Origin of the sequence: Bacteroides sp. A1C1 (assembly GCF_004328515.1) — a bacterium.
GTDB lineage: Bacteria > Bacteroidota > Bacteroidia > Bacteroidales > Bacteroidaceae > Bacteroides > Bacteroides uniformis.
The window spans coordinates 3,287,273-3,402,615 of sequence record NZ_CP036491.1 but is presented as its reverse complement, the minus strand read 5'-3'; the positions used below and the strand labels follow the sequence as shown (position 1 = coordinate 3,402,615).

General features: G+C 47.2%; 94 protein-coding genes, 3 tRNA genes, 3 rRNA genes and 1 pseudogene (2 of these 101 running past the window's edge). 43 read left to right on the top strand and 58 right to left on the bottom strand.

Features of this window, described 5'->3' with window-relative positions; all coding sequences use genetic code 11:
* The 4 genes from purL to EYA81_RS13900 form a co-directional block, all read left to right on the top strand.
* Window positions 1-2,929 carry the 3' portion of a phosphoribosylformylglycinamidine synthase gene (gene purL / locus EYA81_RS13915; protein ID WP_131225924.1) on the top strand. Its footprint begins 776 nt before the window's first position, so 2,929 of the gene's 3,705 nt are visible here — the last part of the coding sequence; the start codon falls outside the window, past its left edge; it ends in the stop codon at window positions 2,927-2,929.
* A gap of 172 nt (window positions 2,930-3,101) precedes the next feature.
* On the top strand, window positions 3,102-7,145 hold the full coding sequence (locus EYA81_RS13910) for a two-component regulator propeller domain-containing protein (RefSeq protein ID WP_119961624.1): 4,044 nt from the start codon (window positions 3,102-3,104) through the stop codon (window positions 7,143-7,145).
* Between the two features lie 17 nt (window positions 7,146-7,162).
* Window positions 7,163-7,726: a chromate transporter gene (locus EYA81_RS13905; protein ID WP_117601453.1), complete on the top strand. Its 564-nt coding sequence runs from the start codon at window positions 7,163-7,165 to the stop codon at window positions 7,724-7,726.
* 48 nt (window positions 7,727-7,774) lie between these two features.
* Window positions 7,775-8,323, top strand: coding sequence for a chromate transporter (locus tag EYA81_RS13900; protein WP_117601452.1), 549 nt, complete (start codon window positions 7,775-7,777; stop codon window positions 8,321-8,323).
* A 77-nt stretch (window positions 8,324-8,400) separates the two neighbouring features.
* Here the strand turns inward: EYA81_RS13900 and EYA81_RS13895 are convergent, their stop codons facing one another.
* Window positions 8,401-9,915: a glycoside hydrolase family 10 protein gene (locus tag EYA81_RS13895; RefSeq protein WP_117601451.1), complete on the bottom strand. Its 1,515-nt coding sequence runs from the start codon at window positions 9,913-9,915 to the stop codon at window positions 8,401-8,403.
* A gap of 202 nt (window positions 9,916-10,117) precedes the next feature.
* Here EYA81_RS13895 and uvrA point away from each other — a divergent pair, with 202 nt between their 5' ends.
* Window positions 10,118-12,901: an excinuclease ABC subunit UvrA gene (gene uvrA, locus EYA81_RS13890; RefSeq protein WP_129643766.1), complete on the top strand. Its 2,784-nt coding sequence runs from the start codon at window positions 10,118-10,120 to the stop codon at window positions 12,899-12,901.
* 100 nt (window positions 12,902-13,001) lie between these two features.
* Here uvrA and EYA81_RS13885 read toward each other — a convergent pair whose 3' ends face one another.
* From EYA81_RS13885 to EYA81_RS13870, 4 genes are all read right to left on the bottom strand, one after another.
* On the bottom strand, window positions 13,002-14,180 hold the full coding sequence (locus EYA81_RS13885) for an energy transducer TonB (protein WP_117601449.1): 1,179 nt from the start codon (window positions 14,178-14,180) through the stop codon (window positions 13,002-13,004).
* 534 nt (window positions 14,181-14,714) lie between these two features.
* Window positions 14,715-15,203, bottom strand: coding sequence for an outer membrane beta-barrel protein (locus EYA81_RS13880; RefSeq protein WP_117601448.1), 489 nt, complete (start codon window positions 15,201-15,203; stop codon window positions 14,715-14,717).
* A 25-nt stretch (window positions 15,204-15,228) separates the two neighbouring features.
* The gene (locus EYA81_RS13875) at window positions 15,229-15,450 is read right to left on the bottom strand and encodes a hypothetical protein (protein ID WP_005826297.1); all 222 of its coding nucleotides are present in this window, start codon (window positions 15,448-15,450) and stop codon (window positions 15,229-15,231) included.
* Window positions 15,450-16,880, bottom strand: a complete 1,431-nt coding sequence (locus EYA81_RS13870; RefSeq protein WP_117601447.1) for a carbon starvation protein A — start codon at window positions 16,878-16,880, stop codon at window positions 15,450-15,452. Before EYA81_RS13870 ends, EYA81_RS13875 begins: the two co-directional genes overlap by 1 nt.
* Before the next feature lie 122 nt (window positions 16,881-17,002).
* On the opposite strand from EYA81_RS13870, the gene EYA81_RS13865 reads away from it, so the two are divergent.
* Window positions 17,003-18,460, top strand: coding sequence for a glycoside hydrolase family 10 protein (locus tag EYA81_RS13865; protein WP_227186475.1), 1,458 nt, complete (start codon window positions 17,003-17,005; stop codon window positions 18,458-18,460).
* On the opposite strand, the gene EYA81_RS13860 is transcribed toward EYA81_RS13865, so the two are convergent.
* Complete coding sequence (locus EYA81_RS13860) at window positions 18,444-19,652, bottom strand: hypothetical protein (protein ID WP_117601445.1); 1,209 nt, start codon at window positions 19,650-19,652, stop codon at window positions 18,444-18,446. The two genes, EYA81_RS13865 and EYA81_RS13860, sit on opposite strands and share 17 nt — an antisense overlap.
* A gap of 128 nt (window positions 19,653-19,780) precedes the next feature.
* On the opposite strand from EYA81_RS13860, the gene EYA81_RS13855 reads away from it, so the two are divergent.
* The 3 genes from EYA81_RS13855 (at window position 19,781) to EYA81_RS13845 (ending at window position 24,839) form a co-directional block, all read left to right on the top strand.
* Complete coding sequence (locus EYA81_RS13855; protein ID WP_117965112.1) at window positions 19,781-20,959, top strand: ATP-binding protein; 1,179 nt, start codon at window positions 19,781-19,783, stop codon at window positions 20,957-20,959.
* 41 nt (window positions 20,960-21,000) lie between these two features.
* Window positions 21,001-24,558: a pyruvate:ferredoxin (flavodoxin) oxidoreductase gene (nifJ, locus tag EYA81_RS13850; RefSeq protein WP_117601443.1), complete on the top strand. Its 3,558-nt coding sequence runs from the start codon at window positions 21,001-21,003 to the stop codon at window positions 24,556-24,558.
* A gap of 92 nt (window positions 24,559-24,650) precedes the next feature.
* Window positions 24,651-24,839, top strand: a complete 189-nt coding sequence (locus EYA81_RS13845; RefSeq protein WP_117601458.1) for a hypothetical protein — start codon at window positions 24,651-24,653, stop codon at window positions 24,837-24,839.
* Window positions 24,840-24,901: 62 nt separating this feature from the next.
* On the opposite strand, the gene EYA81_RS13840 is transcribed toward EYA81_RS13845, so the two are convergent.
* The 9 genes from EYA81_RS13840 to EYA81_RS13795 form a co-directional block, all read right to left on the bottom strand.
* Window positions 24,902-27,661, bottom strand: coding sequence for a substrate-binding domain-containing protein (locus EYA81_RS13840; protein ID WP_117601442.1), 2,760 nt, complete (start codon window positions 27,659-27,661; stop codon window positions 24,902-24,904).
* Window positions 27,662-27,732: 71 nt separating this feature from the next.
* Window positions 27,733-28,620 (bottom strand): carbohydrate kinase, encoded by an 888-nt coding sequence (locus EYA81_RS13835; protein ID WP_005835617.1) that lies wholly within the window; start codon window positions 28,618-28,620, stop codon window positions 27,733-27,735.
* Between the two features lie 234 nt (window positions 28,621-28,854).
* Window positions 28,855-30,021, bottom strand: coding sequence for an MFS transporter (locus tag EYA81_RS13825; RefSeq protein WP_131225922.1), 1,167 nt, complete (start codon window positions 30,019-30,021; stop codon window positions 28,855-28,857).
* A gap of 18 nt (window positions 30,022-30,039) precedes the next feature.
* Entirely contained in the window at window positions 30,040-31,854 is a 1,815-nt protein-coding gene (locus EYA81_RS13820) for a GH32 C-terminal domain-containing protein (protein WP_061411199.1), read from the bottom strand.
* A 136-nt stretch (window positions 31,855-31,990) separates the two neighbouring features.
* The gene (locus EYA81_RS13815; RefSeq protein WP_131225920.1) at window positions 31,991-33,475 is read right to left on the bottom strand and encodes a glycoside hydrolase family 32 protein; all 1,485 of its coding nucleotides are present in this window, start codon (window positions 33,473-33,475) and stop codon (window positions 31,991-31,993) included.
* Complete coding sequence (locus EYA81_RS13810) at window positions 33,475-35,610, bottom strand: glycoside hydrolase family 32 protein (protein ID WP_061411203.1); 2,136 nt, start codon at window positions 35,608-35,610, stop codon at window positions 33,475-33,477. Before EYA81_RS13810 ends, EYA81_RS13815 begins: the two co-directional genes overlap by 1 nt.
* Window positions 35,611-35,683: 73 nt before the next feature.
* On the bottom strand, window positions 35,684-37,468 hold the full coding sequence (locus EYA81_RS13805; RefSeq protein ID WP_061411204.1) for a RagB/SusD family nutrient uptake outer membrane protein: 1,785 nt from the start codon (window positions 37,466-37,468) through the stop codon (window positions 35,684-35,686).
* Between the two features lie 19 nt (window positions 37,469-37,487).
* Window positions 37,488-40,559: a TonB-dependent receptor gene (locus tag EYA81_RS13800; protein ID WP_061411206.1), complete on the bottom strand. Its 3,072-nt coding sequence runs from the start codon at window positions 40,557-40,559 to the stop codon at window positions 37,488-37,490.
* 258 nt (window positions 40,560-40,817) lie between these two features.
* The gene (locus EYA81_RS13795; protein WP_061411208.1) at window positions 40,818-41,669 is read right to left on the bottom strand and encodes a patatin family protein; all 852 of its coding nucleotides are present in this window, start codon (window positions 41,667-41,669) and stop codon (window positions 40,818-40,820) included.
* 95 nt (window positions 41,670-41,764) lie between these two features.
* Between EYA81_RS13795 and EYA81_RS13790 the strand changes: the two genes are divergently transcribed.
* Entirely contained in the window at window positions 41,765-42,964 is a 1,200-nt protein-coding gene (locus EYA81_RS13790; protein ID WP_061411214.1) for an aminopeptidase C, read from the top strand.
* A 44-nt stretch (window positions 42,965-43,008) separates the two neighbouring features.
* On the opposite strand, the gene EYA81_RS13785 is transcribed toward EYA81_RS13790, so the two are convergent.
* Window positions 43,009-44,769, bottom strand: coding sequence for a 1-deoxy-D-xylulose-5-phosphate synthase (locus tag EYA81_RS13785; protein WP_117965120.1), 1,761 nt, complete (start codon window positions 44,767-44,769; stop codon window positions 43,009-43,011).
* Window positions 44,770-45,105: 336 nt separating this feature from the next.
* Here EYA81_RS13785 and EYA81_RS13780 point away from each other — a divergent pair, with 336 nt between their 5' ends.
* From EYA81_RS13780 to EYA81_RS13765, 4 genes are read left to right on the top strand one after another with little or no spacing between them, the layout of a single operon-like run.
* Complete coding sequence (locus tag EYA81_RS13780) at window positions 45,106-45,999, top strand: electron transfer flavoprotein subunit beta/FixA family protein (RefSeq protein WP_117601570.1); 894 nt, start codon at window positions 45,106-45,108, stop codon at window positions 45,997-45,999.
* A gap of 4 nt (window positions 46,000-46,003) precedes the next feature.
* Entirely contained in the window at window positions 46,004-47,023 is a 1,020-nt protein-coding gene (locus EYA81_RS13775) for an electron transfer flavoprotein subunit alpha/FixB family protein (RefSeq protein ID WP_117601571.1), read from the top strand.
* Between the two features lie 14 nt (window positions 47,024-47,037).
* The gene (locus EYA81_RS13770; RefSeq protein WP_117601572.1) at window positions 47,038-47,859 is read left to right on the top strand and encodes an energy transducer TonB; all 822 of its coding nucleotides are present in this window, start codon (window positions 47,038-47,040) and stop codon (window positions 47,857-47,859) included.
* A 10-nt stretch (window positions 47,860-47,869) separates the two neighbouring features.
* The gene (locus tag EYA81_RS13765) at window positions 47,870-49,576 is read left to right on the top strand and encodes an acyl-CoA dehydrogenase family protein (protein ID WP_117601573.1); all 1,707 of its coding nucleotides are present in this window, start codon (window positions 47,870-47,872) and stop codon (window positions 49,574-49,576) included.
* Window positions 49,577-49,711: 135 nt separating this feature from the next.
* Here the strand turns inward: EYA81_RS13765 and EYA81_RS13760 are convergent, their stop codons facing one another.
* Window positions 49,712-50,005, bottom strand: coding sequence for a chaperone modulator CbpM (locus tag EYA81_RS13760; protein ID WP_009036538.1), 294 nt, complete (start codon window positions 50,003-50,005; stop codon window positions 49,712-49,714).
* Window positions 50,006-50,022: 17 nt separating this feature from the next.
* Window positions 50,023-50,991: a DnaJ C-terminal domain-containing protein gene (locus tag EYA81_RS13755; protein ID WP_117601574.1), complete on the bottom strand. Its 969-nt coding sequence runs from the start codon at window positions 50,989-50,991 to the stop codon at window positions 50,023-50,025.
* Window positions 50,992-51,299: 308 nt separating this feature from the next.
* Between EYA81_RS13755 and EYA81_RS13750 the strand changes: the two genes are divergently transcribed.
* Complete coding sequence (locus EYA81_RS13750; RefSeq protein ID WP_117601575.1) at window positions 51,300-53,810, top strand: glycoside hydrolase family 9 protein; 2,511 nt, start codon at window positions 51,300-51,302, stop codon at window positions 53,808-53,810.
* Window positions 53,811-53,980: 170 nt separating this feature from the next.
* Here EYA81_RS13750 and EYA81_RS13745 read toward each other — a convergent pair whose 3' ends face one another.
* The 4 genes from EYA81_RS13745 to EYA81_RS13730 all read right to left on the bottom strand — a co-directional run bounded on the left by EYA81_RS13745 (window position 53,981) and on the right by EYA81_RS13730 (window position 57,576).
* Complete coding sequence (locus EYA81_RS13745; protein ID WP_117601576.1) at window positions 53,981-55,000, bottom strand: low specificity L-threonine aldolase; 1,020 nt, start codon at window positions 54,998-55,000, stop codon at window positions 53,981-53,983.
* A gap of 156 nt (window positions 55,001-55,156) precedes the next feature.
* Window positions 55,157-55,375 carry a winged helix-turn-helix domain-containing protein gene (locus tag EYA81_RS13740; protein WP_117601577.1) on the bottom strand — a complete coding sequence of 73 codons (219 nt, stop codon included), beginning with the start codon at window positions 55,373-55,375 and terminating at the stop codon, window positions 55,157-55,159.
* A 253-nt stretch (window positions 55,376-55,628) separates the two neighbouring features.
* Window positions 55,629-57,266, bottom strand: coding sequence for a chaperonin GroEL (gene groL, locus EYA81_RS13735; RefSeq protein ID WP_016273163.1), 1,638 nt, complete (start codon window positions 57,264-57,266; stop codon window positions 55,629-55,631).
* A gap of 37 nt (window positions 57,267-57,303) precedes the next feature.
* Window positions 57,304-57,576 carry a co-chaperone GroES gene (locus EYA81_RS13730; protein WP_004290132.1) on the bottom strand — a complete coding sequence of 91 codons (273 nt, stop codon included), beginning with the start codon at window positions 57,574-57,576 and terminating at the stop codon, window positions 57,304-57,306.
* A gap of 182 nt (window positions 57,577-57,758) precedes the next feature.
* On the opposite strand from EYA81_RS13730, the gene EYA81_RS13725 reads away from it, so the two are divergent.
* Window positions 57,759-58,613, top strand: a complete 855-nt coding sequence (locus EYA81_RS13725) for a bile acid:sodium symporter family protein (RefSeq protein ID WP_131225918.1) — start codon at window positions 57,759-57,761, stop codon at window positions 58,611-58,613.
* On the opposite strand, the gene EYA81_RS13720 is transcribed toward EYA81_RS13725, so the two are convergent.
* The 10 genes from EYA81_RS13720 to EYA81_RS13680 form a co-directional block, all read right to left on the bottom strand.
* Complete coding sequence (locus EYA81_RS13720) at window positions 58,583-59,344, bottom strand: EFR1 family ferrodoxin (protein WP_117601579.1); 762 nt, start codon at window positions 59,342-59,344, stop codon at window positions 58,583-58,585. The two genes, EYA81_RS13725 and EYA81_RS13720, sit on opposite strands and share 31 nt — an antisense overlap.
* A gap of 48 nt (window positions 59,345-59,392) precedes the next feature.
* On the bottom strand, window positions 59,393-59,551 hold the full coding sequence (locus tag EYA81_RS19255) for a hypothetical protein (RefSeq protein WP_165491391.1): 159 nt from the start codon (window positions 59,549-59,551) through the stop codon (window positions 59,393-59,395).
* A gap of 146 nt (window positions 59,552-59,697) precedes the next feature.
* Window positions 59,698-61,059, bottom strand: coding sequence for a histidine--tRNA ligase (gene hisS, locus EYA81_RS13715; protein WP_131225917.1), 1,362 nt, complete (start codon window positions 61,057-61,059; stop codon window positions 59,698-59,700).
* Between the two features lie 256 nt (window positions 61,060-61,315).
* Complete coding sequence (locus EYA81_RS13710; protein WP_117965136.1) at window positions 61,316-62,011, bottom strand: zinc metallopeptidase; 696 nt, start codon at window positions 62,009-62,011, stop codon at window positions 61,316-61,318.
* A 141-nt stretch (window positions 62,012-62,152) separates the two neighbouring features.
* Entirely contained in the window at window positions 62,153-63,457 is a 1,305-nt protein-coding gene (locus tag EYA81_RS13705) for an alpha-L-fucosidase (protein ID WP_117974543.1), read from the bottom strand.
* A gap of 102 nt (window positions 63,458-63,559) precedes the next feature.
* Window positions 63,560-64,831: an adenylosuccinate synthase gene (locus EYA81_RS13700; protein ID WP_117601582.1), complete on the bottom strand. Its 1,272-nt coding sequence runs from the start codon at window positions 64,829-64,831 to the stop codon at window positions 63,560-63,562.
* Entirely contained in the window at window positions 64,828-65,316 is a 489-nt protein-coding gene (locus EYA81_RS13695) for a Fur family transcriptional regulator (protein ID WP_005835580.1), read from the bottom strand. Before EYA81_RS13695 ends, EYA81_RS13700 begins: the two co-directional genes overlap by 4 nt.
* A 127-nt stretch (window positions 65,317-65,443) precedes the next feature.
* Window positions 65,444-66,118 carry a DNA alkylation repair protein gene (locus EYA81_RS13690; RefSeq protein WP_117601583.1) on the bottom strand — a complete coding sequence of 225 codons (675 nt, stop codon included), beginning with the start codon at window positions 66,116-66,118 and terminating at the stop codon, window positions 65,444-65,446.
* Window positions 66,119-66,124: 6 nt separating this feature from the next.
* Window positions 66,125-68,173, bottom strand: coding sequence for a dihydrofolate reductase (locus tag EYA81_RS13685; protein WP_117601584.1), 2,049 nt, complete (start codon window positions 68,171-68,173; stop codon window positions 66,125-66,127).
* A gap of 101 nt (window positions 68,174-68,274) precedes the next feature.
* Window positions 68,275-68,748 (bottom strand): AraC family transcriptional regulator, encoded by a 474-nt coding sequence (locus tag EYA81_RS13680; RefSeq protein WP_117601585.1) that lies wholly within the window; start codon window positions 68,746-68,748, stop codon window positions 68,275-68,277.
* Window positions 68,749-69,029: 281 nt separating this feature from the next.
* On the opposite strand from EYA81_RS13680, the gene recQ reads away from it, so the two are divergent.
* The gene (recQ, locus tag EYA81_RS13675; RefSeq protein WP_131225915.1) at window positions 69,030-70,841 is read left to right on the top strand and encodes a DNA helicase RecQ; all 1,812 of its coding nucleotides are present in this window, start codon (window positions 69,030-69,032) and stop codon (window positions 70,839-70,841) included.
* Between the two features lie 3 nt (window positions 70,842-70,844).
* On the opposite strand, the gene EYA81_RS13670 is transcribed toward recQ, so the two are convergent.
* The 14 genes from EYA81_RS13670 to EYA81_RS13605 all read right to left on the bottom strand — a co-directional run bounded on the left by EYA81_RS13670 (window position 70,845) and on the right by EYA81_RS13605 (window position 85,259).
* Window positions 70,845-71,696 (bottom strand): lipopolysaccharide assembly protein LapB, encoded by an 852-nt coding sequence (locus tag EYA81_RS13670; protein WP_131225913.1) that lies wholly within the window; start codon window positions 71,694-71,696, stop codon window positions 70,845-70,847.
* A 15-nt stretch (window positions 71,697-71,711) separates the two neighbouring features.
* Window positions 71,712-72,662, bottom strand: coding sequence for a cysteine synthase A (gene cysK, locus EYA81_RS13665; protein WP_131225911.1), 951 nt, complete (start codon window positions 72,660-72,662; stop codon window positions 71,712-71,714).
* Window positions 72,663-72,960: 298 nt separating this feature from the next.
* Window positions 72,961-74,022 (bottom strand): 3-isopropylmalate dehydrogenase, encoded by a 1,062-nt coding sequence (gene leuB, locus EYA81_RS13660; RefSeq protein ID WP_117966782.1) that lies wholly within the window; start codon window positions 74,020-74,022, stop codon window positions 72,961-72,963.
* A 4-nt stretch (window positions 74,023-74,026) separates the two neighbouring features.
* Window positions 74,027-74,269 carry a hypothetical protein gene (locus EYA81_RS13655; protein WP_025834589.1) on the bottom strand — a complete coding sequence of 81 codons (243 nt, stop codon included), beginning with the start codon at window positions 74,267-74,269 and terminating at the stop codon, window positions 74,027-74,029.
* Between the two features lie 12 nt (window positions 74,270-74,281).
* Window positions 74,282-75,823: an alpha-isopropylmalate synthase regulatory domain-containing protein gene (locus EYA81_RS13650; RefSeq protein ID WP_131225910.1), complete on the bottom strand. Its 1,542-nt coding sequence runs from the start codon at window positions 75,821-75,823 to the stop codon at window positions 74,282-74,284.
* Window positions 75,813-76,412 carry a 3-isopropylmalate dehydratase small subunit gene (gene leuD / locus EYA81_RS13645; RefSeq protein WP_117601589.1) on the bottom strand — a complete coding sequence of 200 codons (600 nt, stop codon included), beginning with the start codon at window positions 76,410-76,412 and terminating at the stop codon, window positions 75,813-75,815. Before leuD ends, EYA81_RS13650 begins: the two co-directional genes overlap by 11 nt.
* Before the next feature lie 109 nt (window positions 76,413-76,521).
* Window positions 76,522-77,916, bottom strand: coding sequence for a 3-isopropylmalate dehydratase large subunit (gene leuC, locus EYA81_RS13640; RefSeq protein ID WP_131225908.1), 1,395 nt, complete (start codon window positions 77,914-77,916; stop codon window positions 76,522-76,524).
* A 42-nt stretch (window positions 77,917-77,958) separates the two neighbouring features.
* Complete coding sequence (locus EYA81_RS13635) at window positions 77,959-79,455, bottom strand: 2-isopropylmalate synthase (RefSeq protein ID WP_005835565.1); 1,497 nt, start codon at window positions 79,453-79,455, stop codon at window positions 77,959-77,961.
* Window positions 79,456-79,820: 365 nt separating this feature from the next.
* Entirely contained in the window at window positions 79,821-80,087 is a 267-nt protein-coding gene (locus EYA81_RS13630; protein WP_117966787.1) for a hypothetical protein, read from the bottom strand.
* A gap of 122 nt (window positions 80,088-80,209) precedes the next feature.
* Window positions 80,210-80,320: ribosomal RNA gene (rrf, locus tag EYA81_RS13625) — 5S ribosomal RNA — on the bottom strand.
* A 73-nt stretch (window positions 80,321-80,393) separates the two neighbouring features.
* Window positions 80,394-83,271 (bottom strand): 23S ribosomal RNA (locus EYA81_RS13620).
* Window positions 83,272-83,393: 122 nt separating this feature from the next.
* Window positions 83,394-83,467 (bottom strand) — tRNA-Ala (locus EYA81_RS13615).
* A 56-nt stretch (window positions 83,468-83,523) separates the two neighbouring features.
* Window positions 83,524-83,597 (bottom strand) — tRNA-Ile (locus EYA81_RS13610).
* Window positions 83,598-83,732: 135 nt separating this feature from the next.
* Window positions 83,733-85,259: ribosomal RNA gene (locus tag EYA81_RS13605) — 16S ribosomal RNA — on the bottom strand.
* The 16S, 23S and 5S rRNA genes sit together here with 2 tRNA genes alongside, the layout of an rRNA operon.
* Before the next feature lie 36 nt (window positions 85,260-85,295).
* Between EYA81_RS13605 and EYA81_RS19680 the strand changes: the two genes are divergently transcribed.
* From EYA81_RS19680 to EYA81_RS13565, 7 genes are all read left to right on the top strand, one after another.
* A complete protein-coding gene (locus EYA81_RS19680) occupies window positions 85,296-85,916 on the top strand; it encodes a hypothetical protein (protein WP_242672379.1) in 621 nt (206 codons plus the stop codon).
* 589 nt (window positions 85,917-86,505) lie between these two features.
* Window positions 86,506-88,275 carry a signal peptide peptidase SppA gene (gene sppA, locus EYA81_RS13595; protein ID WP_005835560.1) on the top strand — a complete coding sequence of 590 codons (1,770 nt, stop codon included), beginning with the start codon at window positions 86,506-86,508 and terminating at the stop codon, window positions 88,273-88,275.
* Window positions 88,276-89,406, top strand: a complete 1,131-nt coding sequence (gene lpxK / locus EYA81_RS13590; protein ID WP_131225906.1) for a tetraacyldisaccharide 4'-kinase — start codon at window positions 88,276-88,278, stop codon at window positions 89,404-89,406.
* Window positions 89,345-90,154 (top strand): purine-nucleoside phosphorylase, encoded by an 810-nt coding sequence (locus tag EYA81_RS13585; protein WP_005835556.1) that lies wholly within the window; start codon window positions 89,345-89,347, stop codon window positions 90,152-90,154. The genes lpxK and EYA81_RS13585 overlap by 62 nt, the downstream gene beginning before the upstream one ends.
* A gap of 6 nt (window positions 90,155-90,160) precedes the next feature.
* A complete protein-coding gene (gene thiL, locus EYA81_RS13580; RefSeq protein ID WP_005828671.1) occupies window positions 90,161-91,210 on the top strand; it encodes a thiamine-phosphate kinase in 1,050 nt (349 codons plus the stop codon).
* 143 nt (window positions 91,211-91,353) lie between these two features.
* Window positions 91,354-91,429 (top strand) — tRNA-Phe (locus tag EYA81_RS13575).
* A 472-nt stretch (window positions 91,430-91,901) separates the two neighbouring features.
* Window positions 91,902-93,137 (top strand): site-specific integrase, encoded by a 1,236-nt coding sequence (locus EYA81_RS13565; protein WP_033572552.1) that lies wholly within the window; start codon window positions 91,902-91,904, stop codon window positions 93,135-93,137.
* A gap of 81 nt (window positions 93,138-93,218) precedes the next feature.
* On the opposite strand, the gene EYA81_RS13560 is transcribed toward EYA81_RS13565, so the two are convergent.
* The gene (locus EYA81_RS13560; RefSeq protein WP_229038421.1) at window positions 93,219-93,401 is read right to left on the bottom strand and encodes a hypothetical protein; all 183 of its coding nucleotides are present in this window, start codon (window positions 93,399-93,401) and stop codon (window positions 93,219-93,221) included.
* A gap of 35 nt (window positions 93,402-93,436) precedes the next feature.
* Here EYA81_RS13560 and EYA81_RS13555 point away from each other — a divergent pair, with 35 nt between their 5' ends.
* The 11 genes and pseudogenes from EYA81_RS13555 to EYA81_RS13505 all read left to right on the top strand — a co-directional run bounded on the left by EYA81_RS13555 (window position 93,437) and on the right by EYA81_RS13505 (window position 100,213).
* A complete protein-coding gene (locus EYA81_RS13555; protein WP_007838828.1) occupies window positions 93,437-93,712 on the top strand; it encodes a hypothetical protein in 276 nt (91 codons plus the stop codon).
* A 14-nt stretch (window positions 93,713-93,726) separates the two neighbouring features.
* Window positions 93,727-94,860, top strand: coding sequence for a hypothetical protein (locus tag EYA81_RS13550; RefSeq protein ID WP_033572536.1), 1,134 nt, complete (start codon window positions 93,727-93,729; stop codon window positions 94,858-94,860).
* A 3-nt stretch (window positions 94,861-94,863) separates the two neighbouring features.
* The gene (locus EYA81_RS13545) at window positions 94,864-95,751 is read left to right on the top strand and encodes a hypothetical protein (RefSeq protein ID WP_044269158.1); all 888 of its coding nucleotides are present in this window, start codon (window positions 94,864-94,866) and stop codon (window positions 95,749-95,751) included.
* 69 nt (window positions 95,752-95,820) lie between these two features.
* Window positions 95,821-96,072 carry a hypothetical protein gene (locus tag EYA81_RS13540; protein ID WP_005634966.1) on the top strand — a complete coding sequence of 84 codons (252 nt, stop codon included), beginning with the start codon at window positions 95,821-95,823 and terminating at the stop codon, window positions 96,070-96,072.
* 50 nt (window positions 96,073-96,122) lie between these two features.
* Entirely contained in the window at window positions 96,123-96,620 is a 498-nt protein-coding gene (locus EYA81_RS13535) for a DUF4313 domain-containing protein (RefSeq protein WP_033572538.1), read from the top strand.
* Window positions 96,621-96,667: 47 nt separating this feature from the next.
* Entirely contained in the window at window positions 96,668-97,267 is a 600-nt protein-coding gene (locus tag EYA81_RS13530; RefSeq protein ID WP_033572539.1) for a hypothetical protein, read from the top strand.
* Window positions 97,264-97,563, top strand: a complete 300-nt coding sequence (locus EYA81_RS13525; RefSeq protein ID WP_033572540.1) for a hypothetical protein — start codon at window positions 97,264-97,266, stop codon at window positions 97,561-97,563. The genes EYA81_RS13530 and EYA81_RS13525 overlap by 4 nt, the downstream gene beginning before the upstream one ends.
* Entirely contained in the window at window positions 97,539-97,748 is a 210-nt protein-coding gene (locus EYA81_RS13520) for a hypothetical protein (RefSeq protein ID WP_033572541.1), read from the top strand. Before EYA81_RS13525 ends, EYA81_RS13520 begins: the two co-directional genes overlap by 25 nt.
* A gap of 13 nt (window positions 97,749-97,761) precedes the next feature.
* A pseudogene (locus EYA81_RS13515) lies at window positions 97,762-98,781 on the top strand (LPD29 domain-containing protein); the annotation flags it as partial.
* An 18-nt stretch (window positions 98,782-98,799) separates the two neighbouring features.
* Window positions 98,800-99,501 carry a hypothetical protein gene (locus EYA81_RS13510; protein ID WP_080707123.1) on the top strand — a complete coding sequence of 234 codons (702 nt, stop codon included), beginning with the start codon at window positions 98,800-98,802 and terminating at the stop codon, window positions 99,499-99,501.
* Between the two features lies 1 nt (window position 99,502).
* Window positions 99,503-100,213 (top strand): hypothetical protein, encoded by a 711-nt coding sequence (locus tag EYA81_RS13505; protein WP_036630517.1) that lies wholly within the window; start codon window positions 99,503-99,505, stop codon window positions 100,211-100,213.
* Between the two features lie 60 nt (window positions 100,214-100,273).
* Here EYA81_RS13505 and EYA81_RS13500 read toward each other — a convergent pair whose 3' ends face one another.
* Window positions 100,274-100,618 carry a hypothetical protein gene (locus EYA81_RS13500; RefSeq protein ID WP_036630488.1) on the bottom strand — a complete coding sequence of 115 codons (345 nt, stop codon included), beginning with the start codon at window positions 100,616-100,618 and terminating at the stop codon, window positions 100,274-100,276.
* Window positions 100,619-100,947: 329 nt separating this feature from the next.
* Between EYA81_RS13500 and EYA81_RS13490 the strand changes: the two genes are divergently transcribed.
* The 8 genes from EYA81_RS13490 (at window position 100,948) to EYA81_RS13450 (ending at window position 107,648) form a co-directional block, all read left to right on the top strand.
* Window positions 100,948-101,238 (top strand): DUF4120 family protein, encoded by a 291-nt coding sequence (locus tag EYA81_RS13490; protein ID WP_036630489.1) that lies wholly within the window; start codon window positions 100,948-100,950, stop codon window positions 101,236-101,238.
* Between the two features lie 281 nt (window positions 101,239-101,519).
* Window positions 101,520-101,798, top strand: a complete 279-nt coding sequence (locus EYA81_RS13480; RefSeq protein ID WP_032936852.1) for a hypothetical protein — start codon at window positions 101,520-101,522, stop codon at window positions 101,796-101,798.
* The gene (locus EYA81_RS13475) at window positions 101,785-102,591 is read left to right on the top strand and encodes a DUF4121 family protein (protein WP_008777971.1); all 807 of its coding nucleotides are present in this window, start codon (window positions 101,785-101,787) and stop codon (window positions 102,589-102,591) included. The genes EYA81_RS13480 and EYA81_RS13475 overlap by 14 nt, the downstream gene beginning before the upstream one ends.
* Window position 102,592: 1 nt before the next feature.
* A complete protein-coding gene (locus EYA81_RS13470) occupies window positions 102,593-103,351 on the top strand; it encodes an N-6 DNA methylase (protein WP_011964852.1) in 759 nt (252 codons plus the stop codon).
* A 12-nt stretch (window positions 103,352-103,363) separates the two neighbouring features.
* Window positions 103,364-104,599, top strand: a complete 1,236-nt coding sequence (locus tag EYA81_RS13465) for a hypothetical protein (RefSeq protein ID WP_036630502.1) — start codon at window positions 103,364-103,366, stop codon at window positions 104,597-104,599.
* Window positions 104,600-104,611: 12 nt separating this feature from the next.
* Window positions 104,612-105,493, top strand: coding sequence for a hypothetical protein (locus EYA81_RS13460; protein ID WP_036630505.1), 882 nt, complete (start codon window positions 104,612-104,614; stop codon window positions 105,491-105,493).
* Between the two features lie 26 nt (window positions 105,494-105,519).
* Window positions 105,520-106,674: a hypothetical protein gene (locus tag EYA81_RS13455; RefSeq protein ID WP_036630507.1), complete on the top strand. Its 1,155-nt coding sequence runs from the start codon at window positions 105,520-105,522 to the stop codon at window positions 106,672-106,674.
* A gap of 119 nt (window positions 106,675-106,793) precedes the next feature.
* On the top strand, window positions 106,794-107,648 hold the full coding sequence (locus EYA81_RS13450; RefSeq protein ID WP_051636104.1) for a hypothetical protein: 855 nt from the start codon (window positions 106,794-106,796) through the stop codon (window positions 107,646-107,648).
* A 153-nt stretch (window positions 107,649-107,801) separates the two neighbouring features.
* Here EYA81_RS13450 and EYA81_RS13445 read toward each other — a convergent pair whose 3' ends face one another.
* From EYA81_RS13445 to traM, 10 genes are all read right to left on the bottom strand, one after another.
* The gene (locus EYA81_RS13445) at window positions 107,802-107,993 is read right to left on the bottom strand and encodes a hypothetical protein (RefSeq protein ID WP_036630520.1); all 192 of its coding nucleotides are present in this window, start codon (window positions 107,991-107,993) and stop codon (window positions 107,802-107,804) included.
* A 277-nt stretch (window positions 107,994-108,270) separates the two neighbouring features.
* Window positions 108,271-109,254: a LysM domain-containing protein gene (locus EYA81_RS13435; protein WP_036630511.1), complete on the bottom strand. Its 984-nt coding sequence runs from the start codon at window positions 109,252-109,254 to the stop codon at window positions 108,271-108,273.
* Window positions 109,255-109,360: 106 nt separating this feature from the next.
* A complete protein-coding gene (locus tag EYA81_RS13430; protein WP_036644692.1) occupies window positions 109,361-110,107 on the bottom strand; it encodes a hypothetical protein in 747 nt (248 codons plus the stop codon).
* Window positions 110,085-111,239 (bottom strand): hypothetical protein, encoded by a 1,155-nt coding sequence (locus EYA81_RS13425; RefSeq protein WP_036644689.1) that lies wholly within the window; start codon window positions 111,237-111,239, stop codon window positions 110,085-110,087. The genes EYA81_RS13430 and EYA81_RS13425 overlap by 23 nt, the downstream gene beginning before the upstream one ends.
* Before the next feature lie 2 nt (window positions 111,240-111,241).
* Complete coding sequence (tssD, locus tag EYA81_RS13420) at window positions 111,242-111,970, bottom strand: type VI secretion system tube protein TssD (RefSeq protein WP_232429121.1); 729 nt, start codon at window positions 111,968-111,970, stop codon at window positions 111,242-111,244.
* A gap of 218 nt (window positions 111,971-112,188) precedes the next feature.
* Window positions 112,189-112,668 (bottom strand): glycoside hydrolase, encoded by a 480-nt coding sequence (locus tag EYA81_RS13415; RefSeq protein WP_005858664.1) that lies wholly within the window; start codon window positions 112,666-112,668, stop codon window positions 112,189-112,191.
* Window positions 112,665-113,123 carry a DUF3872 domain-containing protein gene (locus tag EYA81_RS13410; protein WP_036632159.1) on the bottom strand — a complete coding sequence of 153 codons (459 nt, stop codon included), beginning with the start codon at window positions 113,121-113,123 and terminating at the stop codon, window positions 112,665-112,667. The genes EYA81_RS13415 and EYA81_RS13410 overlap by 4 nt, the downstream gene beginning before the upstream one ends.
* Window positions 113,124-113,143: 20 nt before the next feature.
* Window positions 113,144-113,731, bottom strand: a complete 588-nt coding sequence (locus EYA81_RS13405; RefSeq protein WP_036632162.1) for a conjugal transfer protein TraO — start codon at window positions 113,729-113,731, stop codon at window positions 113,144-113,146.
* Window positions 113,728-114,642: a conjugative transposon protein TraN gene (traN, locus tag EYA81_RS13400; protein ID WP_008777983.1), complete on the bottom strand. Its 915-nt coding sequence runs from the start codon at window positions 114,640-114,642 to the stop codon at window positions 113,728-113,730. Before traN ends, EYA81_RS13405 begins: the two co-directional genes overlap by 4 nt.
* A gap of 50 nt (window positions 114,643-114,692) precedes the next feature.
* Window positions 114,693-115,343: the 3' portion of a conjugative transposon protein TraM gene (gene traM, locus EYA81_RS13395; protein WP_036644683.1), read on the bottom strand. The gene runs 657 nt beyond the window's last position; the window shows 651 of its 1,308 coding nt (coding positions 658-1,308); the start codon falls outside the window, past its right edge; it ends in the stop codon at window positions 114,693-114,695.

Here is a 115,343-nt window from a genome sequence, read left to right as displayed (position 1 = left end):
CGGTGCATCTACCGGTACGGGCGGTGAAATCCGCGACCGTATGGGCGGCGGTAAGGGCTCTTGGCCGATTGCCGGAACAGCCGTCTATATGACCTCCTACCCCCGTACGGAAGAAGGACGTCCTTGGGAAGAGATTCTGCCGGTACGCAAATGGCTGTATCAGACTCCCGAACAAATACTGATCAAGGCCTCCAATGGTGCCAGTGATTTCGGAAACAAATTCGGTCAACCGCTAATCTGCGGTTCCGTGCTCACTTTCGAACATAAGGAAAATGATGAAGTCTATGGTTACGACAAAGTGATTATGCTTGCTGGAGGCGTAGGCTACGGTACCCAACGCGACTGTTTGAAAGGTACACCGGAAGCCGGAAACAAAGTGGTTGTTATCGGTGGAGACAATTACCGCATCGGTCTGGGCGGCGGCTCCGTATCTTCCGTAGATACCGGACGCTACAGCAGTGGCATCGAGCTGAATGCCGTGCAACGCGCCAACGCCGAAATGCAAAAACGTGCCTACAACGTGGTACGCGCACTTTGTGAGGAAGAGACCAATCCGGTTGTCTCCATCCACGACCACGGCTCTGCCGGACATGTTAACTGTCTGTCTGAATTGGTAGAGGAATGCGGCGGCCTGATTGACATGAGCAAGTTACCCATCGGTGACACCACGCTGTCTGCCAAGGAAATCATAGCCAACGAAAGCCAGGAACGCATGGGCTTGCTGATTCAGGAAGAGGCCATCGAACATGTACGCAAGGTAGCCGAACGCGAACGCGCTCCGATGTACGTAGTAGGTGAAACCACCGGTGACCATCGCTTTGCCTTCCAGCAAGCTGACGGTGTACGTCCGTTCGACCTCGCCGTAGAACAGATGTTCGGCTCTTCCCCCAAGACTTATATGGTGGACAAGACCGTGGAACGTCATTACAAAATGCCCCAATACGAACTTTCCCAACTACATGAATACCTCACCAATGTGCTCCAACTGGAAGCTGTGGCTTGTAAAGACTGGTTGACAAACAAGGTAGACCGTTCTGTAACAGGCAAGATTGCTCGCCAGCAGTGCCAGGGTGAATTGCAGTTGCCTCTGAGCGATTGTGGTGTGGTAGCTTTGGACTATCGCGGCGAAAAGGGTATCGCAACCTCTCTGGGCCATGCTCCACAGGCGGCACTTGCCGACCCGGCAGCCGGCTCCGTTCTTTCCGTCAGCGAAGCCTTGACCAACTTGGTTTGGGCACCGCTTGCCGAAGGTCTGGACAGCGTTTCCCTTTCTGCCAACTGGATGTGGCCTTGCCGTTCGCAAGAAGGTGAAGATGCCCGTCTGTACACGGCAGTAAAGGCATTGAGCGACTTCTGCTGTTCCCTGCAAATCAATGTACCGACTGGTAAAGACTCTCTTTCCATGACACAGAAATACCCCGACGGCAGCAAAGTCATTTCTCCGGGCACGGTAATTGTTTCTGTCGGTGGAGAAGTTTCCGATGTCAAGAAGGTCGTTTCTCCAGTGCTGGTCAACAATGAAAAAACTACCATTTATCATATAGACTTCAGTTTCGACAACCTGAAACTCGGTGGTTCCGCCTTCGCCCAAACCCTGGGCAAAGTGGGTGACGAAGTTCCCTGCGTGCAGGATGCCGAATACTTCCGCGATGCTTTCCTTGCCGTGCAGGAGCTGGTCAACAAGGGACTGATTCTTGCCGGACATGATATTTCTGCCGGTGGCCTTATCACTACACTGCTTGAAATGTGCTTTGCCAATGTGGAGGGCGGTATGGAAATCAACCTGGATAAAATCAAGGAGCAAGACCTTATCAAGATTCTGTTTGCAGAGAATCCGGGTATCGTTATTCAGGTGAGTGACAAGCATAAGGAAACAGTAAAGCAAATCCTGGAAGATGCAGGCGTAGGTTATGTGAAACTCGGTAAACCGACAGACGAACGCCATATTCTTGTATCAAAAGGCGATGCTACTTATCAGTTCGGCATCGACTATATGCGTGATGTATGGTACTCCACTTCTTATCTCCTTGATCGTAAACAGTCCATGAACGGCTGTGCCAAGAAGCGTTTCGAGAACTACAAGATGCAACCGGTGGAATTCGCCTTCATGCCGGACTTCAAAGGCAAGTTCTCACAATACGGCATTACCCCGGACCGCCGCACACCTTCCGGTATACGCGCTGCCATCATCCGTGAAAAAGGGACTAACGGCGAACGCGAAATGGCCTACTCGCTCTATTTGGCAGGCTTCGATGTGAAAGATGTTACAATGACCGACCTTATCAGCGGCCGCGAGACGCTGGAAGATGTAAACATGATTGTTTACTGCGGTGGTTTCTCCAATTCCGACGTGCTTGGTTCTGCTAAGGGTTGGGCCGGTGCCTTCCTTTTCAATCCGAAAGCCAAAGAAGCGCTCGATAAGTACTATGCACGCAAGGATACGCTTTCGCTAGGCGTCTGCAACGGTTGCCAGCTTATGATGGAACTCAACCTTATCAATCCCGAGCTTGAAAAGAAAGGCAAGATGTTGCACAACGATTCCCACAAATTCGAATCCAGATACCTCGGTGTTACCGTTCCCACTAACCGCAGTGTAATGCTCGGGTCTTTGAGCGGCAGTAAACTGGGTATCTGGGTGGCCCACGGCGAAGGCAAATTCTCTTTGCCGTACGATGAGGACAAATACAACGTTGTGCTGAAATACTCATACGACGAATACCCTGCCAACCCCAACGGTTCGGATTATTCCATAGCCGGATTGGCAAGTGCCGACGGACGCCATCTGGCCATGATGCCCCACTTGGAACGTGCTATCTTCCCCTGGCAAAATGGTTGCTACCCCGCAGACCGCGTAAACAGCGACCAAATCACTCCTTGGATAGAAGCGTTTGTCAATGCACGCAAGTGGGTGGAAGCCAATAAAAAATAAACAGAACTTCCTTCTTAATAGAAATGTGACAAGCGCGGGTTGACAAATAAATCCGCGCTTGTTCATTTTTTCCATTCTTTGCCTTCCTTTTGCTTTTCTCGAACAAAAGCACTACTTTTGTGTTTATTTTCAACTCTCCCTCAGTACAACATTCAAAAACCGTTCGACAATTATGAAAAAGTACTTCTTTTTCTACATACTACTATTATTGCCAATTATAGGCATTGCGCAAACATACAAGTACATCGATGTGGAAGACGGTTTGAGCAACAGACGGGTATATGCCATTCAAAAGGGCCCCAAAGGTTACATGTGGTTTCTCACCCACGACGGCATCGACCGATATAGCGGAAAAGATTTCAAGTCTTACAAACTGATGGACGGAGATGAAGAAGTAAATTCCATGATGAATCTGAACTGGCTCTATGTGGATCCTAAAGGAACCATATGGGAAATAGGCAAAAAAGGACGTGTGTTCCGCTACGACACAAGACACGACCGTTTTGTCTTAGTATACAAGCTACCCGAAAATGAAGTAAAAGGACGTCCTACTCCCATCAGCTATGGTTTTGTGGATGCCAACAGCGTAATATGGCTTTGCAATGAAGATGCCCTATATCTGTACGACAGTAATACTCAAAAAGTGACCTTCATTCAAAATGAAATAAAAGAACGAATCACGGACATCGTACAGATTGACTCAACTCATTTCTTTATCGGAACCGACATCGGCATACATTATGCCGAATTGGAAAACAATGTACTCACCTTGAGTCCCTGCGACCAATTGGATACCTTAAAGGTACAAATCAACGAATTATACTATCACAAACCGTCCCGTAAGGTTTTTATCGGTACTTTTCAACGAGGAATATTTGTCTATGACTTGAACAAACATAAAGTCATGCATATACCGTCCGGCCTGATGGATGTCAGCATCAACTGCATCCGTTCCTACACTGACAATGAAATTCTCATTGCAACAGACGGAGCCGGCATCTACAAAATGAACGCTGCTACTTATGAGTCCGTACCATACATTGTTGCCGACTACAACCGGCACAACTCTATGAACGGGAATACCATCAACGACATCTACATTGACAGCGAACAACGCATCTGGATAGCCAATTATCCCATCGGTATCACCGTACGCGACAACCGATATGCCGATTACCAATGGATAAAACACTCTATCGGTAATAAACAGTCACTCATCAATGACCAAGTAAATGCCATCATCGAAGATCATGACGGAGATTTATGGTTTGCCACCAACAACGGCATCAGCCTTTATAATAGTAAAACAAACCAATGGCATTCTTTTCTCAGTACCTTCGATCCTGCAAGCCACAGTAAAAACCACACCTTTATCTCACTATGCGAGGTTGAGCCTGGTATCATCTGGGCCGGAGGTTACAGTTCAGGCATCTATCAGATAAACAAGAAGCAACAGTCCGTAGATTTCTTCACTCCATCCTTATTCAGCAACCTCAATATCCGGCCGGACAAGTATATCCGTTCTATCATGAAAGACTCTTCAGGAAACATCTGGTCCGGAGGGTATTATAACTTGAAGGAAATAGACTATTCCAGCAAAAGCATACGGCATTTCCCCGGTCTGAACGGCATTACCGCCATTATAGAAAAAGACTCCACACATATGTGGATAGGCACTGCAACCGGCCTATACTTATTAGAAAAAGCAACCGGCAAGTACACCTATATCCGAATGCCAGTAGAATCATACTATATCTACTCTCTATGCCAGACCTCTGACGGAATGTTGTACATCGGTACCAACAATGCCGGTTTACTGGTATATGATACGGCCAAAAATACATTCAGACACTATCATAGAGACAACTGTGCCTTGATTTCCAATAATATCTATACACTATTGTCTGATGGAAAAGGAAATATCTTTCTGAGTACAGAACACGGTCTGTCCACCTTCTATCCTGCCGAAGAGACATTCCATAACTGGACCAAAGAACAAGGACTGAAGTCAGATCATTTCAATGCAGCTTCAGGCACCTTAAGAGGAAACGGCAATTTCATTTTCGGCAGTACGGACGGAGCCATAGAGTTCGATAAGGACATGGTCCTGCCACGTGACTATAAATTCAAAATGGTATTCAGCGACCTGCGGGTTTTCTATCAGACCGTTTATCCCAAAGATGAAGGTTCCCCACTTATTCAGGATATAGACGAGACAGAAACCTTGCGTTTGAAGTACAACCAGAACATCTTCTCATTGCAAGTTTCCGATATAAACTATGACTACCCTTCCCTGATTCTGTACTCTTGGAAGCTGGAAGGATTCTATGAGGGCTGGAGCCGCCCGGGACAGGAAAATGTCATTCGTTTTACCAATCTGAGTCCGGGTAACTATACCCTCCGCGTACGTGCCATCTCCAACGAAGACCGCCGTATTGTCCTGGAGGAACGTAGTATGAACATCATTATCGAACAACCCATCTGGCTCAGTTTTTGGGCATTAATACTCTATGCAGTGATTATCATATCCATTGCAAGCATCGCCCTGCGAATCATAGCCTTGAGAAAACAGCGGAAAGAATCCGACGAGAAAATACGCTTTTTCGTCAACACGGCACATGATATACGTACTCCACTGACGCTCATCAAAGCACCCTTGGAAGAAATCACCGAACGCGAACAACTGACTTCCAGCGGACAGAGCAACATCAACACAGCTCTGCGAAACGTAAATGCCTTGTTGCGCCTGACCACCAATCTTATTAATTTCGAACGAGCAGACACCTATTCCGGAAGTCTATACGTATCCGAATACGAACTGAGCACATATATGGAGGAGACAATCGATGCATTCCGTCCATACGCAAACATAAAACACATCAACCTGACCTACGAAAGCAGTTTCCGTTATCTGAACGTATGGTTGGACAAGGACAAGATGGATTCCATTTTGAAGAATATCATATCCAACGCATTGAAATATACACCGGACGGCGGCAATGTACATGTCTTTACTTCCGAGACGGAAGATACCTGGAGTATTGAGGTGAAAGATACCGGTATCGGAATTCCGGCCTCGGAACAAAAAAAGCTGTTCAAGATGCATTTCCGCGGCAGCAATGCTATCAATTCCAAAGTTACCGGCAGCGGCATCGGACTACTCTTGGTTGGGAAACTTGTACGCTTACATAAAGGAAAGCTCAACTTCAGCAGTATGGAAGGAAAAGGCTCTTGCATCAAAATCACGTTCCCCAAAGGGAACAAGCATTTCCGCAAGGCAATCCAACGCCCTCAACCCCAAAACGAACGGATTGTTTATTCGGCTTCCGGAGTGCCCATCAATGCCTCCGCCACACCGTCCCCTGCTTCCAGCGGCATCTACGACAAGACGCAGCAACAGTCGCAAAACAACAGTAGCCACCAGAAAATTCTTATTGTAGAGGACAATGACGAATTAAGGGAATATCTGCGCAGAACATTGTCTGAACAGTACAACATACAAGTATGCTCCAATGGAAAAGAGGCACTGATCATTGTCAAGGAGTATATGCCTAACCTAGTCATTTCAGACATCATGATGCCGGAAATGAGAGGAGACGAGTTGTGCCATATCCTGAAGAACGACATCGAGACATCACATATCCCCATCATCCTGCTCACAGCACTGAATACCGACAAGAATATCATCGAGGGACTGCAAAGCGGAGCAGATGAATATATTGTGAAACCCTTCAATATCGGTATATTGCGGGCAAACATTGCCAACTTACTGACTAACCGGACACTGTTGCGCCACAAATATGCCAGCCTGGACCTGAACGACGAGAAAAACAATACGGATTGCATCAACTGCTCCAACGACTTGGACTGGAAATTCATTGCAACCGTCAAAAAGAGTGTCGAAGACAATATGGACAACCCAAGCTTCAACGTCGACGTGCTCTGCAACCTGCTGAATATGAGTAGAACCAGCTTCTACAACAAGATAAAGGCACTGACCGACCAAGCTCCGGCTGACTACATCCGGCTGATTCGACTGAAACATGCCGCCCAACTTCTGAAAGAACAAAAGCATACCATCACCGAGATTTCAGAGCTGACCGGTTTCAGTGATGCGAAATATTTCCGTGAAGTATTCAAGAAACATTTCGATATGAGCCCAAGCCAATATGCCAAGAGAGGGAAAGAAGGGAAAGATGATAAAGAAATAAAGTAAATTACAACATTTTGAATATGAATATATATCTTGAAGCATTCTCCATATTCTTTAAGATAGGAGCCTTTACCATCGGCGGCGGTTATGCCATGGTACCACTGATAGAAAACGAAATCGTAACCAAACGAAACTGGATAGCCAAAGAAGATTTCATTGACCTGCTTGCTATATCACAGTCCGCTCCGGGCATTCTTGCCGTCAATATATCCATTTTTATAGGGTACCGGCTACGGGGAATACGAGGGAGCATAATCACTGCATTGGGAACCATACTTCCTTCGTTTCTCATCATCCTCGCCATAGCGTTGTTCTTTCACAACTTCAAGAACAACACCATTGTGGAACGTATATTCAAAGGCATCCGCCCGGCAGTGGTTGCATTGATTGCCGCCCCTACATTCAGCATGGCCAAATCGGCCCGGATAAACCGATACAATATATGGATACCGGTGGTTTCAGCACTGCTCATCTGGCTGCTGGACTTCTCCCCCATCTGGATTATCATTGCAGCAGGTGCAGGGGGATATGCCTTCGGACGTCGGAAACATCGAAGAATTAAAAATGAAAGAATTAAAAAATGAAAGGTGCAATAACACTAATCATTAATCACTAACCATTAATCACTAACCATGATTTTCTTACAGCTATTCTATACATTCTTTAAAATCGGCCTTTTCGGCTTTGGCGGCGGATATGCCATGCTGTCTATGATACAAGGCGAAGTAGTCACCCGTTATGGCTGGCTTTCCCCTCAAGAGTTTACTGATATCGTGGCAATCAGCCAAATGACACCCGGTCCGATAGGTATCAATTCGGCAACCTATGTAGGTTTTACTGTCACCGGTAGTGTATGGGGATCTATTACCGCCACTTTTGCCGTAGTGCTCCCCTCTTTCCTACTGATGCTGACCATCAGCAAATTCTTTCTGAAATACCAGAAACATCCTTCCGTAGAAGCGGTATTCAGCGGGCTCCGCCCGGCAGTGGTCGGTCTGCTGGCCTCAGCCGCGCTGGTATTGATGAATTCGGAAAACTTCAGTTCTCCCAAAGAAGACACATATTCCTTCGTCATCAGCTGCCTCATTTTCCTCGTGGCATTTGTAGGCACCAAAAAATATAAACTGAACCCGATAGGAATGATTGTAGCCTGTGGAATAGCAGGGTTGATACTTTATTAAGGAGGGAAATTAAGGATTAGGGATTAGGGATTAGGGATTAAGGATTAGACGTTAATCCCTAATCCTTAATTTTCTTTTTAAAGTTTAATCTTCTTTCCAACGGATTTCGATTCATTATGCAGACGATCCAAGGCTGTCACCACATAGCGGTACTTTGTCTTTCCGTCTTCATAAGGAAGTTTATAGAAATTATCACGCGTGATGGCTACAATATGGGAAGGATCGTCTATGTTCACTTTCTCTTTGGCATCAAAACGATAAACTACATACTGGACAGCACGATTCATCTCCTCTTTATACTTGGGTGCTGTCCAAAAAAGAATATATCCGTCTTCCGTCCATATCGGTTTCATCTTACGCACCTTTCCTGGAGCTTCGTTATCCATAAAATCGAAAACAGGAGGCAATGCCGGATATTTATGATATTCGGCAATCAAGGCATCACGATACTTGCCCGCATTCTCAATCACCGCACTGGCGGGCCACTGGCAACTGCCGCCGATGGTTTGATAAGCCCGCTGCAAAGCCATCTTACGGGGAAGCTGATTGATTGACGGATTCTTTGGGTCGGCATTCTGCACAGTGTTCATTACGGACTGACCGATAAACAAAGGACGGTTTTCCGTATTCTTGGCCCACCATTTCACCAGTGTCTCATAGTCGGCAACCGGATGTCCTATATGCCAATAAATCTGCGGAATATTATAGTCTATCCAACCTTCACGGGCCCACAGCAGTACATCCGCATAAAGGTCATCGTAGTTTTGCAGGCCTTTGGTCTTACTGCCAAGCGGGTCACTGCTTTCGTTCCGGTAAATGCCAAACGGAGAAATCCCGAACTTCACCCACGGCTTGATTTCACGGATAGTTTCATGCAGTTTCTTAATCAGCACATTCACGTTGCTCCGGCGCCAGTCTCCTTTATTGCTGAATCCTCCACCAAAACGTGCAAAACTTGCATCGTCGGGGAAATCCTTTCCCTTAATGGGATAAGGATAAAAGTAATCGTCCATATGGATAGCATCCACATCATAACGGGAAACAATGTCGCTCACCACCATACAGATGTGTCGGCGGCTCTCAGGCAGTGCCGGGTCAAAATACAACTGGTCGCCATAAGTGACAAACCATTCCGGATGGATATTGTACACATGATTGGGAGCCAACTCACTCTTCAAGGTCGTCTTCGTGCGATACGGATTAATCCATGCATGAAACTCCATGCCACGTTTATGGCATTCATCAATCATAAACTGCATAAGGTCCCAATAAGGTTCGGGCGCTTTACCCTGCACTCCGGTAAGGAAACGACTCCACGGTTCCAGTCTGGAAGCATACAGAGCATCCGCTTCGGGACGTACCTGGAAAATTATGGCGTTGATTCCTGCCTTCTGCAAGGAATTCAACTGCCCGATCAGATTCTGCTTTAGCTTTTCGGTCGGCATTCCACGAAACTGTCCGTTTACTGACTGTATCCATGCTGCACGAAATTCACGTTTAGGATAGGCAGACCCGGTCTGCACTTGCGCAAATGCCCCTCCTGCCACCATCAGTGACAAAAGACATAGGCATAAAATGGATTTTATTCTCATATTCCGGTCAATAGCTTTTATTAAAAAAGCGAAATTAATTCTTTTGTCCTAAGTATACCGGTAAAAACCGGAAAGTATAACAAATCTTAACCAAGGGTATCTTTCCTCCCCAATAAATCCACTTTTGCCTTGCCTGATTGTTACAATTCGGATAGCAAACATTATCTTTGCATTCTGTAAACCACCGAACCAACCTACAGATATGGCAGAAAATACATCGATTATCATAAAAGGGGCCCGTGTCAATAATCTCAAGAACATTGACGTAGAGATTCCCCGTAACAAACTCGTAGTCATCACCGGACTGTCCGGTTCCGGAAAATCCTCACTTGCTTTCGATACATTATATGCCGAAGGGCAACGCCGCTACGTGGAGAGCTTGAGCAGTTATGCCCGCCAGTTTCTGGGACGTATGAGCAAGCCTGAATGCGATTTCATCAAAGGGATTCCACCTGCCATTGCCATTGAGCAGAAAGTAAGCAGCCGCAATCCGCGGTCCACCGTTGGCACCTCCACCGAAATATACGAATATCTGCGGTTGCTCTACGCACGCGTAGGGAAAACCTTCAGCCCGGTCAGCGGACTGGAAGTGAAGAAGCACTCGGCGGAAGACATCGTGAAGTGCATGCTGGAATATCCGGAAGGAACCAGATATACCGTACTCGCCCCGATATTGCTGCGCGAAGACCGCACGCTGCAACAACAACTGGAGATAGACATGAAGCAAGGTTTCACCCGTCTGGAAGTGAATGGTGAAATGATGCGCATCGACGAATACAAGCCGAAAGCCGGAGACACAGTTTTTCTGTTGATTGACCGTATGACAGCCTCTTCAGAAAAGGATTCCGTCAGCCGCCTCACCGACTCGGCCGAAACAGCCATGTACGAAGGAGACGGTGCCTGCCTACTGCGTTTCTACCAGCCTGACGGGAGTACCTGCCTCTATCGTTTCAGCACCAAGTTCGAAGCAGACGGCATCACCTTCGAAGAACCGAACGACCAGATGTTCTCCTTCAACTCTCCCATCGGCGCATGCCCCGTATGCGAGGGATTCGGGAAAGTCATCGGCATCGACGAGCATCTCGTGATACCCGACCGCTCCTTGTCCGTCTATGACGGCGCTGTAGTATGCTGGCGGGGCGAAAAGATGGGCGAATGGAGGGATATGGTGATACACGGAGCCGAGAAAGCCGACTTCCCCATCTTCACTCCCTATTATGAACTGACCGACGAGCAACGCCGGATGCTGTGGGAAGGGACCCCCTACTTTGAGGGCATCAACGCCTTCTTCAAGATGGTGCAGGAAAACCAGTACAAGATACAATACCGTGTGATGCTGGCACGCTACCGCGGAAAGACGCTCTGCCCCAAATGTCACGGCACCCGCCTGAAACCCGAAGCAAACTACGTACGCGTGGGAGGACGCAACATCTCCGAACTGGTAGATTTGCCCATCACTGAGTTGAAGCTCTTCTTCGACAACCTGCAGCTAGACCCACATGACGCCGACATAGCCCGCCGCATCCTGACAGAAATCAACAGCCGCATCCAGTTCCTATTGGATGTCGGTTTGGGATACCTCACGCTGAACCGCCTCAGCAACTCGCTCTCCGGCGGTGAAAGCCAGCGAATCAACCTAGCCACCTCGCTGGGAAGTAGTCTGGTGGGCAGCCTGTATATTCTTGACGAACCGAGTATCGGCCTGCATAGCCGCGATACGGACAAACTGATACATGTGCTCCGCCAGCTGCAACAGTTGGGCAATACGGTAGTGGTAGTGGAACACGATGAAGAGATTATCCGTGCTGCCGACTATATCATCGACATCGGTCCCCGGGCAGGCCGCTTGGGAGGAGAGGTGGTCTATCAGGGAGACATGAAAGACCTTCAGAAAAACAGTGACAGTTATACCGTGCGCTATCTGCTGGGGGAAGAGACAATCCCACTGCCGGAACACCGTCGCCCGTGGAACAACTATATAGAAATAAAGGGCGCCCGCGAAAACAACCTGAAAGGTGTGGAGGCACGCTTCCCGCTGAATGTAATGACCGTGGTGACCGGTGTCAGCGGTTCGGGCAAGAGTACGCTGGTGCGCGACATCTTCTACCGCGCCCTGAAACGCGAGCTGGACGAATGCAGCGAACGCCCGGGCGAGTTCACCTCCATCGGAGGAGACTTGCAGAACCTGCGCAATGTAGAGTTTGTTGACCAGAATCCTATCGGAAAGTCATCGCGAAGCAATCCCGTGACCTACATCAAGGCCTACGACGAAATCCGTAAACTATGGGCAGACCAGCCACTTGCCAAGCAGATGGGATACAGTGCCGGATACTTCAGCTTCAACAGCGAAGGTGGCCGTTGCGAGGAGTGCAAGGGTGAAGGCACCATCACTGTGGAGATGCAATTCATGGCAGACCTTGTACTGGAATGCGAATCCTGCCACGGCAAACGCTTCAAGGCGGACACGCTGGAAGTGAAGTTCCACAACATGAATATCTACGACGTACTGGAGATGACCGTAAACCAAGCCATCGAATTCTTTACGCAACACGGACAGAAAAAGATTGTGAAGAAGCTGCAACCCTTGCAGGATGTAGGTTTGGGATATATCAAACTGGGGCAAGCCTCCTCCACCCTCTCCGGTGGAGAGAACCAGCGCGTGAAACTTGCCTTCTACCTCAGCCAGGAGAAAGCGGACCCGACCATGTTCATCTTCGATGAACCGACTACCGGACTACACTTCCATGACATCAAGAAACTGCTCGAAGCCTTCGATGCCCTGATACGCCGCGGGCACAGCATTGTCATCATCGAACATAATCTGGATGTGGTGAAATGTGCGGACCATGTGATAGACCTGGGACCCGAAGGAGGGGACAAAGGAGGAAACATCGTAGCTACCGGTACACCGGAGGAAGTGGCGAAGTGTGCGGCAAGTTATACAGGGCAGTTCTTGCAAGAGAAATTACACCCCTCTCTTCCTTAAATAGAACACAGAGGCACGGAGACACAGAGATATTAAATTCAAGGAAAAAGAATAAAATTCCATGCCTCCGTGTCTTTGTGCTTAATCTTACCGGGTGCCACTACTCCAATTTAAAAGTAACCGGAAAAGTAAATTCCACCTTCACGGCTTTACCTTGCTGCATCCCCGGCTTCCATTGTGGCATCAATCCTACAATCCGTAATGCTTCCTCATCCAAGGCAGGATACCTGCTGCGCATAATAACGGGGTCCACCACACGACCATTCCCGTCAATCACCACGCTGACAATAACTCTCCCCTGAATGCCATTCTTACGGGCTTCTTCTGGATAACGGACATTCTTTTGAATAAAATCCATCAAGGCTTTCATGCCTCCCGGAAACTCGGGCATCACTTCCACTACTTTATAGACCGGTTCTTCCATTGGCTCTTCCGTTATCAATTGTGGGCTCCCGCCCTTCCCTGCATCCGAAACATAAGGGGGAAGAGATGTCTTTTCCGCCGTTCTCCATTCTTCCTCATTGTCCGTCAGTCTGAACTCAGCCATCATCAAGACAGGTTTCCTCCTGATGGTTATCTCATAAAAGTAACGGTAGCGTCCCGGCTTGTTGGGATGCACATCCGGATAAAGGGAGGCTTTCATAACCCTTTCCTCCCCATCCCGCAGCACATAGGCGATGTCCCAAAAGGCAGCGTTTATCGGCAATTCCCGCCAGGTACCTTTTTCGTCTTCGAACGTCAGGTAATAATGCTCGCCGCAGGTCAAATCTCCGCCGCTGTGATTGCTGAGGATGAATGTCGCCTGAGTCGCTTTCGTTGAAAAGACCGGATATTCGGGACGGATATGGATGCCACGAATATGATTCCTGCCTACTCTCTCGTTGATGACGGGGACTTCTACACCATGAAAACAGAAAACGGGGGAGTCCATTATTTTCTCCCGGAACTCTTTCCGCCGCTCGGGAGTATTCACCATCAAATCTATATCGATGCAATGCAACCCCACCCCATATCCGGTCACATTCCTCTGAATGTGTATATATGGTGTATTATTCAATCTTTTTCCTAGTTCTTCGTGAATGGCAAGCAATTGCCTTTGCAAGCAGTCACCATCATCCGCAATCCCTATCTTGAGGCTATCGCTCACTATTTTTTCTCCCATCCATTGGCCTATCCTTACTGTACCTACGGAATCTTCAAGCGTTTCCATACGTTCCGTTTTATTCATTCGGCAAGATGACAAGCAGCAAAGCAATAGGAGAAAACAAACTCTGTTCATGGCATTTTGTATTTCAAGTTCATAGCATCAGATACAAATATACTCATTCCTGCAATCACAATCAAAAAGAAAACTCCTAATTTCGTAAGACTATAGAAGGAATACATGCAATAGCGGCATGAGAAAAGGAAAGATAACGGCTAAATCGGCACTGTATCGCCACTGCAAAGTTACTGCATTCCTTTTGCAGTGATACTGCAACACCTTTGCAGTGATGCTGCAACACCTTTGCAGTGATGCTGCAACACCTTTGCAGTGACGCTGCAACACCTTTGCAGTGGCATTGCAAAAAGTTGGCAGGACTTTGCAGTAAGAAAGAGCTGATAACTAAGATAATAGCATCAATGAAAGACGTATGCAGTACAATCGGAATGGGAACGAAAATGGGCGTGATAGATACTTGTAAGAATATTTATCTATCACACCCATCTATCACGCGACAAGCCATTTGTAGTCAGGCGAATACCCCCCTCGCGTGATAGCATGACAGATGTTTTGCAAAAACAAACTCTGTGGAGGAGTAGCAAAATGAGATTAGAAATAGAATCCGAAACCTACCTTCAGGCCGAATTTAGAACGGTCGTCGTTAATATTCCAGTAAGCGGCAGGTTCGATGGTCACCGTACGCGTCAGGAAAAAAGCATAACCGGCTTCCAGACCGAAAGAGAACTTGGTATCATCCAAATCATGTCCCCAGTCCCAACGGTCTACATTGACATCGGCACCCAGATACACGCCAATCTTGTCGAAATAATAACGTCCGCCTACACCCAACGTATAGACATCGAGGTCAGACCCTCCGGAATTCCAAGCAGCTCCGGCATGCACCAGCAAAGCCACATTGTCGAGCAGGAAAGCACCTCCTTTGGCTTCAAGCCCGAAACTTGTCTTGTCGGTTCCCGTGTCATGAGAGAATTCCAAACCGGTGATGGACGGATTCAAAATCCACTTACCTTTTTCAAACTGTGCCTGAGCTGCCACTGTGACAACAAGCAAGCAAACGAATAATGCCAGTTTTTTCATCTTGTTCTGTTTTTTGAGTGAATAATCAATGTTGTTTATTGTCTTCTTCGAATCGTTTGCGTTGTAGCGCCTCCTTCTTACGAAGTACCAGCCACAACACAAATACAATGAGATACGAGGCAGCTACAGTGACATACTTCTCAGTATCGCTGATTTCCGTATTGCGGGGAAGGAAATAAGCGGCAGTAGCAGAAACGTAAATAAGCAGGGCCAACGTAAGCCCGGTAGATTTCTTTATTTTTTTCATTACCAAAGTTTTTTAGTCGTCTTGAAATACCAGATATTAAACCAGAAGCCGGCCAATACAGCAGCCAAAAGAGCTATCGGCAGCGCATACTGCGGCTGAAGTCCGAGTCCTTCGGGAGCAATGCAAATATAAGTGGTGCATACAGCCGTCATGAACAATGCGGGAAAATAGGTGATATAAAAATAATGCCCTTTTTTCTCACGCACCAGATAAACGGTAATTGCCCACAAGGTGAAAACAGACAAAGTCTGGTTGGCCCAAGCAAAATAGCGCCAAATCATATCAAAGCCATCCTTGTCGCGCAGGCTGTAAAGCAACAACCCGATGGCCACCAGGAACATCGGTATGCAGATATATAAACGACTACGCATGGATTTTTGTTCCATTCCCAAGAAATCAGCCACGATAAGACGTGCCGAACGGAAAGCCGTATCACCACTGGTAATAGGGGCGGCAATGACACCCAGAATAGCCAATACTCCACCTACGGCGCCCAGCCAGTCTTTTGTAATGGCATCTACAATAATGGAGGCATTCGTCTCTTCCATGCCATTCTGATGGAAAAAGTAAGTGGCGGCGGCAGCCCAAATCAAAGCTACAATGCCTTCGGTTATCATGGCTCCGTAGAAGACGGGACGTCCGTGGCGTTCACTTGTCATGCAGCGTGCCATGAGAGGGCTTTGAGTAGCATGAAAGCCACTGATTGCACCACAAGCTATACTGACAAACATAATAGGGAAGATAGGCAACAAAGCCGCATTGGGATGTGTATTCTGCAAGCCGTTCCATATTTCAGGCAACTCGGGATGGTTGACATAGAGCATCACCAAAATACCGACAGCCATAAACAGCAAGGCTATGGCAAACAACGGATATATCTTGCCGATAATCTTATCTACTGGCAACAAGGTAGCCAGAATATAATAAGCAAATACTACAATAATCCAGAAAGTGGTATCCAAGCTGTCGGGGGTCAGCTTGGCAAGCAGTCCGGCAGGGCCTGCCACAAAGACAGCTCCCACCAATATCATCAGGACAACGGTGAAGCCACGCATCACCTGCTTAGTGGTCAACCCCAAATAACGTCCGATGATTTCCGGCAGGCTTTCCCCGTCATGCCGCAAGGAGAGCATACCGGCAAGATAGTCGTGCACTGCACCGGCAAAGATACTGCCAAGTACAATCCACAGATAGGATGCCGTGCCGAACTTGGCTCCCATGATGGCGCCGAAGATAGGTCCCAGTCCGGCTATATTAAGAAACTGTATCATGAAAATCTTCCAAGTAGGCAGTGGAATGTAATCCACACCATCGGCTCTTGTAAGGGCAGGTGTTTTGCGGTCATCGGGACCGAAGACGCGTTCTATAAAGCGTCCATAGATAAAATAGCCGGCTATCAACGCCAGCAGGCAAAGCGTAAATGTAATCATGGCGTGTTAATATCTTTAATCTATGCAAATGTAACAGTTTCCAAGTAAACAGCACAAAATAATCGGGTGTTTTGCTTATCTTCGCCGAGAAAAATGATAGAAATAAAGAAGAAAAGAGAAAAATGAAACGAATTATTTCCATTTTACTATATATAGCCATCTTGCTGCCGCTTGCCGCACAACCGCCCAAACATGAAGTACGTGCCGCCTGGATAACCGCCGTCTATGGGCTGGACTGGCCGCAGACACGCGCCACTTCGCCCGAAAGCATCCGCAAGCAGCAGGCCGAACTGATTGAAATATTGGACAGACTGAAAGCCGCCAACTTCAACACCGTACTGTTCCAGACCCGTACACGGGGAGATGTCCTCTACAAATCGGCCATCGAGCCCTACAACTCCATACTGACCGGAAAGGTAGGCGGCGACCCCGGCTACGACCCGCTGGCTTTTGCCATAGCCGAATGCCACAAGCGCGGCATGGAGTGCCATGCCTGGATGGTGACCATTCCTCTGGGCAACCGCAAGCATGTGGCCGCCCTCGGTAAAGAGTCCGTCACCAAAAAGAAACGCGCCATCTGCGTACCCTACAAACGCGAATACTTCTTGAATCCCGGACATCCGCAAACCAAAGAGTACCTGATGAGCCTTGTCCGCGAAGTGGTGGAACGCTACGATGTAGACGGGGTACACTTCGACTACCTGCGCTATCCGGAAAACGCCCCCCGTTTTCCCGACAGCTACGACTACCGCAAATACAGCAAAGGACGCAGCCTTGCCCAATGGCGCAGAGACAACCTGACGGAAATAGTGCGCTATATATATAAAGGTGTAAAAGCCATGAAACCCTGGGTAAAAGTCAGCACCTGTCCGGTAGGAAAATACAAAGACACTTCCCGCTACCCTTCCCGTGGCTGGAATGCCTTCCACACCGTCTATCAGGACGTGCAGGGTTGGCTGGGCGAGGGCATCCAGGACCAGATTTATCCGATGCTCTATTTCCGTGGCAATCATTTCTATCCCTTTGCCCTTGACTGGCAGGAACAAAGTAACGGACGCCAAATCATTCCCGGTCTGGGCATCTACTTCCTCGACCCCAGCGAAGGGAACTGGACGCTGGACGAGATTGAACGGCAGATGCACTTTATCCGCGCCCACGGTCTAGCGGGCGAGGCACACTACCGCGTGAAGTATCTGATGGACAATACGCAAGGGCTTTATGATGCGCTGGAAGAAGACTTCTATACCGCCCCGGCCCTGCAACCCGCCATGCCGTGGATAGACAATGTAGCTCCTACACCTCCCGCCGGACTCACGGTGGAAACACCGGAAAACGGCTATTGGAAACTAAGCTGGCAACCCGCCACGGATAATGACAAGCGGAATGCTCCGATGTATGTAATCTACGGTTCGGACACCTATCCCGTAGATACCTCCAATCCGGAGAATATCCTGGCACAACGAGTACAAGGCACGGAATATACCTATGCCCCCATCCGCCCGTGGACTGCCCGAAAATATTTTGCCGTGACAGCCATAGACCGTTGCGGAAACGAAAGCGAAGCTATTCAGCAGCAGTGACACAGACAAAAGCCCGGTAACGGCTCTTCGGAGTGACCGGAACCAGAGGCAGATAGCCGGAAACAACCCTGCCGTCCTTCACCACCAGCGGATAACTTTGCGCATCCTGCTCATGCCGCTCCATCAAAGCTTCATGGGTCGGAAAGCAATCGATGGAGAAACGTCCCTCCCCACCGGGGACAATGAAATGATCACTAAGCACATGGGAAACGATTCCCATATTCATCCGTAGATTTATTTCGACATGGGGGTTGATGGCATACGGATGCCCTTCCTTCTGACGGCAGACCATCATGTCCACACCCAAAAAACCCGTATAAGATGTAGCATAACCCGTTTCCAATGCCTTCTGCATCATATTGCGTATGCGCACAAATGCTTCAAAGGGCACATATTGCTGAATCCATTCCTCCACTTGCCCATCTGAAGTAAGGATATTACCACGATAAGCCCCCTTGTCATCCGTAACAAAACGGGAATAGCCGACAAAAAGAAGCTTTCCCCGGCCATCCGAATAAAATTCCATGGCAAAATCTTCCACCTTATCAAATATAGGCTCCATCACAAAACCTCCATTTTCTTTCAGCGCCCTACTACACCAATCGGAAACATTTTTCGTAAAGCCATGACGGCACCAACACAATCCCTTCCCACTTCCCGACCAAAGTGATTTAAACACACATCCCTCTTTGTAACGACCAATAATATCCAGAGAGATAGCCGTAGTTCCACCATCAGCCTCCACCAAGCAACAACCGTCACCACAAGTATAATCTATTTTATTGGAATAGAAAAGTGCACGAAAAGCCAAAGCGTTACTACGGGCAGCCTTCATACGATATTTATCCAAAGCATCCGGCGTAGGAAGATTCCTTTCCAGAACACCGCCTTTCAACATCCGTTTACGGATAGCGGGATTCCATCCCCAAGGCATTACCCGCACATCAGCATAATCGGGCAGCTCCGGCTCTGTCACCAAATGTACATCCAGCCGGAACAACTGTTGCATCTGTTTCAGATAATCTGCATTATAGGCGGAAGGGGCCAGTACCCCACTACCCGGCCGGGCATACCAAATCGGTAACAAAGCCAGGTCTTCAGCCATACGGCGGATGGTAGCGGGCGCCATATAATTTTCTTCATTATTTCCCAATGCCATATCTGCATCAGGATTGAACACATAAAGTTTCATCTTTCAAATGTTAACCAATTACTCACGTTTTGTATGAGAGTGCAAAGTTATATAATATTTTGCCATCTCTACTTTGCAAATCTATAAAAAAGCCGTATATTTGTCGCCCGATAAACCGAATTTAAAGCATGGAAGCATTTTACCGTACACACGCTTATCTCGTAGAGCATACCAATGCCCCCGTACGCCGCGACCTAATGGACGAAATAGACTGGAATGACCGTCTTATCGGTATCAAAGGCACAAGAGGCGTAGGTAAGACTACTTTCTTGCTGCAATATGCCAAAGAGAAATTCGGCACAGACCGCTCCTGCCTCTTCATCAACATGAACAACTTCTACTTCTCCGGACATGGCATCGTGGAGTTCGCCGCCGAATTCCAGCGCCGCGGAGGAAAAGTGCTGTTGATAGACCAAGTATTCAAATACCCGGAGTGGAGCAAGGAGCTGCGCATATGCTACGACCGTTTCCCCAACTTGAAAATCGTATTCACCGGTTCCTCCGTAATGCGCCTGAAAGAAGAGAATCTGGAGTTGCGCGACATTGTGAAAAGCTACAACCTGCGCGGCTTCTCCTTTCGCGAATACCTGAACTTGCAGACGGGCATGAAGTTCCATGCCTATCCGCTGGAAGAAATTCTGAGCAACCACGAACAGATAGCCAAAGGCATCCTCTCCAAAGTACGTCCATTGGACTACATGCAAGACTATATGCACCACGGCTTCTACCCATTCTTCCTTGAAAAGCGTAACTTTTCGGAGAATCTGCTCAAGACGATGAACATGATGGTGGAAGTAGACATCCTGCTTATCAAACAAATTGAGCTGAAATACCTTTCGAAGATAAAGAAATTACTATATTTGTTGGCCGTGGACGGGCCGAAAGCGCCGAATGTCAGCCAACTGGCAAACGACATACAGACCTCCCGCGCCACAGTAATGAATTACATCAAGTATCTGGCAGACGCACGGCTCATCAATATGGTCTATCCTAAGGGAGAAGAATTCCCCAAGAAGCCGTCGAAGATAATGATGCACAATTCAAATCTGATGTATTCCATCTATCCCGTCAAGGTGGAAGAACAAGACGTATTGGACACTTTCTTTGCCAACACAATGTGGAAGGACCACAAAGTGAACAAGGGCGACAAGAACATCTCATTCATGGTAGATGAGGTGATGCCTTTCAAGATTTGTCCGGAAGGAACAAAGATAAAGAATAATCCGGGAGTTACTTATGTACTGCATAAGGCGGAAATAGGCCGAGGCAACCAAATACCTCTCTGGTTATTCGGTTTCTTGTATTAAGAGAGAGATTTTTTCACTTAAATAAATAATTCAATTTAGTTATGACTAAACAGAAGAAATTCATTACTTGTGATGGTAACCAGGCTGCTGCACATATCTCGTATATGTTCTCCGAAGTAGCTGCCATCTACCCCATCACCCCCTCTTCTACGATGGCTGAATACGTAGACGAATGGGCTGCCGCAGGTCGCAAGAACATCTTCGGCGAAACAGTATTGGTACAGGAAATGCAGTCAGAAGGCGGTGCTGCAGGTGCCGTTCACGGCTCTCTGCAAGCTGGTGCGCTGACTACCACTTACACAGCTTCACAAGGTCTGTTGCTGATGATCCCTAACATGTACAAGATTGCCGGTGAATTCCTGCCTTGTGTATTCCACGTATCAGCACGTACATTGGCAAGCCATGCACTGTGTATCTTCGGTGACCACCAGGACGTAATGTCTACCCGTCAGACCGGTTTTGCCATGTTGGCCGAAGGCTCTGTACAGGAAGTTATGGACTTGGCCGGTGTAGCTCACTTGGCTACTATCAAGAGCCGTGTTCCGTTTGTCAACTTCTTCGACGGTTTCCGTACTTCTCACGAAATCCAGAAGATTGAAATGCTGGAGAACGAAGACCTCGCTCCGCTTATCGACCAGGAAGCTTTGGCTGAATTCCGCGCACGTGCATTGAACCCGATGAACCCGGTTGCCCGTGGTATGGCCGAAAATCCTGACCACTTCTTCCAACACCGTGAATCTTGCAACAACTACTATGAAGCAGTTCCGGCTATCGTTGAGGAATACATGAACGAGATTTCCAAAATCACAGGCCGCAAGTACGGTTTGTTCGATTACTATGGTGCAGAAGATGCAGAACGCGTTATCATCGCCATGGGTTCTGTAACAGAAGCTGCCCGCGAAGCTATCGACCACCTCGTTGCCAATGGCGAAAAGGTAGGTTTGGTTGCCGTCCACTTGTATCGTCCGTTCTCTGCCAAGCACTTCCTTGCCGCCGTTCCCAAGACAGCCAAGAAGATTGCCGTACTGGACCGTACGAAAGAACCGGGTGCTAACGGCGAACCGTTGTACCTCGACGTAAAAGACTGCTTCTACGGTGCAGAGAATGCTCCGGTTATCGTAGGCGGCCGTTACGGTTTGGGATCCAAGGACACTACTCCCGCGCAAATCCTCGCCGTTTACAAGAACCTGGCTATGCCGATGCCGAAGAACCACTTCACTATCGGTATCGTAGATGACGTTACCTTCACTTCTCTGCCCCAGGAAGAAGAAATCGCATTGGGCGGCGAAGGCATGTTCGAAGCCAAATTCTACGGTTTGGGCGCTGACGGTACAGTAGGTGCCAACAAGAACTCTGTGAAGATTATCGGTGACAATACCGACAAGCACTGCCAGGCTTATTTCTCTTACGACTCCAAGAAATCAGGCGGTTTCACCTGCTCACACCTGCGTTTCGGTGATACTCCTATCCGCTCTACATACCTGGTAAACACGCCTAACTTCGTGGCTTGCCACGTTCAGGCTTACCTGCACATGTACGACGTAACCCGCGGCTTGCGTAAGAACGGCTCTTTCTTGCTGAACACCATCTGGGAAGGCGAAGAGCTGGCCAAGAACCTGCCTAACAAGGTGAAGAAGTACTTTGCACAGAACAATATCACTGTTTACTATATCAATGCTACTCAGATTGCACAAGAAATCGGTTTGGGCAACCGTACCAACACCATCCTGCAATCCGCATTCTTCCGTATCACCGGCGTTATTCCGGTTGACCTGGCTGTAGAACAGATGAAGAAGTTCATCGTTAAGTCTTACGGCAAGAAGGGTGAAGACGTTGTCAACAAGAACTACGCAGCAGTTGACCGTGGCGGCGAATACAAGCAACTGACCGTTGACCCGGCTTGGGCCAATTTGGCAGACGACGCCAAGGCTGAAAACAACGATCCTGCATTCATCAACGAAGTGGTTCGTCCTATCAACGCACAAGACGGTGACTTATTGCCGGTATCTGCATTCAAGGGTATTGAAGACGGTACTTGGGAACAAGGTACTGCCAAATATGAGAAACGTGGTGTAGCTGCATTCGTTCCCGAATGGAACGCTGAAAACTGTATCCAGTGTAACAAGTGTGCATACGTTTGTCCTCACGCTTCCATCCGTCCGTTCGTACTCGATGCTGAAGAGCAGAAGGGTGCCAACTTCACTCAACTGAAGGCTGTAGGTAAAGCATTCGACGGTATGACATTCCGTATTCAAGTAGACGTTCTCGACTGTCTGGGTTGCGGCAACTGTGCCGATGTTTGTCCGGGCAACCCGAAGAAGGGTGGCAAGGCTCTGACTATGAAACACCTCGAAAGCCAATTGCCGGAAGCTGCTAACTGGACCTACTGTGCTGAAAACGTAAAAAGCAAACAACACTTGGTTGACATCAAGGCCAACGTGAAGAACTCCCAGTTCGCTACTCCGTTGTTCGAGTTCTCAGGCGCTTGCTCCGGTTGTGGTGAAACTCCGTACGTTAAACTGATTTCCCAGTTGTTCGGTGACCGCGAAATGGTAGCCAACGCAACAGGATGTTCTTCCATCTACTCCGGTTCAGTACCTTCTACTCCTTATACTAAGAACGAAAAGGGTCACGGTCCTGCTTGGGCAAACTCATTGTTCGAGGACTTCTGCGAATTCGGTTTGGGTATGGAGCTTGCCAACGAAAAGATGCGCGCACGTATCGTGAAGGCTATGGAAGATGCCATCGCAGCAGAAGGAACTCCGGCTGAATACAAAGAAGTATTCCAGGCTTGGATTGAAAACATGTACGATGCAGACAAGACCAAGGAACTGGCCGAAAAGATCATCCCGATGGTAGAAGCAGCCAAAGACAAATGCGACAGCTGCAAGACTATCGCCGGTCTGTCTCAATACCTGGTTAAACGCAGCCAGTGGATTATCGGTGGTGACGGTGCCTCTTACGACATCGGTTACGGTGGTCTCGACCATGTAATTGCAAGCGGTAAGGACGTCAACATCCTCGTACTGGATACTGAGGTTTACTCCAATACAGGTGGTCAGTCTTCCAAGGCTACTCCGGTAGGCGCCATCGCCAAGTTTGCCGCTGCCGGTAAACGCGTACGTAAGAAAGACCTCGGTCTGATGGCTACTACTTACGGTTATGTATATGTTGCTCAAATCGCTATGGGTGCCGACCAGGCTCAAACCTTGAAGGCTATCCGCGAGGCAGAAGCATATCCCGGCCCGTCACTCATCATCGCTTACGCTCCGTGTATCAATCACGGTCTGAAGGCAGGCATGGGCAAGAGCCAGGCAGAAGAGGAAAAGGCCGTTAAGTGCGGTTACTGGCACTTGTGGCGTTACAACCCGGCTTTGGAAGCCGAAGGCAAGAATCCGTTCACGCTGGATAGCAAGGAACCGGATTGGAGCGGATTCCAAGACTTCCTGAAGGGTGAAGTTCGTTACGCATCCGTAATGAAGCAATATCCGCAGGAAGCCGAAGAGCTGTTCAAGGCCGCCGAAGAAAACGCTAAATGGCGCTACAACAGCTACAAGCGTCTTTCCAAAGAAAACTGGGGCGCTGAAGTTACAGAGTAATTCCTTAATTACTAAATAGAAAATAGAGGCTGTTCCCGAACTGGATGCAGCCTCTATTTGTTTTAAATAAAAACATTAAATATCAAAAAGTTATGATCGGATTTATTATTTGGGTTATTGGGGTGGTCCTTGCAGTCAAGGCTGTACTCGAAATCATGAGATGGCCGGTAGACGGAGTAAAGAAGCTCTTGGTCGCAATCATCATCCTGCTCACAAGCTGGATTGGAATCTGTGTTTACTACTTCTGGGGAAGAGAAAACCTGCCCCAAATACTGAAATAAGTTCCGGTATCATCAAACAGAAGTAAACAAACGTGTATTAAGAACAAGGGGATAGGCAATAGTTATCCCCTTCTTTTCAGAAACTCGGTAGGACTCTCCCCAAACTGTTCCTTATAGCATTTTGTGAAATAGGAAGGTGACGAAAAGCCCACTTCATAAGCAATCTCCGCTACTGTCATATCAGAGGAGGCAAGCAGTGAGGCAGCCTTTTTCAACCTCATCTGGCGCAGCAGCTCATTCGGCGAATAGTTGGTCAGCGATTTCAGCTTACGGTAAAGCTGCACACGGCTCATACCCATATTCCGTCCCAAATCCTCCACATTGAGTTCCGCATCTTTCATCCTCTCCTCGACAAGCGATTTGAAGCGGGAGACGAAACCCTTATCCAAATCACTGATGGTTTCCTTCTCAATAGTCTGGTTATCTCCGAAGAACTGCCTCAACTGACGGCGGTTTGCAATGAGATTGCGGACACGAGACAAGAGCAACTGCGAATTGAATGGTTTGGAAATATAAGAATCGGCACCGCCATCATAGCCCTGGATACGCTGTTCGTCCAGCGAGCAGGCCGTCAGCAGAATCACCGGGATATGGCATGTCTGCAACTCGCTCTTCAAACGGCGGCAACATTCCACACCATCCATACCGGGCATCATTACATCCGAGATAATCACATCCGGCACATACCTCATGGCCAGCCTGATACCCTCTGCCCCGTCCGCCGCATCCAATACACGGAATTCGTTCGACAACAGTGACTTCACATAGCTGCGGATATCCGCATTATCGTCAATTACCAGCACAGTAGGACAATCAGCCTCAACCACCTCTTCGCCTGCCTTCACTTCCGTATCTATCAGGGTAGACGACACGTCCTTCTCTTCAGCAGGCAACGTCACTATAGTGGGATGGTACTGCGAAACATCCTGCTGCGGGAAAGTGACAGTGAAAGTAGTGCCTTTCTCGTCACTGCGTGCCGCAATGTTACCACCATGCATCTCTACAAAGGCACGTACCAGCGCCAGTCCGATACCGGTACCGGCCTGATGCCCGTCCACTTGATAGAAGCGCTCGAAGATAGCTTCCACATCGGTCGAAGAAATGTAACTGCCGGAATTGAAGACGGACAGACTGTAGTTCTGTTCCGACTTTAACAACCGTACGGTGATTTTCCCGTTCTCCGGCGTATACTTCACGGCATTGGAGAAGAGATTGAAGTAAATGCGCTCCATCTTCTCTGCATCCGCCATCATCCGGAAGTCCGTATCGGAAGATGCCTCAAAGCTGAAAGCAATATGTTTCTTCAGCAACGCCATGCGGAAAGAGTCGTTCCAGCCCCGGAAACTGTCGAGCAAATCAAAAGGTTCGAGATGGAGCTCCATGCGCCCGTTCTCCACCTTTCGGAAATCAAGTATCTGGTTGACCAGGCGAAGCAGGATATGCACATTCTTTTTCATCAGCTCGAGGAGCTGGCGCGGCTGTCCGTCGAGGGTGCGGTTGGCAAGAAGCTGCTCTATGGGATCGGCTATCAATGTCAGCGGAGTACGGAAATCATGCGAAATATTCGTGAAGAACACCAGCTTGGCATGCGTAGCCTCCTCCAGTTCATGGGAAAGCTGTTCCAACTGCGACTTCTGTACTTCCAACAGTTCCTTCTGCTGTATCAACTGGGTTTTCTGTTCCTCCAATTTCTTTTTCTGCATGGACAGCTCACGGTTCAACCGATTCTTGACACGCAAGGAGAGGTAGACAGCCACCAACAAGCCGACCAGCAACAATAGGGCGGACAGACTGCCGTACAAGACAACCTGCTGCGTGGCATAACTGGCTAAATACTGGTTTATCTTTCCGTTCAGGGTTTCTATCTTTCCATCCAGGGTGCCGATGTGGGCGGTCTGCATCTTCATGATGAGAGCATTGTCGCGGTCGACGACGGAAGTGCCCAGGATAGTTTCACGGGGAAAATCACGCTTGTTCAGGATATCCATGGCAATCTGCATCACGCGGTCGCCACCGGTAGGATATATAAACGTGGCATCCAGTTCGCCGGCAAGCACTTTCTCCACTCCGTAGTCTTTGCCGGGCAGGGCGTCTATGCCGATGAACCGCATTTCCTTCTCCCGCCCCTTGCGGGCAGCGGCAGCATAGGCTCCGGCCGCCATACGGTCATTCTGCGCATACACCAGGTCGATATGCGGAAAGCGGCTCAGCAGGGTATCCATTTTCTCTCCGGCCTTGAGTTGCAACCAGGCACCGTCTACAGCGGCCAGCAACCGGATACCGGGATAAGCGGATATAGCCTTCACAAATCCCTGATGACGGTCTACGGCAGGTGTGGAGCCCACCAAACCGGAGATTTCCACCACATCTCCCTGCCCGTGCAGCACATTGGCCACATACTCTCCCACAGCTTTCCCTATCTCGTAGTTGTCTGCACCGACGTAAGCTGTATATTTGTCCGAAAGGATTTTACGGTCCACTACAATCACCGGAATGCCCCGGTTGTATGCCTCCTCCACAACCGGAGTTATCGGAGTGGCTTCATTCGGGGCCACAATCAGCAGGTCCACCCCTTCGGCTATCAGTTCACGAATGTCTTTTGCCTGACGGTCATTATCGTCGACGGCAGTACGGATGTCCACCTCCACATCTTCGTAGAAATGGGCTTCACGGAGTATCTCACTGTTCATCTGGTGCCGCCATTCATCCTCGCTACATTGGGAAACGCCGATACGGAAACGTGCCTCGCGCCGGGAGCAGGCAACCGCCACTCCCCAAAGCACGAGCAAAAAGAATAAAATCCGAAGGTTATGTTGTCTCATCTTCACTTTCCTCTGATTTAAGATTGCAGATGAGCAAAGATAGCGAAAAATGTGAAAAGAATAAGAAAAATCTATGCCAGCCTTTCTTTCAAGGCGTCCGGCAATTCCGGCATGGCACCGCTCTGGGTACATACATAGGCAGAGACTTCCACTGCCAGTTTATGGGCATCGGGCACCTGCTTCCCGCTGAGAATGGCAGCGGTGAAGGCTGCCGTGAACGAGTCACCGGCTCCAACGGTATCCGCCACCGGTACCTTGGGCGTCTCCTGGAAAGAAACCACTCCCGGAGTGAACACATAGCTGCCATTCGTTCCACAAGTCAAGATAAGCATCTTCAGATTATACTTGGCCAGCAGAATCCAGCATTTGTCCTGCAAGTCGATGCCCGGGTAGCCGAAAATACGGCTGATGGTCACCAGTTCCTCATCGTTTATCTTGAGGATGTTGCAGCGGCGCATGGATTCGCAGAGTATCTCTTTGGTATAGAAACCCTGGCGGAGATTGATGTCGAATATCTTCAGTTGTCCCTCCGCATCGGGCATCGTGTCGAGAAAGCGGTTGATGGTGATGCGGCTTGTTTCGCTGCGTTGCGCCAAAGAGCCGAAACATACGGCACGCGTGTTCAGTGCCAGACGCTTCAGTTCGTCGGTAAAGGGGATGTTGTCCCAGGCCACGCCTTCCTTTATCTCATAGCACGGCACGCCCACGGCATCGAGCGTCACCTGCACCGTTCCCGTGGGGTAAGGCACGCGCTCTATCTGGGTGCGCAGCCCCTTCCGGGCGAACACATCCAGAATCTCGTCCCCATCCGCATCGGCACCTACGGCACTGACCACACGGCTGTCGAAACCAAACTGCGATGCATGGTAAGCAAAGTTTGCCGGAGCACCGCCTATCTTCTTTCCTTCGGGGAGGCAGTCCCACAAAGCCTCGCCCATACCTACTATTATCTTATTCATAATATTATATTGTTTAATGAATGATATATTTTATTCACGGCAAACTCAATGTCCTACCCGCTGCAAACCTAATAAAAAAGTTCCTAACTATAGAATGAAAAGTTGCCAATTATCTATTAAAAAGTTTCTAAGAACTAAGGATTATCTCTATCCCAAGGCTTGGGATAGACATCCGCAACCTTGGGACAGATATCCGCAGCCTTGGGATATGTATCCGCAGCCTGCGAACAAAGATTACCGCTTCATACGCAGCATATAGAAGAACAAGTACACTACCCCTACCGTCATCACAGCCACGGCACCGCTTTGTCCTACAGCATCACTTGCCAAGCCCATTGCTATCGGAAATACCGTACCGCCGAAGAGCCCCATAATCATCAAGCCGGAAACCTCGTTCTTCTTTTGTGGCATAGCAAGCAACGCTTGGGAGAAGATAACCGGAAAGATGTTCGAATTGCCGAAACCGATAAGGGCAATGCAAATGTATATCATTGTCTTTTCATGGAAAACGAACAACCCTACCATCGCCGCCAACATACATAACACGCTGATGCCGAAGAAGGTTCGGGGAGTCATCTTCTGAAGAATGAAGGCTCCGAGAAAGCAACCCGCCGTGCGGAAGATGAAGTAAAGGCTGGTGGCAAAGCCGGCATCGGCCAGCGTCATGCCCAGACGCTCCATCAGGATTTTGGGCGCTGTGGTATTCGTACCTACATCAATGCCCACATGGCACATGATGCCCAGGAAGCAGAGAAAGATAAACGGCTTGCCCAGCAGGGCGAGGCACTCCCCGAAGGTGGAAGGGCGTCCCTCTTCCTTTTCCTCGCGGATGGAAGTACCGCTCAGCCAAAGAATGGCAATCACCGCAATGACCATATAGACCGGGAACAGTACCCTCCAGCCCATGCCCAGAGACGGAATGGCCTGCGTAGCTCCCCACATGGCAATGTATGGAGCCAGAAACGAAGCAATGGCTTTTACAAACTGTCCGAAGGTGAGCGAACTTGCCAGCCGCTCGCCGCTTACGATGTTGGAAAGCAGCGGGTTGAGCGACGTTTGCATCAGCGCATTACCGATGCCCAGCAATGAGAACGAAAGCAGCATTAGCACGTAGCCGTCTCCGAAAACCGGGAGAAGTAAAGAGGCAAACGTGATGACCAGACTGAGAAGCACCGTCTTCTTGCGTCCGATGCGGTTCATCAGCATACCCGTAGGTACGGAGAAGATGAGGAACCAGAAGAACACCAGAGACGGGAATATGTTAGCTTGCGAGTCGGTCAGGTTCAAGTCGGCCTTCACGTAGTTGGAGGCGATGCCCACCAAATCCACAAAGCCCATGGCGAAGAAGCAAAGCATGACCGGAAAGAGCTTTGCCAAAGAAGAATTCTTAGTATTTTTCATGCTGAAGATTATTATCTGTTATTTTAATCCGAGTTTGTACACAGTAAACGAGGTGACATTGCAGCTTCCACCTTTAGCATAGAAACTGATACGGTTGTAAGGTTCCGACGGGAATACAAGATTTGTCATGGCAAAACGTCCGTCGTTGCCAAACGCTTCAATGCTCGACTTGTCTACGAACAAGCGGAGTTTCATTTCATTGCCACCCTCGACAGGAGCCACGGTCACTGCAGGGAAGTCCTTGCTGAACGACACCTCACCACTCTTGGTACGGTCTATGGTGAACGTCTTTTCCGCCAGGTTATAGTACATCTCCACCTCCTCGCCTTTCGAGTTAAAGAGCTGGAATCCTATCACATCCGCATCCTTATTCTTGATGGTCATTTCGATTTCATACGTTCCGGAATTGTCATTCAGCAGTTTGTCCAGATTATACGTGCGGTCTACCTTGAAAGCACGCTTCTTGCTGCCTTTATCCCTCAGTTTCAGCAATTCGGGAGACGGGGTTACCTTTACATAGGTTTCACCCTCCGAGGTATAGAGCGAAAGGTCACGCGGCACGGAGTTGGCACTACGATATTGACGGGTGGGCACATCATTGGCATATTGCCAGTTGCTCATCCATGCCAATGCAATGGCACGTCCTGCAGGGGCATTGCTCCAAGTGACAGTTGCATAATGGTCTTTTCCCCAGTCCATCCATTTCGTCACTGCGGGAGACTCGTTCACGAATTTCTTACCGTCAAATGTCCCTACGAAATATTGTGTGGCAGAGCCACCGAACGGTCCGCCCGGATTGAGGTTACAGACGAGTACCCACTTCTTCAGTTCCGTACCTTCAACCGGCAGTTCAAGCAGGTCGGGACACTCCCAGACTCCGCCGTGAGCACCTTGTCCTTCACCGAATTTGCTCTCCAGCGTCCAGTTCTTCAGGTCGGCAGAAGAGTATATCTCCATTTCCTGCCCTACGGCAAGAACCATAATCCATTTCTTGGTATCTTCGTGCCAGATGACTTTAGGGTCACGGAAGTCGCGCTGCGTGGAAGTCAGGATGGGATTTCGCGCATACTTCTTGAAGTTTTTTCCGTTGTCAAGGCTATAGGCCATGCTCTGTACTTGGCGGTCGCTTGCCGATGTGTAGAAAGCAATGACGGCACCGGCACCAAACCCGGCCGTATTATCCTTGTCGACAACACAAGAACCACTGAATATTGTTCCCAGCGCATCGGGCGAAATGGCATCTCCGTGATGCTCCCAAGTGACGAGGTCCGTACTGGTGGCATGTCCCCAATGCATGTTCCCCCACATGGAGCCGTAGGGATTATGCTGGTAGAACAAATGGTAAACCCCGTCTTTGTAGAACATTCCGTTAGGATCATTCATCCAACCGTAAGCCGGGCTGAAATGATACACCGGACGGAACTTCTCCCGGTTCGAAACATCGAATTCATCCGACAGTTTCATTTCTTCCCAGCATAAGGCCGAATCCGAAATAAGCTGGAAGTTGAAAGAGAGATGTTTATTATCGAAGCCAGTCAAATCGACCGGAACAAAATAGTCAACCTTATTGACTGCCAATCGCACGTTCATACTGCGTACAACATCATTGTCTGCTATCATATACAATTTTGCCTCCGGAGAAGCCTCTTCCACCGGCAGCAGCAAAAACTTCTTCTGCTCGTCAATTTGGACGATACTCTGTCCGTCACCCAGATGTTTAATCACGAAAGGAGGATTTATGGCCTGGCATGTGAAGACAGCCACGGTAGTTCCTAATATAAATACGGTAAGCGTCCTTCTGATTGTCCGCCAAAAGTCTTTTAAATGAATCATGTTTCTGTTGGTATTAAATTAATTATGTTTTTCTACCATGCAAAGATACGCCACCAAGCAGCAGGAGACTATCTTTTTTGTTTCAAAGCATACTACAAATGTTACATTCAGTCTAAAATAACACAAATTAAATTCCTCATCTCCATATTGATTTAAGCATCCAGGCATCCAACTCCATTTTCGTCCCCTTCTTCTGCGCAAAAAGTTCGATACCGGTTTGAGCCTCGCCCGGATAGGTTAATAATGTGAATACATCCTTCCCGTCATTGGCAAAGATTTCAATACTCGATTTGTCTACAAATATATGCAAATGTATCTTATTATCTACCGGTTCCACCCTGGCATATGCCATACGGCTGAATTTAGGAATCTGCACATCGGAGCAATGGGTACGGTCAATCACCAGATTATGTGAATCCGTATCATAGCTGACCACCACTTTGCGCCCTTCACCCACACACAAATTCAAGCCAAAGGTGTTGGATACGTCAGTAGAAAACGAAGCATCGAGTTCGTAGACATTCTTATCGGGAACAAAGCCGGGTAACCTCTGTGTCCCCACCGATAAAGCACGTTTCACCGATGCAGGCTTATGGCGAAGTGTTTGCAACTGTTCCACCGGCTTCTGCACCAGCCTCACGCCTTCCTTGTATGTCTTCAGTTCCAGGTTGCGGGGAATGGACCAAAAGCCCTTCCCATACTTCGATGGAGCTACCGGTGCATAGTCCCAGGTTGCAACCCAGCCCATCGAAATTTTGGAATCCAACGTTCCGTCAAAATCCTGAAATGTACGGGATGCATAAAAGTCCAGCCCTTTGTCCACATATAGAGGCTCTGCAGGATGGTTATCCATCAGCTTAAAAGAAGTGCCGTCGAAGTCTCCTATAAAGTATTGTTCTTGCGCCCAGTTTACAGATACGACCATCACCCACTTTTTCTTGTCAGAATCCCCGTCAACCGACAACTGGAATAAATCCGGGCACTCCCAAGACTTTTCACTGTCACCGGCAGGGCCGAAATCACTGGTCCAAGTCCAGTTTTTCAAATCAGGAGAGGTATAAAACTTGATTTTCTTCTCCAGGGCCTTGGCTACAACCATCACCCATTTTTGAGTCGGCTCGTGCCAGAAGACGGTAGGGTCCCTAAATTCCGTACTCCAAAGGTCCAGAACCGGGTTACCTTCGTAATAATGAAATGTCTTTCCGTCATGACTGAAAGAGATGCCCTGCGCTTGTTTCTTGGAGTCCTTCTCAAAAACGGTGTAAGCCGCCACATAAGCACCTTTGCCGAAACCGGCAGTGTTGTTCTTGTCTACGACTGCAGAACCGGTGAAGTAACTGATATTGTCATCTGCTCCGGTCATGGCATAAGGGGTTATCTGTTGGTAATGTACCAAATCTGTAGATTCGACTTTGCCCCACCAGTACATATGATATTTACCCTGATAGTACATGAATCCCGAGGGGTCACCAATCCATCCCTTCTCCGGACTGAAATGATACTGAGGACGATAAGGCTCTTTGTATAAACTGTCTGAATTCATTTGTGCACCGGCAGACAATGTTCCTGCCACTAAAAGTGCACCCAATATAGTCGGTATCTTCATTTTCTGTATTTTCATTAAAAGTTCATCTTTACCCTTGCATCTTTCAGTCTCCAAACTTCGGCAGCAACTTCCGTTGTATTTCCGTCAGAGAATAGTTCCAATAGCGTACTGTTTTCTTTCAGAGGAAAGATTCTTGTGGTGAATGCATCCTCATCATTAATAAATCCTTCCACCACAGAACCGTCTATAAACAGACGAATCTCCACCGGCTTGGTTGTATCCAACCGATACCGATCCCTGCGGAGCTTCAAAGGAATGTGTGCACGCAAGGAAGAATGCGTCTGGTCCACAATAAGTTCCTCCTTTTCCACATCATAATACATCAGGCTATATTCGCTATTATCCGGATTCTTACACAATGTAAATCCAAACCGTTTTGCGTCACCGGGATAAAAAGTCGCCTTGACTTCAAGCTGATGTTCCCTTCTGCTCACAATGCGCGGTTTCGCAGCAGTCAATGCCTGCCTGGAATAAACCGTGGATTGTTCACGCAATTGTTTCATTACGGGATGGGGTGTTTGGCATAGTTTTCCATCTTTCAGCTGCCATCTTCTGGGCATACTATAGAGATGCGCCCATCCTTGTTCATAAGTGGCCTCCCCTCCTATTTCATCGGGTATAATGGCAATGGCAGCAACATCCCCTTCCGAAGTCTCCACAACAGAAGGGGACAGCAAGCGGTTGATGACCTCCAGATTTTGAGGAACCGGATTGTCCGGTATAAACTTTTCATTCTTGAAATCTCCTATCCAATACTGGCAACGCGCAGGTATGCCTTTATGAGGAACCCTATTCACCAAAAGAACATACTTGCCGCCCATCTTCTTAAAGACCGGCATTTCCCAGAAAATACCGGAGTCATCCACTTCCGGATTGCCCTCAAACAGCAAATGTACAAAATCCCATCTCTTCAAGTCCGCCGATTTATAAAGCAGCAAAGCCCCGTGGGGTGTATCGGTCTGCTCAATGCCGAAACCGATAATCATATACCAGACATCACCCTCTTTCCAGACATACTGGTCACGCATGTCCGTACGGGTATATCCGGCAGGCTTCTCGGCAATAACCGGATTACCCGCATATTTCTCCCATTCTATCAACGCAGTATCTTTTGGAAAAGCAATACCCACTCCCATCTTGTCTCCACCGGCTGTGTATATCAGCTGGGGGATACCGTCATCATTGATAACAGCATGCCCGGACCATATTCCATTCTTGTCATAAGCAGCATCAGGAGTCAAAGCCGGCTTTTCCTCCGTCCAATGAAGCATATCGGGACTGCTGAAATGTCCCCAATTTATCTGTCCCAGGAAGATTGCAGAAGCATTCTTCTGATTGAATATATGATATTTACCTTTATAAAGAAGTAAACCATGCGTCTCATTCGTCCAGTTGGCAGCCGGTAACAGATGATAGCGGGGACGGTTGAAGTCCTTCGCAAAACGGGTTTCCGGAATAGCCAAAACCGGAGTCTTCTTCAATCCTAAGGCAATCTCGTCTCTCCATGCAGACGAATCATCGGAAAAGGGAGTGAGGCTTATCCCGTCAATCAACCCGTTTATAGCCGTAACATCGTACATCCAAACCTTCTTTTCCCTGAAATCCTTACCTACCCGAAGCATCATTTCACCATCTTGCAAGTTCCGGGGCCATACCTCTACACTCATCCTCTGCCCATTCAGGCAAACCGATTCATTATTCAAATCAAGGACTACATGCAGCCACTTGAAACGGTCGACTTTTGTCTTTAATGAACAGTAAGAGTATGAGCCATTCTGCCCCATTCCCAACAGCAGCTCACCATAACGGTCTACACATACCGCTACAGATGTTCCTGCCATGTCTCTGATTCCCATAAAGGCAGCAGTATCCGTCGGATAAGATTCCAGAGCAAACCATCCGGACAACGACGAAACATCTCCTTCCGTGGTTGTATCCATCCAAGTGGAATACCCGTCTGTACGAAGGGCTTTACCTTCGACTCCGGTAACAAATTCCGGTATTTCCTTTATAGTGTACAAATTCAACAATGACTTGCCGTCACTGGAGAGTAAGGGGTCCTGCCCATCAAACGACCATGTTTTTTGAGCAAAAGCTGCATTCAAAGAAAGCAATAGACAGCCCAATATAGAATAGGCAAAGTGTTTCATAATAAAAGATTGTTTAAAGGAAGAGGGGGAAACGTTTGTTTCCCCTCCCTTCCGTTTTTATTTCAAAATATAATTAGTTGAACGGAGCATAACCGGGATTCTGTACATACTTGCCTCCAGAAAATCCGTATTGATTGTTCGGAACCGGATAATACTCATCCTTTCCACCCGTAAAGTGCGCATTGGCATAATAAATGCGATTGTCTGACTCCGCAGCGATGTACTTGTTCATGGTTGTTTCCACTATGCCCCAACGGACCAGGTCGAAGAAACGTTCACCTTCCAAAGCCTTCTCCAGACGTGTTTCCCAACGGAGGGCCTGACGGGCATAATCCTGATTCCAGACATCAGCAGGATAAGGATTGACAAGGTAGTTGGCCGCATAGTTGGAATGGTCGTTGAAATCCTTTACATAGGCGCTGTTCCGGGCACGATTGCGTATCTGATTAATCAAATCACGGGCAGTTTCGAGTCCATTGCCTTCATTGAGTTCAATAAGAGCCTCAGCTTTCCAAAGAAGAATATCCGCGTAACGTATAATCTGCCAGTTCAACTGTGAAGCCCCCCAAGGCCAGCCATTAAACATATCACTACTTTCCGGAGAAACCCAGAAGCGCTTCGCGCAATTATAGCCATAAGTTTCCTTATCACGCACCCATCCTTCACATGGTTTGTCCGGGTAAGTTTTCCAAGTTATAGTAGGACGGCCCACAACAAAATCGAGACGCGGGTCTACATTGGGAGTCGTGTTTTGTAAAGTATAAACCCCATTGTTCAATACCGCCCAACTATAATCAGACTTTGACTGATAATTAAAATCGGGCAGACCGTTTGCATCTGTCTGATAAGCATTAATCAGGTCTTGGCTGGGCAGGAAGAAACCGTCACCTCCGTAAGGGCTGCCTCCACCCGGAGAATTCAACAGATTGCTCCAATTGATGCGGCCGGCACTTTCGGTACCGTCATTCATGGAATATTGAATGGCAAAAACAGACTCTTTACCGTTTTCATTAGCTACTAAATCCAATCCCTGGAAATCGTCAAGCAAACCGTAACGATTGCTGGCAGTCACCTGGTCGCAAAGCGAAACGACTTCCCTCAGCAGCTCTTTATTGATGGAAGTTACGGCATGCGTAGTCTCATCTTGCTGATACGCCTGGTACAGCTTGATTTTAGCCGCATAGGCCAGTGCTATGTATTTATGAATACGCCCTACCTCCGGCTGTGATGCAGGAAGCTGTTCGGCGGCATCAAGCATCTCCTCGGCCAGCATACTCAGAATCTCGTCACGGGTAAACTCATTGTTCGGAATATCCGGATATTGGGAAATCTCAACGTTCTCATCAAAATAAGGTATCTTGTTGAAAAGGCGGCTTAATTCAAAATAATAATGGGCACGAAGCACTTTCATCTCCGCAATACGGGATACACGTCCGTTCACCTGCTCATCTGTTGCAGCATTCAGTACGCGCAATGCAGAGTTACAACGCTGCACACTGCAATATAGATGATACCACTTGCTGTCCAGAAATCCATTGGTTGCATCCATATCAAATGTCTCCATACGGTGCACTTCATTAAGGTCACCGACACCGCCACCGCCTTTATAGGCATTATCCGAACGTACCTCACCATAGGTCCAATTGGAAGTAGGATGACACCATACACTCCAGCTCTGTCCCTCGGGACCACCCAAAGCTGCATACGCGGCATTCACCAAAAGGTCGGCACCTTCTGTAGAAGTCATAATATCTTCGTTCAAGCTACCCTGGGGCTTCAAATCCAGGAAACGGTCTTCATTACAACTTGCAGTCATCAGCGCTACTGCGCCAAGTATATATAAATGTTTCAATTTCATAATAGTATAGTTTTAAAGTTTAGAAACCAAATGATAATCCCAAAGAGAACGTACGGGGCAGCGGATAAGGATAGCCCAGCCCTTCAGGGTCGGCACCCGTATAACCGGTAATCGTAAACAAATTCTGAGCCTGGAAATAAATGCGTGCATGACGCATCTTCATCTTGTCGAGAACTGCTTTAGGAAGCGTGTAACCCAATGTCAGGCTTTTCAGCTTGATATACGAACCATTTTCAATATAGAACTCAGAAACTTCGTGCTCATTGTTGCTGTTAAGGGTGGTCAAAGCAGGTACACTGCTATTGTAAACACCCGTCTTTTCAAAGTTCTCGTAAGCATGCATGGCATCGAGCAGGCGGGTAGAGTGATTACCGGTCCAGCACTGGAACAAATCCGTATAATATTTGGAGTTGTTATAGGCATCACGAATCATACCGTTGAAGAACATGCTGAGGTCAAAGCCTTTCCAAGATGCCCCAAGATTCAGACCTGCAATCACTTTCGGATTGTCAGAACCCAACCATACACGGTCGTTCGTATCAATCGTACCGTTACCGTCAGCATCCACGTATTTGATACGTCCTACTCCGGGAGCGCCAAACTGTACATTATATTTGGATTTATACTCATCCACCTCCTGCTGGGTACGGAACACTCCATCTGTCTTGAAGCCCATCCATGAACCGAACGGTTGGCCAACCAAAGTCTTGTCAACACCATTACCGCCACCGTAAGTATAGTAAATTTCTTCCGTCAGCTCCGTCACTTCATTTTTGTAATATGAAAGGTTGAATGCTACATTATACTGAAAATCCTTTACCTTATCATTCCAAGTCAATGCCATCTCGAAACCTTTATTGTTCATCGTACCACCATTATACCAGCAGTAACCACCCTCGCCAATGACAGCAATATACGGTTTCTCCACAAGCATATCACTTGTCTTCTTATCAAAATAATCGAGAGAAGCGCTCAGGCGTCCGTTCAAGAAAGCGGCGTCCACACCGATATTGAGTTGTCTTGTACTCTCCCACTTCAAATCAGGATTGGTAGACCTCACTTTGTAGCCACCGGGGGCCAAAGTCGTTCCATCACCGTTCATGTTGTAGCTTGCATCCTTCAGACTAATCAAGTATTTAGTATAGGGGGCCTCATTATCAATAATATCGTTACCATTGATACCCCATGAAGCACGTAGTTTCAAATCTGCCAACCAATTCTTGGTCGCTTCCATAAACTTCTCACTTGAAATGCGCCAGCCTGCCGACACTGAAGGGAAGTAATCAACGTTATTACCCTTTGCCAAGCGGGAAGAAGCATCACGGCGTACTGTAACAGAAGCCAGATACCGTCCTTCATAATCATAGTTCACTTTACCAAAGTAAGATACCATGCCATAATTGGAAGCACCGGCACCTACATTCTTACCGGCAGTCACACCGTCGAGATAAATATAATCTTCATCTTCTACAGCCAGTCCCGTACCATAACCGAACATGGATTCCGAATGATTCTTCTTGGCCTCTGTACCAAGAAGTGCAGTCAGATTGTTCTTTCCAAATGCTTTGCTATAAGTCACGGTATTAGTCCATACCCAATCCAGTCTTTTGTTGGATGATTGAGTCAGCTTATTGACCTCATCGCGTGCCCATGCCGGCTCAAAAGTTTTGTTGGTTTCATCATAATAATTCATACCGAAATTGGTTTTCAGCACCAGGTTCTTAATCGGTTCAATTTCAAGGAATGCATTACCAAAGATACGCCAATAATCATGTTTGTTCTGTTTTTCATTCTCCAACAAACGTGCCATATTGGGGGCATCACCCAAAACATCATTGATGGCATCGTTATAATTACCATTCTCATCATAAACCGTCTTGGCAGGATGCTGTTTGATGGCATTCTCATCTACACCGGCCGGACTGAGGGTCTGTGTCCAACGATTGATGGCAACGTTCTCGCCGATGCGCAAGCGATTGTCAAGATAATGATAGTTAGAACTGATACGGGTATTGATTCGCTGGAAATTCGTATTCTCTACCAGACCGTCATGATCGAGATAGTTCAACGCTAACGAGAAGGCACCATTGTCAGAGCCCTTTGAAAGTGTCGCACTGTAATTCTGCATCAAGGCAGTGCGATAAACCACATCGCGCCAATCCGTATCAACGGCATGTACTTTAGCTCCATTCAGGCCGATATAGTCCTGAAGTTGGGGAGTTGCACCATTACCATATATTTCGCTACTTGGCGTAGCTCCATTATTGGCATACTTATAAGCCGACCAATAAACCTGGCCCCACTCATCTGCATTCAACATATCAAAACCACATTGATAGGTCTGCAAAGTCAACGACATATCAAAATCCACACGGGTCTCCCCTTTCTTGGCACGCTTGGTAGTAATGATAATCACACCATTGGCAGCCTGTGCACCATAAATAGAAGCGGAAGCGGCATCCTTCAATACCTGAATGGATTCTACATCATTGGAAGAAAGGATAGACGAGATGTTCTCACGGGTCATCACACCGTCAATGACATAAAGCGGGGAATTGGCATCATTTCGGAAAGATGACTTACCACGGACCAATGTAGAAGTATTTCCACCGCCCGGTGTGCCATCAGTCGTAATGTTCATACCGGCAACACGTCCCTGCAAGCTCGACAACACATTTCCCGTAGGAATATCTGCTACATCCTTCATCTTGACCACAGCCACCGAACCAGTCAAACTAGCCTTCTTCTCGGACATATAGCCGGTCACTACTACTTCATCAATCAACTGGGAATCTTCCGTCAACTCAATGCGTAAAATGGGCTGTGCCTTTACTGTAACGGTTTTATATCCTATATAGGATACAGACAATGTGGCACCGGAAGCTACAGACAGAATGAAATTTCCGTCAATATCCGTAATTGTTCCATTACTGTTGGAACCTACTTCCATGACAGAAGCACCGATAATGGATTCACCACTCGATTTTTCAACGACAGTACCTTTTACCTGGACTTGCTGGGCAAAGGAAGAGATGCCCGCAAAGAGAAGCACAATTAGTGTGCAAAGCCTGAGACTAATGCTTTTCAACATATCTATCAATTTAAAGTTAATAATAAACCAATTCTGCAATTGAGTTTTGTGTCAGCAAAATTAAGCGAAACCAGAATTTGCACCTATAACAAATGTTACGAAAGGTGGTATTTTTGATACATCCCCTTTCTAAAGGTATTCTACGCGTGTTTTTTGCTAAATAAACTTTAGCTTTAGCAGCAAATTAATAGAAAAGAATGAAAACAATATGGGAGCAGATGCTAATTGTACCAGCTCTCATAGTATACTCTCTCAGAATCAAAAACGAAAAACAAACTGTTCCGCACACCGGTATCCTTCTTCATAAAGCTCCGTCAGCTTCTTGATGTCACGCTCGATGCGGTCTACCACTACCGGCTTCTGTGGACGGATAACAATAATTTCCCCGGCGGCTTCCATCCGTTCCACCTGCTCCAACTGTTGATTATAGACAATGCTGCGGCGATTGATAGCTTCACGCAATAGCGGATATTTCTTATATATAAAAGGTGGAACCTTCGTTCCCTGAATTTCCTTACGGTATCCATGATTGCGCGTCAATACTACCACATTATTGGTAAATCCATCCTGACGGGCACGCATCAAAGGGATACTGTCCACAATACCTCCATCCAGCATCGGGGTGTTGTCCACATAGGTAACGGGACAGACAAACGGCAGACTGCTCGAAGCACGCACAATATCAATGACGCGCTCTTTACTCCGCTTCTCCTCAAAATAGTTCGCTTCGCCCGTCTCGCAATTGGTAGTTACCATCACATAGCGTTCGGGGCAATGAAAGTATGCCTCGTAGTCGTAGGGAAGTATGTGTTCCGGAAACTCCTGGAACAACAAGTCGAAATCCATGATATTCCGCTTCTTCAACAGATACTTCAATCCGATGTAATTGTATTTTTCCAACAAGTCGATATTGCTGTACTTGGCACGCCCGCGCTGACCGGACATATAGGAAAGTCCGTTGCAGGCTCCGGCACTGACGCCGATGGTATAGGGAAAGCGAATGCCACGATCCATAAAGTTGTCGAGCACACCGCAAGTGAAGACGCCGCGCATACCGCCACCCTCCAAAACAAGACCGCTACGGTCATCAATATGTATTATTTTCTCCATAAGTGTCGGAATTAACGCTTCAAAGATAGCTTTTGTTTACGATATTCTACCTATATTTGCAGTTGCAACAATAAATCTATAACATTTTAATTATGATGAAGAAATCAATACTGATGGCTGCATTGGGTTTATTAAGTTTAAACACAATAGCACAAGACACTCTGAAAGAGGAAGGTTTCATCTTTACGACCGTAAAAGAAAATCCTATCACTTCTGTTAAGAACCAGAACCGCGCCGGTACATGCTGGTGCTATTCCGGATTGGCATTCATCGAATCCGAACTGCTCCGCATGGGCAAAGGCGAATACGACTTTTCTGAAATGTTTATCGTACACAACACCTATCTGGACCGTGCCGACAAGGCAGTGCGTACACATGGTGACGTTTCGTTCTCACAAGGCGGTTCGTTCTACGATGTAATTTATGGTATGAAAACTTTCGGTCTGGTGCCCGAAGAGGAAATGCGTCCGGGCGTTATGTATGGCGACACGCTGAGCAACCACACCGAATTGACAGCCGTATCTGATGCCGTAGTGGCAGCCATTGCCAAGGGAAAACACCGCAGCCTGCAAACAGACCAAGACAAGAACCCGCTCTGGAAGAAAGCCATTACCGCTATCCACGATATTTATCTGGGCGAACGTCCCGAGAAGTTCACCTACAAAGGCAAGGAATATACTCCGAAGTCTTTCTATGAATCTACCGGACTGAATGCAGATGACTATATCTCACTGACTTCCTATACCCACCATCCCTTCTACCAGCCGTTCGTCCTAGAAATACAAGACAACTGGCGTTGGGCTTCTTCCTACAACTTGCCTATCGACGAGTTGATGGAAGTGTTTGACAACGCTATCAATAAGGGTTACACCATTGCATGGGGTAGTGACGTAAGCGAACAAGGCTTCACACGCGACGGTATAGCCGTAATGCCCGATGCAGAAAAGGTGCAAGAACTGAGCGGTTCTGACATGGCACACTGGCTGAAAATGAAACCCGAAGAAAAGAAACTGAACAGCAAGCCTCAACCGCAGAAGTGGTGCACACAAGAAGAGCGCCAGCTGGCATACGACAACTGGGAAACTACTGACGACCACGGTATGCTGATTTACGGTATAGCCAAAGACCAGGAAGGCAACGAATACTATATGGTAAAGAACTCTTGGGGTGAAGCCGGAAAGTACAAAGGTTTGTGGTATGCTTCCAAAGCTTTCGTGCGCTATAAAACAATGAACATCATTGTGCACAAGGATGCACTACCTAAGGATATTGCCAAGAAACTGGGTATTAAATAAATAAAAGAAGGAGATGCATCAAACTGCATCTCCTTTTTCAATTCTTAACAAATCCTACAGATATCTTCCACAATCTGCGGAACCGTCAACCGGTTCTTCTTCAACTGTTCCTCCACATCGTAACGGTCGATAAACTCTTTCTTCACACCATAGTTCAGTACCTTCATATCCGACGGACCGTAGTAACGGGCAATCTTCTCGCCAAAGCCACCGTCCAGCACTCCGTCCTCAAGAGTAATGACCAGTGTATGGTCGAGCTTCAGGTCATCGAGCAAAGCCTCGTCCACACCCGTGATGTAGCGGGGATTGACAAGCGTGGCATCCACTCCTTTCTCTTCCTTCAACCGGGCAGCCACAGCTTCGCCCAACTGATAGAAAGAGCCCAGTCCCAATATGGCGACCTTCTCTCCACGATGGGACACCTCATAACGGTTCAGCGTCTTGCCGTAATCCTTCTCTGGTTCTACATTCCTGCGGACAACCCCATTGGCTGGCACGCGAATGGCAACCGGATGTTCCGTCTGACGGATGCCCCACTCCAGCATTGCCATATACTCCTCACGGCAAGTAGGTGCCAGATAAACCATATTCGGAATATTGCCGATAACCGGAATATCGAAAAGACAAAGATGGGTAACGTCATTCATACTCGACAAGCTTCCCCAGAAGACAAGAATCAGTGCAGGATTATTGTTGATGCAAAGATCCTGGGACAACTGGTCGTAGGCGCGCTGGATAAAGGTGCTGTAAACCCCGAATACCGGTTTTCCACCTCCGGCAGCAATGGCAGAAGCCATGGCAACAGCCTGCTCTTCGGCAATGCCCATATCAATGAACTGCCGCCCTGCCTCTTTGCGGCGCTCCGGTGTAAAGCCAAATACCGTAGGTGTACCTGCGGTGATACCCACCACAGTCGGGTCTTTCTTCATCTCCTGCAACAGATAACCGGCGGTAAGGTCGGCATAGTCTTCACCCTTCCCAGGCTCACCGGTCAGATTGCCGGTCTCAAGGTCGAACGGAACACTGTAATGGAAACGTTCTTTCTGCTCTTCCGCCAATTTGTATCCCTTACCTTTCAAGGTATTGATATGTACCACAACCGGATGCTTCTTGTCCTTCACTTCACGGAAAGCCTCTATCAATTGCTCCACGTCATTGCCATCCTTCACATAGAGATAATCATATCCCATTGCCTTAAAATAGTTGCAGGGAGCCTGACCCTCCGTTTCGCGCAACTGTTGCAGATTGCGGTATAGCCCGCCATGATTCTCGGCAATGGACATCTGGTTGTCGTTGACAATGACGATGAAGTTCGTGCCCAGTTCGGCACCTACATTCAATCCTTCGAAGGCTTCGCCACCACTTAGCGAGCCATCGCCGATGACGGCAATCACATTACCCGTCTCCCCCTTCAAGTCACGCGCCTTGGCAAGCCCGCTTGCCAGACTGACGGAGGTAGAGGTATGCCCGATGACGAAGAAGTCGTGCTCGCTTTCCGACGGTTCGGAATATCCGGAGACTTCGTCATACTCGTCCGCATTCATAAACGCTGCCCGGCGGCCTGTCAATATCTTATGGGTATAACTTTGATGGGACACGTCATAAACTATCTTGTCCGTTGGTGAATCGAACACGTAATGCAGGGCTATGGTGGCTTCTACCATTCCCAGGTTGGGACCTACGTGTCCTCCGTGGGAGCTCAACTTGTTTAACAACACCTGGCGGATTTCTCCACCCAATCCGTTCATTTCGCTGACTGATAACTTTTTCACGTCAGCAGGGGAATTTACTTTTTCAATATACATATTCTATAATAGCATTTAAGTAGCGATACTTGTTTATCCGATGCCGCCCGTCGTGCAGGCCTCATCCGGACGCTGCAAAAGTACAGAGGAAACGGGAACGGAAAGGTAGATAAATTACCGGTTTTATTACCTTTTTTACAGATATAGAGCCAACTGATATTTGCGCAAAATCCCTCAACTTGTGCATTTTTCACCCCATTTTCTTGTCAAACCCAACTCTTTCCGTAAATTTGCAGGCTGATAATGAGTTAACCGGCCAATTTCAGTAGCAGGATTCTACTACTCCTATTCCCGGCACTGACATACAAAGAAATACTAATACTAATAATTAATAGCATGAGTTTGAAAATTGTTGTATTGGCAAAACAAGTTCCCGACACACGCAACGTTGGGAAAGATGCCATGAAAGCCGACGGAACCATCAACCGCGCGGCACTCCCTGCCATCTTCAACCCCGAGGATCTGAACGCTCTTGAACAGGCTCTCCGACTGAAAGATGAACATCCGGGCTCCACCGTTACCATCCTGACCATGGGACCGGGACGTGCAGCCGAAGTTATTCGTGAAGGACTTTACCGTGGTGCCGACAACGGCTATCTGCTGACTGACCGCGCTTTTGCAGGTGCCGATACACTTGCCACTTCGTATGCCCTTGCCACAGCCATCAAGAAGATAGGCGACTATGACGTCATCATCGGCGGACGCCAGGCCATCGACGGTGATACCGCCCAAGTAGGTCCGCAAGTTGCCGAAAAACTGGGACTGACGCAAGTGACCTACGCAGAAGAGATTCTGAACGTGGACAAAGCTGCCAAGAAGATTACCGTGAAACGTCATATCGACGGTGGTGTGGAAACCGTTGAGGCTCCCCTGCCCATCGTCATCACCGTAAACGGAAGTGCCGCCCCCTGCCGCCCACGCAATGCCAAACTGGTGCAGAAGTACAAACGCGCCCTCGGTGCCCAGGAAAAAGCTGCCATCACCAAGGAAGGCGCTGAGCTTGCCTACGCCGACCTCTACGAGAAATATCCCTATCTGAACATCACGGAATGGAGCGTTGCCGACGTGAACGGCGACCTTGCACAATGCGGTCTGAGCGGCTCTCCTACCAAGGTGAAGACCATTCAGAACATCTCATTCCAAGCCAAAGAAAGCAAAACGCTGACGGGCAGCGACAAGGATGTGGAAGATTTGATTGTTGAACTGTTAGCCAACCATACGATAGGATAAGATTATGAATAATGTATTTGTATATTTAGAGATAGAAGGCACAACAGTTGCCGACGTCAGTCTCGAACTCTTGACCAAAGGTCGTAAATTAGCCAATCAGTTGGGCTGCCAACTGGAGGCAGTTGCTGCCGGAAGCAATCTGGCAGGCATTGAAAAGCAAGTATTACCCTACGGAGTAGACAAACTCCACGTATTCGACGCTCCGGGCTTGTTCCCCTATACTTCCCTTCCCCACTCCTCTGTCCTCATCAACTTGTTCAAAGAAGAAAAGCCGCAAATCTGTCTGATGGGCGCCACCGTTATCGGTCGCGACCTCGGTCCGCGCGTTTCTTCCGCTTTGACCAGCGGACTGACCGCCGACTGTACCTCACTGGAAATCGGCAACCACGAAGACAAGAAGGAAGGTAAGACCTACGAGAACCTACTGTATCAAATCCGTCCCGCATTCGGCGGTAACATCGTTGCCACGATTGTGAATCCCGAACACCGCCCGCAGATGGCAACCGTTCGCGAAGGTGTGATGAAGAAAGAGATACTGGACGCTGACTATAAGGGCGAAGTCATCAACCACGACGTTGCCAAGTACGTGCCCGAGACGGACTATGTGGTAAAAGTCATCGACCGCCACGTAGAAAAGGCAAAACATAACCTGAAAGGCGCTCCCATCGTGATTGCCGGAGGCTACGGCATGGGAAGCAAGGAAGGTTTTGACATGTTGTTCGAGCTTGCCAAAGAACTCCATGCTGAGGTAGGCGCCAGCCGTGCTGCCGTCGATGCCGGTTATGCCGACCATGACCGCCAGATTGGCCAGACCGGTGTCACTGTCCGCCCCAAACTGTATATTGCTTGCGGCATCAGCGGACAAATCCAGCACATTGCCGGTATGCAGGAAAGTGGTATTATCATCTCCATCAACAATGACGAGAACGCTCCCATCAATACGATTGCCGACTACGTCATCAACGGTACGGTGGAAGAGGTTATCCCGAAGATGATAAAATATTATAAATCACACAGTAAATAACAATAAAGGTAATCATGAAAGGGCTGATTCTTATATTTGTTCTTCTTTCAGGTATATCTTCCGCTATCGCTCAAGAGAAACTCTGGTTGGACAAGAATTACCAATGGACGGACGACTCCATCCAAGCAGTCAGGTATGCTCTTGTTTCCAAGATAAACAAAAAGTGCATCAAGGTGGAAGAGTATGCTTTGGAAGGACAAAAGAAGGATGTCTGGCATTTCTCCGAATACAAAAGCAATCCCCGCAAAAGGATAAGGGAAGGCTTGCATACATCATTCTATGCAAACGGCAAGGACAGCCTGACAGAAGTATATAGAGACAATCGCTTGGAGGGGCAAACCATGGTGTATTATCCCGACGGTGCCATACATCTGGCCCGGAGCTACAGTGATGGGAAACTTGACGGAACACTCCTGCAATACTATCCCGATGGAAAACTTCGTAGAAAGGAACACTATTCAGAGAATCAGTGCACCGATGGAAAGATGTTCGACAAGCACGGAACTGAAATGGCACATCAGCCGTATTTCGTATTTCCATCCTTCCCCGGAGGAATAGAGAACCTCATGAAACTGGTGGCCAATGTTACCAAATATCCGGAAGACGCCTGGAAGCAAAAGGCAGAAGGAAGGGTAATCCTGCAGTTTGTTGTAGACGAAGAAGGCAAGATGACCTATCCAAAAATCCTCCAGTCCGTGCGCTATGACATCGATAAAGAAGCCATACGTGCTTTCAAGGCCATTGCCGACGTCTACCGTTGGTCGCCCGGCTATCAGGACGGAGAGGCCAAGCGAGTGAAATTCACAATGCCCCTATACTTCAGAATACCTAAATAACCAAGAAATTATGGCAAATTTTTATACCGAAGTTCCCGAATTGAAGTATCATCTGAACAACTCGATGATGGAACGTATCTGCGAACTGAAAGAACGCGGTTACCAAGACAAAGACAAGTATGACTATGCTCCGCAGGACTATGCGGACGCTATGGACTCTTTTGACAAGGTACTTGAAATCACCGGAGAGATTACCGGAGAGATTATTGCTCCCAATGCCGAAGGCGTGGACGAAGAAGGTCCCCACTGTGCCAACGGCCGCGTGGAATATGCCAGCGGCACTAAGCAGAACCTCGACGCCATGGTAAAAGCTGGCTTGAACGGTATGACCATGCCGCGCCGTTTCGGTGGCTTGAACTTCCCGATTACTCCGTACACCATGTGTGCGGAAATCGTTGCCGCCGCCGATGCCGGTTTCGGTAACATCTGGTCACTGCAAGACTGCATCGAAACGCTCTACGAATTCGGTAACGAAGACCAGCACAGCCGTTTTATACCACGTGTCTGTGCCGGAGAAACCATGTCTATGGACCTGACAGAACCGGATGCCGGTTCCGACTTACAGAGCGTAATGCTGAAAGCGACCTATGACGAGGCCAACAACTGCTGGCGCCTGAACGGTGTGAAGCGTTTCATCACTAACGGTGATGCCAATCTCCACCTCGTACTGGCACGTTCAGAAGAAGGAACGAAAGACGGACGTGGCTTGTCCATGTTCATCTACGACAAGAATGAAGGCGGTGTAGACGTGCGCCGCATCGAGAACAAGCTGGGTATCCACGGCTCTCCCACCTGCGAACTGGTTTACAAGAATGCAAAGGCAGAGCTCTGCGGCGACCGCAAGCTTGGTTTGATTAAATACGTTATGGCTTTGATGAACGGTGCCCGTCTGGGTATTGCCGCACAGTCAGTAGGTCTTTCACAAGCTGCCTACAACGAAGGTCTGGCTTATGCCAAAGACCGCAAGCAGTTCGGCAAGGCCATCATCGAATTGCCTGCTGTATATGACATGCTGGCTATTATGAAAGCTAAGTTGGATGCAGGACGTTCCTTGCTGTACCAGACTTCCCGCTACGTGGACATCTACAAAGCGCTGGACGACATCGCCCGCGAACGTAAACTGACTCCGGAAGAACGCCAGGAACAAAAGAAGTATGCCAAACTTGCCGACGCCTTCACTCCGCTGGCCAAAGGTATGAACTCTGAATATGCCAATCAGAATGCTTACGACAGTATTCAGATTCACGGCGGTTCGGGCTTCATGCTGGAGTATGCTTGCCAACGTATCTATCGTGATGCACGTATTACTTCTATCTACGAAGGTACTACTCAGTTGCAGACCGTAGCTGCTATCCGCTATGTAACAAACGGCTCATACTCTGCCACCTTGCGCGACTACGAGCAAGTGCCGTGCAGCGAAGAAATGCAACCGTTGATGGACCGCATCAAAGAGATGACCAACAAGTTCGAAGCCTGCACCAATGCGGTGAAAGAGGCACAGAATCAGGAATTGCTGGACTTCGTGGCACGTCGCCTCTATGAGATGGCTGCGGTATGTATCATGTCGCATCTCATCATCCAGGATGCGACAAAGGCTCCCGAACTGTTCGGCAAATCGGCTCTGGTGTATGTGAACTATGCAGAAGCCGAAGTGGAAAAACACTTTAACTTCATCCGTAAGTTCAAAGCAGAAGAGCTGGAAAGCTACCGCAAATAAACGCATTGCTTGACAAGACAAATATAGCGGGCACCGGAGTAGCTAAACTCTCCGATGCCCGCTTGTTTTTTCTGAAAAATTTCCTGCTTGCTCCTTCTTAAAGGGACAAAAGCTCTCAAAGAGACGAAAGGAAAATTAATACTCTCCGTGCAGCCTCAGCCTGCCGCGCAGCGAGTGTATCTCCCGCTGCATCTCTTCCATCCTTGCCAGCAGATGATGGATGGCATCAATCCCTTCCATATTGATAGAAAGGTCGTAGTACATACGGCTGTACCGTTCCACATCCGGCAACTCGGAGAAAGGAAGATAACGTTCTCCACCTTCCTGCTCCACATCTATCAGCCCACTTTCGCACAACATATCAATAAAAGTGGGCTCTATATGACACTTGTCACAATATTCGCTGATGACAATCCATTCGTTCTGCATACTCCGTTCTCCTTTCATTAGTTCATACCCTTAATTTTACGGAACATCTCTTTCTGCTGTTCCGTCAGATTCGTCGGCAACTTCACGGAATAAGTCACGATGAGATCGCCAAACTGTCCCTCCTTCTTATATACGGGAAAGCCCTTGCCCTTCAGACGTACCTTAGTCCCGTTCTGGGTTTCGGGTTTCACCTTCAGCTTCACCTGACCATCCAAAGTATCCACTAACTGGTCGCCACCCAGCAGGGCTGTATAAAGGTCAACGGTCACATCTACATACAAATCATCTCCCAAACGCTTGAATACCGAGTCATCCGGAATCACAAACGTGATGTACAAGTCACCAGCAGGACCTCCGTTGATACCCTCGCCACCATAGCCTTTCAGTTTGATGACCTGTCCGTTGGCCACACCGGCCGGAATGGTAATACGCACTTGCTTACCATTCACCGTCAATATCTGTTTATGGGTCTTCGCAGCCTCACGAAGCGATAGGTTCAAATCCGCATGATAATCCTGCCCGCGGAAACCGGCATTGGCACCGCCTCCGCCGCGCGTACGATGACCGAACATCTGTTCGAAGAAGTCTGAGAAACCACCGGCATTACTGCCCGAAAATTCCTGACCGTCGGAAGAATACCAATACGTACCGCCTCCGTCCGTACCAAATCCCGCACCGGAACCTCCAAAACCGGAACCGCCAAATCCCCCGAAGCCCCCGGCTTGCTGCTGTGCCCGCTTCTGCGCCTCAAACTCGTCGGCATGTTTCCAGTGTTCACCATATTCATCATATTTCTTTCTCTTTTCAGGATCACTCAGCACCTCATTCGCCTCGTTGATAGCCTGAAACTTATCCTTGGCCGTAGCATCGTTCGGATTCAAGTCAGGATGGTACTTGCGCGCCAACTTGCGGAACGCTTTCTTGATGTCATCCTGAGATGCCTTTTTGTCCACTCCAAGGACCTGATAGTAATCAATATAAGCCATAGTCTATTAGTTTTATTGTCTAAATACCATAAAACAAATAACACGCCAATTTGTTTTACGCATTACTAAAATAGGTAAACGAAAATTAAAAAGCATCATCAAGCATAATAATTACGTGATAAACAAACATTTAGTTTCAACCAAACACTTATTTCACGTCTATAAAACACCAAAATAGTGTAAACGACACCTAATATCGTCTAATTATTCATCCTAAATCTTCCTAAAATTGACAGAAAATACTTTATTTGTAATAAGGAAAATTTGTTTTATATATAATCCCCAACCTTAGATTAAAAACCCCCATTATGAAAAGTAATTATTGGCTCCTAACGGTAATATTCGCTCTCGTAGCCCTGCCGGGCAAAGCAGGCGAATGGATCAGAATCAACCAACTCGGCTATTTGCCGCAATCCGTCAAAGTCGCTGTATTCATGAGCGAGGAAGGAACAAACGTAGGAAATTATTCATTGATTGACGCTTTCACCGGAAAGGTGGTGCGTACCTTCAACACAGCCAAAGCCACCGGCAAGATGGGAGGTATGAAAAGTACCTACCGGTTGAACTTCAGTGATTTCACAGAACCGGGCACGTATTATCTGAAAGCAGGCAAAGCGGTCTCCCCCCGTTTCCCCATCAATGCACAAGTCTACAACGGTACCGCAGACTACCTGCTGCACTACATGCGGCAGCAACGCTGCGGCTATAATCCGTTCCTGAAAGACAGCTGCCACGTGCACGACGGCTACATCGTCTATCATCCCACCAAAACCGGACAACATATAGACGTCCGCGGAGGCTGGCACGATGCTACGGACTATCTGCAATACACCACCACCTCCGCCAATGCCATCTACCAGATGATGTTTGCCTATCAGGAAAATCCGGAATCATTCGGTGACGCCTATGATGCAGCCGGACATCCGGGAGCCAACGGCATTCCCGACATCGTGGACGAAATCAAGTGGGGACTGGACTGGCTGAACCGGATGAATCCTGCTCCGGGCGAGCTGTACAACCAGATAGCCGACGACCGTGACCATGCCGGAATGCGCCTACCTAACAAAGACCTGGTGGACTACGGCTACGGACCGGGCAAGGGACGCCCCGTTTACTTTTGCAGTGGCGAACCGCAAGTACGTGGAGAGTTCAAGAACGCAACGACCGGAGTGGCAAGCACTGCCGGCAAGTTTGCCTCCTGCTTCGCTTTAGGCGCCAAGATACTGAAAGACTACTATCCTAAATTTGCAGCAGAAATCGAAGCCAAGGCCGATGCCGCCTATCAGGAAGGCGTAAAGAAACCGGGAGCATGCCAGACTGCCTCTGTCTTGTCTCCCTACATTTACGAAGAGGACAACTGGGTGGACGATATGGAACTGGGAGCCATGGAACTGTACAAAGCCACCGGCGACAACAAATACCTGGCCCAAGCCCTTGAATACGGACGTCGCGAACCGGTGACTCCTTGGATGGGCGCCGACAGTGCACGCCACTACCAATGGTATCCGTTCATGAACATGGGGCACTACCATCTTGCCAAAGTGGACAACAGCCGCATCAGCAAGGAATTCATCCGCAACATGCGTACGGGCATTGAACGCACGTACGAGAAAGCGGTAGAAAGCCCCTTCCTGCACGGTATACCCTACATCTGGTGTTCCAACAATCTGACTACCGCCATGCTAACCCAATGCCGGCTGTACCGTGAAACCACCGGCGATGACACATACGCCGAAATGGAAGCCTCCCTGCGCGACTGGCTGTTCGGCTGTAACCCTTGGGGAACCAGCATGATTGTGGAACTTCCCCTTTACGGAGACTATCCCTCGCAACCCCACTCCTCACTGCTGAATGCAGGCGTGGGCAATACTACCGGCGGACTGGTGGACGGTCCTGTCTATCGTACCATCTTCGAAAGCCTGCGCGGTGTCAATATGACGGGAATTCCCGGAACTCCCGGACAAGACTACGAACGCTTCCAGCCAGACCTGATGGTATATCACGACGCCATCCACGACTATTCCACCAATGAGCCTACCATGGACGGAACCGCCTGCCTCACGTACTACCTCTCTGCCATGCAGAAGGATGGAATGAAGCAAGCCGGTATCCCAAATGACAAGAATGTATATGTGGACGGAGGCATTATCCGCACCGATCCCTCAAAAAAGCAAATCACCCTCGTATTCACTGCCGCCGACAAAGCAGACGGTGCCGATGCCATCATCAGCACCTTGAAGAAGCATGGCATCAAAGGTGGCTTCTTCTTTACCGGAGAGTTCTATGAACTCTATCCCGATGTAGTGAAACGCCTGCTCGACGAAGGGCATTTTGTAGGCAGCCACAGTTACGGACATCTGTTGTACATGCCTTGGGAAGACCGTGATTCTCTGCTGGTCACCCGCGAAGAGTTTGAGAACGATATGATGAGAAGCTACGAGACCCTCCGTAAGGCAAGTATCGAATACAAAGACGCTCCCGTCTATATTCCTCCTTACGAATACTATAACAAGGAAATATCCGCCTGGGCAAAGAATATGGGTATTCAAGTCATCAACTATACCCCTGGTACCATGAGCAATGCCGACTACACCACTCCGGACATGGGACAGAAGTACCGGAGCAGCAAATTCATCTACGACAAGATTATGGAGGTGGAAAAGAAAGAAGGTCTGAACGGACACCTAATGCTGATACACTTCGGAACGGACGACCGCCGCACAGACAAGTTCTATAATGGCTATCTGGACAAGATGATTAAGACGCTGAAACGAAAAGGCTATACTTTTGTACCGGTCCGCGAGGCTATCGGTATATAAGCATACTCTAACAAGGATTTATTGAAAAGGTTAGTTAAAAAAGTTATCGTGCAAAGGTATTTAAGGTAAATATTCAATCGGTTTGTTTTCAGTAAACCTTCCCCTACCCCAAGAGGGGAAAGTTTCGAAGTAAGCTCCCAGCCTGTGAAGGTTAGGAGCTTTTATATATTTCAGAGAAGCCTTTTTACCGATTGCAGCAATTGCTCGATATCTTCTTCCGTAGTATCAAAAGAGGTTACAAAACGGATTTCGTGGATGGCCTCATCCCAGAAGTAGAAGAAATACTCCTTCAACAGCTCGTCAATCACCGGACGGGGCATCGTAAGGAAAAGCTGGTTACTTTCCACCTTCTGCGTAAAATGCACACCTGGCAACTCCTTCAATCCGTCGTAAAGAATCTTTGCCATACGATTGGCATGCGCGGCATTTTTCAGCCAAAGGCTGTCCGTCAGGTAAGCAGTGAACTGGCAGGACAGATAGCGGAGCTTGGATGCGAGCTGTGCCGACTGCTTGCGCACAAAATAAGCTTCCTTCTTTAAGGCTGGGTTAAAGACAACCACGCTTTCTCCCAACATCAGTCCATTTTTCGTACCACCGAAACTGAGGATATCTATCCCGCAATCCACTGTCAGTTCCCTAAAGCCAAGATTCAAGGCTGCACAAGCATTTGCCAGACGGGCTCCGTCCATATGGACATACATGCCATGCCGATGGGCCAAATCCGTCAAAGCCCGCAATTCGTCTGGCTTATAGACAGTGCCCAGCTCCGAACATTGCGAAATATAGATGGCTCCGGGCTGCGAATGATGCTGTTCGCCGAAATGGCACAAATAAGGACGGACTAAATCGGGCGTCAGCTTGCCGTCAGGGGTAGCTATAGGACGAATCTGACAACCTGTCATGCGGGCAGGCGCACCGCATTCATCGACATAGATATGTGCAGTCTCTGCACAAATAATGGAATTATAAGGGCGGGTACACAGCTGCAAAGCCACCGCATTACTGCCCGTACCGTTGAATACGAACAACGGTTCGCAATCCGGCGTAAACGCTTCCCTTATTTTACGGACAGCCTCCTCTGTCCAAGGATCATCCCCATAACCAACAGCATGGTCACGGTTGGCCCGGTTCAGCGCCTCCATTACCAGCGGATGTACGCCTGAATTATTGTCTGAAGCAAAACTTCTCATAGTCATTCTGTTTTTGTTCATTGAAAAGAATGTGCAAAGGAAAGAATATTCTGCAACATGAAAAAACAAAGGAGCACAGATTTCATCCCCCCGGCAGAAAATGCTTCCGCACTATGAAATCTGTGCCCCTCAATCAATCCATTCACTCGGTTCCCTTTATCCGATATAAACATTTACCCCTAGTGAAACATAAAGTTCATCTTCTTCCTGATGAATTTCAATCTTGTCCTCACGGGCAAGCCACCCCAATGCGGCTCCCAATTCCTTGTCCTTCAGTCTGGACTTCCTCTTTAAAGAATCGTAGCTCCATCTGGTATAATCGCTAAGCAACTGCCAAACTTTCCCAGCATTTAGTCCAATTTCGCTTTTGTTCATTTTTCTCTTTAATTAAAAAGGTTAATAGCTCTTGTTGATTAGGTTATCTTTACAAAGGGTAAAGATATGATTTTTTATTTAACTAACAACAAAAACGAACAAAAGATATAAAAATGAACCGTTTTTGCAACACTTTTGTAATATTACACTCTTTTTATTGATAATCAAGAAGGAAAATGAAACAAAAAACCGCAGTATCTATCAAAAAGACACTGCGGTTCTTCTATTTGATTAAGCAATCAGGGGAAAAGTCTTACATCATTCCACCCATGCCGCCCATTCCGGGAGCACCCATCGGCATTTCGGGCTTATCCTCTTTCTTCTCTACGATTACACATTCTGTAGTCAAGAACATGCCTGCAATAGAAGCGGCATTCTCAAGAGCCACACGAGTAACCTTGGCAGGATCTACCACACCAGCTGCATGCAGGTTTTCATAAACATCTGTACGAGCATTGTAACCAAAGTCTGCCTTGCCTTCACGCACTTTCTGTACAACAACAGCACCTTCTTTACCAGCGTTGGCAACAATCTGGCGCAACGGTTCTTCAATAGCACGTTTGATGATGTCAATACCGGTTGTTTCATCTACATTGTCACCCTTAAAGCCTTCCAGAGCATCCAATGCACGGATATAGGCTACACCACCACCTGGAACAATACCTTCTTCGATAGCGGCACGGGTAGCACGAAGCGCATCGTCTACACGGTCTTTCTTTTCCTTCATTTCAACCTCAGAAGCAGCACCTACATAAAGAACAGCTACACCGCCAGACAACTTGGCCAGACGTTCCTGCAGTTTTTCCTTGTCATAATCAGATTTCGTAGATACAATCTGAGCCTTGATTTGCTCGCAACGTTCCTTGATGTTTTCTTTATCACCGGCACCGTTTACAATAGTTGTATTATCCTTGGAAACAGTTACCTTGTCGGCAGTACCCAACATTTCGATAGTAGCTTGTTCCAGCTTCAGACCTTTTTCCTCGCTGATGACAACACCACCGGTCAGCACTGCAATATCTTCCAACATTTCCTTGCGACGGTCACCGAAGCCCGGAGCCTTCACTGCACAAATCTTCAACTGAGAACGCAGACGGTTTACAACCAAAGTTGTCAGCGCTTCGCTATCCACATCTTCTGCAATAACCAGCAAAGGACGACCGGTCTGTACTGCCGGTTCAAGAATAGGCAGGAAGTCTTTCAAGTTGGAAATCTTTTTATCATAAATCAGGATGTACGGTTTCTCCATTTCGCACTCCATCTTCTCCGTGTTGGTAACGAAGTAAGCAGAGAGGTAGCCACGGTCGAACTGCATACCTTCAACCACACCGATAGTAGTATCAGTACCCTTGGCCTCTTCGATAGTGATGACACCGTCTTTGGAAACTTTGCGCATAGCGTCTGCAATCAGCTTACCGATAACGGGGTCATTGTTGGCAGAAACAGAAGCAACTTGTTCAATCTTGTCATAATTGTCACCCACTTTCTCTGCCTGTCCTTTGATAGAATCAACCACTTTGGCAACAGCCTTGTCGATACCGCGTTTGATATCCATCGGGCTGGCACCGGCAGTCACGTTCTTCAAGCCTTCGGCGACGATGGCCTGAGCCAAAACAGTAGCGGTTGTAGTACCATCACCTGCATCATCACCGGTCTTGGAAGCAACTTCCTTTACCAGCTGTGCGCCGGTATTCTGATATGCGTCTGCCAACTCAACTTCTTTAGCTACCGTTACACCATCTTTCGTGATGTGGGGAGCACCGAATTTCTTTTCGATGATAACGTTACGACCTTTAGGGCCGAGGGTTACTTTCACTGCATTTGCCAGTGTGTCGATACCTTTCTTCAATTGGTCGCGGGCATCGATATTGAATAATATTTCTTTTGCCATAATTTTATTTACTATTTAACGGTTTACTAATTAAAAATTATCCCAAAACAGCGAGCACATCGCTTTGACGCATGATGAGGTACTTGGTTCCTTCAACTTCCAGTTCAGTACCAGCATACTTGCCATACAACACTGTGTCACCAACCTTCAACACCATTTCTTCGTCTTTTGTTCCGTTGCCTACTGCAATAACTTCACCTTTCAAAGGTTTCTCTTTCGCTGTATCAGGAATAATGATACCGCCAATTGTCTTTTCTTCTGCAGGTGCAGGGAGTATCAGCACTCTGTCTGCTAATGGTTTAATGTTCATAGTCTTTTTGTTTTATATGTTATACATTTATTATAATAGTAATTTCGCTTTAAACAAGCAATAAACAACTTACGAAAACCGTGCCAAACCGACAAGCTGTTTGTTTGGCAGACAAAGACTGACAAAATGACAAAGTATAAACAAGATTTGCTATCTTTGCAGCCTCCAAAATGATTTGACTTATGAATGCAATATGGATAGTCCTCCCCATTCTTACCTTATTGATGTTTGAACTGGGACTGACATTACAAACCGAAGACTTTAAACTGTTCCGCAAACGCCCCCGCCCCATCATTGCCGGACTGGCAGGTCAAATTATCCTACTGCCGACGCTGGCATTTGCTTTAGGACATGTCTTCCAGCTCGAACCTTTGTTTTTTATCGGCATCATGCTCATAGCCTGCTCGCCAGGTGGCAGTTCATCCAACATCTTCTCCATGATAGCTAAAGGAGACGTAGCATTGTCCGTGTCACTGACGGCATGCAGCAGTATTATCACATTATTCACCATCCCCATGATTATGGAATCCGCCACACACTATGTAGACAACAATCTGAACATAGACGTCCATCTCCCTATAGGCAGCCTCATCATACAGAACCTGGCCCTGATGCTCCTTCCCATTGTAGCCGGTATACTCACAAAGCGTTACCGTCCGCAAATGGCAGAAAGGATTCATAAGACATTGTCGAAGATAGCTTTTCCCGCACTTATCCTGCTGGCGACTATCTTCTTCATACAGCACCATTCCACCATCACCGACCAATTCGGCAAACTAGGAATCTGCATCTCCGTTCTTATCCTGCTGGCTATAGGAGGCGGCGTACTGCTATCGAAGTCCATGTACCTCAACCGAAAAGAACAACGTACACTCATTATAGAAATCGGTATGCAAAATGCCGCACAGGCAATTGCCGTTGCCAGTAGCCCGTTTGTATTCAACAATGACATTATTGCAATACCTGCCATTATCTACGCACTGGTAATGAATGTTATTCTGCTGATTTATGTGGGAGTGGTAAAGCGACAAAGATAATCTCCCAACCGGTATCTTCCCTTCTTCTGTGTCGCTTTTCCATACTGTATCACTTTCCGGGGGCAAAAATGCAAACAAGCCATACAATGAATGCAGTGCTTTCCCCACACCGGACGCCCATCCACCAACCGGATATTACCTACCGGACAAGATTTACTGCATATTCCGCAAGAGATACAGCCTTCATCTACATGAAATCCCTTGCTACCAATGATGAAACGTACAAACAAAGGATTCACTACATACGTTTTCAGCCAGGCAGCACCGCCTTCATGCACGTTCCAAGCCTTCTTCCGTGCAATGACATCCTCCACAATTGAAGTAATGGCAAGCCGTGCATTCTCTATCTTCTTACGACAAAGCGCCTCATCGTCCAAGTCGAACATCGGTACGTAGGTATTAGGCATTGCAACAGACCAAGCAGCATCCAACGGAAAATGCTCCGCCAGACGGTTCATTCCCTTTCCCACATCGTCCCCGCATGTACACACGGCATAACGATAACGGCAGTCCGGCAACCGGAGCTGCGACAAAAAATCAATCAAGACACGGGGGGCATACCATGAGTGCACCGGAAAAACAATACCCACTCTGTCAGCTTTTGACAGCTCTGCGGGTATCAGGCCTTGCTTAAGGCAATCAACAATGCTGACGGCAGTATCATGCGTAGCCTCTGCAAGCAATTCTGCAATCCAGTGTGAGTTTCCGGTTGCGGTAAAATAAAGTATCATCGGCAGTATGTTTTGCCGACAAAGGTAGTGATTTGACTTGAATTCCTTCTATTCCAGCAGCTCTTCTATGGAATAATTTTCCCAGAACGCTTTTGTAGAATGCACTAATGAACTGCCCATATAGAGCAGGAACAATACCGCTATGACAATCATCAGGAAACTGACGAGGGCATTGTGTTTTTCTTGCTTAAGCTCAACAGAAACCATAAGAACCTCCTTTTTTGTCAGTACAAAGATAAATGCAGGATGTTTCATTTCTCCTACGCCACTATTACAAATACTTATATTCGTGCCATAAATATACAAAAAAAGGAGCAACTTTATGCTCCTTTTTAAATGTATTTCAGTTTTTATTATTTCAGTTCGCTAACCAACTCTTGGGGAGTGACCATTTTCTGCTCACCGGTCTCCATGTTTTTCAATGTCACCTTACCCTCATTCATCTCATTCTCCCCTACCAAAGCCACAAACGGAATGGCTTTAGAGTTCGCATACCCCATCTGCTTCTTCATCTTGCTTGCATCGGGAAAAATCTCGGCACGAATACCTGCCGCACGAACCCCGGCAAGTACATTCATGGAGAATGCAGCTTCTTTCTCACCAAAGTTGATAAACAACAGCTGAGTACCATTCACTGCTTCTTTCGGATAAAGGTCGAGCTGATTCAGCACATCAAAGATGCGGTCTGCACCGAACGAGATGCCTACACCACTGACACCGGACATGCCGAATACACCCGTCAAATTGTCGTAACGTCCTCCACCGGTGATACTGCCGATTTGCACATCAAGCGCCTTTACTTCGAAGATGGCGCCGGTATAGTAATTCAAGCCACGAGCCAATGTCAAGTCCAACTCGATTTCATTCTTTAAGCCGAGATTCTTCAAAGTGGAAAGGATAAATTCACTTTCCTCCACACCTTTCAGTCCAGTCTCGCTGGCAGCAAGGACCTCCTTCAGAGTTGCGAGTTTCTCTTCATTACTTCCGCTCAACAAAATGATAGGTTGCAGTTTAGCGATAGCCTCGTCACTGATGCCTTTCTCTTTCAACTCGGCATTGACATTATCTAGACCTATCTTATCCAACTTATCGATGGCCACAGTAATATCCACAATCTTGTCAGACTCACCGATGATTTCGGCAATGCCACTCAATATCTTGCGGTTGTTAATCTTGATACAAACACAGATGCCGAAGCGGGTAAATACCGTATCTACAATCTGCATCAGTTCCACTTCGCTCAGCAAGGAATCGCTGCCTACCACGTCGGCATCGCATTGATAGAATTCACGATAACGCCCTTTCTGCGGACGGTCGGCACGCCACACGGGTTGTATCTGATAACGTTTGAAAGGGAAAGTTATTTCATCGCGGTGCATCACCACGTAACGGGCAAAAGGTACTGTGAGGTCATAGCGCAAACCTTTCTCGCAGAACTTACTGGCAAGCTTCACTGCATTACGGCTCAACAGTTCTTCGTCCGTAAGTCCGGAGAAATAATCACCAGAATTCTGTATTTTGAACAAGAGCTTGTCACCTTCCTCACCATACTTCCCCATCAAGGTAGAAAGCATTTCCATTGAGGGCGTTTCTATCTGCTGGAAGCCATAGAGGTGATACACTTCACGAATCGTATTGAATATATAGTTACGCTTCGCCATTTCTACGGGCGAGAAGTCACGGGTTCCTTTCGGAATACTTGGTTTTGCAGCCATAATCAGTTCAATCATTTTAAAAATCGGACGACAAAGTTACAGTATTTTATTGATTGAGAAAAGAGAATGTTTATCTTTATGCCATTACTGCAGTATAAAAGTGACAAAAACAAGCTTTGAACTTACACCTTTACAGAAAAGGTTGAATAATACACAACAGATGAGCTGTTTGATATAAACAGACTATCCATCTAAAGCAAACAGACCATCTGTCCGTATGGAACAGATGGTCTGTTTTTATGTCTGCATCATATACTTAATCTCTGCGTCCCAAGAATATCATGATATAATAAATCAAGGTAGCAAGCGAACCGAGAGCAGCCACTACATACGTATAGGCAGCCGAACGCAGTGCATCTTCCGCTTGTGCATGATTATATGAATTTGTAATGCCGGAATTGCTAAGCCATACCAGCGCACGCTTACTTGCATTGATTTCCACCGGCAAGGTGATGAAGCTGAACAAAGTAGTCAACGCAAACAGTATAATACCCGCCAGTAACAGTTGCGGGAAGGAGTTCAGCATCAAAATACCTGCCAGCAGCAGCCACGTCATCCACTGTGAGGCGAAAGAGACTACCGGCACCAGTTTGCTGCGCATTGTCAACGGAGCGTATGCACACGCATGCTGCACAGCGTGGCCACATTCGTGGGCTGCAACGGCAGCAGCCATGATGCTGTTACTGCTATAAACACTCTCACTCAGGTTTACTGTCTTATTGGCAGGATTATAATGGTCGGTCAGATGTCCAGGAGTATGCGTCACAGTCACATCGTAGATGCCATTATCGTGCAGCATCTTCAAGGCCACGTCTGCTCCCGTCATTCCGTTGCCGGTAGGGATTTTAGAGTACTTCTTGAATTTGTTCTGAAGATTCATCTGTACCAGCCAGCTGACGACGGCAATACCGATAAAAATAATCCATTGCATTCCTATCATTCCTGTTCCCATAATTTTCTTTCTTTAAATTGTGAATAAATCAGTCGTTTCTTATTGTATAACAAATAGTCTGCCAAAAATAAAAGGAAACGGTGAGCAATGCCAGCGTTTCCTTTATCTTTTAGGAAGAATTAAAGATTTCTGATTTATAATTTATTTTTCAATCTCCACCTCTATCACTTTATCGATATCCGTCGGAACCTCCGGCAAGTAAAGCATCACCCCTCCTTCACACTTACGGAACTTCACTGGAAGACGGTCGGCATACCCCACTGCCTTCCTCACTTTCTTGCCTTCCAACGGCAGGAAGAGAGCCTTATCCTGCAATTCGAGAATATGCACGTATAATTTATTTTCTCTTTGTGTAGTGACTCCCCAAGGATGCGGAGCAATGCAGCCGCCACGGGTTCCGTAGATGGTTTCACCGTATACCTTCATCCATTCCCCTACTTCTGCCAGACGCTCCAATGCAACAGCAGGCAGCTCACCGTCCGGCTGAGGACCGATATTCATCAGCAGATTGGCATCTTTACCCGCAGCCTTCACCAGGTAATGTATCAGCGTTTTGGTGGATTTATAATCCTGGTCCGTAATCTTATATCCCCACATTCCATTCATCGTCTCGCAGGTTTCAAGGGGCAAGGCGCTGATATCCTGCCCGGAAAGGCCGGCACGGTTCTCTCCCGGCAGATCGCGCTCGAATATCTGGATGTCCTCGCCGACAAACGGTGCTTGATGATGGTTGTTCCCAACCAGGCAAGCCGGTTGCAGGCGGTGTATCATGGCATATTGCCCGGGCAGTTGCCAATCGAAATCCGGATTCTGGTCCTGGTCCCACCAGCCATCAAACCAGATGGCACCTATTTTTCCATAATTAGTGAGCAACTCGGTCAGCTGGTTGTTCATGAATTTATAGTAGCTGTTCCAGTCGCCCTTCGGATTCGGCCGTCCCGTTCCACGTCCGGTGCGTCCCCACGGAGCATCTTCGCGATACCAGTCAATGTGCGAATAGTAGAGATGCAGACGGATACCTTGCTTGTGGCACTCGTCTGCCAATTCTTTCAGAATATCCCGCTTAAAAGGGGTGGCATCCACAATATTGTAATCGGAAAAGCGTGTGTGGAACATGGAAAAGCCATCGTGATGCCGGGACGTGAAGCAGATATACTTTGCCCCGGACGCTTTGATGGCTGACACCCATCTGGCGGCATCGAACTTGGCAGGATAGAAGCCTCCCGCCAGTTTGGCATACTCCTTATAATTAAGGTTCTTGTTCGTCATGGTCCATTCTCCAGTAGCCAGCATGCTGTATATCCCCCAATGCAGGAAGATACCGAATCGGTTGTCACGAAACTCCTGACGGGATTTCAGATTTTCCTCCGTCGGCTGATAAGTCTGCGACTGTGCGGAGGGCACAAGGAGCAACAGCAGTAAAAAAGACAAAAGACGTGTTTTCATGGCAATAAATAAAAAAGGCACGGATTATCCGGACACCCACGGTTCTTCAGATGAAGCCGCGAAATCCGTGTAATCCGTGCCTAAGGTTATCTGTTTGTTTTATTATTCCTCTGTATATCGTTCGATGGTCTGCTCACGGTCCGGTCCCAAGGAAACAATCTTGATGGGCACACCAAGCTGTTCTTCCAGGAATGACAAATATGCATTGAATTCTTCCGGGAACTCATCTTCACTCTGCATCTTGGTCATATCCGTCTGCCAACCGGGTAGCTCTACATAAACCGGTTCAATAGTCTCGTTGATATCGAACGGGAAGTAATCAATCTCTTCCCCATCCATCTTGTAAGCTACACAAGCCTTAATGGTTTCAAAAGAATCGAGCACATCGCTCTTCATCATAATCAGTTTGGTAACCCCGTCTACCATAATGGCGTATTTCAATGCCACCAAGTCAATCCAACCACAACGGCGCTTACGTCCAGTCACAGACCCGAACTCATGCCCCAGCGTGCAAATCTGGTCACCGGTCTTGTCGAATAATTCCGTCGGGAACGGACCGGCACCTACGCGCGTACAATAGGCCTTGAAAATACCATATACCTCACCAATCTTGTTGGGAGCAATACCCAGACCGGTACAAGCACCCGCACAGACCGTATTGGAAGAAGTGACAAACGGATAAGAACCGAAATCAATGTCTAGCATTGTCCCCTGCGCGCCTTCGCACAATACAGACTTGCCGACAGCCAACAGATTGTTCATCTCGTGTTCACTGTCCACCAACTGGAATTGTTTCAAGTATTCGATACCTTCGAACCATGCCTTCTCCATTTCTGCAAGTTCATACTCATAGTTCAGGCTCTTCAATATCTGTTCATGACGGGCCTTGGCCGCTGCATACTTCTTGTCAAAGTCATGCAGAATGTCGCCTACGCGCACACCGTTACGGCTGATTTTATCCGTATAAGTCGGTCCGATGCCTTTTCCGGTCGTTCCTACCTTTGCATCGCCTTTGGCTGCTTCGTATGCAGCATCCAGTATGCGGTGAGTCGGCAGAATGAGGTGTGCTTTCTTGGAAATGTGCAAGCGTTCCTTCAAGTTATGGCCAGACGCTTCCAAAGATTCGGCTTCCGCTTTGAAGAGAGCCGGGTCAAGCACTACACCGTTACCAATGATATTCACCTTGTCCCCCTGGAATATTCCAGACGGAATGGAACGGAGCACATACTTCTGCCCTTCAAACTCGAGTGTATGTCCGGCATTCGGTCCGCCCTGGAAACGAGCTACGACATCGTATCTCGGAGTTAACACATCAACGACTTTGCCTTTGCCTTCGTCGCCCCATTGTAATCCTAATAATACGTCTACTTTCATTTTTCTTTTTTATGGTTATTATTCTTTTTCTTCCGTTTATTGGCCCGGTCACACTTGCTGCACAACCCATACATATATAAGGAATAGTGCGTAAGATTAAAACGGCTCAGCTTGGTATTCTCAATGGCATGCTGCAACTCCTCGTTCTGAAACTCAGTTACCTTTCCGCACTGGGTGCATATCTGGTGATGGTGTGTATCGCGATTATAAGATTTTTCGTATTGGGAAGAGTTGCCGAACTGATGCTTGATGACCAGACGAGCATTTATAAGCAAAATGATGGTATTGTAAAGCGTTGCACGGCTGACGCGGAAATTCTCCTGGTCGGCCATCAGTGAATAGAGCGTGTCGATATCAAAATGACCGTCTATGGAGTAAATGGTGTCAAGTATGGCATAACGTTCGGGAGTCTTCCGATGCCCGTTCGCATTCAGATATTCAGTGAATATCTGCCTAACTGTATCTTTCACATTCTGACTTTCCATTTGACGGCGCAGTTTTACAGCCAACAAAGTTAATCCTTTTTTGTGGAAAGCAAACGAGAAAGAGATAAAAATTGCGATAAGGGAAATATTCCCTTACCGCATCAGTCTCTATAACCATAGAACTAATCTAACAAACCTCCTCTTTTACAAGATTGTATAGTAATTGTTCTACATCAGAAGAAGAATTGTCCATACCCTCCACCCTGCGGCAAACTTGAAAAGAATTTTCCTCATTTTGCTGCATAAAGCGGCGGATAGCGGTCATGGCTGCATTGCGCACATGATAGGAGCCCGACAAAAAAGCCGTTATTGCCTGGTCGAGGAACTCATTTTCAACCCGTTCACTCATATCCCCTTTCTTCATCAATAGACGGGCTATGGTGAGGAAGCCGCAAACCTGCGTGTATTCGTCCTCGCTTGCAATCCAATGGAAGGACTTGGCAGGCGCATAAGGAAGATGTTGGAATAAATTCATACTAGTAAGTTCTGCAATCTCGATATTACGGATATCTTCCACCCAGATATCGGCTATCTCGGGCAGGAAACTCTCTACTGGCTGTAAAAGTCCCGCCAATATTTTGCACTCTCTGATATCTTCTTTCCACAAAGCCTGAGCCAGAGAGTGGTCCTTCTCGTAACCGGCAGCAATACCCTTGATACGGGGCAGCTCCACGCCAAAGTTCAGCTTATATACCAGCCCTTTTTCACGCATACTTTGGGACACAGCCCCGTTCATTGAGAGACGGAGCTGTGTCTTTATATCTTTCAGCCGCTGATGCAGCTGCTCTTTAGTATCTATCATAGTTCATCATTTATTGACAGAAGGCAATGTAGAATAGTCTTTGCTATAACGCAACATCTGTTCCGCATAACCTTCATCATAAGTCACTGTCACATCTGTTATAGTACCGTTGGCATCCGTCACCGCCTCATATTTCGGATTGACGAAACCCTTATACGGCGCAAGATTCAGCTTCTTGTAGCGTTCCAGCACTTCGGCATGCAAAGCGGGATCGACTTTCACGGCATAGGCTTCCACCAAATCATGGGCACCGGCATAGTCACCGGTGGACTTGATACGCTGTATCTCGGCAAGCAACCGGCCAAACAAGTCACGCACTTTCTCATAATCGTTTATCACGACGTACGTCTTCCCATCCTTCTTTACCAATTCCACAACCTTCTCCGCCGCACCATTTTCATACACCCAGCGCGCTATGAGCTGGCGGTTACGCATATGGGCTTCTTCTACATTGTTGCCCGGTTCGATACGTACAAGCTGTGTCATCAAACCATTCATCAGATAGGTGTAGTATTGAGCCTTATAAGCATCCGCACTTGGAGTAAGCCCCAGTTCCACCAGCTTCGGATCGGCCACGTAGTAGAGTCCGAACAAGTCGGCGCGTGCCTCCTCAATAGTAGAGCCATACGCCTTCAACGCATCCGGGTCCACACCCGGAAGCAATTTGCCGGAACCATGTCCCAAACATTCATGCAGGTCAGTATGCAGTTCATCTGTCACATCTGCGTACTTATCAATCAGTTGAAGCTCTGCATCACTGTACACAAACTCCTCATTGAATCCGTTGCCATGAGCAGCCTTGTTATAAGCATCTGTAATGTTACCGATTGTAACGGATTTCGAACCATGCTGGCTACGTATCCAGTTCGCATTGGGCAGGTTGATGCCGATAGCTGTTGCAGGATACAAGTCACCGGCCAGAATAGCCGCCGTGATTACCTTGGCAGACACCCCTTTCACTTTTTCCTTCTTGAATTGTCCGTCTACCGGTGAATGGTCCTCAAACCACTGTGCATTGCCGCTTATCAACTCTGTACGCCGGGTAGCTTCCAAATCTTTAAAATTCACCAAAGATTCCCAGCTTGCCTTCATGCCGAGCGGGTCACCATAACTTTCGGTAAAACCGTTCACAAAGTCAATGCGTGAGTTCAAATCCTTCACCCACAAAATGGCATATTCATCGAATGTCTTCAAATCGCCGGTTTCATAGAAATCCATCAGTTTGGCTATCACCGCCTTCTGCTCGGGAGTCTCGGCAACTCCTTCCGCCTTCTTCAGCCAATAGACAATCTTTTCAAGTGCCTGTCCATACAAACCACCCACTTTCCATACTTTCTCCTGAATCTTGCCATCCTCTTTCACCAAACGGCTGTTCAAACCATAGGAAACGGGAGTTTCATCCTGCGGATTCTTCAAGGCATTATAAAAGTCTTCGGCTTCTTGCTGCGTCACGCCATCATAATAATTGCATGCGGAAGTCAATACCAAATCTTCACCGGCAGCTTGATTCACCCGCTTGGGCATCACTTTAGGGTCAAAAATAACGGGGAATACTTCCTCGCATAGTTGTTCCACAGTCTGTCCTTCGGCAAGCGGCAACGTAGCTGCATCCACACTCTGTACAGCCTGCCTGAAGAATTCGGGAGTAAATCCCGGAACGAACTTTTCGCTGCCATAGTGATGATGAATGCCATTGGAGAACCATACCCGCTTGAGGTACACTTCCATAGCCTTGAAATCAGGAGTGTTCTTATCTCCATTATAGCCGGTATAGACAGCCTCCAACATCCGGCGAATCGTCAGGTTGTACTTGCCATTCTGATCGAAAAGAATGTCTCTACCCTGCAAAGCCGCTTCCGTCAAATAATAAACCAATTCTTTTTGTTTGAGGGACAAATCCTCAAAACCTGGTACACGGTAACGTAAAATCTGTAAATCTGCAAATTGTTCCACTGTATAGTCAAATTTTTCTGCCTCAGCAGTTGTTTTCGGATTTCCGCCACAAGCCGTCAATAGAGAAAGGGCAGTCACCATAGAAATCAGTTGTTTCTTCATGTGTCGGGAATATATGGATTGGTATTAAAAAAGAAGAAAAGGAAGTATCCCGAAACAACTGTTCCGAAATATTTCCTTTTTATTCATTCAATCATACAGAATTATTTCTTCTTAGCCTCTTTTTCAGCGTGTCTTTTACGATATCCATTAGGAGTCTCACCTACATTTTTATAAAAAGCAGCATAAAAAGACTGACGGTTTGCAAAGCCTACCATCGTACTGATTTCCTCTACATTCTTGTCAGCATATCTTTTGTCTGTCAACAAATGCTGCGCTTCTTTTACTCTATATTCATTCAGCAGGCAAGAGTAGTTCATGCCGAAGCGTGAATTCACCACTGCAGATAAATAGCGGGTATTGGTCTGCAATTCTTTCGCCAAATCCTTAGCGGAATAATCAGCATCTCTATACTTCTTTTGTACAACAACGATATTCAATATCTTGTCATACAACTCATCTGCCAATTCCGGCCTTATCAAAGAACGGTAGGCAGCATTCTTTTCTTTCTTTTCGCGCAGGTTGTAAGGACGTTTCTTCGTTCCTTTTTCCTGGGCATTGTTTTCTAAATCACTCATTGAATTAACTGGTTAGGGTTGTTTAAAATCGGAAAAGCCAAAGGGTTAGCCCTTTAGACTTTACAAAAGTCAGACATTTTTTTTTAATACACAACTTTTCCCGTATATATTTTTGATAAATAAACAACGAAAAAGGTTGAAAAGTAGCTCAATTCAGCCATTAATAAGAAACTTTAACCTTTTGCGGAAACTCATATGATACTAAATCTTGATGACTTTCCATTTGTAGTATATGCAATAATTAGTGTACCTTTGTCGGAAGAAATCCATACTGCCAGATTATGCTACAAACGCTCAAGACATATTTCGGTTACGACAGTTTCCGCCCCTTACAAGAAGACATCATACGCCATCTGATGGACCGTAAAGACGCATTGGTACTGATGCCGACGGGAGGCGGAAAATCCATCTGCTATCAACTTCCCGCCTTATTGAGTGAAGGCACGGCGGTAGTGGTTTCTCCGCTCATTTCCTTGATGAAGGACCAAGTGGAAACGCTCTGTGCAAACGGCATCGCGGCCGGTGCACTGAACAGCAATAATGATGAAACAGAGAATGCTTCCCTACGACGTGCATGCATGGAAGGCAAGCTGAAACTACTATATATTTCTCCTGAAAAATTATTGACGGAAGCCAACTATCTGTTAAGAGATATGCATATTTCCCTTTTCGCCATTGATGAAGCTCACTGCATCTCACAATGGGGACACGATTTCCGTCCGGAATATACACAGATGGGCATCCTTCACCAACAGTTTCCCCAGGTTCCCATCATTGCACTTACTGCCACAGCCGACAAAATAACCCGTGAAGATATTATTAAACAGCTACGCCTCAACCAACCCAGGGTTTTCATTTCATCTTTCGACCGTCCCAACTTGAGCCTCACCGTAAAAAGAGGTTACCAGCAGAAGGAAAAAAGCAAAGCCATCCTCGACTTCATTGCCCGCCATCCGGGAGAGAGCGGCATTATTTATTGCATGAGCCGCAGCAAGACTGAAACAGTGGCACAAATGCTTCAAAAACAAGGGATAAAATCAGCGGTCTATCATGCAGGACTGTCACCGGCACGAAGAGATGAAGCGCAAGACGACTTCATCAATGACCGCGTGCAAGTGGTATGCGCCACCATCGCCTTTGGAATGGGAATTGACAAAAGCAATGTACGCTGGGTAATTCATTACAATTTGCCCAAAAGCATTGAAAGTTTCTATCAGGAAATAGGACGTGCCGGACGGGACGGAATGCCCAGTGACACCCTTTTGTTCTATTCACTGGCCGACCTCATTCTGCTCACTAAATTCGCAACGGACAGTGGACAGCAAAGCATCAACCTGGAAAAACTGCAACGCATGCAGCAATATGCGGAAGCAGATATCTGCCGCCGCCGCATTCTGTTAAGCTATTTCGGTGAAAATACGACTTGCGACTGTGGAAACTGTGATGTATGCAAAAATCCTCCCGAGCGTTTCGATGGTACAATAATCGTACAAAAGGCACTTAGTGCAATCGCGCGTTCCGAGCAGCAGATAGGGACCGGTATTTTAGTGGACATCCTCCGAGGAAACATGAGTTCTGAAGTTACAGAAAGAGGATACCATCGTCTTAAGACCTTTGGAGTCGGGCGTGAAGTACCCGCCAGAGATTGGCATGACTACCTGCTGCAAATGTTGCAACTCGGCTATTTCGAAATAGCCTACAATGAAAACAACCATCTGAAAATTACTCAAAGCGGAACAGATATCTTGTTTGGCAGAGCACGCGCCCTGCTTGTCACCATCCGCCGCGAGGAAGCTGTACAAACTACAAGAGGCCGTAAACGCAAGGCTACAGTTCCAACCAAAGAATTGCCATTGGGATTGCCCAATACAGAAAGTGGGGAACTTTTCGAGGCTCTCCGCACTCTCCGCAAACGCCTTGCCGACCAGGAAGCACTCCCTGCCTATATCGTACTGTCTGACAAAGTACTCCACCTGCTAAGCACCTCCCGCCCCACCACCATAGAAGATTTTGGTAATATCAGCGGTATCGGTGAATATAAGAAGAAGAAATACGGAAAAGAGTTTGTGGAGCTGATACGGAAATATAGTTGAATATTATTTACACTGCAACAACAATTCCCTGAGGTCACCTTGCGGTACGCCAAGCGAAATGGCTTTTTCGAAGTCACGTTTTGCCAACTCCTTTTTCTTTTGGGAAAGATAAATTTGTCCCCGTATCAAGTAGGCTTCCGTCTGTGAAGGATCCAGCTTAATAGCTTCTTCCAAGTCCATCATGGCCAGGTCTACATGTTTCATATCCTGCTCCACACCCGCACGTGCCACGTAAAGCACGGCATATTGCTGGGTAGTCAGCCGGATAGATTCTCCTCCTTTTTCTGCAATCATGGCATTCAATATCGAAAGCGCCGCTTCATATTTGCCCTCCTTCTGCTCCAGTGTAGCCAACCCCAGACGGCCATTGTAACTCCGGGGGGCAAGTTTCAGCAGACGTTCATAATCAGACTTTGCAAAATTATAGTTGCGCTGCCGCATATAGATATAGGCGCGCATTAGCAAGGCTTCCTGATTATCGCTCTCTATATCCAGCACCAAAGAATAGTCTATCCGGGCCAAATCATCCTTCCCCAACTCAAGATAAAGAGCGGCACGGTTCATCAGGGCAGGTATGGCACGCGGAGCAATGTTCAATGCCAGAGTATACGAGTCAAGGGCCTGCTCATACCGGTGTTGCCGACGCTGTATCGTTCCCAAGTTGGAGAACAGCATAGCGTTATGAGGGTTGGCAGGCTCCATTTTCAAAGCTTGTTCAATGTATTTTTCGGCCAATGACAAGCTATCCTGCTCCGTGGCTGCAACCGCACGTTCGCTCAGTTCTTGATAGGTTTGTGAAAAGGCAGAAAACATCGTGGCTCCACACAAAAGGAAAGAAAAAATAAATTTCTTCATATAATCGTTCAGTATTTATTCCAAAGGATAGGTATCGAAAGCAAACAGTTCTGTTGACAAATAGCGTTCCCCCGTATCGGGCAGTAGGGCAACAATCATTTTATCCGCAAATTCAGGGCGTTCGGCCAGCAACCGTGCCGCATATACCGCTGCACCGGATGAGATGCCGGCCAGCAAGCCTTCCGTAGAAGCCAGCTCCCGTCCTCCACGAATGGCCTCGTCATCGGGTACCGGAATAACCTCGTCTACTACAGAAGCATCATAAATGGAAGGAATAAAATTGGCTCCAATCCCCTGGATGCGGTGCGGTGCGTCTTCCCCTCCTTCCAGGACCGGAGAGGAGGCAGGTTCTACAGCCACAACATAGACATCCGGATTGTGTTTCTTCAAGGCACGCGCCACTCCACAGACCGTGCCGCCCGTGCCCACACCGGCAACAAAAACAGTAACTTTGCCATCCGTGTCCGTCCAGATTTCTTCCCCCGTAGTATGTTCATGAGCCTTGGCATTGGAGGGATTCTCAAACTGTTGCAGAATAACCGCACCGGGTATCGCATCCCGCAGTTCTTTCGCTTTGGCAATGGAGCCGGACATACCTGCCAGCCCGTCGGTCAGTACAATCTCCGCGCCCAAGGCTTTCAACAGATTACGGCGTTCCACACTCATGGTCTCCGGCATGGTCAATATCAAATGGTATCCCTTGATGGTTGCCACCATCGCCAGTCCCACGCCGGTATTGCCACTGGTAGGTTCAATAATCGTAGCTCCGGGTTTCAAAGCCCCACGTGCCTCGGCATCCTCAATCATGGCAAATGCCACACGGTCCTTCACGCTTCCCGCCGGATTAAAAGATTCCAGTTTTGCCACTACGTTTCTTTTCAATCCGTATTTACGGCTGTATTCAGCCAATTCCATCAAAGGAGTATGCCCAATCAACTCCGTCAGGTTCTTTGCAATTTTCGCCATAATCTTATTGTCTAATACATTCTTCCCGCACATACTTGCGGTGCATGGATATGCTGACAAAGATATGCAAATTCCAAGAAATAAACCGTGCGGGAAAGGAAAGATTATGCTGCCATCTACCAAAGCTTAACACGAATAAAGAGGATGAAAGGATATGAAACGATTGAAGAAGGAAAAATGGGAAGGAAGAACCATATCTGACAATCAGCGACTTCCCACTGCAAAGATGGTGCATGCTTTTTGCAGAACTTTACAGTGGGAAGTTACTGATGGACAGAACAGTAATGGGATACTGGCATCAAGACTTCTTAAGATAGTCTACAATCCAAGCGCCCACTTCCTTGGTACCGTATTTGTCTCCACCTTCTACTTGAATCTCCGGTGTACGTACATTCGCATCGAGTGAAGCATCCACTGCCTTGCGAATCAACGCCCCTTCCTCTTTCAGGTCGAAGTATTCGAAAAGCATGGCTACAGACAAAATTTGCGCCAGCGGATTGGCTATATTCAAACCTTTCGCTTGCGGCCAGGAGCCATGAATAGGCTCGAATACCGGCGTGCTCTCTCCCGTAGAAGCAGAAGGCAGCAATCCCATAGAGCCACTGATGCAGGAACCCTCGTCCGTCAAAATATCGCCAAACGTATTTTCCGTAACCATTACGTCAAAGAACTTCGGCTCTTGAATCATCTTCATAGCGGCGTTGTCCACAAACATATAGTCGGTTGTCACTTCGGGATATTGCGGTGCCATTTCCTGGGCAATCTGTCTCCAAAGGCGGGAAGAGGCAAGCACGTTGGCTTTATCCACCACCGTAAGATGTTTGTTACGTTTCATGGCATATTCAAATCCGACTTTCAGGATACGTTCAATCTCAGGACGGGTATACATGTTCGTATCATACGCCTTGTCATTGTCCTGGTATTTCTCACCGAAGTACATGCCACCGGTCAGTTCGCGGATACAAAGGAAATCGGCACCATCCACCAGTTCCGCACGAAGGGGAGACTTATGGAGCAGACATTTGAAGGTCTGTACGGGACGGATGTTGGCAAACAGTCCCAGTTTCTTGCGCATAGCCAGCAAGCCCTGCTCGGGACGCACTTTGGCAGTAGGGTCATTGTCGAATTTCGGGTCACCTACGGCAGAGAACAATACAGCATCCGCATTTTTACAAGCCTCATAAGTGGCTTCGGGAAACGGGTCACCCACCTTGTCTATCGCGTCTGCACCGCAGATGGCATATTCATAGTTCACTTTATGTCCGAACTTCTCACACACGGCAGTCATCACATCCACGCCTACGGTAGAGATTTCGGGGCCGATACCGTCACCGGCCAACACTGCAATTTTAAAATCCATTGTTTTATTTATTATTTAAAAGTTCATCTATCTTCTTTTTGTTTGCAAGATTCTTGCGGCGATACCGGTCACCCCACACAAAACCAGCTGTCAATATAAGGGTATTGATGGCTGACATAAGATACTCGTCCGCATCCAACTCGCCGCTCCACCAACGCAGAAAGAGGTTGAAAGCAAAAAGCAAGCCTGCATACAACGCATAGCATACATAAGGACGCCTCTCAAAAAACGATTTCTTTTTCTCCATAAGATCCATTTTTTATGATTCGTATTCGTCTTCTATGATATTCAACATCTTCACCGTCGCCTTGATGGCCGCTTCCGTCTGGTCTGCGTCCAATCCGCGTGTACGGAATATCGTATCTTCAAAACTCCAGGTAATAACCGTCTGCACAAAGGCATCGGTACGCCCGCCGGGAGGAATGGTCACGGCATAGTTCGTCAGCATCGGGAACTTACGGCCCAGTGTCACTTTATATATCTTGCGCAAGGCGCGCACAAAAGCATCATACTGGCCATCTCCACTGGAACTTTCCTCATATTCCTTTCCGTTGATTTCTATCTTCAACGTAGCCATCGGCTTCAATCCATACGCCAGATTCACAATATAGCTCTTAAGGCTGACGCGTTCTTCTGCCATTCCGTGCTTCAGTACGTCCGAAACAATATAGGGCAGGTCTTCTTGCGTCACCAGTTCCTTCTTGTCGCCCAGCTCAATGATGCGTTCGGTCACTTTGCGCATGGCATCTTCATCCAGTTGTAATCCCAAGTCCTCCAAATTCTTCCGGATATTGGCTTTACCGCTGTTCTTGCCCAGGGCATACTCTCGCTTGCGGCCAAAGCGTTCGGGCAGAAGGTCGTTGCAGTAGAGGTTACTTTTATTGTCACCGTCGGCATGGACGCCTGCCACTTGGGTAAATACATTCTCGCCCACAATCGGTTTATTGGCAGGGATTACGATACCCGAGTAGGACTCCACCACACGGCTTACATCGTTCAGGCGGCTTTCGTCAATGTTGGTAATGGCATTGAAGTGGTCTTTCAGGATAGCCTGCACACTGGCAAGCGGAGCATTGCCGGCACGTTCGCCCAGGCCGTTGATGGTAGTATGCAGTCCCTTACAACCGCTAAGTACGGCGGCAAGCACATTGCTCACGGCAAGGTCATAGTCATTGTGGGCATGGAAGTCGAAATGGGCATGCGGATAGCGTTTCACCATCTTGCGCATGAACTCGATGACTTGTAGCGGGTTCAATACGCCCAATGTGTCAGGTAACATGTAACGGCGGATATTGGTCTGCTCCAAGGCGTCCATCAGACGGAACACATATTCCGGAGAATCTTTCATGCCGTTGCTCCAGTCTTCCAGATAGACATTCACTACCATATCCTGCTCGTTAGCGTAATCCACTACGGACAGAATATCCTCGATATGCTCTTCGGGAGTCTTCTTCAACTGGTAGGTGCAATGCTTCAGCGAGCCTTTGCACAGCAGATTGATGACACGGCAACCGGTCGCATGTATCCAGTCCACCGACGTGTGGCCATCTACAAAGCCAAGCACTTCTACTCTTGGCAACTGATTACGGCGTGCCGCCCAGTCACAAATCATTTTTACGGCATCAAACTCTCCTTCGGATACCCGCGCAGAAGCCACCTCTACCCGGTCTACCTTCAATTCCTCCAGCAACAAACGGGCAATCATCAGCTTCTCATGGGGCACAAAGGAGACTCCGCTGGTCTGTTCACCGTCGCGGAGCGTAGTGTCCATGATTTCTATCTTCGGATGATTATGCTTCATTTTTATTCTCCCAAGCTTCTATCTTATCTTTATTCTCAACCAGAAAATCGATGTCATCCAAGCCATTCATCAGGCAATGTTTCTTGTAGGCATTGATTTCAAAATGTTCGCTCTTGCCCGTAGCCTTGTTGGTGATGGTCTGTTCGGGCAGATTCACTTCCACTTCCATCTTCGGATTGGCAGAGATAGAGTCGAATAACTCTTTCAGGAACGGCTCACTTACCACCACCGGAAGCACAAAGTTGTTCAGTTCATTGTTCTTGTGTATATCGGCAAAGAAGCTCGATACCACCACGCGGAACCCGTAACCGGCAATGGCCCATGCAGCATGCTCACGGCTGGAACCGGAACCGAAGTTCTTTCCCGCCACCAGAATCTGTCCACCGTAAGTGGGATTGTTCAAAACAAAGTCCTTGTTCAGAGAACCGTCCGGATGATAGCGCCAATCACGGAACAAATTATCTCCGAAGAACTTTTCCTCACGGGTAGTAGCTTTCAGAAAACGTGCAGGGATTATCTGGTCTGTATCCACATTCTCTAATGGAAGAGGCACACAAGTACTGGTTATTATATCAAATTTTGTCTTCATCTTTGTATTTACGATTTACAATTTACGATTGAAAATACTCTTGATTTACCTTTGTTGAACGATGTTTGATTTACGAAGTAATTTTAATCGTAAATCGTCCAATCGTACATCAAATCAGCGTTCTCGGGTCAGTAATTACTCCAGTCACTGCCGCTGCTGCAGCTACAAGCGGGCTGGCAAGCAGTGTTCGGGAACCCGGCCCCTGGCGTCCTTCAAAATTACGGTTACTGGTAGACACTGCATACTTTCCGGCAGGCACCTTATCGTCGTTCATTGCCAGGCAAGCGGAGCAACCCGGTTGGCGAATGGCAAAACCGGCCTCTTCCAAAATCTTGTCCAGTCCCTCTTCGCGAATCTGTGCATCTACCATCCAGGAGCCCGGAACCAGCCATGCCACTACATTCCCGGCTTTCTGACGACCTTTCACAATGGAGGCAAATGCACGGAAATCCTCAATGCGCCCATTGGTGCAGGCACCCAAAAACACATAGTCAACCTTCTTACCCAGCAAAGGTTCTCCCGGTTGGAAACCCATATAGCTCATAGACTTCATGAAAGAGGTCCGGGCAGCTTCTCCCATGCCTTCGGTAGTAGGAATATGTTGTGTGATACCCATACCCATGCCCGGGTTGGTACCGTATGTAATCATCGGTTCAATATCTTCGGCAGCAAAACGGACTTCCTTGTCGAACACTGCATCCTCATCACTCTTCAATGTTTTCCAATAGGCCAATGCCTTGTCCCATGCCTCACCCTTCGGAGCATATTCGCGTCCTTTAATATACTCGAAAGTGGTCTCATCCGGAGCAACCATACCGCCGCGGGCACCCATCTCTATACTCAGATTGCACAAGGTCAGACGGCCTTCCATAGTCAGACCACGCACAGCTTCTCCGGCATATTCCACGAAATATCCCGTAGCGCCGCTGGTCGTCATCTTCGACATCATATACAATGCTACATCTTTTGCCGTCACTCCCTTGCCAAGTTTGCCGTCGACAGTGATGCGCATTGTCTTAGGACGGGTCTGAAGGATACATTGCGAGGCCATTACCATTTCCACCTCACTCGTACCGATACCGAAAGCCACTGCTCCCATCGCCCCGTGGGTGGAAGTATGCGAGTCACCGCAGACAATGGTCATGCCAGGCAGGGTCAGCCCGCGTTCCGGACCTACTACATGGATAATTCCGTTCTTCTTGTCCATCATGCCGAAATGGACCAATCCAAACTCTTCCGCATTCTTGGCCAGTGTATCTACCTGAGTCTTTGAAACCGGGTCTTCAATCGGCTTGTCCTGGTCATGCGTCGGCGTGTTATGGTCGGGCATACAGAAAATCTTTTCCGGACGGAAACACTTGATTCCACGTTCGCGCAATCCTGAAAAGGCTTGCGGGCTGGTTACTTCATGACAATAAAGCCGATCAATATAAAGCTGTGTGGGACCGTCTTCCACTTTCTGTACCACATGGGCATCCCAGATTTTATCAAATAATGTATTCATCTCTTTATGTACAATTTAGCTATTTACAATTTACGATTAAAATCACATCTTAAACTTATTGATACAGTCGATGTACGCTTCCACTGATGCCGCGATAATATCCGTATTGGCACCGAACCCATAATAAATATGATTATCGTATTCCACCTGCATATGTACCTTACCCATATCGTCGCTACCCTTGCTGATAGCCTGGATGGTGAATTCCTTCAATGTCATATGGCGGTCGATAATCTTCTTCAAAGCCTTGATAGCGGCATCTACCGGACCGTTTCCACTGGCAGCGGCTTCAAACTTCTCACCGGAGATGTTCAATCCCAAGCTGGCAACCGAACGAACCCCCACCCCACTGGTCACCTGAAGATATTCCAGTTTGATACGGTGGTTCTGCGTACGATTTGCCCCTGCCAATACCAGAATATCGTCATCATTGATATCTTTCTTCTTATCGGCAAGTTTCAAGAACTCTTCATACACTTTGTCCAGCTTCTCCTGATCCAGCTGTACTCCCAATATCGACAAACGATTCTTCAAGGCTGCACGTCCGCTACGGGCTGTCAATACGATAGAATTATCATCAATACCCACATCATGCGGGTCAATGATTTCGTACGTCTGCACATTCTTCAATACACCGTCCTGGTGAATACCCGACGAATGGGCAAAAGCATTGCGACCTACAATAGCCTTGTTGGGCTGCACCGGCATGTTCATCAGGCTGGACACCATACGGCTGGTTGGATAAATCTTCTGTGTATTGATGTTGGTCTCGATTTCTATGTCCTTGTGACATTTGATAATCATCGCCACTTCCTCAAGAGAAGTATTGCCGGCACGTTCACCAATACCATTGATGGTTACCTCCACCTGGCGGGCACCATTCAGCACGCCAGCCATTGTATTGGCAGTAGCCATGCCCAAGTCATTGTGGCAATGAGTAGAAATAATGGCATTATGAATACCGTTGACATGTTCCATCAGATATCTTATCTTCGCGCCATACTCATCAGGCAAGCAATACCCCGTTGTATCGGGAATATTCACCACAGTAGCACCTGCCTTGATAACAGCTTCTACCACCCGTGCCAAATATTCATTATCCGTTCGGCCTGCATCTTCGGCATAGAACTCTACATCATCCACATACTTACGTGCATACTTTACGGCAGCCACTGCACGCTCTATTATTTCCTCGCGATTGGAATTGAATTTATATTTAATGTGCGAGTCAGATGTACCGATGCCAGTATGGATACGTTTATGCTTGGCAAATTGCAAAGCCTCTGCTGCCACATCAATATCTTTCTGTACGGCACGTGTCAAGGCGCAGATGGTGGGCCATGTCACAGCCTTTGATATCTCAATGACCGAATTGAAATCTCCCGGACTTGAAATCGGAAATCCGGCTTCAATCACGTCCACCCCCAGGGCTTCCAGTTGTCTGGCTACCTGAATCTTTTCCACTGTATTCAATTGGCATCCCGGAACCTGCTCGCCATCGCGGAGCGTTGTGTCGAAAATAAATAATTTGTCACTCATTGCTTTATTGTATTTAATTTATGTCCCATAAAAAAAGCCTTTCGCACTTGGAAGTGAGAAAGGCTTCATATATCATTGCATCTTACATATATATTCACGCACAGCACTCACTTCCACTAAACTTTGCCAGTAGAATAATAATACCACACAGTAGAATATATGTAAAGTTCTGAATCATCTTCTTTTTTGTTTTGACGTTGCAAAGGTAGATATTATTTCGTATCACACAAACAAATTCATTACTTTTTTCAAAGAAACAGTTTCATTTTATAAGTTAGCATTCACCTATTACTTAAATATATCACAAAAAAGGCATACTTTACAGTATGCCTTTTCCTATTGCACAATTTAATACAAGTCTTGAATTACTTTTTATCACAAGCTTTCTTGCAATCTTCTTTCTTATCACAAGCAGCTTTATCACAAGCCTTCTCACATTTCGCACTGTCACAAGCAGCAGAGTCAGCACCCTCACAGCAAGCCTTAGCAGAGTCACACACTTGTTCTGTTTTTGCTGCGCAGCAAGAATCCACCTCAGTTACATTAGAATCTGCAGCCTTTTTGTTGCCACAAGATGTCACTGCGAAAGAAAACGCTACCGCAACGGCAGCCAATAAAACTTTAGTCTTCATACTTTCAATTTGCTTTAAACGTTGATATAAAATTAGTTCGAGCAAATATACGAAAAGTTTATGAGACCGCCAAAACGAACGAAGCCTCCGTATCCTTATCAGACACGGAGGCTTCTTCTGAAAAACGGCGACTACCTACTCTCCCACTGTTACGCAGTACCATCGGCGTGACCGGGCTTAACTTCTCTGTTCGGAATGGGAAGAGGTGGAACCCCGGTGCTGTAGTCACCTGAATAAGGTAGACATGATGCGAAAAAAGCAAAGCATTCATTTATGGCTGAACGTATATACCTCCATACAAGGCAAGGCAAAAAGTGAACGGGCAATTAGTAACGCTCGGCTATGACATCGCTGCCTGTACACCTGCGTCCTATCAACGTTGTAGTCTACAACGACCCTGAGAAATCTAATCTTGTGGCTGGCTTCGTACTTAGATGCTTTCAGCACTTATCCAATCCCGACTTAGATACCCGGCAATGCACCTGGCGGCACAACCGGTAAACCAGAGGTCAGTCCAACACGGTCCTCTCGTACTAGTGTCAGAGCCACGCAAATTTCATGCGCCCACGATAGATAGAGACCGAACTGTCTCACGACGTTCTGAACCCAGCTCGCGTGCCACTTTAATGGGCGAACAGCCCAACCCTTGGGACCTTCTCCAGCCCCAGGATGTGACGAGCCGACATCGAGGTGCCAAACCCCTCCGTCGATATGAGCTCTTGGGAGGGATCAGCCTGTTATCCCCGGAGTACCTTTTATCCTTTGAGCGATGTCCTTTCCATACAGAAACACCGGATCACTATGCTCTAGTTTCCTACCTGATCGACTTGTGAGTCTCCCAGTCAAGCGCCCTTATGCCATTACACTCTGCCGACGGTTACCAATCGTCGTGAGGGCACCTTTAGAAGCCTCCGTTACGCTTTTGGAGGCGACCACCCCAGTCAAACTACCCACCAAACAGTGTCCCCGCAACAGCGGGTTAGAACTCAAATAATCAAAGGGCCGTATTTCAACAGCGGCTCCACGAACACTGGCGTGCCCGCTTCAAAGCCTCCGGCCTATCCTACACATCAATTACCCAAATTCAATGTTAAGCTATAGTAAAGGTTCACGGGGTCTTTTCGTCCCATCGCGGGTAATCGGCATCTTCACCGATACTACAATTTCACTGAGCTCACGGTTGAGACAGCGTCCAGATCATTACACCATTCGTGCAGGTCGGAACTTACCCGACAAGGAATTTCGCTACCTTAGGACCGTTATAGTTACGGCCGCCGTTTACTGGGGCTTCAATTCAACGCTTCTCTTGCGATGACGTCTCCTCTTAACCTTCCAGCACCGGGCAGGTGTCAGGCTGTATACTTCATCTTTCAATTTTGCACAGCCCTGTGTTTTTGTTAAACAGTTGCCTGGACCTATTCTCTGCGCCTCAATTGCTTGAGGACCCTTTATCCCGAAGTTACAGGGTCAGTTTGCCTAGTTCCTTAACCGTGAATCACTCAAGCGCCTTAGTATATTCAACCCGACTACGTGTGTCCGTTTGCGGTACGGGTACCGTAAGGATTAAGTTTAGCGGATTTTCTTGGAAGTATGATTACACGCACTATTGGATTGTCCAGAAGGACGCTCCATACTGTCAGGTTCGACTCTCATTCCGGATTTGCCTGGAACAATCAACATCTACACCCTTCAACGGACTATTCCGTCAGTCCGCGGCGCTGTCACGACTCCGTCTCCACGTCACTCCTTAAGGTAGTACCGGAATATTAACCGGTTCTGCCATCGGCCTCGCCGTTCGGCTGAGCCTTAGGACCCGACTTACCCTGATCCGATTAGCGTTGATCAGGAAACCTTAGTCTTTCGGCGAGGGGGTTTCTCACCCCCTTTATCGTTACTTATACCTACATTTGCTTTTCCACACGCTCCAGCAAGGCTCACGCCTTACCTTCGACGCTGAGTGGAATGCTCCCCTACCGATGATTTCTCATCCCAAAGCTTCGGTAGAATACTTATGCCCGATTATTATCCACGCCAAACTCCTCGACTAGTGAGCTGTTACGCACTCTTTAAATGAATGGCTGCTTCCAAGCCAACATCCTAGCTGTCTTAGCAATCTGACTTCGTTAGTTCAACTTAGTATTCATTTCGGGACCTTAGCTGTTGGTCCGGATTGTTCTCCTTTAGGACATGGACCTTAGCACCCATGCCCTCACTCCTGACATAGAACTGACACGCATTCGGAGTTTGTCAAGACTTGATAGGCGGTGAAGCCCTCGCATCTTATCAGTCGCTCTACCTCATGTCAGTATAAGTCAAGGCTGCACCTAAATGCATTTCGGGGAGTACGAGCTATCTCCAAGTTTGATTAGCCTTTCACCCCCACCCTCAGGTCATCCAGAAGCTTTTCAACGCTTATTGGTTCGGTCCTCCAGATGGTGTTACCCATCCTTCAACCTGCCCAAGGGTAGATCACTTGGTTTCGCGTCTACTCCTTCCGACTATACGCCCTGTTCAGACTCGCTTTCGCTTCGGCTGCGGATCTGAGATCCTTAACCTCGCCGGAAAAAGTAACTCGTAGGTTCATTATGCAAAAGGCACGCCGTCACACTAAAAGTGCTCCGACCGCTTGTAGGCACATGGTTTCAGGAACTATTTCACTCTTCTGTTCGAAGTGCTTTTCACCTTTCCTTCACAGTACTGGTTCACTATCGGTCTCTCGGGAGTATTTAGCCTTACCGGATGGTCCCGGCAGATTCACGCAGAATTCCTCGTGCTCCGCGCTACTCAGGATACCACTAGGCTTCGGTTGGCTTCGCATACGCAGCTATCATGCTCTATGGCTGTACTTTCCAGAACATTCTGCTCACCAACTTTCTTGCCACAACGTGGTCCTACAACCCCACACATGCCGTAACATGGATGGTTTGGGCTGTTCCCCGTTCGCTCGCCACTACTGGGGGAATCATTATTTATTTTCTTTTCCTGCAGGTACTAAGATGTTTCAGTTCCCTGCGTTAGCCTCCCGCATTGCGGGATGATATCCCTTCAGGATATCGGGTTGTCCCATTCGGAAATCCGCGGATCAAAGGTCATTTGCACCTACCCGCGGCTTATCGCAGCTTATCACGTCCTTCATCGCCTCCGAGAGCCAAGGCATCCGCCATGTGCCCTTACTTACTTTTTGTCTTACCGATCACGTATGGTCGATATATACTTTCAGCTTTCAACTTTACTTTTTTTGGTCACATCATGTCAAAGATCGTTGTCAAGGATTAAGGATTAAAGATAATTCCTAATCTTGAGAAGTGGAGAATAACGGATTCGAACCGTTGACCCCCTGCGTGCAAAGCAGGTGCTCTAGCCAGCTGAGCTAATCCCCCTTCACCATTGATGAAAGACCCGCTAAATCGTAACCGGTCGGTCACCAACTGAGAAGTAGTCCCAGGCAGAGTTGAACTGCCGACCTCTACATTATCAGTGTAGCGCTCTAACCAACTGAGCTATAGGACTGTCAGTCAAACCCTCGCCTTACGGCTCGGCTTCTACTTTTCTCGTATATTTTAATAAACAAGTACGCGCAGTACAAGAGGTTCTTATGGAAGCATAACTTCAAGAACCAACGATCGAGTCGAGACGTCACTCCAGAAAGGAGGTGTTCCAGCCGCACCTTCCGGTACGGCTACCTTGTTACGACTTAGCCCCAATCACCAGTTTTACCCTAGGGCGCTCCTCGCGGTTACGCACTTCAGGTACCCCCGGCTTTCATGGCTTGACGGGCGGTGTGTACAAGGCCCGGGAACGTATTCACCGCGCCGTGGCTGATGCGCGATTACTAGCGAATCCAGCTTCATGGAGTCGGGTTGCAGACTCCAATCCGAACTGAGAGAGGTTTTAGGGATTAGCATCACGTCACCGTGTAGCTGCCTTCTGTACCCCCCATTGTAACACGTGTGTAGCCCCGGACGTAAGGGCCGTGCTGATTTGACGTCATCCCCACCTTCCTCACATCTTACGACGGCAGTCTCGACAGAGTCCCCAGCATAACCTGATGGTAACTATCGATAAGGGTTGCGCTCGTTATGGCACTTAAGCCGACACCTCACGGCACGAGCTGACGACAACCATGCAGCACCTTCACAAATGCCTTGCGGCTGATCTGTTTCCAGAACATTCATTTGCAATTTAAGCCCGGGTAAGGTTCCTCGCGTATCATCGAATTAAACCACATGTTCCTCCGCTTGTGCGGGCCCCCGTCAATTCCTTTGAGTTTCACCGTTGCCGGCGTACTCCCCAGGTGGAATACTTAACGCTTTCGCTTGGCCGCTTACTGTATATCGCAAACAGCGAGTATTCATCGTTTACTGTGTGGACTACCAGGGTATCTAATCCTGTTTGATACCCACACTTTCGAGCATCAGCGTCAGTTACAGTCCAGCAAGCTGCCTTCGCAATCGGAGTTCTTCGTGATATCTAAGCATTTCACCGCTACACCACGAATTCCGCCTGCCTCTACTGTACTCAAGACACCCAGTATCAACTGCAATTTTACGGTTGAGCCGCAAACTTTCACAACTGACTTAAGCATCCGCCTACGCTCCCTTTAAACCCAATAAATCCGGATAACGCTCGGATCCTCCGTATTACCGCGGCTGCTGGCACGGAGTTAGCCGATCCTTATTCATACGGTACATACAAAAAGGCACACGTGCCTAACTTTATTCCCGTATAAAAGAAGTTTACAACCCATAGGGCAGTCATCCTTCACGCTACTTGGCTGGTTCAGACTCTCGTCCATTGACCAATATTCCTCACTGCTGCCTCCCGTAGGAGTTTGGACCGTGTCTCAGTTCCAATGTGGGGGACCTTCCTCTCAGAACCCCTATCCATCGATGGCTTGGTGGGCCGTTACCCCGCCAACAACCTAATGGAACGCATCCCCATCAATGACCGAAATTCTTTAATAGCTGAAAGATGCCTTTCAGATATACCATCGGGTATTAATCTTTCTTTCGAAAGGCTATCCCCGAGTCATCGGCAGGTTGGATACGTGTTACTCACCCGTGCGCCGGTCGCCAGCAAAGAAAGCAAGCTTTCTTCCTGATGCCCCTCGACTTGCATGTGTTAAGCCTGTAGCTAGCGTTCATCCTGAGCCAGGATCAAACTCTTCATTGTAAAAGTATCGTGACTGCGCAAATTAAAAAAATTAATATGCGACAGCTTGTTATCTGTTCAGGACGCTCGAATTCAAAAGTTTATCTTTACCTATATAAAATAAGTATTGACGGTTCTCTTGTTTTACCCAAGGCTTTCCCCATTGATAAGGAAAAACCTTGCTCTTGTACTACTTGTATTGTTTATGTAAATCTGTTCAAAGATCGCTCGTTTCACGATTGCTGTTCTTTTCAGAAAGCGGATGCAAAGGTAAGAACTTTTAAGTATATCCTCCAAATATTTTCGGAAGTTTTTTTCTCTCTTTTCTCTTTCCTCGTCGTCTCTCTTGTCGAAAGGGAGGCAAAAAGAAAAAGAAAGAAGAACCAGGCACCGTTTCTTTTAAAAGAATGTCAACTCGCGCTGCTTTCATTTTCAAAAGCGGGTGCAAAGGTAAGAACTTTAAAGCATAACTTCCAAATATTTTCAGAAGTTTTTTTTCATTTTTCTTTTCCAAGGCCGAAGTTCCGGAAGAAACCGATGGCAAAGAAGAGAAAAATGGAAGCTTACCGCTCCGTTTTACTGTCAGAATGTCAAAACATCGCCGCCTTCGTTCCCGAAAGCGGATGCAAAAGTAGGCCTTTTATGGACATCTGCAAAATTTATACACGGTTTTTTTGAGAGATTCCATGAACTTTTTCATAACTCACTGATTGATAGATATGTTTTAAAGCATGTTTTTTAAAGGAAACTGGGATAAGGAAAGGAAGGGACACATTATATATATACGCGCGCGCAATACAAGCTCCAATTCATACCTTGACATAGACCACTGAACGACAGGCACCGCGCTTGCGGAACACAAAGAGAACTGACAATAAACCTGCGAAAGGCTACATCCGGAAAGCACGGAAACTAAACGGGAACTAATGAACAACTTTTCTCACCACAGATATGTTGCTTTCTTTCCACACCCGTGTTTCTTTCTTACCACAGCTGTGGTAAGAAAGAAACACGGGTGTGGAAAGATTAGTTCTTAGGAGAAATAGATTCAGAAAGTAAGAAGACAGCAATTATACTCTGGCATTTTACAAACTAACTATCCATAAAGAACGAAATGACATACTTCAAAGATAAAAGAAAAGAGAATGAAATCTCCCATAATACTGTGACAAACCGAAAAACTCAGCGACAGATAGGGTAAATATCAACCTAATTATTTATCTTTGTTAGCTTTTAAAAGTTAGCATACTAAAAACAATAAAGTACAATGAAAGATTTTCTGAAGTTTACGTTTGCCACCATTACCGGCATCATCGTATCAGTCGTTGTTTTAGTTTTCATCAGTATTCTGGTGGTTTTCAGCATGGTATCATCTTCGGAGTCGGAAACGCAAGTACGCAAGAACTCCATTATGATGCTGGATTTGAATGGCGCACTGGCTGAACGCAGCCAAGACAATCCGTTCGATGCCCTTATGGGAGACAATTATAAGACCTATGGCCTGGATGATGTCCTCTCCTCTATCAAAAAAGCAAAAGAGAATGACAACATTAAAGGTATCTATATAGAAGCAACTTCGCTGGGTGCAGGATTTGCTTCACGCGAAGAAATACGCAATGCATTGAAGGATTTCAAGGAATCGGGAAAATTCATCGTAGCTTATGGTGACAGCTATTCCCAAGGTCTTTATTATCTGTCAAGTGTAGCCGACAAGGTGTTGCTGAACCCGCAAGGTATGGTCGAGTGGAGGGGCTTGGCCGCTACCCCCATGTTCTTCAAGGATTTGCTGGCCAAAATCGGAGTGGAAATGCAGATATTCAAAGTAGGTACCTACAAATCGGCTGTAGAGCCTTTCATCTCTACCGAAATGAGCCCTGCCAACCGTGAACAAATCGACGCTTACCTGACCTCCATCTGGGGACAAGTGACCAATGATGTTGCAGAATCACGCAAAATATCTGTAGACTCACTGAACGCCATTGCCGACCGCATGTTGATGTTCTATCCCGCAGAAGAAAGTGTGCAATGCGGACTGGTCGATACATTAATATATAAGAATGATGTGCGCAACTACCTGAAAGCGATGGTAGGCATCGACAAAGACGACCGCATGCCCGTACTTGGTTTGCAGGACATGATTAACGTAAAGAAGAACGTTCCCAAAGACAAAAGTGGAAATGTGATTGCCGTATACTATGCCTATGGAGAAATTGACGGTGGTTCATCTTCTGCCTCCAGCGAAGAAGGCATCGACTCTAAAAAGGTGATTAAAGACCTGCGCAAGCTGAAAGATGACGAAGATGTAAAAGCGGTAGTATTACGCGTAAACTCACCGGGCGGAAGTGCCTATGGTTCAGAACAGATATGGTATGCCGTCAGCGAATTGAAGAAAGAGAAACCGGTCATTGTTTCCATGGGTGACTATGCAGCTTCAGGAGGTTACTACATTTCTTGTAATGCAGACACCATCGTGGCCGAGCCTACCACACTGACGGGTTCTATCGGCATCTTCGGCATGTTCCCCAACGCAAAGGGGCTGACTGATAAAATCGGGGTAAATTTTGATGTAGTGAAAACCAATAAATACGCAGACTTCGGCATGCTGACACGCCCGATGAATGACGGTGAAAAAGGGCTGATGCAAATGTATGTGAACAACGGATATGACCTCTTCCTCACCCGCTGCTCCGATGGCCGAGGCATCAGCAAGGAAGACCTGGATAAAATTGCCCAAGGTCGTGTATGGACCGGAAGCAAGGCCAAGGAACTAGGACTGGTCGACGAATTGGGTGGTTTGGACAAAGCTTTGGACATTGCCATTGCAAAGGCCGGAGTAGATGCCTATACCGTGATGAGCTATCCGAAAAAGGAAAGTTTCTTTGAAAGCCTGATGAACACCAATCCGGGTAACTACGTCAAAGCACGCATGCTGAAAGGCACAATGGGCGAGATATACCAGCAGTTCAGCGTCCTGGAGAATTTTGACAAATGTGACCGTATACAAGCACGTGTACCCTTTGAACTGAATATTCAATAAATGGAAGAAAACTTTATCAAGATATATCATTGGCTATATCCCCTATCATGGCTTTATGGAATAGGGGTATGCTTGCGAAATAAACTCTTTGACTGGGGCTGGCTCCGGTCAAAGAGTTTTGACGTTCCAGTAATATGCGTGGGCAACCTTGCTGTGGGCGGAACTGGCAAGACGCCACATACCGAATATCTGATAAAGCTATTACAAAAAAACGGAGTGAATGTAGCCACCCTCAGTCGGGGTTACAAGCGTAAAAGCCGAGGCTATGTACTGGCCGATGACAAGAGCAATGTACGGCAAATAGGTGACGAGCCGTATCAAATTAAAAATAAATTCCCCAATGCACGGGTAGCGGTAGACGAAAACCGTTGTCACGGCATTGAGCAACTGCTGAAACTGGAAAATCCCACTGTAGAAGCCATCATCCTGGACGACGCCTTCCAACATCGCCATGTAAAAGCCGGACTGAACATTCTACTAACCGATTTTCACCGGTTACTATGCGATGATGCCTTGCTCCCTGCCGGAAGACTCCGCGAACCTTCAAGCGGTAAAAACCGGGCACAGATGGTCATCGTCACCAAATGTCCGGATGACATCAAGCCGATAGACTTCAACATCATAGCCAAACGGCTCCACCTCTATCCATACCAACAACTGTATTTCTCCAGATTCCGCTATGGAATGTTGACCCCGCTATTTCCCGAGAAAACGAACAGCTGGGAAGTGCTCTCCTCCCTCACCGGAGACGAGCAAGTACTGCTGGTGACAGGCATCGCCTCCCCCGCCCCCTTGCAGAAAGAAGTGGAATCTTACACGCCGCACGTCAAATTGCTGTCATTTGATGACCATCATGACTTTACTCCCAAGGATTTATTGCAAATAAAGGAACAATTCCTGCACCTGGAAGAGTGGAAAAGACTGATAATCACCACGGAGAAAGATGCGGCAAGGCTGAAACTCCATCCCGCACTGGACGAAACACTAAAGCCGTACATCTACGTGCTGCCGATAGAAATAGAAATTTTACAAAATCAACAATATATATTTAACCAAAACATTATTGGCTATGTTAGAGCGCATTCAAGAAACAGCAGCCTTTCTGAAGGGAAAGATGCACACCCAGCCTGAGACAGCAATCATCCTCGGTACCGGACTCGGCAGTCTTGCCGGTGAAATCACTGAAAAGTATGAGATAAGGTACGAAGAAATCCCCAACTTCCCCGTCTCTACCGTAGAGGGACACAGCGGAAAACTTATCTTCGGCAAACTGGGCCATAAAGACATCATGGCGATGCAGGGACGTTTCCATTTTTACGAGGGCTATTCCATGAAGGAAGTAACCTTCCCGGTACGTGTAATGCGCGAACTGGGTATCAAGACCTTGTTCGTTTCCAATGCCAGTGGAGGCACAAATCCGGATTTTGCGATCGGCGACCTGATGATTATCACCGACCATATAAACTACTTCCCCGAACATCCATTGCGTGGCAAAAACATACCTTACGGCCCTCGTTTCCCGGATATGAGCGAGGCCTATGACAAAGAGCTGATTCGTAAGGCCGACGCCATTGCAGCAGAAAAGGGCATCAAGGTTCAGCACGGTGTCTATATCGGTACGCAAGGTCCCACATTCGAAACACCTGCGGAATACAAGATGTTCCATATTCTGGGTGCCGATGCAGTGGGCATGTCCACCGTGCCGGAAGTCATCGTGGCAAATCATTGCGGAATCAAAGTGTTCGGCGTATCTGTCATTACAGACTTGGGGGTAGAAGGTAAAATCGTAGAAGTTTCTCACGAAGAAGTGCAGAAAGCTGCAGACGAGGCACAACCGAGAATGACAGAGATTATGCGTGAATTGATTAATAGAGCATAAGAAAGCATGAGAACAGAAATAGCTACCCTCGGTGAATTCGGCCTCATCCGTCACCTCACCGAAGGCATTGAACTAAAGAATGAGTCGAGCCGATATGGTGTCGGAGATGATGCTGCCGTCCTCTCCTACCCGGCCGAAAAGGAAGTGCTCGTTACTACCGACTTGCTGATGGAAGGCGTCCATTTCGACCTTGTGTATGTACCGCTCAAGCATTTGGGGTATAAATCGGCCGTAGTCAATTTCTCCGATATCTATGCCATGAACGGCACACCGAAGCAGATTACCGTTTCCTTGGGCATATCCAAGCGTTTCAGTATAGAAGACATGGAGGAACTCTATGCCGGCATCCGTTTGGCTTGCGAAGAATATGATGTTGACATCGTGGGAGGAGACACCTCCGCTTCCTATACCGGGCTTACCATCAGCATCACCTGCATAGGCGAGGGTGAGAAAGGAAAAGTGGTCTACCGCAATGGTGCCCGCGAAACCGACCTGATTTGCGTCAGCGGCGACTTGGGTGCCGCCTACATGGGACTACAGCTTTTGGAACGCGAAAAGGCGGTGCTCAAAGGAGGTGACAAAGACTTGCAACCGGACTTCTCGGGGAAGGAGTATCTTCTGGAACGTCAATTGAAGCCCGAAGCACGCCGTGACATCATTCAGAAACTGGCAGAAGAAGGTATACAACCCACCTCCATGATGGATATATCGGACGGCCTTTCTTCGGAATTACTGCATATCTGTACCCAAAGCAAAGTGGGTTGCCGCGTCTACGAAGAACATATTCCTATCGACTATCAGACGGCTGTAATGGCAGAAGAATTCAATATGAACCTGAGCACTTGTGCACTGAACGGAGGCGAGGATTATGAGTTATTGTTCACCGTCCCCATTGCCGACCATGAAAAAGTTGCCGAAATGGAAGGCGTCAAGCTGATTGGCCATATCACCAAACCAGAATTAGGCTGCGCACTAATTACCCGTGACGGCCAAGAGTTTGAACTCAAAGCACAAGGATGGAATCCTTTGAAGGAAGAAGAAGCGGAAAAAGCATAACTATAAAACTTTTTCAGTATTTTTTCTCAAATCATAAACGCTGATAATTAGCTACATAGCCAATCATCAGCGTTTTTTATTATGAAAGCTATTGCATAGTCCAAAAGTTTCACTACCTTTGCAACCGCAAAAGAGATAAACATGGTGCCATAGCTCAGTTGGTAGAGCAAAGGACTGAAAATCCTTGTGTCCCCGGTTCGATTCCTGGTGGCACCACCAAAGAAAGTACATAAATGCTTTTCACGCATGAAAACCCTTGAATTAGAGATAGTTCAAGGGTTCTTTTTTTACCCTCACTACGCATTCCGCTACATATTTGTGAAGTTGGATTTCGCCAATTCAGTGGCTTTTTTTAAGGCTTTTGAAAAAGCCATAAATATGTACCATACTTCATTGTTTTTCAATTGTTTGACAATTCCAATCTCCGGTGTGAAAAAGTAATTTTGCACACATGACCGGATGAAGTCGAAAAAGTGAAAGAAATTTAAAAATTCGGTATTTCCCATCGGGATAAAAAAAAGGAATCGAACCCGGGATACAAAAGGCAATTCGAACCTGAGAAAAATGGGATTTTTATGGCTTTTCCACAAGTCCCTCAAAAAAGCCACCGAATTTAACATTTCGCTCCATATCCTCATGCCATCCGGTTTTGACGAAACAATTGAATGTAACACCTCAAAAAACAAAAGTGATGAAACAAGGAACAATGAACATTCTGTTTTTCGTGCTTAAAACGAAATTGTTGAAAAACGGTGAGGCACCGGTATTGATGCGGATAACCATCAATGGAGACTATGACGATGTACGTATCCAAAGAAGCGTACCCCTGAACTTATGGAACGCCGCCAAAGGATGCAGTAAAGGCAGGGACAGGGCATCAGTGGCACTGAACGCCTATATTGCCGAACTGCACGCACGCGCCTTGGAAAAACACAAGGAACTAGTATTGGAACAGGCTCTGATTACCCCAAAACTGATTCTTAAACGTGTTTTCGGGAAAGACACCGAAATGCGTACACTGCTCGGCACCATGAGGGAAGGCATCAAGGAAATGGAAACGCTGGCGGGTATAGACTACTCTCCCGTCACAATCAACCGGTATAAGAACGTGGTGAAGAAATTACAGCTGCTCATCCCCTCTTATTATGGAAAGGAGGATGTCACTTTCCATGAGCTGACACCGGAGTTCATCCGTGCGTTTGACATTTACCTGAAAACGGAGGCGGGACTGTGCCGGAACACGATAGTCCGTTATATGAAATGCTTCAAGAAATTTACCAATATGGCATTGGCAAAGGAATGGATGCGCAAGAATCCCTTTTACGGTTACAAGATGGAGCAGGACGAGACCGATCCGGTATTCCTGACCTACGACGAGTTGCAGACCGTAATGAAAAAGAAATTCACCATTCCACGGCTTGAACTGGTCAGGGATGTCTTTGTCTTTGCGTGCTTCACCGGTTTGGCATTCTCCGATGTTGCCAGTCTGAACAAAGAGAATCTGGTACAGGACAATCTCGGAGACTGGTGGATAAGAAAAGGAAGGGTCAAATTGGAACACCGTAGGAAGGCCTCTTCCATCAGCAATATTCCATTGCTGCCCGTACCCCTGGCCATATTGGAGAAATACAAGGAACATCCGACCTGCATTAAGAAAGGATGCTGTTTGCCCGTCATGTGCAACCAGAAGATGAACAGCTATCTCAAGGAAATAGCCGATTTCTGCGGCATTAAGAAGAATCTGACCACGCACGTTGCCCGTCACACTTTCGGGACTACGGTCACGCTTGCCAACAATGTGCCTCTTCAAGATGTTTCCGTCATGCTCGGCCATGCCTCCACACGTATGACACAGCATTATGCACGGGTCATGAACAGCAGCCTGAAAGAAGCAATGAACAACGTGAAGGAGCGTCTTGCACAATAAGTATACAAATTCAGTCATTAAGCCGTCCCCCTAGGGATGGCTTTTTTTGTAATCTATAAATCACAATATCCTGCCGTCCTTTCAATTTCTTACCTGCAAATATAGCCATTTGTCGGGTTGATTGCGCAAGGCGGCCCCTTTCAGGGGCTGGTTGGCTAAAAGAAAATCATCCTCGCTTCGCTGCGGTATTTTCTTTTGCCAAGCCTTGCTCAATCCCCGACAAAGGACAGCCCGGCAAGTAAGAAAACGAAAATCCGGCTCCATGGAGCCGATCATGTCAAACTTTAAAAAATAAAGGTATGAACAGAAAGACGACAAGCAAAGGACAGCAGGAAGCCAATCCGGAAATGACGATGTTGGTTTATCGGGAAATGAGCTATCCTGCACGGGAAGTGCAAGGCAAAGATGGGAACTATCTGGTTTCCGTAGAAAGACTGGAACAGGAACTGCTGGATGGCATCAGAAGCCTTGATCCGGCAGCATTCGATTTGGACGAAGAAATCGCTTACTATTGTTCGGACGAAGAGATCCGCCTGTTGACGGACGATGAACTGGAAGAAATGATTTACGGCTGACATTTAAAAAAGTAATGATTATGAATGAAACAACAGCAAAGGTCTGCGAAGAGCAAGTAGCAGGCCTTACCATAGAGAATGCACACAGGGTCACGATGATCCGGAAAAAAGGTACGGACTATCCCCCCGTACCGTTCCATTTCAGAAAGGAGCATCATGGAACGGGCAACTATGTACACCTGTACGGAAATCCGGAAGATCACAATGAATTGCATTCCAAGGACTTCAAAGACTGGGAAGCCGTAGCATTCAAACATCCTGCCTATTTGGATGATATGTGGAAACAGGCTTGCGACGCATACGCCTGGAGTTCCTTCAATCCGGAGATTCGCGGCGAGACGGACATCATGATTTATGGAGAGGAGCTGCACAACGACCTGCAACTCATGCCGGAAGAGGAACGGGATACATACATCGCCGCCTACCGGCAAAAGTTGTCCGCCCAGCTCTCGGCCCTCTCCCGCTGTGCCAACCCGATGGTGACGGGACGGAGCGGATTTGATTACTACAGGCAGGAAAAAACGAACAGAAGCTATCAGAACCGTTACGAAGAATTCCGCAATTGGCGGAAAAAAGTTCTTGAAACCGTCAGACGGAAAAAGGAAGCCGCACGACCGGAGGAAGAGAAACAGGAAAAGGCATGGCAGACGCTCAAACGCGACATCAAGAGCAGTGCCGATACCATCCACGGGATTGATACCGGACAATGCCGGGGCTATAGCCGTGCCCTGTTTGTCAGCAGCATCCTGAACAAGGTATCCACCCTGGCCAATCACGGGGAAGTGGAAATCGTCCGTAGGGCCGTGGACTTCATTTCCGAATATAACGCAAGGGTGAAGAAACCCGTCATCACACCGAGAAACAAATTCTTCCAATTGCCGGAACTGGCGGAACGGATGCGCGAAAAGCTGAAAGCGATGCAAAGCCGGGAAAACAAGGAAGTGCCGTTCGAGGGCGGGACACTTGTATGGAACTATGGGGAAGACCGCCTTCAGATCCTGTTTGACAGGATTCCCGAAGACAACAGACGCAAGGAACTGAAATCCTCCGGATTCCGCTGGTCACCCAGAAACAAGGCATGGCAACGGCAGCTCACCTCCAATGCCCTCAGTGCCGCCAAAAGAGTGTTGAACCTTCAAAACATCTGAACCATGAATAACGACAAACTGAAATTCGTAGTCGATTCACGCAGTTTTGACGGCAGCTGCGTGACCACCATGTCTGACGGAATACACGGCGACTACCACCATGAGACACTGGAGGAACTGAGAGACAGGGAAAAGAACCCGTGTCTCACAGCCGTGTCCGGAAATACCGTCCGCAAGATGATACGCATCCACCTGCAATCCCTCTGCGCCCCGTTCAGTGAGATTACGGAAGAAAGATATTTCGACTACATGGATGTCTTGCCCCCCATCCGCCATACCCGGAATTTCTTTTTCCTGGGAGAGCCTTATCATGCGGACATCTACCGGTTCTGCTTCCGGGCGGGCGGACGCTACTTCACGGGACTCCGCTCCGTTACCACGCCAAGGAAGGAGCTGGAACGGCAGATGGACAACCATTACCGGAACATTACCTTCAAAGGAGACATCCAGAAAGAAAAGCCGATGGTCATCTCCAACCACGCACGGCATGCCTCTATAATTATAGTTCCTTATCTGTTTCTTGACATAAATGGCGAGAAAAAGTTCATCTGCAACCTGATGAGAGGAACGGACGAATCGTCAGGCAGGGATGTGAGGCTGGAAACCGCCAAAATCCTGCGAAGCCTGCGCCGTCATCATTTCCTCTACTTCTCCGGCTATGAGGGAAACGACGATATGGACAGGTTCCTAGGCGAAGTGATGAAGAAAAAGCACACCCTGCTGGCAAACGGCAACTTCTTCCAATATCCCGTGAACCGGGAGTCCGTGTCGTTTACCGGAACGGTCAGGGAAACAGGCGAGCCGTTCTTCTTCCGGATTTACGACAGGGAGCTGTTCCTGCACCTGTTGTACGTCCTGAGAGGCATCAAAAGGGAAAAAGCTAAAATATAACGTGACACATAACGACGGTATGGTGACTGTCTTTCCGATCCGTCACCATACTAAAAAAACAATGAGATCATGAGAACTGTGACCGAAGAATCGTTGCGACGCAGGCTGGCCCGTCTGGAGTCGGCCTTGGAAAGCGAAAAGGCACGCCTGAGAAAAGTATGCGGCGGCATCCCCTGGGGAGCCGGGATGAGGCGTACCAAATGTACCCCCTCATTCCGAAGGGAGGACGAACTGATCGGGAAAATCAAGGCGGTGAGACAGCAACTCTCCCAAATGTCCGCAGGCGGTGACAATCACACGTTTAAAGAAACAGGCAGGTGAATGCCGGCCAATTAACTTGCAAGTCAATAATTTTAAAACCAGTTACGAATATGAACACCCGATTGGCTATAATCCGTTCAGAGGGAAAAGAACATCTCTGTTACCGGGAAGAGGAATGTTTTGTCGATGTATCCTATCCGATGGTGACATTTACCAAAGGGGAGGATGATTTTGAAATTGTCAAATGCGACCATCCGTCCATGGAAGAGACTTTCCTGTATCAGGAAAGCCGTTTCTCAATCGTGATTGAAATGTACCATAACGGCTGGCCGGCATTGTCTCTGAAAGATCCCGTGACCCATGAGATATACACGGTCCTGACGGTTAACCTGGAAGATAAGGCGGCATTCTCACTGCCTAACAGGGCATTCGTGGACATCAACAACAATCCTGATGCCATGGAGTTCCTTCTGTCCAACAAATTGGCTGAGGATACAGGTTATAGACGTCAGAGCGGCTGGGTAAGCTACCCGATGGTCACACTTAACCTTCCGACGTTTTACAGGCTTGACCCACATGCCTTTAGCGCAATATTGAATATCCGGTAATCCTTCCGGGCAATGAATCTGGTATCAACAATCAAATGGAAAGAATCATGAAAAGATATGACATAAGAGTAAGGTATTCCTTCGAGGGCACTTACACGGTAGCGGCAGAAGACCGCGATGAAGCAAAAAGAATGGTAAATGACGATTGCGGTCCTGTTTTGGGCGGCGATATCCACACGACACGCGATGACGATGAAGTATTGGAGTGGGATTTCTGTATCCATCCCGACACGCGGATTCTCTCCTTGCAGGAAAGAGGCGGAAAAGGAAGTTTACCGTCAGAAGCCGTTGATTTCAGCGGCAGGATCAAGGAACTGCGGGGGGACATCATCGACGCGATACGGCAGTTGCTCCATGCTCACTGCATGAAAGAAATTCGTCTTCCGGAAGAGGATTATGATCCGGTCTGGGTGATATGGTTTGGCAAGAACGGAGAACCATATGAATGCAGGGTGACAGGACTCCGGGTAACGGCGGACAGCCTGACCGTCCTTGCCGAAGAGAAAGAAAGCGGTGACGGGGTGCAGTGTCACAGCCCGTTTGAACTCGGCGCAAAGAACATAGACTGGCTTCATGAGATGTATGAGGCTGTGTGGCATCAACTGAGAGAAACAAACAATGTAGAATCACAAATAGAAGAACCATGAAATATCAAGCGGAAAATACCGTCTCCAGTTTCTTCTACTACATGTGGAACGCCTGGAGCGAGGAGGAATGCAAAGCCGTGTATGGCGGCATGTACCCGCATTTCTGGAAAAAATGGTGCGTGGCGACAGACAAGGGCACATTCGGCGCGGCGGAACGGTTCTACCTGGAACTCTCGGAAGACAACCGCAGGATTCTGGTGGAACGGGCCGTCTCGATATATGACGGACGAGGCCTCAGAAACAGGAACAGAAACATAAAAAATCAAACAGCATGCAGGGAAACATTATCAGTCTGATCTGCAACTCATGCGGTTGCAGTCAAACGGAAGCACAGGAATACCTGGACTCCGAAATACGGTACCTGCGCGAATTGCAGGAGGCGGACGACCTGAGAGAAGATGACATGGAAACGGCCTGTCTCAACCTCGGTCTTGACCTTGACTACCGGGAATATTTTATCAACCGCCTCGCAGGGGCATAAAAAACTTATGGCTATGACTTATTTTCAGAACATACACTCTCTGGCGGACTTGAAGAAAGAATACCGCCGGCTGGCATTGGAGCACCACCCGGACAAGGGTGGTGACACCGCAATCATGCAACAGGTGACCACCGAGTTTGGAAGGCTTTTTGAGGCTTGGAAAGAAAAACCGGATATTCCCTCGACCTCAACCGGATATGAATATGACTATCCGGGAGCCACGGCAAAGGAATACACCGGGTATGTGTATAACGAATACCGCTGGAAAGGCCGCAATTACAAGGGGCAGCACGCTCCGGAAATCGTGGGACTGGTACGGGCATGGCTCAAGGAGACCTATCCGGGATACAAGTTCTCTGCCAGACGGGAGAATTGCCACTCCATCCATATCCGGTTGATGAAAGCGGATTTCGAGGCGTTCACCAAAGAGTCCGGAAAAGTTCAAGGCGATGTCAACCACCATCATATCCATTCAGACAAATCATTGACGGACAGGGCAAAGGATGTAATGATGAACATCTGCGATTTCATCATGTCGTACAATTTCGATGACAGCGCCCCCATGACGGACTATTTTCATACCAACTTTTACCTGACGCTCGGAATCGGAAGTTACAAACAGCCGTACAAGGTGGAACCGCCCAAACTCGGCAGCAAAGACAAGCCGGAGGTATTCAAGCATCCGGAAGGTCCGGCACACAAGGCAATGCGCCGGGCATTGGGCAAAGCGCGTTTCGGCATCATCGAAAGCCGGAAGTATGCCGGGGAAATAATTCTGGGGGAAGACTGTTTCGGCTCACGGGGCTCACGGGGCGAAGTCTATTTTTGGCCGAAGGAATATTCAAGCGCAAAAATGGCCCAAAAACGCATCGACAAACTGGAGGAAGCCGGAATAAAGTGCGAACCCACCGGCTATAACGGAGGATACATCCGCCTGCTCGGGTACACCCCTGAAATGAGAAATTCCCTGGAACGGGAACGTCAGGAGTATGCCGCCGCGTATCAGGCATGGTACTCAAAACAGAATTTGAAACAATCTGATTCAGAAATTATGGATACAAACAATTTGGACAAGTGGTGGTACGGACTTCCGGGAAACACCAGACAGGCTATAGGAAACGATGGAATATGGGAAAAACTGGATATGCCGTCCCGTTCGGCGCTACACCGATATTCCCGGCTTAGAATTTACGGAACGGCAAAGGACAGGGATGAGGAACGCACGCTGCTCAATGAAATCGCGTGCGGACTGGGCGACCTTGCCCTTGTCCGTAAAAACGGCATCGCGTTGGAGGAAATGTGCAACGGGAACGGGGAATTTTACGATGAATACCAGGAACAGTTCAACATATTATATGACAATTACGGACACACAATAGAAAATATAAGCTGGCCGGACTGGATCGGACATACAATTCCGACAAACAGGGAACTGGGCCGATTATTGGAACATCACGGTTACAAGCGTATGGAAATCGATACCGACAGAAGAATCCCGAAAACTTTCTATGTTTTCCGTCGTGGGTTGCACATCAACGCAAGCGAGGACTTGTCTTACCACATCGTACCGCAACAGGACAGTTTCGGACTAGGGCGTTTTGCGGTATGTGCTACCAAAGACGGTGAAAGCTTCCAGCTGGGAACTGACTGTGCCCGGCTCTTTTTGAGGCGCTTCCTTGCCTTCCTGAAGGGTGAAAGAAGCGGGAAAGAGATTATAGATGAAATATGCAACAACCGACAAACTGAACGATAGTATGAAAGCAAAAGTATTCAAGTACAAGTTTGATGGAAATACCGTCGTGGCTCCTTATATGGAACTGGAGCCGTACGCGGAGAATGTATATCTCTCCCTGTCGAGAAAGAACGAATACGGGAATGAAGACGATGACTGTTTCCATGTGGTCTGCCGGATTGAAAACGTTTATTTCTCTAGCGGGCAGTATTCACGCCGGTTCCTCAAGGGAGAAGGTTGCAGAGAGGAAGCCGCCACCTATTGCAGGAACTGGATTGCGGATACGCTTCAAAGTGCGGAAAGAGGAGCCTTCGTCAATTTGATCTCCGTCCGCGTGTTCGAAGCTCTCGGACTTGACACCACCCCCCTGGTGCAAGCCCGTGAGGAATATAAAAGAATACAGGAGCAGAAACGCAGGGAGCAGAAGGAGAAAGAGGCGGAAGAGCGCAAAGTGCAGGAAGAGCAACATCAGCGGCTGCTCAATGAACAGAAACAGAAATTCCTGGACGGGGAACGGATCACGGGAGAAATGTTCCTTGAAATCACCGGAAGGGACGGTTTTGACATCCATATCAGAACCAAAGGGACATTCAACAGGCATGTGAGGGGCATTGACAGGAACGGAACCGTCAGTTTCCGGAAAATCAAGGGCTGCCGGACTCCGGACTTTACCGGATGCCATAAGGCCGTGTCCGTCTATCTGGCGTTCATAACAGAAAAAGAGGGCAAATAATTAAATCCGGGGCGGTAACGGTCTGCTCCATGCAGCTGTTACCGCTACCGGCTTCCGGCCTCACAATTCACGGTTCAGCGCCATTGCCAGCGGAAACATCAACCGGTTATAGGCTTTAAGCTTTTGCAAATTCAGTACATATCCGGCATAGGGATTGGTCAGATCGGTATAGAAGAATACATCGGTAAATCCCGCGTGTTCCTCCACGACTTCACCCTTCAACGGAATCTCCTCCACATTGCACCGCTCCAGAGGCAGTTCTTCCAGACGGGTCTGTTCCGCATTTCCCAACACATTGAGGTTACGGTTAAACAGCACGAATCCTTTCTTCCTGTAATCCACACGCATACCGTACGGACGCTCCACAAGGAAAGCATCCGCCGCTTTCTTTACATAGTTTTCCATAATCCTGAAATTAGAAATTGCAAAAATACAGCATTTGTCCGGCAATGGCGAACAAATCAGGAAGATTATCTAAGGAATCCACACAAAATCCCACAACAAAAAACAACCGTATATTTTACTTCCCACCCTGCAAAGGTAGTCCCGTGTCCTGTGTACCCGTACAAGGTCAGGCCCCTGCGGGGTTGGCTGAAAGAAAATCATCCTCGCTTCGCTGCGGTATTTTCTTTCGCCAAACCTTGCGGGTACGGCCACGGGACTGTCAGGCAGGCGAGAAATAAAAATACCGGCTCCCGGAGCCGGACGTGTTTAACAGATAAAACACCAAAGTTATGAAAATCCTGAATGAAGAACATTTCGAGAACGTAAAGCGCTATGCCGAATCCATTGGTGACACCTCACTTCAAAAGTGCTTGGAACGGTTGAAGAGTTGGGAAGGGAATTCTGACTATCCCAGTGAGATTTCACTCTACTATGACCATGCCCCATACTCGTTCGGCTTTACCCAGCATTATGCCGATGGAAGAATAGGTATCGTAGGAGGTCTGCTCTATCACGGAATACCGGACAAATCATTTGCCGTGACATTGCAGCCGTTCCACGGATGGCAGATACATACCTGAAAAACATGAAACTTGACAATGACCGAAAAGCAGACTTCAGAACAGAGAATCCGAGGTCTGCTTTTTCATTTCTTGCTGTAAAGATAGCCGTTTTCCGGGCTGATTGTGCAAGGCGGCCCCTTTCAGGGGCTGGGTTGGCTGAAAGAAAATCATCCTCGCTTCGCTGCGGTATTTTCTTTCGCCAAGCCTTGCCGCAATCCCCGGAAAACAGACTGGAAAGACATCAAGAAATAAAAATGCCTACCCATGTAGGCCGATGTTTTACTTAAAAAAGAACAGATATGGAAACACTGGATTATAACCAGCTGCTGCTTGTCTCCCTGTGGCAATACAACCACCACGGGGATGAAGGGCTGACTCCTGCACTTTTCGAGGAAACGTTCGGAAAGGTCTATGGAAGTCACTATTACGAAAAATGGACCGGCTACTTCAATCGGAATCTCTGGGACATGATTGCCTATTTCAGAAGCGAGAAGGAGAACGGACAGAAGTTCTGCGACATGGTTACCCGTCAGGTCAAATTGTATCAACAAAAACGATCTCAATATGAAGTACGGTAATTTTTATGACCTGGAAAGTCTGACTCTGCTCAACAGGCATGAAGGGTGTGCCTGCTCCATAAAGGAATGTGATGTGGAGAAGGTGAACCGGCTGATTTCAAGGATGCGGGAGGACAGGGAAAGAGTCGGTTTACCGACTGCAGGAGACGTTGTCACTTATATCACCCGTGGCGGTGACTATTATCCGCAGGCACACATTGAAAGGGGCGATGACCGGGAAGTTCATATCTGCCTTCTCCCACAGACACCTTTTTGCCATGAAAATGAAAAGTGTACCGGTTACAATACCGAAGGAGGCCCTTGGGTTACAACCGGTCCGGAATTGCTGATTCCCGATGGCATACGCAGCAAACAGTTCCGGATGTGGGGGCATACCGGAAGGCACAGGAACGGTGCCGTCCTCTTCCACACATTCGTCAGGGCATGGAAATACACGGAACCCGATCCTCTGTACGGAAAGTACACCACAAAAGAATGGACGAGATACCTTATCGAGTGTCAGCCGGATATTGAACCGGCTGATGCCTTTGTCTATCGGAATGAGGCATTCACCCTTTACTCGCGGGAAGAACTGGAACGGCTGGTCGGGATTCTGCACGGAAAGCTTTTCAACGGATTCCGTCCCGGTCTGTTCATACTCTGGGCATACCGTATGGAATGGAAGGAACTTCCCGCATGGGAATGGAACATGCTGAAAGCGGACACCCATCTCTCTTTCCTTGGCATTTCTCCCGTCAGGATACAGACTGACCATAAAAGACATATAGTAACAATCTATAAAAAATCAGAGTAATATGGTACCATACAACACACCGCAGACGATACGTCCGCTTGAGAAAATGGTCTGTGATTTCGCCTATTCGAACGGCTACGATCCGATATCCGTTTTCAACGATTTCCTGCGTTATGTCATTCACGGGTTCTCTCCCGGCGCACCGCCCCTTATGGACTGGAAATACAAACGGCAGCAGAACAGGCATTTTATGGAAATGCTTACCGGATGGATACGGCTCATGCAGCGGGAATTGCAATCCGGCGGATGGTTTGATGCGTTCGGTGACCTCTTCATGGCAATATCCTCCAAAAGCGGTCGGCAGGTGAACGGACAGTTCTTCACTCCGCCGGATATCTGCGACCTGATGGTCTTATGTACCGATTCGGGGGAGACAGCGACAGGAAAACGTATCTGTGACCCGACATGCGGAAGCGGAAGGCTGCTGCTGGCATATCATGTACGCCACCTGGGTAATTATCTGGTTGCAGAGGATGTCAGCCGTACCTGTTGCCTGATGACCGTTTGCAACATGCTCGTACATGGCTGCATAGGTGAGGTCATCCACCATGACAGCCTCTGCCCCGAAAACTTCATGGACGGCTGGATGGTAAACCATACACTGACCCAGACGGGCATTCCCTCCATTCGCCGGATGAGTGAGGAGGAATATCGGACAAGCAGGAACATGTCCGTTGACCTGCTCAGAAAGCGGAAAGAGAAATTGCGCCAAATGCAGCCTGGCAAGAAACAATTGCCATATAAACAACAGAATTTATAAACAATAAACCGAATGATTATGAAACTGAATGTTAGCAACGAATTGAAATCCCGCCTGACCCATGCGGCGGAAAACGGAAGTGTGATAGCCAAAGATATCCTTTCGGAAGTAAAAAAGAACGTACCGGTGGAAGAAGTCATACGGGGGTCCTACAATTTTTTCTCCACCAAACGCAAACGGACGGAAGCCGGCACGTTCAAGAAAATCCGGATCGTGTTCACGGCATGCAACAAAGACTTGGGCCATCCCAATTTCCCGGACCGGAACAATCCGCAGGCGCCCTGGTTTCCGGAGAACCGGACAGATCTGGAACCGTCCACGTTTATCGAGCTGTTCAAAAATCTGGGACCGTACCAGCCCGATGAAATCAACTATTTCTGCAGCGCCATCTCACTGGACAGCAAGGTCACAATCAGACTGCATGACAGTATGAACGATTTTATGGAGGCTTATCTGGAAAGCAACTATAGTCCCATATCTGACGGTAGCGAATCCAGCCTGCACAACTCCTGTATGAGATATGAAGACAAGGCCCGTAATGCAGCGGATTTCTATGCCAATTTCGCAGGAGCCAAAATACTAGTGGCAAGGGATGACAGCAGCAATGTGGTCGGACGGGCCATTGTATGGAACGAGATAACATTGTGGAAATCAATAAACACACCGATTGCCGCCTCCCTGCTGGATCGTATCTATTCCTCACACGCATTCGTCATCGAACTGATCCGCAAGCAGGCGCAGGAGGCAGGTATCCTGTTGCGACGCAGATACAACGATTATACACATACAACGGATTTCACCGTACTGAATCCCATTGAGGGGCAGGAATGGGCGGCCGGAGATAATATACAGGTTTCTTTGACGGTGAAAGTGCCCGCCTGCAGGTGGCACAAGAAAGGGGTGCCTTACCTCGACACGTTCTACAGCCTCCATCTGACGGACGGTAACCTGGAACTGAGAAATACGGAGGGCGACACGAGCATAGCCACCTGCCGGAGCACGGAAGGGTGTGCAAACAGGAAAAAATATGTATGTCCCAAATGCGGGAAGATACATATCTTCCCGGATGCGGCATTCTGCAAGAACTGTCAGGATATGTACTATGTATCTACCGTATTCGGGAAAGTCCTGAAAGGATTATCAGTGGAATATAAAGGAAAGAAATATCCGTCTTTTCTCTTTCGTAAAGGGCGTCCCGTACCGGAATTCAGACGATACCTGCAAATCGAAAAATTGTTCATTTCCTAAAATATCATTATCATGGAAAAACTAATGGCTCTTTACGGCATTTCTTCCCCCTCTGGCAGAGAGGGGAAGATGGCTAAATTCATCATAGAGGAACTCAAAAAGATGGAGATTCCTTTCCGGCAAGACAGGTACGGAAACATCTATGCGGTCAAAGGCAACCGGGAAAGCTACCCCTGTGTCGTGGCGCACATGGATGAGGTACACCGGCGCAAAACAGGCTCTTATGCAGCCCATCTTGTGGCGGACTCGATGATTGTCGGCTATGATCACAAGCGTAAACGGATGACCGGAATCGGTGCGGATGACAAGAACGGCATCTGGATCTGCCTGAAATGCCTGGAGGATTGCAAGACGGTGAAATGTGCCTTCTTCGTACAGGAGGAGGTGGGATGCATAGGCAGCAGCCATGCCGATATGCCCTTCTTTTCCGATTGCCGTTTCGTGATTCAGTGTGACCGGAAAGGGAACGGGGATATGGTAACACAAATCAATGGGATGAAGCTCTGCTCCAACGAGTTCATTTCAGCTATAGATTTCCGGAAGTACGGCTACAAGCCGGCACAGGGACTGAATACAGATGTGGCGGCTTTGAAAAGAAACGGTCTGGAAGTATCCTGTATCAATCTTTCCTGTGGATATTACGAACCTCATACGGACAACGAATATACCGTCGTGGCTGATCTTTGCAAGTGTTACCGCTTTGTCCGGCATATCATCTGCTGCCACAAGGGAACCAGCATGCATATACCGGAAGCAGAAAAAAAAACTTTCCCCGGATATTATGAACTGTTCGGGCTGACCGGATATAGCGAAGAGGATTATATCCGTTTGTCAGAAGAAACATACATGGGACATGCTAAAACAACCAAGACAAGTTCTAAGAATAAATTCTGATTCATCAACATTAAAAACATAGTATTATGGAAACAACAGTAATGCCGGCAACTGCATCGGTACAGAAACAGCAGGGCCTCAACCAGGTAGTCATTAACAAGGTACAGCGGATGATAGAAGGCAGGCAAGGCGGTGTCATGGACACCATCAACCGTCTGCTCAGTGAGGGACGGATCGCGCAGGATTTCATCGCTCCCATCGGGGTAAGCCAACGTAGCAAGGAACGCCCCGTTATCTCTTTCAAAGCGGAAGGAAGGGTACAGATGGCAATGCCCGAAGGGAACTTCAACCTGCACGGCAACGCCATAAGCCAGATTTCGGAGAAGATGGGCATTCCCGCCAAATACCTGCGCGAGCTTTCCGCCGGGGATGTTTGGCAGAAACAGTTGTGCGCCACCATCCTGAACGAGCATTCGGGATGGACCGAGCGTACACGGGTACTGATACGGGCGGTAGGAATGGAAGTCCGGGGCGTATTGTCGGACTCCTACCGTCGGCTGAACTCGGTGGATATCCTGACCGCTTTCATCCGTGAGGCGGGAGGACAGGGAGCGGTCGTGTCCGATGCCTATATGAACGACACGAAAGTATGGTGTGAGACAATCCTGCCCACTCCGATAGAGATACCCACCCGTAAGAACGGAACGGTCATCATCTTCGCAGGAGCACGCTTCTCCACATCCGACTATGGCAACGGATCGGTCGATATGCGGTCGTTCCTGCTCAACGGGGCGTGCCTGAACGGGATGGTCAGGGAGTCCATCATGCGGCAGATACACCTTGGAGGCCGACTGCCGGAATCCCTGTCCCTCTCCCAAAAGACCTACGAACTGGACACGCAGACCACCGTATCGGCTGTTTCCGACCTGACCAAAGGACTGTACAGCAAAGATACCATCATGCAGAAGGCCATCGAAATTCAAGGAGCATCGGAAATAGACGTGGATTTCGACAAGGAGCTGAAAAATCTGGTGCAGAAAGGAGCCTTGTTGAAAAACGAGGGACGTGAGGTCGAGAAACTGCTGATGAACAACAATCCTGACGACGGAGTTACAGGCGGGGCCACGCTATGGAAACTGACACAGGGAATCACCGCCTTTGCAAGGGAACAGCAGCCGGAACGCTGTCGGGAACTGCATGAAATTTCGGGACAGCTGATGAACCGGGTAAAAATAAATTAAGAGAATAACAACCGAATTGTATGACAAGGGCGGCCGTGAGTCGCCCGTAAAGCAGAAGAACAATGGAAAATAATATAGTGTGCAGCAGATGCGGATCGGCCAATGTCAGGTGTGAGGCAATGGTAAACCCCAACACAAAAGGGTTCGACCACTTCACGGACGAAGCTTTTTATTACGGGTGGTGCGAAAACTGCGGATTGGGAGTTGCCCTGACCGACAAGGAGGAAGTCCGGAACGAAATTTTGGAGAAATACCACAGGTTCAAGAAAGAGAATGCTTGTGAGCCACATTACGCGAATTGCCGGATTGTCCAAAGGGACAGCGGTCAGGTCAAGGATGTAAGAATTATGCTTTCACCGGACACCGGTATGGCCGATGATGGTATTTTCTTTTACTGCCACACATTGGAAAGGCTTATTGGGCTGTCCGTTCCCGGCAGGGAAAGTTTCACCCTTACGGAATGTTTCGGTTTTGCCTTGCTGACAGACAGGGAAAAGATGGAACGGCAGGTATTTAAACATGAAGCGGACGGAAAGCCCGTTATCGTAACAGGCAGGGAAGTGCTGCTTTTCTATGGGGAACACTATGGTATAAGACCGGAAGAATTGAAGCAATACGCAACGGAGTATTGCTGCCATATCAAACATTACAGGGAATATGGATATCCGTTGCTGGACAGGTCCCTCATGAAAAAAATGCTGGAGGAAGAGGAACGGATTACAAAAGGGGAAACACGGTCATTCACTCTGCGGATACACTTTCCTTGGCATGTGAAAATCACAAAAGAGGATAATCCTGAATATGCCCCATACAGATATGCCTTGAATGCCTATTGCCTGGACAATCCGCAATGTTTTAACCGCAGATACACCACTTTGGAGAAAGCCTTGCTCCATTGTCTGAATGGATTCAATGAAAATGCCGCAATCAAAGGCCGGTATCGTTCAATAGGGGAATACTTGCTGCAAAAGTAAGAACAGCAGACAAATACATCTTAAAAAACAGAAACGTCACAAGGTGATGTATATCACATCATACCTGTGGCGTTTCCGTTTTAGCCACTTCCCGGTTCTTGATTCTGCCCGCTTTGGGAATATGCATCTAATATGGCAATTGGAGTCATTTCCTTATTTAATTGAAAAATAGGCAATTGCTATTCCCAATATAATGGCAGCTATAATACTCCCCAATGCTATAAAGAGATAGTTGGGATAATGAAACTCAAGGTCCATATAAGGTATATGTTTTCGTTTTACATATTTACTCCATAGCCCAATAACATATTTACCTATACTTTCCAGTCCTACAATATCAATCATTATTATTGTCTTTTGAATATTCATTCTATGGTTCGTTTTAGAAATAAACTGCCATTTATAGTTTTCCGTTGCTCTTAGAGGTCTTTTGTCAGTCTGAATAACGCATATCCTATTATGATAAATAATATTCCTGCAATAATGCCAACTATCCAGAATAGTTTTATTGGATATTGAAATATAATATCTTCATATTTTATCTTTTTTTTCTGTGTATGATTATGCCAAATCCAAACTAAGAATTTCCCAACGTGATAATATATACCAGGCGCACTCATTATTACTTATTGTTTTTGTTATTTAATGTATCTGTTGAAGTTTTATACCAATTAAAATGTTCTTCCGAGGTATCATTCCAAAAGTTGAAAGTTTCTATCATGTCAATAAATGACACACCTTCTTCACTCATTTTGAAACGTTGTTTAGCCTGTTGAAACATTTTTCCAGCCTCTTTTTGCCATCCTTGTCCTTTTGGCTTATAAAGATTTTGTTTATACATTGAAGATTTGACATAAGCATTATAACCATTAAGACCACTATTTATTTTACTGCAAGGTCCTAAAATTCTTAGTGCTCCTCCAATGAATGCTGTGGGCGCAAAGTCCATGAATGCTTGTGCCCTTTCTTGTGGTGTTTGAGAAAAACCGCCAAGTGTATGTCCTGTAATCCAAATTACAGGGGCATTAACCCCATCATAAAAGAATTTTGTGAATAACCTTAGCCCTTCTCCTAGAATGTTTGAAGAAGGAGAGTTTATATCCATCTCAAAAGCTGCCAATCCTCTCAATTCTTTTATTTCACCATGGTAAACCTGTCTTGGTATATCTATAATCCTTCTTTCCGTTATGTCAATTATTAATAACCTTTGTCCTATGGATATAGAATACTCACTTGACAGGTCATTCCATCTTTTTAATTCTTCAACGGTAACATCAAACATTTCTGCAATATATGCTAAGGTATCTCCTTCACACACTACATATCTTGCGCATCCATTTTTGCTAAATAGCCCTCTGAGGCTTTTTTTTATCATTTCCTTTGAGGTATCAATGCATTGGATTTGAACAATGTTAGGTATGCATATTTGGAATGGCAATATATTGTCATTCATATCTATGACTGTTCTATCTGTATCCTCGTAATAATCCTGATATTGCACAAAAGCATACCCTTCTCCTATTACAAATCCAGTATACGGAATTCCTTTTGTTTTATAATCCAGAAAATCTTCTCTGCTTATAAAAATATTATTGTATTGGCTCATAGATGGATATAATTAAAATTATGGTGTATTTTTTTACTATATCGTTAAATTCTACGTTTTGTATTTAGTCCATATTCTCTCTACACTAACATTTTAACAGCAAACTCTAATACATATTAAACATATCCCTGTTTTTAATCTTTCCTTTATTTTTTTCAATATATATTCCGCAATTAGAATATTGTTCTCCATTAAGAACGTATGATGTAATATAATTCTCCCACATTTTCCCTACAAGTCTTTTTTCTGTTTTTTGCTCGGTTATTCTATATACGATAGTATCATTAACCGTTATTAACCAATCAAACATAACAGATAAAGAGTCGGAACTTTCATATCCATAGAATCGTTCCCTTACTCTAAATTCCGTTAAAGGAATTTCATGTACAAGAGATGAAAAGTCTGTGTCTTTTTTAAATTCATATAAATGTATATCGTTTATTTCATACTCTTCAAACCCTATAGTAGAAATAACAGTTCTAATCTTATATGAATCAACAGATGAAGGGTGATTATATGGACTGTTAATTGTGTAACAGAAAAATACAAATAATAAAATCAATATACAATAAGGTATTAAAAAAACAGGTTTTAGTGAATTTATTTTAAGAGTAAAAAGTACGACAACTTTGAATATTGTAATTGTAGAATATATTAATAAAGCAATGAAAAAGAATATACAAATAATTGACATTGTCATATCATTGTAAGAGTATTTCTCTTGCAGCATAGGAAACAACAAACAAAAACTTATAACCATCAAGAGTATTCCTATTACCTTTTGAGTAATACTTAAGACTGGTATTATTTTATTTATAATATCCCGTATTCTATTTACCGGCAACATATCCATAGTATCCCGCTTCAAAATTATCAATATCAATGGTACATTCCATTACTTTACCCCAAGTAAACATTTTAATGATAACATGATTCTCTTTTTGTTGAATTTCCTCAACACAAACCCAGTGATTAGGACATATAGAGGTTATATCTTCATCAAATATCACTGTTTCTGCGTGAATAAGCACACAAACAGAGTATCCTTCATCTAATTTATTTTGCAAATCTGATATAATATCTTTGGCATTACCATTTTTTAGTACTTGAAATAAGGCCGTTGTATCAATTATACTGTTAAAATTCAAAACATCTTTCATCAAACCTGAAATGATATGAGGGAAAGAAATTCCAGTACAGCCTTCCAGTGTTTCTTCTATTTTGCTATCATCTTTTCGAGTATCGTAGTCCCATAATATATTTTTAAAATCCCTGATTGTTGCCAAAAACAGATAGTCTGCAAATTCTAAAGAACCTACTTTTTTATTTTGAGGTTTAAGTTCTACTAAATGTTCATCATTATCAATTTCAACTTTATATCCCGTTTGGTCAATAAGGGCAATTCCTTTCTTATGCATATTGGTTATAAAGTTATTATATCCAGTACTATTGCTTTTTGCAAAGATATAAGCAATTGAGGCTATTCCACATAAAGAAGTACTTTGCTGATTTATAAGATAAGGAAATGATATTCGTTTATTTATATTTCTTTCAACTTCTTTTTTATCTAAATATCTAAACCGGTAATGTATCCAAACTTTTAATACTCCTTCATTACATTGCTCCTGTATGTAAGCGTAAAAAGTCACGAAGCATCCTAATATATTAAAATCATCTACTTTAAAGTCCACCTTTTTCCCTCTTGGCTTCCATGTAGATAAAACTGTAATATTTCCACCATTATCAGTATAATGACATTCCCATCTAACATCATTACTTTTAGGAATGCCATATATAAAATCAAGAACTTCTAAAGAATATGTTTTGTTATAAACTAATCCTTTTTGGGTTAGATTAAAAGTGCCATCATTTGTAGAACCTTCATCTAAGTCAGAAATCATTATTGTTTTCACTTTCGGTTTCTTTTGTAAATTAGCACTTCCTTTGACTCCTTCAGTTCTGGATGTAATAACAATATTACCCATATTTAATTCATTTTGAATTTATCAATGATAATTATTCCTTCTTTATTTATTTTACCTGAATACCGAACTGTAGATAATTCGGAATCTTTATCTTCAAAAGAAAGTTCAACAAGTTTTCCTACAACAGGATTATCCACTTTTATATAAAGAGTTACAGGCTTTTCTACATTCAAACAACGCTGTTTCATACCATTTTCATCAATCCAATATGCATCTATTATATAAATAGTTTGATTATCATAATTAATTTTTACAACAGATTGAAAACTCTCTTCCTCCTTATATTCCTCCCACCAGAATCCGTCTGTCGTATCCATCCTTCTATCCAGTCTAATGGTTCTATTGATATCCAGTCTTGTTGGAGATATAAGAAAACGGGTAAGCATAGGACTACTTTCTGTCGCATTCATAATTTCATCATAACAATAAAGATATGCTTCATCAAAAGCAAGTTCACGAAACATCATGTCATCTATGCTATGCAGTATCTTCCCCCAAACCGGAAAATGTTCTGCATGAGAAAAGAAAGCGGGACGCTGCCGGTCCGTATCAACAAGCATCATATCCAAAATACAATTGCTGCCATTAGATTCCATTTCTATATATATGTTTCCTCCTAACACTCCTGTTACAGGTCTTCCTTTACGGTCTATATTACGGGAAAAACAGTATTTATACTTTAGTAGATTGCATTTGTAGCCATTTATTTCCAATATTATTTCTGAATTCATGACGACTTGTTTTATGCATTTGACATTACATCTCAAACTTAGCAAAAAATCAAGAAAGACAATGTTCACAGAGCATTTTTTATGCACCATATGCTCAATAACACATTTTATGTCTTTCGGTTACATTAAAATACAACACCAGTTCAGGATGTAACATGCCGGACAAATAAAAAAGGTTCGGTCGTCTCGTAACAACCAAACCTTTATCAGCAAGCAATCTACGGAATATAGAACAGTTCAAACTCCTCTTTTCTTCTTCTCTCTATGCTTGGAATGACTTTCCCCCGATAACAGCGGAACGATACATATTCCTTGTAAATATCCCGGTTGCCGCTGTCCAGTTTCTGAATCAGTTTGCTTTTAGGTATCTTGCCGTTTCCGATCAGACGGTAACAGCCTACATTAAAGCCTAACAGACTTAAAAGAAGCGAGTCTTTCCCATATTTTCGGAATACCTTCAAACACCGTTCAAGGTCGCATCTCAAAAGTGAGTCTGCCTGTGCCTCACTCAGGTTCTCGGTCAGCGTCTCGTGAGGAAGCAGGCGGTGTCCGTAACCGATGTAAGGCATTTTCCCCCGGTGCCAGCCTTCCCACCGCTTGATGCAGGCTACCGCCTTATCTTTGTCAGACGGGGGATTTTCCGCCTTGCCGTACAAGACAAGTAACAGAAAGATCATAACAGCCGGTATTCTTTTCATGCAGCCTCCTTGTTATTTTCTTCATCCGTATCCTTTCCATTAAAATCATATGTCAATTGTTGCAGATTCCCCCAATTATCTTCAAGATAGAGGTCTATGGTCTGGGATTCCTTGCCGCTTTGCGAAGTATAGTAAAGACGGAATTTCCATTCGTTCAGCAGATAACGGTCATTGGGCTTCAGTACCGTACCGTCCTCCATCTTCAGACTGCCCTTGCCGTCCGGCTGGAAATACCTTAGCGTATAGACGGTTCCGGCAAAGTTCCCTTCCGGCTTGATTTCCAGCCGGATTTCCACAGTCTCCCCATCGGTAATCTCATCCGCTACCGGCATGGTTTCTACCGCAAACGGGTATTCCTGTCTGATATCCAGCTCATTGTCACAAGCGACAAGACCAAGAAAGGAGAACGCCATACAGCAGGCTGTCAGCATAAAATCAAGGATTTTTCTTTTCATGGGTATGTATTCTTTTAAGGTTAGAAAATGTATTTTACTCCGATTCCATACTGGAAGTGGCAGATTCCCGAGGCACTGCCCCATACGAAACGCTCACGCAGACGCACCAGCAGGACAACCTTGTCGGACAGGTATCCTTCCGCTTCCAACGTTACCGCGCCGCCATAGATGAAAGACTCGCATTGCTGCAAAACGGCTCCGTCATCCAGCAGCCGGTCTCCTTCGTTCACGGTCTCATAGCCCAACAGGGCGGAAGCGCCGAGGTTCAGGAAGAAGGACTTGCCGGGGGTGGAAAAGAACGTATGGTAATAACCGCCTTCCCCCGTATATTGCGACAAGGGTATATGCGTACTCCGGTAAGGGATGTTACGTTTCAGCATCTCACCGCCAAACATCCACTGGTTTCCGTTCCCGGTACAGGTGGATACAGCCAGCGAGAAGGCATAGCCTGCATCGTGACGGTTTGCCTGGCTGTAAAATCCGTCAGCCATTTCAGTGGTGAAGCGGACGGCTTTCATTCCCGGCAGGCGGCGCTGGGCTTCTGCCTGCCCCGTAAAGAGGGCAAGCAGGAGGATAATAAAGAGGGAGTTCCTTTTCATGGCGTTCATCTGACTTTCAGTTCATTGACGGTTTCTGCGCGTACCAGGTCCTCATTCTCCACATCAAAGGACTGATGCCGGCCGCCTTGCTTCTCATACATTTCCACTATCAGCTTCTTGTCGTCGGGAATGGTGAACTTGGGCAGGGCAAACACCGTCCGCTCGTTCTTCTTCCCGTCCACACGGGTCACATAGTTGAAGGCACGAAGCGGATAGATGACCTGTTCCTGCATGGCGGTACGTTTCATGATTTTCTTGTCCACGATCTTGAAGGTCACGAAGTCCACGTCGAAAGGCACGTTCGTGGCGTTCTTCACTTCGGTATGGAAATAGATCAGTTCGCCGTGCGCATAAAGTCCTTTAAGCAGATATTGCACTCCGAACCGTTTGCAGCCGATGTGCTTGACCTTGCGTTTGTTCTGTTCATACACGGATTTCATGATCAGCCGTACCAGACGGGGAGACTCCCCGGCGAGTTCCTGCAAGTAGATTTCCATCGCATTGTTCGGACGGTTCACGGCCTCTCCGTCATGGATGAAGTCGCACATTTCCACATTCAGCAGCAAAGGCTCGTCGGCATACTTGACGTTGAATGTATAGAAGTTACCGTCTTCGGTAATTACGCTCATGTTTGTCTCGCTCCGAAAATGTTTCCGGGTTGCCTTCACACGGATCACATTTTCCGCACCGTCCGCCTTGCCCGCTATCAGATTGGGCGAACCCAGGTCCACATATCTCACGGGAGAGGGAAAAATAATATGTACGGTCTTGTCATATGTGATTTCCAGACCGTGCGGGGGAATCATCCGGCTGAATCCGATCTTGCGGCTCAGTCCTTCATAATAATCCCCGCTGCTCTGCTGCGCGTATGCAGCCACTGTGCCCGCAATCAGGGCAAGCATCATCAGAATCTTCTTCATGTGTGTTTCTTGGTTGATTGGTGAATAAATGGTTGATTTCCTTTCCTCCTTCATTTTTCAGGAGAATGCAGCAACAGCCGGTGCCCGGCCTTCAGGGTGATTTTCACCGTGCGCATCTTCTTGCCCACATATTGTGACACACCCCGTATCACCCCCTTGCCCACATCCGAGGCAATCTGCGCTCCGGCATCCGTTGAGATATTGATGCTGCTTCCTATAGAGGTGCCCATGCCGGCGGCAATCTCACGTGCGGCATCATACTCCATCGAGTTCGGTACAAGGATTCCCTGCTGCCCGTCAGCGTCATACACTTCGAGTTCCACCGGGAACAGCGTGCCCCTGTACTCCACTGTCTCGATCAGGATCCCCATCCGTTCCCCCTCGACACGTGTGCCGCCGACCAGTACCGTACCTTTTGGAATAAGGAGATCGTCCACTGCCATCGGCTCCAGCAGGCGGATACGCAGTGCCTGTCCGTCAGATACGGTCTGCGTGCCATGCACACAGGCGGCGATGGTGTTCCTGCCGGAAGATGGCATTTTGCCTACCGGGGTGTGGAAGCCGGTATTTCTCTCGCCTGCATATCCGGAAGCAATGTCTTCATTGCCTGCAGGCTGGGCGAGTGATGACACCATCCGGTTCTGTACCCGTTTTACAGGCCGGACAGCCGTCCGTTCTTTCCGGCTGTTTGGGGCATTGGC

Excerpts from the sequence above, each read along its gene's own strand:
- EYA81_RS13845 (WP_117601458.1), top strand. The coding sequence starts at position 24,651 with ATGATCGGATTTATTATTTGGGTTATTGGGGTGGTCCTTGCAGTCAAG.
- EYA81_RS13630 (WP_117966787.1), bottom strand. The coding sequence starts at position 80,087 with ATGAAGACTAAAGTTTTATTGGCTGCCGTTGCGGTAGCGTTTTCTTTC.
- EYA81_RS13910 (WP_119961624.1), top strand. The coding sequence starts at position 3,102 with ATGAAAAAGTACTTCTTTTTCTACATACTACTATTATTGCCAATTATA.
- cysK (WP_131225911.1), bottom strand. The coding sequence starts at position 72,662 with ATGGCGAAAATTGCAAAGAACCTGACGGAGTTGATTGGGCATACTCCT.
- leuB (WP_117966782.1), bottom strand. The coding sequence starts at position 74,022 with ATGGATTTTAAAATTGCAGTGTTGGCCGGTGACGGTATCGGCCCCGAA.
- EYA81_RS13745 (WP_117601576.1), bottom strand. The coding sequence starts at position 55,000 with ATGAGAAGTTTTGCTTCAGACAATAATTCAGGCGTACATCCGCTGGTA.
- EYA81_RS13760 (WP_009036538.1), bottom strand. The coding sequence starts at position 50,005 with ATGCAGAACGAATGGATTGTCATCAGCGAATATTGTGACAAGTGTCAT.
- EYA81_RS13805 (WP_061411204.1), bottom strand. The coding sequence starts at position 37,468 with ATGAAATTGAAACATTTATATATACTTGGCGCAGTAGCGCTGATGACT.
- EYA81_RS13680 (WP_117601585.1), bottom strand. The coding sequence starts at position 68,748 with ATGAGTGATTTAGAAAACAATGCCCAGGAAAAAGGAACGAAGAAACGT.
- EYA81_RS13585 (WP_005835556.1), top strand. The coding sequence starts at position 89,345 with ATGTTAGAGCGCATTCAAGAAACAGCAGCCTTTCTGAAGGGAAAGATG.
- EYA81_RS13725 (WP_131225918.1), top strand. The coding sequence starts at position 57,759 with ATGAATGCAATATGGATAGTCCTCCCCATTCTTACCTTATTGATGTTT.
- EYA81_RS13530 (WP_033572539.1), top strand. The coding sequence starts at position 96,668 with ATGAAAAGATATGACATAAGAGTAAGGTATTCCTTCGAGGGCACTTAC.
- EYA81_RS13465 (WP_036630502.1), top strand. The coding sequence starts at position 103,364 with ATGATTATGAAACTGAATGTTAGCAACGAATTGAAATCCCGCCTGACC.
- EYA81_RS13775 (WP_117601571.1), top strand. The coding sequence starts at position 46,004 with ATGAATAATGTATTTGTATATTTAGAGATAGAAGGCACAACAGTTGCC.
- EYA81_RS13900 (WP_117601452.1), top strand. The coding sequence starts at position 7,775 with ATGATTTTCTTACAGCTATTCTATACATTCTTTAAAATCGGCCTTTTC.
- EYA81_RS13740 (WP_117601577.1), bottom strand. The coding sequence starts at position 55,375 with ATGAACAAAAGCGAAATTGGACTAAATGCTGGGAAAGTTTGGCAGTTG.
- leuD (WP_117601589.1), bottom strand. The coding sequence starts at position 76,412 with ATGAAGACAAAATTTGATATAATAACCAGTACTTGTGTGCCTCTTCCA.
- EYA81_RS13700 (WP_117601582.1), bottom strand. The coding sequence starts at position 64,831 with ATGAAAGTAGACGTATTATTAGGATTACAATGGGGCGACGAAGGCAAA.
- EYA81_RS13865 (WP_227186475.1), top strand. The coding sequence starts at position 17,003 with ATGAAACGAATTATTTCCATTTTACTATATATAGCCATCTTGCTGCCG.
- EYA81_RS13810 (WP_061411203.1), bottom strand. The coding sequence starts at position 35,610 with ATGAAACACTTTGCCTATTCTATATTGGGCTGTCTATTGCTTTCTTTG.
- EYA81_RS13565 (WP_033572552.1), top strand. The coding sequence starts at position 91,902 with ATGAAACAAGGAACAATGAACATTCTGTTTTTCGTGCTTAAAACGAAA.
- EYA81_RS13655 (WP_025834589.1), bottom strand. The coding sequence starts at position 74,269 with ATGGAGAAAAAGAAATCGTTTTTTGAGAGGCGTCCTTATGTATGCTAT.
- EYA81_RS13795 (WP_061411208.1), bottom strand. The coding sequence starts at position 41,669 with ATGGAGAAAATAATACATATTGATGACCGTAGCGGTCTTGTTTTGGAG.
- recQ (WP_131225915.1), top strand. The coding sequence starts at position 69,030 with ATGCTACAAACGCTCAAGACATATTTCGGTTACGACAGTTTCCGCCCC.
- EYA81_RS13765 (WP_117601573.1), top strand. The coding sequence starts at position 47,870 with ATGGCAAATTTTTATACCGAAGTTCCCGAATTGAAGTATCATCTGAAC.
- traN (WP_008777983.1), bottom strand. The coding sequence starts at position 114,642 with ATGAAGAAGATTCTGATGATGCTTGCCCTGATTGCGGGCACAGTGGCT.
- EYA81_RS13460 (WP_036630505.1), top strand. The coding sequence starts at position 104,612 with ATGGAAAAACTAATGGCTCTTTACGGCATTTCTTCCCCCTCTGGCAGA.
- EYA81_RS13710 (WP_117965136.1), bottom strand. The coding sequence starts at position 62,011 with ATGGGAACAGGAATGATAGGAATGCAATGGATTATTTTTATCGGTATT.
- groL (WP_016273163.1), bottom strand. The coding sequence starts at position 57,266 with ATGGCAAAAGAAATATTATTCAATATCGATGCCCGCGACCAATTGAAG.
- EYA81_RS13455 (WP_036630507.1), top strand. The coding sequence starts at position 105,520 with ATGGAAACAACAGTAATGCCGGCAACTGCATCGGTACAGAAACAGCAG.
- EYA81_RS13490 (WP_036630489.1), top strand. The coding sequence starts at position 100,948 with ATGAAAATCCTGAATGAAGAACATTTCGAGAACGTAAAGCGCTATGCC.
- EYA81_RS13750 (WP_117601575.1), top strand. The coding sequence starts at position 51,300 with ATGAAAAGTAATTATTGGCTCCTAACGGTAATATTCGCTCTCGTAGCC.
- EYA81_RS13540 (WP_005634966.1), top strand. The coding sequence starts at position 95,821 with ATGAGAACTGTGACCGAAGAATCGTTGCGACGCAGGCTGGCCCGTCTG.
- EYA81_RS13755 (WP_117601574.1), bottom strand. The coding sequence starts at position 50,991 with ATGGCTTATATTGATTACTATCAGGTCCTTGGAGTGGACAAAAAGGCA.
- EYA81_RS13880 (WP_117601448.1), bottom strand. The coding sequence starts at position 15,203 with ATGAAAAAACTGGCATTATTCGTTTGCTTGCTTGTTGTCACAGTGGCA.
- EYA81_RS13875 (WP_005826297.1), bottom strand. The coding sequence starts at position 15,450 with ATGAAAAAAATAAAGAAATCTACCGGGCTTACGTTGGCCCTGCTTATT.
- EYA81_RS13840 (WP_117601442.1), bottom strand. The coding sequence starts at position 27,661 with ATGAGACAACATAACCTTCGGATTTTATTCTTTTTGCTCGTGCTTTGG.
- EYA81_RS13670 (WP_131225913.1), bottom strand. The coding sequence starts at position 71,696 with ATGAAGAAATTTATTTTTTCTTTCCTTTTGTGTGGAGCCACGATGTTT.
- EYA81_RS13690 (WP_117601583.1), bottom strand. The coding sequence starts at position 66,118 with ATGATAGATACTAAAGAGCAGCTGCATCAGCGGCTGAAAGATATAAAG.
- EYA81_RS13835 (WP_005835617.1), bottom strand. The coding sequence starts at position 28,620 with ATGAATAAGATAATAGTAGGTATGGGCGAGGCTTTGTGGGACTGCCTC.
- EYA81_RS13510 (WP_080707123.1), top strand. The coding sequence starts at position 98,800 with ATGGATACAAACAATTTGGACAAGTGGTGGTACGGACTTCCGGGAAAC.
- EYA81_RS13785 (WP_117965120.1), bottom strand. The coding sequence starts at position 44,769 with ATGTATATTGAAAAAGTAAATTCCCCTGCTGACGTGAAAAAGTTATCA.
- EYA81_RS13730 (WP_004290132.1), bottom strand. The coding sequence starts at position 57,576 with ATGAACATTAAACCATTAGCAGACAGAGTGCTGATACTCCCTGCACCT.
- EYA81_RS13800 (WP_061411206.1), bottom strand. The coding sequence starts at position 40,559 with ATGTTGAAAAGCATTAGTCTCAGGCTTTGCACACTAATTGTGCTTCTC.
- EYA81_RS13685 (WP_117601584.1), bottom strand. The coding sequence starts at position 68,173 with ATGAAGAAACAACTGATTTCTATGGTGACTGCCCTTTCTCTATTGACG.
- uvrA (WP_129643766.1), top strand. The coding sequence starts at position 10,118 with ATGGCAGAAAATACATCGATTATCATAAAAGGGGCCCGTGTCAATAAT.
- EYA81_RS13410 (WP_036632159.1), bottom strand. The coding sequence starts at position 113,123 with ATGAAAAGAAAAATCCTTGATTTTATGCTGACAGCCTGCTGTATGGCG.
- EYA81_RS13820 (WP_061411199.1), bottom strand. The coding sequence starts at position 31,854 with ATGATTCATTTAAAAGACTTTTGGCGGACAATCAGAAGGACGCTTACC.
- nifJ (WP_117601443.1), top strand. The coding sequence starts at position 21,001 with ATGACTAAACAGAAGAAATTCATTACTTGTGATGGTAACCAGGCTGCT.
- EYA81_RS13905 (WP_117601453.1), top strand. The coding sequence starts at position 7,163 with ATGAATATATATCTTGAAGCATTCTCCATATTCTTTAAGATAGGAGCC.
- EYA81_RS13870 (WP_117601447.1), bottom strand. The coding sequence starts at position 16,880 with ATGATTACATTTACGCTTTGCCTGCTGGCGTTGATAGCCGGCTATTTT.
- EYA81_RS13450 (WP_051636104.1), top strand. The coding sequence starts at position 106,794 with ATGGTAAACCCCAACACAAAAGGGTTCGACCACTTCACGGACGAAGCT.
- EYA81_RS13415 (WP_005858664.1), bottom strand. The coding sequence starts at position 112,668 with ATGAAAAGAATACCGGCTGTTATGATCTTTCTGTTACTTGTCTTGTAC.
- EYA81_RS13405 (WP_036632162.1), bottom strand. The coding sequence starts at position 113,731 with ATGAACGCCATGAAAAGGAACTCCCTCTTTATTATCCTCCTGCTTGCC.
- EYA81_RS13895 (WP_117601451.1), bottom strand. The coding sequence starts at position 9,915 with ATGAGAATAAAATCCATTTTATGCCTATGTCTTTTGTCACTGATGGTG.
- EYA81_RS13815 (WP_131225920.1), bottom strand. The coding sequence starts at position 33,475 with ATGAAAATACAGAAAATGAAGATACCGACTATATTGGGTGCACTTTTA.
- EYA81_RS13545 (WP_044269158.1), top strand. The coding sequence starts at position 94,864 with ATGAATAACGACAAACTGAAATTCGTAGTCGATTCACGCAGTTTTGAC.
- hisS (WP_131225917.1), bottom strand. The coding sequence starts at position 61,059 with ATGGCTGCAAAACCAAGTATTCCGAAAGGAACCCGTGACTTCTCGCCC.
- thiL (WP_005828671.1), top strand. The coding sequence starts at position 90,161 with ATGAGAACAGAAATAGCTACCCTCGGTGAATTCGGCCTCATCCGTCAC.
- EYA81_RS13855 (WP_117965112.1), top strand. The coding sequence starts at position 19,781 with ATGGAAGCATTTTACCGTACACACGCTTATCTCGTAGAGCATACCAAT.
- EYA81_RS13885 (WP_117601449.1), bottom strand. The coding sequence starts at position 14,180 with ATGAACAGAGTTTGTTTTCTCCTATTGCTTTGCTGCTTGTCATCTTGC.
- lpxK (WP_131225906.1), top strand. The coding sequence starts at position 88,276 with ATGGAAGAAAACTTTATCAAGATATATCATTGGCTATATCCCCTATCA.
- EYA81_RS13695 (WP_005835580.1), bottom strand. The coding sequence starts at position 65,316 with ATGGAAAGTCAGAATGTGAAAGATACAGTTAGGCAGATATTCACTGAA.
- leuC (WP_131225908.1), bottom strand. The coding sequence starts at position 77,916 with ATGAATACATTATTTGATAAAATCTGGGATGCCCATGTGGTACAGAAA.
- EYA81_RS13705 (WP_117974543.1), bottom strand. The coding sequence starts at position 63,457 with ATGAAAACACGTCTTTTGTCTTTTTTACTGCTGTTGCTCCTTGTGCCC.
- EYA81_RS13430 (WP_036644692.1), bottom strand. The coding sequence starts at position 110,107 with ATGGATATGTTGCCGGTAAATAGAATACGGGATATTATAAATAAAATA.
- EYA81_RS13550 (WP_033572536.1), top strand. The coding sequence starts at position 93,727 with ATGATTATGAATGAAACAACAGCAAAGGTCTGCGAAGAGCAAGTAGCA.
- tssD (WP_232429121.1), bottom strand. The coding sequence starts at position 111,970 with ATGAATTCAGAAATAATATTGGAAATAAATGGCTACAAATGCAATCTA.
- EYA81_RS13445 (WP_036630520.1), bottom strand. The coding sequence starts at position 107,993 with ATGATTGATATTGTAGGACTGGAAAGTATAGGTAAATATGTTATTGGG.
- EYA81_RS13560 (WP_229038421.1), bottom strand. The coding sequence starts at position 93,401 with ATGGAGCCGGATTTTCGTTTTCTTACTTGCCGGGCTGTCCTTTGTCGG.
- EYA81_RS13500 (WP_036630488.1), bottom strand. The coding sequence starts at position 100,618 with ATGGAAAACTATGTAAAGAAAGCGGCGGATGCTTTCCTTGTGGAGCGT.
- EYA81_RS19255 (WP_165491391.1), bottom strand. The coding sequence starts at position 59,551 with ATGGTTTCTGTTGAGCTTAAGCAAGAAAAACACAATGCCCTCGTCAGT.
- EYA81_RS13525 (WP_033572540.1), top strand. The coding sequence starts at position 97,264 with ATGAAATATCAAGCGGAAAATACCGTCTCCAGTTTCTTCTACTACATG.
- EYA81_RS13535 (WP_033572538.1), top strand. The coding sequence starts at position 96,123 with ATGAACACCCGATTGGCTATAATCCGTTCAGAGGGAAAAGAACATCTC.
- EYA81_RS13825 (WP_131225922.1), bottom strand. The coding sequence starts at position 30,021 with ATGAAAAATACTAAGAATTCTTCTTTGGCAAAGCTCTTTCCGGTCATG.
- sppA (WP_005835560.1), top strand. The coding sequence starts at position 86,506 with ATGAAAGATTTTCTGAAGTTTACGTTTGCCACCATTACCGGCATCATC.
- EYA81_RS13650 (WP_131225910.1), bottom strand. The coding sequence starts at position 75,823 with ATGAAGCATAATCATCCGAAGATAGAAATCATGGACACTACGCTCCGC.
- EYA81_RS13555 (WP_007838828.1), top strand. The coding sequence starts at position 93,437 with ATGAACAGAAAGACGACAAGCAAAGGACAGCAGGAAGCCAATCCGGAA.
- EYA81_RS13470 (WP_011964852.1), top strand. The coding sequence starts at position 102,593 with ATGGTACCATACAACACACCGCAGACGATACGTCCGCTTGAGAAAATG.
- EYA81_RS19680 (WP_242672379.1), top strand. The coding sequence starts at position 85,296 with ATGCGACAGCTTGTTATCTGTTCAGGACGCTCGAATTCAAAAGTTTAT.
- EYA81_RS13480 (WP_032936852.1), top strand. The coding sequence starts at position 101,520 with ATGGAAACACTGGATTATAACCAGCTGCTGCTTGTCTCCCTGTGGCAA.
- EYA81_RS13790 (WP_061411214.1), top strand. The coding sequence starts at position 41,765 with ATGAAGAAATCAATACTGATGGCTGCATTGGGTTTATTAAGTTTAAAC.
- EYA81_RS13860 (WP_117601445.1), bottom strand. The coding sequence starts at position 19,652 with ATGAAACTTTATGTGTTCAATCCTGATGCAGATATGGCATTGGGAAAT.
- EYA81_RS13425 (WP_036644689.1), bottom strand. The coding sequence starts at position 111,239 with ATGGGTAATATTGTTATTACATCCAGAACTGAAGGAGTCAAAGGAAGT.
- EYA81_RS13475 (WP_008777971.1), top strand. The coding sequence starts at position 101,785 with ATGAAGTACGGTAATTTTTATGACCTGGAAAGTCTGACTCTGCTCAAC.
- EYA81_RS13780 (WP_117601570.1), top strand. The coding sequence starts at position 45,106 with ATGAGTTTGAAAATTGTTGTATTGGCAAAACAAGTTCCCGACACACGC.
- EYA81_RS13520 (WP_033572541.1), top strand. The coding sequence starts at position 97,539 with ATGCAGGGAAACATTATCAGTCTGATCTGCAACTCATGCGGTTGCAGT.
- EYA81_RS13635 (WP_005835565.1), bottom strand. The coding sequence starts at position 79,455 with ATGAGTGACAAATTATTTATTTTCGACACAACGCTCCGCGATGGCGAG.
- EYA81_RS13770 (WP_117601572.1), top strand. The coding sequence starts at position 47,038 with ATGAAAGGGCTGATTCTTATATTTGTTCTTCTTTCAGGTATATCTTCC.
- EYA81_RS13435 (WP_036630511.1), bottom strand. The coding sequence starts at position 109,254 with ATGAGCCAATACAATAATATTTTTATAAGCAGAGAAGATTTTCTGGAT.
- EYA81_RS13505 (WP_036630517.1), top strand. The coding sequence starts at position 99,503 with ATGAAAGCAAAAGTATTCAAGTACAAGTTTGATGGAAATACCGTCGTG.
- EYA81_RS13720 (WP_117601579.1), bottom strand. The coding sequence starts at position 59,344 with ATGATACTTTATTTTACCGCAACCGGAAACTCACACTGGATTGCAGAA.